100 protein-coding genes and 1 pseudogene (2 of these 101 only partly in view) are annotated in these 113,789 nt (G+C 64.7%); 35 read left to right on the top strand and 66 right to left on the bottom strand.

Annotated elements, in window-relative coordinates:
• On the bottom strand, positions 1-2,132 hold the 5' portion of the coding sequence (locus tag ACNJX9_RS20605; protein ID WP_439403974.1) for an ATP-binding protein. The gene continues 199 nt to the left of window position 1, outside the view; only the first 2,132 of its 2,331 coding nucleotides appear in the window; its start codon is at positions 2,130-2,132; the stop codon falls past the left edge of the window.
• 134 nt (positions 2,133-2,266) lie between these two features.
• On the opposite strand from ACNJX9_RS20605, the gene xth reads away from it, so the two are divergent.
• On the top strand, positions 2,267-3,064 hold the full coding sequence (xth, locus tag ACNJX9_RS20600; protein WP_057755822.1) for an exodeoxyribonuclease III: 798 nt from the start codon (positions 2,267-2,269) through the stop codon (positions 3,062-3,064).
• A gap of 158 nt (positions 3,065-3,222) precedes the next feature.
• On the opposite strand, the gene ACNJX9_RS20595 is transcribed toward xth, so the two are convergent.
• Together ACNJX9_RS20595 and ilvD are read right to left on the bottom strand one after the other, a co-directional pair.
• Positions 3,223-4,047: a tetratricopeptide repeat protein gene (locus ACNJX9_RS20595; protein WP_439403973.1), complete on the bottom strand. Its 825-nt coding sequence runs from the start codon at positions 4,045-4,047 to the stop codon at positions 3,223-3,225.
• Entirely contained in the window at positions 4,034-5,758 is a 1,725-nt protein-coding gene (ilvD, locus tag ACNJX9_RS20590; protein WP_057755829.1) for a dihydroxy-acid dehydratase, read from the bottom strand. The genes ACNJX9_RS20595 and ilvD overlap by 14 nt, the downstream gene beginning before the upstream one ends.
• 531 nt (positions 5,759-6,289) lie before the next feature.
• Between ilvD and ACNJX9_RS20585 the strand changes: the two genes are divergently transcribed.
• The gene (locus tag ACNJX9_RS20585; RefSeq protein ID WP_057755836.1) at positions 6,290-6,568 is read left to right on the top strand and encodes a metal/formaldehyde-sensitive transcriptional repressor; all 279 of its coding nucleotides are present in this window, start codon (positions 6,290-6,292) and stop codon (positions 6,566-6,568) included.
• Between the two features lie 4 nt (positions 6,569-6,572).
• Positions 6,573-7,643, top strand: coding sequence for a nickel/cobalt efflux transporter (locus tag ACNJX9_RS20580; RefSeq protein WP_439403972.1), 1,071 nt, complete (start codon positions 6,573-6,575; stop codon positions 7,641-7,643).
• 11 nt (positions 7,644-7,654) lie between these two features.
• Here ACNJX9_RS20580 and ACNJX9_RS20575 read toward each other — a convergent pair whose 3' ends face one another.
• From ACNJX9_RS20575 to ACNJX9_RS20535, 9 genes are all read right to left on the bottom strand, one after another.
• Entirely contained in the window at positions 7,655-8,515 is an 861-nt protein-coding gene (locus tag ACNJX9_RS20575) for a DUF1259 domain-containing protein (protein ID WP_439410092.1), read from the bottom strand.
• Between the two features lie 383 nt (positions 8,516-8,898).
• Positions 8,899-9,669, bottom strand: a complete 771-nt coding sequence (locus tag ACNJX9_RS20570) for a CbtA family protein (protein WP_057755843.1) — start codon at positions 9,667-9,669, stop codon at positions 8,899-8,901.
• A 10-nt stretch (positions 9,670-9,679) separates the two neighbouring features.
• Positions 9,680-9,886: a CbtB domain-containing protein gene (locus tag ACNJX9_RS20565; protein WP_057755845.1), complete on the bottom strand. Its 207-nt coding sequence runs from the start codon at positions 9,884-9,886 to the stop codon at positions 9,680-9,682.
• A 3-nt stretch (positions 9,887-9,889) separates the two neighbouring features.
• Positions 9,890-10,180 (bottom strand): hypothetical protein, encoded by a 291-nt coding sequence (locus ACNJX9_RS20560; protein WP_057755848.1) that lies wholly within the window; start codon positions 10,178-10,180, stop codon positions 9,890-9,892.
• Positions 10,177-10,755 carry a hypothetical protein gene (locus tag ACNJX9_RS20555; RefSeq protein WP_439403971.1) on the bottom strand — a complete coding sequence of 193 codons (579 nt, stop codon included), beginning with the start codon at positions 10,753-10,755 and terminating at the stop codon, positions 10,177-10,179. Before ACNJX9_RS20555 ends, ACNJX9_RS20560 begins: the two co-directional genes overlap by 4 nt.
• A 151-nt stretch (positions 10,756-10,906) precedes the next feature.
• Complete coding sequence (locus ACNJX9_RS20550; protein WP_439403970.1) at positions 10,907-11,164, bottom strand: hypothetical protein; 258 nt, start codon at positions 11,162-11,164, stop codon at positions 10,907-10,909.
• A gap of 130 nt (positions 11,165-11,294) precedes the next feature.
• A complete protein-coding gene (locus ACNJX9_RS20545) occupies positions 11,295-11,507 on the bottom strand; it encodes a hypothetical protein (protein ID WP_057755855.1) in 213 nt (70 codons plus the stop codon).
• A gap of 220 nt (positions 11,508-11,727) precedes the next feature.
• The gene (locus ACNJX9_RS20540) at positions 11,728-11,904 is read right to left on the bottom strand and encodes a hypothetical protein (RefSeq protein WP_167354011.1); all 177 of its coding nucleotides are present in this window, start codon (positions 11,902-11,904) and stop codon (positions 11,728-11,730) included.
• 106 nt (positions 11,905-12,010) lie between these two features.
• Positions 12,011-13,747, bottom strand: a complete 1,737-nt coding sequence (locus ACNJX9_RS20535; RefSeq protein WP_439403969.1) for an adenylate/guanylate cyclase domain-containing protein — start codon at positions 13,745-13,747, stop codon at positions 12,011-12,013.
• 326 nt (positions 13,748-14,073) lie between these two features.
• Here ACNJX9_RS20535 and ACNJX9_RS20530 point away from each other — a divergent pair, with 326 nt between their 5' ends.
• The gene (locus ACNJX9_RS20530; protein WP_439403968.1) at positions 14,074-16,269 is read left to right on the top strand and encodes a lytic transglycosylase domain-containing protein; all 2,196 of its coding nucleotides are present in this window, start codon (positions 14,074-14,076) and stop codon (positions 16,267-16,269) included.
• Positions 16,270-16,338: 69 nt separating this feature from the next.
• Here the strand turns inward: ACNJX9_RS20530 and ACNJX9_RS20525 are convergent, their stop codons facing one another.
• Both ACNJX9_RS20525 and ACNJX9_RS20520 read right to left on the bottom strand, forming a co-directional pair.
• Positions 16,339-16,509 (bottom strand): hypothetical protein, encoded by a 171-nt coding sequence (locus ACNJX9_RS20525; protein ID WP_439403967.1) that lies wholly within the window; start codon positions 16,507-16,509, stop codon positions 16,339-16,341.
• Positions 16,510-16,676: 167 nt separating this feature from the next.
• Positions 16,677-16,865, bottom strand: coding sequence for a hypothetical protein (locus ACNJX9_RS20520; RefSeq protein WP_439403966.1), 189 nt, complete (start codon positions 16,863-16,865; stop codon positions 16,677-16,679).
• A gap of 68 nt (positions 16,866-16,933) precedes the next feature.
• Between ACNJX9_RS20520 and ACNJX9_RS20515 the strand changes: the two genes are divergently transcribed.
• The 4 genes from ACNJX9_RS20515 (at position 16,934) to ACNJX9_RS20500 (ending at position 21,050) form a co-directional block, all read left to right on the top strand.
• A complete protein-coding gene (locus ACNJX9_RS20515; protein ID WP_157083738.1) occupies positions 16,934-17,227 on the top strand; it encodes a hypothetical protein in 294 nt (97 codons plus the stop codon).
• Between the two features lie 693 nt (positions 17,228-17,920).
• Positions 17,921-19,900, top strand: a complete 1,980-nt coding sequence (locus tag ACNJX9_RS20510) for a PAS domain-containing sensor histidine kinase (RefSeq protein ID WP_439403965.1) — start codon at positions 17,921-17,923, stop codon at positions 19,898-19,900.
• Between the two features lie 8 nt (positions 19,901-19,908).
• Positions 19,909-20,568 (top strand): response regulator transcription factor, encoded by a 660-nt coding sequence (locus tag ACNJX9_RS20505; protein WP_083514646.1) that lies wholly within the window; start codon positions 19,909-19,911, stop codon positions 20,566-20,568.
• 95 nt (positions 20,569-20,663) lie between these two features.
• Positions 20,664-21,050, top strand: coding sequence for a response regulator transcription factor (locus ACNJX9_RS20500; protein ID WP_057755875.1), 387 nt, complete (start codon positions 20,664-20,666; stop codon positions 21,048-21,050).
• A gap of 9 nt (positions 21,051-21,059) precedes the next feature.
• Here ACNJX9_RS20500 and ACNJX9_RS20495 read toward each other — a convergent pair whose 3' ends face one another.
• From ACNJX9_RS20495 to eno, 15 genes are all read right to left on the bottom strand, one after another.
• Complete coding sequence (locus tag ACNJX9_RS20495) at positions 21,060-22,031, bottom strand: tripartite tricarboxylate transporter substrate binding protein BugD (protein ID WP_439403964.1); 972 nt, start codon at positions 22,029-22,031, stop codon at positions 21,060-21,062.
• Positions 22,032-22,118: 87 nt separating this feature from the next.
• Complete coding sequence (locus tag ACNJX9_RS20490; protein WP_439403963.1) at positions 22,119-23,360, bottom strand: threonine synthase; 1,242 nt, start codon at positions 23,358-23,360, stop codon at positions 22,119-22,121.
• Between the two features lie 127 nt (positions 23,361-23,487).
• Entirely contained in the window at positions 23,488-24,909 is a 1,422-nt protein-coding gene (gene lpdA / locus ACNJX9_RS20485; protein ID WP_057755883.1) for a dihydrolipoyl dehydrogenase, read from the bottom strand.
• 138 nt (positions 24,910-25,047) lie between these two features.
• Entirely contained in the window at positions 25,048-26,400 is a 1,353-nt protein-coding gene (locus ACNJX9_RS20480; protein ID WP_439403962.1) for a pyruvate dehydrogenase complex dihydrolipoamide acetyltransferase, read from the bottom strand.
• Between the two features lie 62 nt (positions 26,401-26,462).
• Positions 26,463-26,915, bottom strand: a complete 453-nt coding sequence (locus tag ACNJX9_RS20475) for a nucleoside deaminase (RefSeq protein WP_057755887.1) — start codon at positions 26,913-26,915, stop codon at positions 26,463-26,465.
• A gap of 2 nt (positions 26,916-26,917) precedes the next feature.
• Positions 26,918-27,220, bottom strand: coding sequence for a DUF5076 domain-containing protein (locus tag ACNJX9_RS20470; protein ID WP_008547332.1), 303 nt, complete (start codon positions 27,218-27,220; stop codon positions 26,918-26,920).
• A gap of 3 nt (positions 27,221-27,223) precedes the next feature.
• The gene (locus ACNJX9_RS20465; RefSeq protein ID WP_057755891.1) at positions 27,224-28,606 is read right to left on the bottom strand and encodes a pyruvate dehydrogenase complex E1 component subunit beta; all 1,383 of its coding nucleotides are present in this window, start codon (positions 28,604-28,606) and stop codon (positions 27,224-27,226) included.
• Between the two features lie 28 nt (positions 28,607-28,634).
• Positions 28,635-29,657 (bottom strand): pyruvate dehydrogenase (acetyl-transferring) E1 component subunit alpha, encoded by a 1,023-nt coding sequence (gene pdhA, locus ACNJX9_RS20460; RefSeq protein ID WP_057755893.1) that lies wholly within the window; start codon positions 29,655-29,657, stop codon positions 28,635-28,637.
• A gap of 254 nt (positions 29,658-29,911) precedes the next feature.
• On the bottom strand, positions 29,912-31,291 hold the full coding sequence (locus tag ACNJX9_RS20455; protein WP_439403961.1) for a glycerophosphodiester phosphodiesterase family protein: 1,380 nt from the start codon (positions 31,289-31,291) through the stop codon (positions 29,912-29,914).
• 145 nt (positions 31,292-31,436) lie between these two features.
• Positions 31,437-32,954, bottom strand: a complete 1,518-nt coding sequence (gene adh / locus ACNJX9_RS20450; protein WP_439403960.1) for an aldehyde dehydrogenase — start codon at positions 32,952-32,954, stop codon at positions 31,437-31,439.
• Positions 32,955-33,088: 134 nt separating this feature from the next.
• Complete coding sequence (locus ACNJX9_RS20445) at positions 33,089-34,048, bottom strand: helix-turn-helix domain-containing protein (RefSeq protein WP_271601140.1); 960 nt, start codon at positions 34,046-34,048, stop codon at positions 33,089-33,091.
• Positions 34,049-34,236: 188 nt separating this feature from the next.
• Entirely contained in the window at positions 34,237-34,554 is a 318-nt protein-coding gene (locus ACNJX9_RS20440) for an FtsB family cell division protein (RefSeq protein WP_027529774.1), read from the bottom strand.
• A 171-nt stretch (positions 34,555-34,725) separates the two neighbouring features.
• Complete coding sequence (locus ACNJX9_RS20435) at positions 34,726-35,277, bottom strand: NADPH-dependent FMN reductase (protein WP_057755899.1); 552 nt, start codon at positions 35,275-35,277, stop codon at positions 34,726-34,728.
• 326 nt (positions 35,278-35,603) lie between these two features.
• Positions 35,604-36,737 (bottom strand): zinc-binding dehydrogenase, encoded by a 1,134-nt coding sequence (locus ACNJX9_RS20430; RefSeq protein ID WP_439403959.1) that lies wholly within the window; start codon positions 36,735-36,737, stop codon positions 35,604-35,606.
• A 49-nt stretch (positions 36,738-36,786) separates the two neighbouring features.
• The gene (gene eno, locus ACNJX9_RS20425) at positions 36,787-38,070 is read right to left on the bottom strand and encodes a phosphopyruvate hydratase (protein ID WP_439403958.1); all 1,284 of its coding nucleotides are present in this window, start codon (positions 38,068-38,070) and stop codon (positions 36,787-36,789) included.
• 112 nt (positions 38,071-38,182) lie between these two features.
• On the opposite strand from eno, the gene queF reads away from it, so the two are divergent.
• A complete protein-coding gene (queF, locus tag ACNJX9_RS20420) occupies positions 38,183-38,659 on the top strand; it encodes a preQ(1) synthase (RefSeq protein WP_057756723.1) in 477 nt (158 codons plus the stop codon).
• A 36-nt stretch (positions 38,660-38,695) separates the two neighbouring features.
• On the opposite strand, the gene ACNJX9_RS20415 is transcribed toward queF, so the two are convergent.
• The 4 genes from ACNJX9_RS20415 to ACNJX9_RS20400 all read right to left on the bottom strand — a co-directional run bounded on the left by ACNJX9_RS20415 (position 38,696) and on the right by ACNJX9_RS20400 (position 41,818).
• A complete protein-coding gene (locus ACNJX9_RS20415) occupies positions 38,696-39,163 on the bottom strand; it encodes a universal stress protein (RefSeq protein WP_439403957.1) in 468 nt (155 codons plus the stop codon).
• 149 nt (positions 39,164-39,312) lie between these two features.
• A complete protein-coding gene (locus ACNJX9_RS20410; RefSeq protein ID WP_439403956.1) occupies positions 39,313-40,524 on the bottom strand; it encodes an MFS transporter in 1,212 nt (403 codons plus the stop codon).
• Entirely contained in the window at positions 40,524-41,375 is an 852-nt protein-coding gene (kdsA, locus tag ACNJX9_RS20405; protein WP_439403955.1) for a 3-deoxy-8-phosphooctulonate synthase, read from the bottom strand. Before kdsA ends, ACNJX9_RS20410 begins: the two co-directional genes overlap by 1 nt.
• 116 nt (positions 41,376-41,491) lie before the next feature.
• Entirely contained in the window at positions 41,492-41,818 is a 327-nt protein-coding gene (locus tag ACNJX9_RS20400; RefSeq protein WP_057755918.1) for an NIPSNAP family protein, read from the bottom strand.
• Positions 41,819-42,015: 197 nt separating this feature from the next.
• Here ACNJX9_RS20400 and ACNJX9_RS20395 point away from each other — a divergent pair, with 197 nt between their 5' ends.
• The 4 genes from ACNJX9_RS20395 to ACNJX9_RS20380 all read left to right on the top strand — a co-directional run bounded on the left by ACNJX9_RS20395 (position 42,016) and on the right by ACNJX9_RS20380 (position 46,618).
• The gene (locus ACNJX9_RS20395; protein WP_439403954.1) at positions 42,016-42,690 is read left to right on the top strand and encodes a response regulator; all 675 of its coding nucleotides are present in this window, start codon (positions 42,016-42,018) and stop codon (positions 42,688-42,690) included.
• A complete protein-coding gene (locus tag ACNJX9_RS20390) occupies positions 42,687-44,063 on the top strand; it encodes a sensor histidine kinase (RefSeq protein WP_439403953.1) in 1,377 nt (458 codons plus the stop codon). Before ACNJX9_RS20395 ends, ACNJX9_RS20390 begins: the two co-directional genes overlap by 4 nt.
• A gap of 112 nt (positions 44,064-44,175) precedes the next feature.
• Positions 44,176-44,811: a class I SAM-dependent methyltransferase gene (locus tag ACNJX9_RS20385; protein ID WP_439403952.1), complete on the top strand. Its 636-nt coding sequence runs from the start codon at positions 44,176-44,178 to the stop codon at positions 44,809-44,811.
• A gap of 148 nt (positions 44,812-44,959) precedes the next feature.
• Positions 44,960-46,618, top strand: coding sequence for a hypothetical protein (locus ACNJX9_RS20380; protein ID WP_439403951.1), 1,659 nt, complete (start codon positions 44,960-44,962; stop codon positions 46,616-46,618).
• Between the two features lie 41 nt (positions 46,619-46,659).
• On the opposite strand, the gene ACNJX9_RS20375 is transcribed toward ACNJX9_RS20380, so the two are convergent.
• The 3 genes from ACNJX9_RS20375 to tpiA all read right to left on the bottom strand — a co-directional run bounded on the left by ACNJX9_RS20375 (position 46,660) and on the right by tpiA (position 49,742).
• Entirely contained in the window at positions 46,660-48,291 is a 1,632-nt protein-coding gene (locus tag ACNJX9_RS20375) for a CTP synthase (RefSeq protein ID WP_439403950.1), read from the bottom strand.
• A 166-nt stretch (positions 48,292-48,457) separates the two neighbouring features.
• Positions 48,458-48,847 carry a preprotein translocase subunit SecG gene (secG, locus tag ACNJX9_RS20370; protein WP_057755941.1) on the bottom strand — a complete coding sequence of 130 codons (390 nt, stop codon included), beginning with the start codon at positions 48,845-48,847 and terminating at the stop codon, positions 48,458-48,460.
• 139 nt (positions 48,848-48,986) lie between these two features.
• A complete protein-coding gene (gene tpiA, locus ACNJX9_RS20365; RefSeq protein ID WP_439403949.1) occupies positions 48,987-49,742 on the bottom strand; it encodes a triose-phosphate isomerase in 756 nt (251 codons plus the stop codon).
• Positions 49,743-49,966: 224 nt separating this feature from the next.
• Between tpiA and ACNJX9_RS20360 the strand changes: the two genes are divergently transcribed.
• The 5 genes and pseudogenes from ACNJX9_RS20360 (at position 49,967) to ACNJX9_RS20340 (ending at position 57,209) form a co-directional block, all read left to right on the top strand.
• Entirely contained in the window at positions 49,967-51,865 is a 1,899-nt protein-coding gene (locus ACNJX9_RS20360) for a SurA N-terminal domain-containing protein (RefSeq protein WP_439403948.1), read from the top strand.
• A gap of 14 nt (positions 51,866-51,879) precedes the next feature.
• A complete protein-coding gene (trpD, locus tag ACNJX9_RS20355; protein WP_057755960.1) occupies positions 51,880-52,893 on the top strand; it encodes an anthranilate phosphoribosyltransferase in 1,014 nt (337 codons plus the stop codon).
• 7 nt (positions 52,894-52,900) lie between these two features.
• Positions 52,901-53,722 (top strand): indole-3-glycerol phosphate synthase TrpC, encoded by an 822-nt coding sequence (gene trpC, locus ACNJX9_RS20350; RefSeq protein WP_439403947.1) that lies wholly within the window; start codon positions 52,901-52,903, stop codon positions 53,720-53,722.
• Between the two features lie 16 nt (positions 53,723-53,738).
• Entirely contained in the window at positions 53,739-54,254 is a 516-nt protein-coding gene (moaC, locus tag ACNJX9_RS20345; protein ID WP_439410091.1) for a cyclic pyranopterin monophosphate synthase MoaC, read from the top strand.
• Between the two features lie 221 nt (positions 54,255-54,475).
• Positions 54,476-57,209 (top strand): annotated as a pseudogene (locus tag ACNJX9_RS20340) (bifunctional diguanylate cyclase/phosphodiesterase).
• Between the two features lie 144 nt (positions 57,210-57,353).
• On the opposite strand, the gene ACNJX9_RS20335 reads toward ACNJX9_RS20340, so the two are convergent.
• On the bottom strand, positions 57,354-58,691 hold the full coding sequence (locus ACNJX9_RS20335) for a S41 family peptidase (protein WP_057755969.1): 1,338 nt from the start codon (positions 58,689-58,691) through the stop codon (positions 57,354-57,356).
• 308 nt (positions 58,692-58,999) lie between these two features.
• Between ACNJX9_RS20335 and ACNJX9_RS20330 the strand changes: the two genes are divergently transcribed.
• From ACNJX9_RS20330 to ACNJX9_RS20300, 7 genes are all read left to right on the top strand, one after another.
• Positions 59,000-60,127, top strand: coding sequence for an alpha-hydroxy acid oxidase (locus ACNJX9_RS20330; protein ID WP_439403946.1), 1,128 nt, complete (start codon positions 59,000-59,002; stop codon positions 60,125-60,127).
• Positions 60,128-60,141: 14 nt separating this feature from the next.
• Positions 60,142-60,765: an HAD family hydrolase gene (locus tag ACNJX9_RS20325; RefSeq protein WP_439403945.1), complete on the top strand. Its 624-nt coding sequence runs from the start codon at positions 60,142-60,144 to the stop codon at positions 60,763-60,765.
• Between the two features lie 139 nt (positions 60,766-60,904).
• Entirely contained in the window at positions 60,905-61,120 is a 216-nt protein-coding gene (locus tag ACNJX9_RS20320; protein WP_439403944.1) for a hypothetical protein, read from the top strand.
• Between the two features lie 169 nt (positions 61,121-61,289).
• Entirely contained in the window at positions 61,290-62,501 is a 1,212-nt protein-coding gene (locus ACNJX9_RS20315) for a molybdopterin molybdotransferase MoeA (RefSeq protein WP_439403943.1), read from the top strand.
• Positions 62,502-62,676: 175 nt separating this feature from the next.
• Entirely contained in the window at positions 62,677-63,378 is a 702-nt protein-coding gene (gene lexA / locus ACNJX9_RS20310; RefSeq protein ID WP_057756726.1) for a transcriptional repressor LexA, read from the top strand.
• 185 nt (positions 63,379-63,563) lie between these two features.
• Positions 63,564-63,767, top strand: coding sequence for a hypothetical protein (locus ACNJX9_RS20305; protein WP_439403942.1), 204 nt, complete (start codon positions 63,564-63,566; stop codon positions 63,765-63,767).
• Between the two features lie 192 nt (positions 63,768-63,959).
• Positions 63,960-64,394, top strand: a complete 435-nt coding sequence (locus ACNJX9_RS20300) for a hypothetical protein (protein WP_057755980.1) — start codon at positions 63,960-63,962, stop codon at positions 64,392-64,394.
• An 89-nt stretch (positions 64,395-64,483) separates the two neighbouring features.
• On the opposite strand, the gene ACNJX9_RS20295 is transcribed toward ACNJX9_RS20300, so the two are convergent.
• The 4 genes from ACNJX9_RS20295 to ACNJX9_RS20280 all read right to left on the bottom strand — a co-directional run bounded on the left by ACNJX9_RS20295 (position 64,484) and on the right by ACNJX9_RS20280 (position 69,263).
• Positions 64,484-66,781, bottom strand: coding sequence for a ComEC/Rec2 family competence protein (locus ACNJX9_RS20295; RefSeq protein ID WP_439403941.1), 2,298 nt, complete (start codon positions 66,779-66,781; stop codon positions 64,484-64,486).
• Positions 66,782-66,880: 99 nt separating this feature from the next.
• Positions 66,881-67,114, bottom strand: coding sequence for a DUF2171 domain-containing protein (locus ACNJX9_RS20290; protein WP_057756031.1), 234 nt, complete (start codon positions 67,112-67,114; stop codon positions 66,881-66,883).
• Positions 67,115-67,192: 78 nt separating this feature from the next.
• A complete protein-coding gene (locus tag ACNJX9_RS20285; RefSeq protein ID WP_057756033.1) occupies positions 67,193-67,579 on the bottom strand; it encodes a nuclear transport factor 2 family protein in 387 nt (128 codons plus the stop codon).
• Positions 67,580-67,586: 7 nt separating this feature from the next.
• Positions 67,587-69,263: a glutamine--tRNA ligase/YqeY domain fusion protein gene (locus ACNJX9_RS20280; protein ID WP_439403940.1), complete on the bottom strand. Its 1,677-nt coding sequence runs from the start codon at positions 69,261-69,263 to the stop codon at positions 67,587-67,589.
• A 145-nt stretch (positions 69,264-69,408) separates the two neighbouring features.
• Between ACNJX9_RS20280 and gltX the strand changes: the two genes are divergently transcribed.
• The 8 genes from gltX (at position 69,409) to ACNJX9_RS20240 (ending at position 78,805) form a co-directional block, all read left to right on the top strand.
• A complete protein-coding gene (gene gltX / locus ACNJX9_RS20275; protein WP_057756038.1) occupies positions 69,409-70,836 on the top strand; it encodes a glutamate--tRNA ligase in 1,428 nt (475 codons plus the stop codon).
• 157 nt (positions 70,837-70,993) lie between these two features.
• On the top strand, positions 70,994-72,298 hold the full coding sequence (gene gltA, locus ACNJX9_RS20270) for a citrate synthase (protein WP_439410004.1): 1,305 nt from the start codon (positions 70,994-70,996) through the stop codon (positions 72,296-72,298).
• 291 nt (positions 72,299-72,589) lie between these two features.
• Complete coding sequence (locus tag ACNJX9_RS20265) at positions 72,590-73,768, top strand: ROK family transcriptional regulator (protein ID WP_439410003.1); 1,179 nt, start codon at positions 72,590-72,592, stop codon at positions 73,766-73,768.
• Between the two features lie 84 nt (positions 73,769-73,852).
• Positions 73,853-75,139: an ABC transporter substrate-binding protein gene (locus tag ACNJX9_RS20260; protein ID WP_057756044.1), complete on the top strand. Its 1,287-nt coding sequence runs from the start codon at positions 73,853-73,855 to the stop codon at positions 75,137-75,139.
• 50 nt (positions 75,140-75,189) lie between these two features.
• Positions 75,190-76,065 carry a carbohydrate ABC transporter permease gene (locus ACNJX9_RS20255; protein ID WP_057756047.1) on the top strand — a complete coding sequence of 292 codons (876 nt, stop codon included), beginning with the start codon at positions 75,190-75,192 and terminating at the stop codon, positions 76,063-76,065.
• Positions 76,058-76,915: a carbohydrate ABC transporter permease gene (locus tag ACNJX9_RS20250; protein ID WP_439410002.1), complete on the top strand. Its 858-nt coding sequence runs from the start codon at positions 76,058-76,060 to the stop codon at positions 76,913-76,915. Before ACNJX9_RS20255 ends, ACNJX9_RS20250 begins: the two co-directional genes overlap by 8 nt.
• Positions 76,916-76,925: 10 nt before the next feature.
• Positions 76,926-78,041, top strand: a complete 1,116-nt coding sequence (locus tag ACNJX9_RS20245) for an ABC transporter ATP-binding protein (RefSeq protein WP_439410001.1) — start codon at positions 76,926-76,928, stop codon at positions 78,039-78,041.
• On the top strand, positions 78,038-78,805 hold the full coding sequence (locus tag ACNJX9_RS20240; protein ID WP_439410000.1) for an SDR family NAD(P)-dependent oxidoreductase: 768 nt from the start codon (positions 78,038-78,040) through the stop codon (positions 78,803-78,805). The genes ACNJX9_RS20245 and ACNJX9_RS20240 overlap by 4 nt, the downstream gene beginning before the upstream one ends.
• A 157-nt stretch (positions 78,806-78,962) precedes the next feature.
• On the opposite strand, the gene lpxB is transcribed toward ACNJX9_RS20240, so the two are convergent.
• From lpxB to ACNJX9_RS20150, 18 genes are all read right to left on the bottom strand, one after another.
• Entirely contained in the window at positions 78,963-80,138 is a 1,176-nt protein-coding gene (lpxB, locus tag ACNJX9_RS20235) for a lipid-A-disaccharide synthase (protein ID WP_439409999.1), read from the bottom strand.
• Positions 80,135-80,992, bottom strand: a complete 858-nt coding sequence (locus ACNJX9_RS20230; RefSeq protein ID WP_439410090.1) for an LpxI family protein — start codon at positions 80,990-80,992, stop codon at positions 80,135-80,137. The genes lpxB and ACNJX9_RS20230 overlap by 4 nt, the downstream gene beginning before the upstream one ends.
• A gap of 19 nt (positions 80,993-81,011) precedes the next feature.
• Positions 81,012-81,803 carry an acyl-ACP--UDP-N-acetylglucosamine O-acyltransferase gene (gene lpxA, locus ACNJX9_RS20225; protein WP_271601068.1) on the bottom strand — a complete coding sequence of 264 codons (792 nt, stop codon included), beginning with the start codon at positions 81,801-81,803 and terminating at the stop codon, positions 81,012-81,014.
• Between the two features lie 186 nt (positions 81,804-81,989).
• Positions 81,990-82,451, bottom strand: coding sequence for a 3-hydroxyacyl-ACP dehydratase FabZ (fabZ, locus tag ACNJX9_RS20220; protein WP_439409998.1), 462 nt, complete (start codon positions 82,449-82,451; stop codon positions 81,990-81,992).
• Positions 82,448-83,515, bottom strand: coding sequence for a UDP-3-O-(3-hydroxymyristoyl)glucosamine N-acyltransferase (gene lpxD / locus ACNJX9_RS20215; protein WP_439409997.1), 1,068 nt, complete (start codon positions 83,513-83,515; stop codon positions 82,448-82,450). The genes fabZ and lpxD overlap by 4 nt, the downstream gene beginning before the upstream one ends.
• Positions 83,516-83,662: 147 nt before the next feature.
• Positions 83,663-86,197: an outer membrane protein assembly factor BamA gene (gene bamA / locus ACNJX9_RS20210; protein ID WP_439409996.1), complete on the bottom strand. Its 2,535-nt coding sequence runs from the start codon at positions 86,195-86,197 to the stop codon at positions 83,663-83,665.
• A 174-nt stretch (positions 86,198-86,371) separates the two neighbouring features.
• Complete coding sequence (rseP, locus tag ACNJX9_RS20205; protein ID WP_057756067.1) at positions 86,372-87,523, bottom strand: RIP metalloprotease RseP; 1,152 nt, start codon at positions 87,521-87,523, stop codon at positions 86,372-86,374.
• Between the two features lie 44 nt (positions 87,524-87,567).
• Entirely contained in the window at positions 87,568-88,791 is a 1,224-nt protein-coding gene (gene dxr / locus ACNJX9_RS20200) for a 1-deoxy-D-xylulose-5-phosphate reductoisomerase (RefSeq protein ID WP_057756072.1), read from the bottom strand.
• Positions 88,792-88,795: 4 nt separating this feature from the next.
• Complete coding sequence (locus tag ACNJX9_RS20195) at positions 88,796-89,638, bottom strand: phosphatidate cytidylyltransferase (RefSeq protein WP_439409995.1); 843 nt, start codon at positions 89,636-89,638, stop codon at positions 88,796-88,798.
• Positions 89,635-90,393, bottom strand: coding sequence for an isoprenyl transferase (locus tag ACNJX9_RS20190; RefSeq protein WP_439409994.1), 759 nt, complete (start codon positions 90,391-90,393; stop codon positions 89,635-89,637). Before ACNJX9_RS20190 ends, ACNJX9_RS20195 begins: the two co-directional genes overlap by 4 nt.
• A 12-nt stretch (positions 90,394-90,405) precedes the next feature.
• A complete protein-coding gene (frr, locus tag ACNJX9_RS20185; protein ID WP_057756077.1) occupies positions 90,406-90,969 on the bottom strand; it encodes a ribosome recycling factor in 564 nt (187 codons plus the stop codon).
• Between the two features lie 66 nt (positions 90,970-91,035).
• Complete coding sequence (pyrH, locus tag ACNJX9_RS20180) at positions 91,036-91,752, bottom strand: UMP kinase (protein WP_057756078.1); 717 nt, start codon at positions 91,750-91,752, stop codon at positions 91,036-91,038.
• Positions 91,753-91,813: 61 nt separating this feature from the next.
• Positions 91,814-92,737, bottom strand: coding sequence for a translation elongation factor Ts (gene tsf, locus ACNJX9_RS20175; RefSeq protein WP_439409993.1), 924 nt, complete (start codon positions 92,735-92,737; stop codon positions 91,814-91,816).
• A 135-nt stretch (positions 92,738-92,872) separates the two neighbouring features.
• Positions 92,873-93,868: a 30S ribosomal protein S2 gene (locus tag ACNJX9_RS20170; RefSeq protein ID WP_057756082.1), complete on the bottom strand. Its 996-nt coding sequence runs from the start codon at positions 93,866-93,868 to the stop codon at positions 92,873-92,875.
• A 209-nt stretch (positions 93,869-94,077) separates the two neighbouring features.
• Positions 94,078-96,585 (bottom strand): caspase family protein, encoded by a 2,508-nt coding sequence (locus tag ACNJX9_RS20165; protein ID WP_439409992.1) that lies wholly within the window; start codon positions 96,583-96,585, stop codon positions 94,078-94,080.
• Between the two features lie 153 nt (positions 96,586-96,738).
• On the bottom strand, positions 96,739-97,479 hold the full coding sequence (locus tag ACNJX9_RS20160) for a carbonic anhydrase (RefSeq protein WP_439409991.1): 741 nt from the start codon (positions 97,477-97,479) through the stop codon (positions 96,739-96,741).
• A gap of 129 nt (positions 97,480-97,608) precedes the next feature.
• Complete coding sequence (dnaE, locus tag ACNJX9_RS20155) at positions 97,609-101,112, bottom strand: DNA polymerase III subunit alpha (protein ID WP_439409990.1); 3,504 nt, start codon at positions 101,110-101,112, stop codon at positions 97,609-97,611.
• A gap of 467 nt (positions 101,113-101,579) precedes the next feature.
• Complete coding sequence (locus ACNJX9_RS20150) at positions 101,580-102,299, bottom strand: outer membrane protein (RefSeq protein ID WP_439409989.1); 720 nt, start codon at positions 102,297-102,299, stop codon at positions 101,580-101,582.
• 563 nt (positions 102,300-102,862) lie between these two features.
• On the opposite strand from ACNJX9_RS20150, the gene ACNJX9_RS20145 reads away from it, so the two are divergent.
• Positions 102,863-104,185, top strand: a complete 1,323-nt coding sequence (locus ACNJX9_RS20145) for a hypothetical protein (RefSeq protein ID WP_439409988.1) — start codon at positions 102,863-102,865, stop codon at positions 104,183-104,185.
• Between the two features lie 21 nt (positions 104,186-104,206).
• Here ACNJX9_RS20145 and ACNJX9_RS20140 read toward each other — a convergent pair whose 3' ends face one another.
• The 3 genes from ACNJX9_RS20140 to ACNJX9_RS20130 all read right to left on the bottom strand — a co-directional run bounded on the left by ACNJX9_RS20140 (position 104,207) and on the right by ACNJX9_RS20130 (position 107,452).
• On the bottom strand, positions 104,207-105,139 hold the full coding sequence (locus ACNJX9_RS20140) for a dihydrodipicolinate synthase family protein (RefSeq protein ID WP_439409987.1): 933 nt from the start codon (positions 105,137-105,139) through the stop codon (positions 104,207-104,209).
• Between the two features lie 163 nt (positions 105,140-105,302).
• On the bottom strand, positions 105,303-106,469 hold the full coding sequence (locus ACNJX9_RS20135) for a serine hydrolase domain-containing protein (RefSeq protein ID WP_439409986.1): 1,167 nt from the start codon (positions 106,467-106,469) through the stop codon (positions 105,303-105,305).
• A gap of 209 nt (positions 106,470-106,678) precedes the next feature.
• A complete protein-coding gene (locus tag ACNJX9_RS20130; protein WP_439409985.1) occupies positions 106,679-107,452 on the bottom strand; it encodes a helix-turn-helix transcriptional regulator in 774 nt (257 codons plus the stop codon).
• Positions 107,453-107,560: 108 nt separating this feature from the next.
• Here ACNJX9_RS20130 and ACNJX9_RS20125 point away from each other — a divergent pair, with 108 nt between their 5' ends.
• Positions 107,561-108,640, top strand: coding sequence for an alcohol dehydrogenase catalytic domain-containing protein (locus ACNJX9_RS20125; protein WP_439409984.1), 1,080 nt, complete (start codon positions 107,561-107,563; stop codon positions 108,638-108,640).
• A gap of 130 nt (positions 108,641-108,770) precedes the next feature.
• On the opposite strand, the gene ACNJX9_RS20120 is transcribed toward ACNJX9_RS20125, so the two are convergent.
• From ACNJX9_RS20120 to ACNJX9_RS20105, 4 genes are all read right to left on the bottom strand, one after another.
• A complete protein-coding gene (locus ACNJX9_RS20120; RefSeq protein ID WP_057756095.1) occupies positions 108,771-109,475 on the bottom strand; it encodes an ABC transporter ATP-binding protein in 705 nt (234 codons plus the stop codon).
• Positions 109,476-109,482: 7 nt separating this feature from the next.
• Complete coding sequence (locus ACNJX9_RS20115; protein WP_057756098.1) at positions 109,483-110,763, bottom strand: lipoprotein-releasing ABC transporter permease subunit; 1,281 nt, start codon at positions 110,761-110,763, stop codon at positions 109,483-109,485.
• 73 nt (positions 110,764-110,836) lie between these two features.
• Complete coding sequence (proS, locus tag ACNJX9_RS20110) at positions 110,837-112,156, bottom strand: proline--tRNA ligase (protein WP_439409983.1); 1,320 nt, start codon at positions 112,154-112,156, stop codon at positions 110,837-110,839.
• Positions 112,157-112,303: 147 nt separating this feature from the next.
• On the bottom strand, positions 112,304-113,789 hold the 3' portion of the coding sequence (locus ACNJX9_RS20105; RefSeq protein WP_439409982.1) for a copper resistance CopC/CopD family protein. 77 nt of this gene lie beyond the right edge of the window; the window shows 1,486 of its 1,563 coding nt (coding positions 78-1,563); its start codon lies off the right edge, out of view; it ends in the stop codon at positions 112,304-112,306.

Below are 113,789 nucleotides of genomic sequence, written 5' to 3'. Positions count from 1 at the left end.
AAGGCGTTGGCCGTTAGCGCGACGATCGGCAAGGCCGCAAAGCGCCCTCCTCCCGCGCGGATCGCGCGCGTCGCGGCGAGCCCGTCCATCTCGGGCATGCGCACGTCCATCAGCACGATGTCGTAGTCGCCTTCCGACACGGCCGCGACGGCCTCGACACCGTCGCTAACGACGCGCAATTCGACATCGAAGGCGGCGAGCATCTTGCTCACGACCATGCGGTTGACGGCATCGTCCTCGGCGACCAGCACCTTCAGCGGCCGGTCGAGGCCGGCAATTCGGGCCTTGAGATCGTCGGATTCCTCGCGGCCCGCGTCCTGATCTGATGTCTGCGCCTGGCTCCACGGCAGCACCAGCGTGAAGCGGAAGGTCGAGCCCTCGTCCGGCGTCGAGGTGACGCCGATGGTGCCGCCCATCTGCTCGATGATGCGCCTTGAGATCGCAAGGCCAAGGCCGGTGCCGCCGAACCGGCGGCTGATCGAGGCGTCGGCCTGCGCAAAGTCGCTGAACAGCTGCCCGAGCTTGTCGGGCGCAATGCCGATGCCGCTGTCGGTCACGGTCCACTCGACCGTCGCGAGCAGGTCGCGCCGCGCCGGGCACATGGCCTTGATCGTCACCTCGCCCGCGTCGGTGAACTTCACCGCGTTGGAGGCAAGATTGAGCAGCACCTGGCGGATGCGCGCGGCGTCGCCGCGCAGCGTCGGCGGCAGGTTCGGATCGAGCTCGATCTTGAGGCTGATACCCTTGCCCTTGGCGCTCGCGCGCACGACGGTCGCAACCGTCTCGACCAGCGTCTGCGGCGCAAAGTCGATTGCCTCGAACTGGAAGCGTCCGGCCTCGAGCTTGGAGAGATCGAGGATGTCGTTGAGGATGCGCTGCAGATTGTCGCCGGATTCACGGATCGTGATGACGGCCTCGCGCTGCTCCTCATCCAGATCGGTTTCGAGCAGCATGCTGGCAAGCCCGAGCACGCCGTTCATGGGCGTACGGATCTCGTGGCTCATGACAGCGAGGAAGTCCGATTTGGCGCGGTTCTCGGCTTCGGCCTTCTCCGCGCGCCAGCGCTCGGTGACGTCGCGGCCGAAGCCGCGATAGCCCAGGAACTGACCGTCGCGATCGTAGGCGGGCTTTGCGGTCAGCGACCACAGCCGCGCTTCGCCGCCGGCGACGACCTTCAAATTCATCTCGTGCAGCGGCTCGGTATGCTCCATCAGGCCGACAATGTTGTAGGCGGCCGCCTTGTCCTCGGGGCAGAGCATGTCGAGCACGTCGGCGAAATGCGATCCCTTCAGGAGCGGAAGCGGCAATTGCGCGACGTCGGCGAAGCGTTGCGGCACGTCGACGAGGTGGCCTTCAGCGTCGGTCTGCCACAGCCAGTCGCTGGCGTTCTCCTGAAAGTCCTTCAGCAGCAGCGAGATGATCTCGGTCTGCCGCTCGAGGTCGAGCTGGGCCTTGAGATTGCCGAGGAACAGATTGCCCTGCGAGACGATGTTGCGCGCCATGAAGAACGCGAACAGCAGCAGAAACACCGCCGTCACCAGATACGGCCCGGTGCCGCACAGCAGCAGCGAACCCGCGCAGGCGACCGTCATGGTGGCGAGGTAGACGAGGCCGGCGCGCGGGAAGGTCGACAGCGTGAAGGCGCCGCCGGACATCATGCCGACCATCAGGCAGGCCAGGATGAGCTGGCTGGTCGGCCCTATCAGGCTGAACAGCGCCAGCGGCAGCGTGCCCCAGATCGCGGCGAGGAAGAACGCCTGCCGCAGCATCTGCCGTGCCGTGCGCGGCGAAGCCTCCTGCGGTGGGTTCTGATGCGAGCGCTGCCATGCGCGCACGGCGACCGAAGCGACGGCCGTGAGGGTTGCACCCCAGATCGCGAGGAAGTCGTTCCAGCCCCTGCCCCAGAACAGGATCAGAACAATAACGACGTTGAGCATGGTCACGGCCATGGTCACGGGGATCAGCCGCGTCACCGCGTCGATTTGCTTGGCGCGGATGCGGCGCAGCTCGCGCTCGCTGAGATCGGCGATCAGCCCGTCTTCGATCTCGAAACCGCCGAGCCAGGACGGGAAAGCGCCGACGAAACCGTCGCGCTGCTCAGTCAATGCTGTGGATTTGTCCCGCCATCCCATTCCGAGGAACCTTTTCCGTATCAATGGCCTGGGACCGGCTTCAACCGGGTTAATTTTGTGGGAGATTTTGCGGCGTCCTTGACGGGGGCGTTAGCGGTTTGTTCTAACCATGACCCCTGCCCGGAGCCCGCCCCATGCCCATCAGAGTTGCCACCTGGAACGTCAATTCGGTCCGGCAGCGGATCGATCTCCTGCTGACCTGGCTTAGGGAATGCCAGCCCGACATCGTCTGCCTGCAGGAGATCAAATGCATCGACGAGGCGTTTCCGCGGCTCGAGATCGAAGCGCTCGGCTATAACGTGGTGACCCACGGGCAGAAGACGTTCAATGGGGTTGCCCTGCTCTCCAGGCTCAAATTCGACGAGACCAAGTCAGGACTTGCCGGCGATGACGAGGACACGCATGCCCGTTTCCTCGAGGGCGTGGTGACGCTCAAGCAGGGCGTGATGCGCATCGCCTGCCTCTATCTGCCCAACGGCAATCCTGTTGGCACCGATAAATATCCTTACAAGCTCAAATGGATGTCGCGTCTTCTTGAGTATTCGAAGGAGCGTCTTAAGACCGAGGAGCCACTGATCCTCGCAGGCGACTTCAACGTCATCCCGCATGCCCGCGACGTCCACAATCCCGCGGCCTGGACCGAGGACGCCCTGTTCAAGACCGAAACGCGGGAGAGCTTTCAGTCCCTGCTCGGCCTCGGCCTGACCGACGCCTTAAGGGCCGTCACCGACGAGCCTGGTCTCTACACGTTCTGGGATTACCAGGCCGGGGCCTGGCAGAAGAACCAGGGGCTGCGCATCGACCATCTGCTGCTCTCGCCGCAGGCGAGCGACAAGCTCGCCAATGTCGGCATCGACAGCTACGTGCGGGCCTGGGAGAAGCCGTCGGATCACGTGCCGGTTTGGGCGGATCTGGATCTGGAGGCGGCGTAGGGCTTGCGCGGAGTTGGTCGGGGCGAGCGGCAATCACAACTGCGGTAGAGTGGGCAAAGGCGCGCCCTTTGCGCGCCGTGCCCACCATCTCGTCGTGATCGAAACAGGAGGTGGGCACGCTTCGCTTTGCCCACCCAACGGCACCTTCGTTGCCGAGCCTACTCGTGGCGGCCCTGCACCCACTGTTCCAGCATTTGCAGGCACATGGCGCGGTCGTCGTCGGAGGCCTTGGCGAAGGCGCGGTTGTAATTTTCCTTGATCCAGGTCTCGTCGGCGCCGGCGCTGTCACGCGCCAGCGTCAGCCACATCAGGCCGCGCGCGGCCTGCCGCGGCAGGCGATCGCCGTTGAACAGCATCTGCCCGAGCAGCGCCTGGGCCTCGTGCTGGCCCTTCTGGGCGGCAAGGCCAAGCCAGCGGGCGCCGTAGCGGAAATCCTCCCGGGAGGCGTCCGGCGTCTTCAGATAGAGCCGGGCGAGATCGTACTGCGCGTCGGCGTTGCCGAAATAGGAGGCGGCATAGGAGAACATCTCCCGCGCCCTGTCAGGATCGGCCTTGATCTTGGAGTTCGGGATGCCGCTCAGATAATAGCGCCCGAGCGCGACAAAGGCATTGGCGACGACCTGCGCCTGCGGCGCCGACGGGCTGTCCTCGGCGTGCGCATTGGCGATCCGGGTGAAATAGTCGAAGGCGCGAACGTCGTCCTGGGCCACGCCGTCGCCGCTGGCGTACATGCGGCCGAGCTTCCACTGCGCAATCGGGTGACCGCCCTCGGCGGCGTATTGCAGGGCCGTGAGCGAGCTTTCCTGGGGCGCGACGGGGGGCACAGACTTGCGCACTGCACCGGCGGCGCCGGGCAAGGTGGTCACGACGGGGATGGCCGCGTCCTTGGGGTTAACCGGCGCGCCGTCGAAGGCGAGCGCCGGCGCGGCCAGCGCGGTAGCCCCCAACACAAACGCAACAATGGCACGCCTAGATGTCCGCATAGCACTGTTTCTCGTGCGCGCCGCCCGGATGGGTCACTGCCCCACCGACCGCTGGTCCAACCTGCTGGGCATACTTCCAGAGCGCACCCGACGTGTGATTAGTCGCGCGAGCGCTCCATTTGGTCTTGCGCTGAGCCAGCTCAGCGTCGCTCAATTTTACGTTAAGTGTACCGGCGTCCGCATCGATCTCGATGATGTCGCCGTCCTCAAGCAGCCCGATCGGGCCCCCGACCGCGGCCTCCGGCCCGACATGGCCGATGCAGAAGCCGCGCGTGGCGCCGGAGAAGCGGCCGTCGGTGATGAGCGCGATCTTGCCGCCCATGCCCTGGCCGGTCAGCGCTGCGGTGGTCTGGAGCATCTCCCGCATGCCGGGGCCGCCCTTGGGGCCCTCGTAGCGGATCACGATGACTTCGCCTTCGCGATAGGTGCGCTTCTGGACCGCCTCGAAAGCATCCTCCTCCCGGTCGAAGCACCTGGCCGGACCGGTAAACTTGAGGTTGGACATTCCCGCGACTTTCACGATCGCACCTTCTGGCGCCAAATTGCCCTTCAGACCGACCACACCGCCTGTCACGGTGATGGGCTTGTCTGCCGGGTGCACCACGTCCTGGTGCGGATTCCACTTCACGCTTTTGAGGTTTTCGGCGATCGTTCGACCGGTGACCGTAATGCAGTCGCCGTGGAGAAATCCGTTGTCGAGCAGCGTCTTCATCAGAAGCGGTATGCCACCTACTTCAAACATGTCTTTGGCGACATAACGGCCACCCGGCTTCAAATCCGCGACATAAGGTGTCTTTTTGAAGATTTCGGCGACGTCGAATAAGTCAAACTTTATGCCGGCCTCATGCGCGATGGCCGGCAGGTGCAGCGCAGCATTGGTCGAGCCGCCAGACGCAGCAACCACCGCGGCCGCATTCTCCAGCGCCTTTCGAGTGACGATGTCGCGCGGACGGATATTGGACGCGATCAGGTCCATCACCTTCTCGCCCGCGGTCATGCAGAACGCATCGCGGATCTCGTACGGTGCGGGAGCACCGGCCGAGTAAGGCAGCGCAAGGCCAATGGCCTCCGACACCGTCGCCATGGTGTTGGCGGTGAACTGCGCACCGCAGGCGCCAGCCGAGGGGCACGCCACGCGCTCGATCTCGTCGAGGTCCTCGTCCGACATGGCGCCGACGGAGTGCTTGCCGACGGCCTCGAACATGTCCTGCACCGTGACCTGCTGCCCGCGGAAATTGCCGGGAAGGATCGAGCCGCCATAGATGAAGATCGACGGCACGTTGAGGCGCACCATCGCCATCATCATGCCCGGCAGCGACTTGTCGCAGCCGGCAAGGCCGACCAGCGCATCATAGGCATGGCCGCGCACGGTCAGCTCGACGGAGTCGGCGATGCATTCGCGCGACGGCAGCGAGGAGCGCATGCCGTCATGGCCCATGGCGATACCGTCGGTCACCGTGATGGTGCAGAATTCGCGCGGCGTGCCGCCAGCGGATGCGACGCCCTTCTTCACCGCCTGCGCCTGGCGCATCAGGGCGATGTTGCAGGGCGCGGCTTCATTCCAGCACGAGGCGACGCCGACAAAGGGCTGGTGGATCTGCTCGGTGGTCAGACCCATGGCGTAGAAGTAGGAACGATGGGGCGCGCGCGCAGGACCTTCCGTCACGTGACGGCTCGGCAGCCTCTGCTTGATGTTGGCCTTGGCGTCCATCGCGACCAGTTTCCTCAGATCCAGTTTCCTGGCCAACCCTTGTCAGTTCAGGAAAGATCAGAGCCAAGATTTGAATCGACCTTGGGATTTCCTGCCGCCAGCAAGGGACCAGCCCGGCCCCTCAAACATACGAGTGATTTTATTCATGTTCGGGTGTGGCCAAAAAGCGGCGCCGCTGCGAACGACCAGTGGTGAGGGTTAAATCCACAAGTGGTGTTGCTCAGGCAGCACAGTCGTTACCGGGAAGACACGGGTCCGCTTACAGTGATACCCTCGCGAAGATGACAGTCCACAATCTCTGATTTCATGTCACGGGCTGCGCGACCAGACTTGCGGCGATGGTGCGTGGGACGGCAACTGAGTCGGCATTCGCCGAGTTTGTGGGAAGCTGCTCCATCTCGTCGTTGCGAGCGCAGCGAAGCAATCCAGAGTCTTTCCGGGGCGGAATTCTGGATTGCTTCGCTGCGCGCACGCAATGACGGGGCACAAGCACGCATTGACTCCTATAGGGTACCCCCCTATCTTACCCCGATGTCGCACACCATCAGGCACAAGTCGAAGCTCATCGGCCGCGTCAGGCGCATCAAGGGTCAACTTGAAGCCGTCGAGCGCGCACTGGAGTCGGAGATCGGCTGCGCCGACGTGCTGATGCTGGTGGCGTCGGTGAAAGGTGCGATCAGCGGTCTCACCACCGAGCTGCTGGAAGACCACATCCGCCATCATGTCGTGGATCCCGCGCACGAGAAGGATCCGGAGAAGGCCAAGGGCGCCGCCGACCTCATCGACGTCGTCCGAACCTATTTGAAGTGACGAGATGACCGACCTGTCTCACCTGCTCCAGCAGAGCAGCGCGCACGCATGGCTGTTCGTGCCCAGCGCGATCCTGCTCGGCGCGCTGCACGGCCTCGAGCCCGGCCATTCCAAGACCATGATCGCCGCGTTCATCATCGCTATCAGAGGCACCGTGCACCAGGCCGTGCTGCTCGGCCTGTCGGCGACCATCTCCCATACCGCTATTGTCTGGGCGGTCGCGCTCGCGGGCCTCTATTTCGGCCAGGAATTATCAGGCGAACGCAGCGAGGCCTGGCTGCAACTGGTCTCCGCCGCGATCATCATCGGCATCGCCACCTGGATGGTCTGGCGCACCTGGCGGGACCAGAACCGCGAACATGATCATGACCATCATCACCACCACGACGGGCCGCAATCGATCTCGCTCGCCGGCTTCGCGCTGCTGCTGGAGGTGTTCGAAGACGGCGTGCCGCCGCGCTGGCGGATCCGGAGCGAGACGGCCGCGCTTCCCGCTGATGGCGACATCAGGGTGACCACCATCCGCGAGGACGGCTCGGAGCAGACCTTCGCCTTCACTGCAGGCGACGGGTACCTCGAAAGCGTCGATGAAATTCCCGAGCCACATGCGTTCAAGGCGCGCGTCACCCTCGCCGGCGATTCCGCCGAGCTTCTGTTTAGGGAGCATGATCACAACCACATGGACCTCGGCGACGAGGACGACGCGCATGCGCGCGCCCACGCCGCCGACATCCGCAAGCGCTTTGCCGGGCGCACCGTCACCACCGCGCAGATCATCCTGTTCGGCCTCACCGGCGGATTGATCCCCTGCCCCGCCGCGATCACCGTGCTGCTGCTCTGCCTTCAGCTGAAGCAGTTCAGCCTCGGCTTCGTCCTGGTGCTGTCCTTCGGCATCGGGCTTGCGATCACGATGGTGTCGGCAGGCGTTCTGGCTGCGCTCAGCCTGCGCCACGTCGAACGTCACTGGGGCGGCTTCAGCCGCTATGCCCACCGCGCGCCCTATGTCTCGGCGGCCCTGATCGTCTTCGTCGGCCTCTACACCGGCTGGACCGGCCTGCACGATCTGATGACGTAGCGCCTCGCCGGTCAGCCTTTCGCACTCGCCGTGTTGTCGAGCGCGGCGCGAAGGCCCTTGGCGAGCTTGATCGCGTCGTCGTTGGCCCAGAAGTGCATGAAGAACAGCCGCGGCTGCTCGTCCAGCATATGGCTGTGCAGCGCCGTCACCTCGATGCCGTTCTCCAGCAGCGCAGCGATCACCGGGTTCACCTCATTGTCAGACAGAACGAAGTCGCCGGTGATGGCAGCCTTGCCTCCGCCTGATGGCTGGAAGTTGATGCCGATGGCGACGCCCATTGGCCCGACGGGCGTGAGCGCCATGCCCTGTTGCATGATCGGATCACGGCGCTTGACGTTGAACTGGTAGACGCCGCCATTGACCTGTCCCTTGGTGCCGATGATCTCATCGAGCTTCGCCGTGTCGAGATCGACAGCGGGCGGCGGGCTCGCCGGTGCGGCAGCGGTCAGTGGCGTCTTGCTGGCGGCGAGTGCGTCATGGATCGCGGCGGCCAGCTTGACGGGGTCGCCATGTCCGGCGACATGCATGTAGAACGTCGCCGGGCTCGCGCGCAGCAGATGGTTGTGCACGGCAGTGATCTCGAGACCGCTCGCGATCATCTTCACCATCACCGGATTGATCTCGGTCTCGAGCAGCACAAGGTCGCCCATGACCATCGCCCCGCCATGGGCCGGCTTGAACGCCACCCAGCCGCCGAGCGCCAGCGCCGGCTTGATCGCGACCCCGTCCAGAGTCACGGACAGATCGCTGCGCGGAAATCCGTAGCGGTGGACATCATCGGTGACGGCGGCCTTGCGGCCGAGCGTTTGGTCGATCGCCTGCCAATTGACGTCTTCCGCCCGGGCCGTCGCGATGAATTGCGCGGCGCCCATGACGACTCCCAAGGCGGCAGCCAGCATGATGGCCGAGTGACAGAGTGTACCTCGTCGCATGATCGTCCTCCTGGTGTCACTGCCCCCTGGGTCGAAGCCGTGTTCGGCCCAGGCGTCAGCGGCGCGCGCAGACGCATCCCGCGCAAGACGGATGAGCCGATCTGTCTGATCAATCGAGATGGATGAAGTGGACATGCTGCGCCCTTGGTGATCAGGACGCGATGCTTGGGCATGTCGCCTCGCGGGGAGACCGCATATCCCCGATGCCTTGACTAGAAGCCGGTGGGTCCAGGCTGTCAACGCGTGGATTCAGTCGAGCCAGGAAAAAGATTTCGCAGACGTCGTGGAACGAAATCGCGCGTGGGCCTCGCTGGCTGCGACCGCTAGAGGGTCGCGCCGCGATCGAAACGCGCAAACACTGCGCTGGTCAGGCCGCCGAGCAGGGTCCAGAACACCAGGCTCGTCACCGTCACCGCGGTGACGAACTGATGCAGCAGCGATGACGGCACGTTGGTCTCGACATTGGCGAGATCAGGCGCGCCGATCAGGTGCGGCAGGGTCAAGAGGATCACGCCTGATATCGCCGCCGGCACCGTGCGGCGGAAGACGATCAAGGCGAGCCCGCCTGCCGTCGCCAGCACGGCGGCGAGCCACCAGATCTGCCGCGACAGCAGCGGCGCTGAGGGCACGCCGGGCAGCTCCGGCGGCAGGCCGAGGCTAGGGGCGAGGGTGAAGACGGCGAAGCCCGCCAGGCCCCACAGCAGGCCTTCGTGCCAGGACACGCTGGTCCCGGTCGCGCCGCTGCGCACGGCGAAGAAGCCGGCCAGAAGCAGCGCGAAGCCGATCGCGGTCAGCACGTTGGCGGCGGCGGTGTAGGCGTTGCGCTCAAACCCGTCGCGCGGCTCCCACGCGCCGCCATGGTCATGGTCGCCGGCGCCATGGTCGTGGTCGCCATGGTCGTGGGCTGCATGGTCATGCCCGGCCGCGACCGGCTGCGCCGCGGCGTCGTGCTGGTGCGCGCCCGCCGCCTTCTCGAAGACTTCCGCCTTCAGGATCAGGGGGACGGTGCCGAACTGCTGGACGACGGTGACGAGGAGACCGACGACGAAACCCGAGATGACCGACGCGAAGACGATCGCGCGAAACGTGCTCATGCCATCAAGGTTAGTGACAGGGGAACGCGTTCGAGTGCCGCACGTCGTGGGCGGCGTTGTGGACGACGTCGATATGGGAGAAGCCGACCATGCCGATCACGAACACGCCCAGCACCATGGCCATCAGCGCCTGCGACAGCCGTCCCACCTGCCCTGCGGCGACCGGAAGCGTGATCCGGGCCGGGACTTGCGCGTTGGCGAGCTGGGACTGGCTCATGGTCTATTCTCCATTGGCGATTTGCGCCTCTTCTAGCAGCTTCCGGGCGATATCGCGACTGGTAAGATGCAGGCTTGTCCCGGGCAAAATGTCCCTGAGGGCGATCTTGGCGTCGGCGGCCGTGCGAAAGGCGGCCTCAAATCGCCGGAAATAGTCGAGGCAGGCCTCCGGCGTTGGCTCGGTGCCGAGCAGCGTCCGGAAAGCGCCCCGGTGCACGGCGCAGATCGCGCCGTGTCCGGCCACGGGAAAGACCAGTGAGGCGATATCGTCGCGCCAACGGGCTTCGCTGCTCAAGCGGTTGCGCGTCCCCGCCCGAGGGAGCCGATCAGGCGGGCGACCTCGCAGACGGCGACGAGGCCCGCGAGCCACATAGCGCAGGTCAGCCCGATCCGCGAGACGATGGCCGCCGTGAAGGCGCCCTGCCCGCCAAGGAACGGCGTCGCGGCGAACAGCGCAAGCTCATAGGCCGCATAGGCGGCGACGAGGGCAATGGCCAGCGCCAGCGGCGTGCGAAGCTTGGTCAGGATGCGAAGCATCGTCGATGCGGCAGCGGTCGCAACAAGCGCCGCGGCGCCGATCACAAGGCCCCAGCCGATGGTGCCGGCATCAAGGGGATAGTGCAGCGCGCCGAAGCCGATGCATTGGTTCGCCAGCCACGTGGCGGTGACAACCAGCAGCGCCTGACGCTGCGACAGCGCGGCCGCAGCCACGACCGCGAACGCTGCAAACGGCGTCGCACAGGCAAGCGCAAAGCTTGCCAGCGCGCAGGACACAGTCAGCAGCGCAAGGCAGAACAGAGCGACACCATGCGGCGCGACGGGGTGAAGCCTGACATGGTCGGAATGCGGCGGCAGGTTGGTGAGGGCCATGGACAATCTCCCGGCGGCGATCCTACCACATTGTCGGACCACTCCGCCAACCGGCGCCAAGCTGTGGCACGAGCGCGCTATGCTCGCCCTCTCGTTGGGTTGAAGACGGGCGCGCTACGCACGCCCTCTCGTTAGGTTGAATACGGGCGCGCTACGCACGCCCTCTCGGGCGCTGGGCCTGAGCCCAGGCCGTGGTGACGTCGCGCGGCGGAGCGTCGATCCGCTTGATGGGAGTGAGCTCACCGGAGGCGGAGATGATGGCGGTTTCCTCGCGGCGACAGCGCGGGCAGACAAAGCTGACTTCGTGCGGCTGCGCCGACGAGCTCGAACGTTTGACATTGGCCGCCATGGGCCATGCTTCGCAATGCGAGCACGACACCAGAAACCGACCGGGATCGAGCATACCCATTCCTTAGGTCTCCGCGTCCTGCCGTCCTCCTCTAATGATTAGCCCATGTGAATCGTTCCGGTGCGGAGGCACCGTCAGCCCCGGGGTTCCCCACTCGCGGCCGGATCATACGAGGCGCCGCGCCCTTGCCTCAGCGCGCACCGTGGAGCGTGCAGGCGGTCGTGCAGGTGACGGTGTTGCCGTGGTCGCAGGCCTTGCAGGCGGCCACGCACTGGTTCATGTCGCGGGGATTGTAGGAGCTGTAGCTGCGCATCGGGCAGAGCGGGGTCGAGCCAGTGACGTCCTGCTCCTGGTCACAGGCTGCCGTCAAAAGCGCAAACAGGGCGACCGCAAGCAGACGCATGGGATGTCCAACCATAGGACGAGTGACGTTCGCGGGCAACATTGCACGGCAACCTTGCCCCAGGCATTCCCATCGCCGGGAACCGCAACGCGCGAATCCGCGGACCTCCATCAAGGATGGGTCTCAATTATTAAGAACGGATTGCGATTGCACGACCTCTCGTAAAGACACCGATGCGGAACATCGTGCCTCGTTCCTGGCCGCAAGCTTCATCCGGGCGTCAGGCGGCAGCCTTGGTCGCGATCGCCAGGCGCATGTCGACCGCGAGCTGACGGTACCGCTCCGAAAGCTTCAGGTAGAATTCGCGCTTGTGGCTGTCGGTCGCAAGCTTGGCAATCAGCTCGCATTCGGCGGTGAGCGTCTCGAAGCGCTCCAGCCTGTCCTCTAGTTCTGTCATCGGCGTGTCCCCGTCAAACGCCTGAGGGACAACAAGCCTAAGCCCGGAAAATGGGTCACGGCCAACATCGTTATAAGGTAGAATCAATTATTCCGGGCGCGGACGGTTATTTGCTGTCCATGCGCCAGGCACCGTCCCAATCGGCCGCTGGCGGCGCGGTCTCGAACTGCACGATGCGCGCGAGCATCGCCTGAGACGGGCCGTCGCCAGGGACGCTCTGCAGCGCCGCATTGAATGCCGAGCGGGCCTCAGTGAAGCGGCAGGCGCGATAGGCGGCAAGCCCTTCGGCGTAGTGCGCGCGCAGCCCTTCCTGCGAGGCGGTGAGCGCACCTGCCCGGCCCATCACCTCGAACACCGGCTGCGGCACGCTCTGGCCGACCACCGCGAGGCGGTCGATCTCGCGCAATTCGAGCCGGGATCCAATCGCCGCGGCGGTCGCCTGCGAGATCAGGATTCGGGTACCGTAGATCTTGTTCACGGCCTCGAGGCGCGAGGCAAGGTTCACGGCATCGCCCATCACCGTAAAGCTCATCATCAGCTCGGAGCCGATGCTGCCGGTCAAGACCTCGCCGGTGGCGATGCCGATGCGCAGGTCGCAGGACACCGGCATGGCCCGGATGCCGAGCAGGTCCGGCAGCTGCTTCTGCAGCGCGGGCACCTGGTCGGCCATGTCGATGGCGGACAGGCCCGCGAGCAGCGCCTGCTCGTCCTCCTCGATGAAGGGCGGGCCCCAATAGGACATGATGGCATCGCCGATATATTTGTCGATGACGCCGCGGTTGTTGCGGATCGGAGCGGACATCAACGTGAAATAGTGGTTCATGACCTTGACGAGGCCGCGCGGGGTCATGCCCTCGCTCATCGCGGTGAAGCCGCTCATGTCGCAGAACATGATGGTCATGACCCGACGCTGGCCGTCGACGGCGACCTCCGGCCGGTCGATCAGGCCCTGCACCACCTTGGGATCGATGTAGCGGCCAAAGGTCTCGCGGATCCGCTCGTTGTGGCGCAGCTGCTCGATCATGCGGTTGAAGGCGGCGGCGAGCTCGCCGATCTCGTCCTGGGTCGAGACGGTGATGCTCTTGTCGAAGCGGCCGGCCTCGACCTCGCGGGCACCGGCGAGCAGCAGCCGCACGGGCCTTGTGATGCCGCCGGAGACAAGCAGCGCAAAGGCAAATCCGACGACCGCGGCGAGCAGCGTTACGACGCCGGAGATGATGATCGCCTGTCGCTGGTGGCCGACCACCGTCGAGGTGCTCGCATAGACCTGCTTGAGCATGTCGGTGCGAACCGCATCGATCCGCTGGTTGAACTGATCGCGCAGCGCATCGATGTGCTCCAGCGTGCTGCGTGCCTCCGGCATCTGCTTGGCGTCGATCTGCTTGAGGAGTTTGGCGTGGTCCTCGTTCATGCCCTGGCGCAGCTCGGTCACGGCGGTCTCGATGCGCGTGTCGATCCGCGCCAGCGCGGCATTGTCCGACGGCGTCCTCGGATCCTCGATGATCGCGTTGATGAGCTTTTGCGCGGCCGACGTCTCTTCCTCGATCTTGCGGTCGGCTTCCTCGAACTCCTTCAGGCGGGCCGAATAGGCCTGCTCGTCCGAGGAGTCCTGCATCTTCGCCATGACCATCCGCCGCAACGCCACCGACCGCTCCAGCGAGCGGATGTTGGCCCGCGCCAGATCACCGTAGGCCGGGATGTAGCGGTTGGTCAGCTCGTCCAGGAGAATGCCGACCTGGCTCGACATCACCATCGACAGGATCGAGGTGATCAGCATCAGGACGATCAATCCGAGGGCGATGCCGACGATCTTGCGCCGGATCGACTGGTTGAAAAGCGGCATGAGATGCGGGCAAAGGCTGAAGAAGGATCTATGGAACCCTCAATACACCGGATTTTCGCAGGGGAACACGCGCAATCGGCCGGTTTGGCGCCCAGGGCTGCCCGCAACCGTCGCGCGAGTCCCGTTTCGTTAATAAAGGTTTAAGGAACCGCCACTGCCGCCATTGCTGAAGTTCCGCGAGTTCCAATCCGTATTTTGCCGCATTGTTGAACGAGCGTGAGGAATGCGAAACGATGTCGCGGCATCGTTTTGGTGTCGTTCTTGATTCTCAAGCCGCATGTCGTCGCGGACCTTGGTTTGTAGTGGTTTCGCAGGGGGACCATCGAATGAACCAGTGCCTACGCTCGCTCGCGTGTGTCGTTGCCGTGGCCGCTTTGGCCCTCCTTCCCACCGGGCTGGCGGCGAAGAGCGGTCACAAATCATCCGCGTCCAAATCGTCTGCGTCCAAGAAAACGCACGAAGCGAAAACCGGCAGGCAACGGCATGCTGCATCCGGCAAGCACCGCAAACATGCCGAGGCCAGGCGCAAGTCGAAGAAGCGGGACGAGCCCACGGACAAGCCGGCGCCGCCGGCGCTGACCGGCGACCTCGCCGCGCTGAAGGATGCGATCGACCTCGCGCGCAAGGGCAAGACCGACGATGCGACCGCGGCGCGCGACCGCATTGCCGATCCCGCCGGACAAAAGCTCGCCGACTGGTTCATGCTGCGCCATTCCGAGAGTACCGCCCCCTTCAAGCGCTATGCCACCTTCCTCGCCGCCAATCCGGACTGGCCGAGCGCCGTGCTGCTGCGCAAGCGCGCCGAGGCGCGGCTGTGGCAGGAGAAGAGCGACGCGGCAACCGTCCACGCCTTCACGATGGACCGGCCGATCAGCGCCAAGGGCAATTTCGCGCTCGCGCGCGCTCTGTTCGCCGAGGGCGACAACGACGGGGCGACGCGCCTCGTGCGCGAGGCCTGGCGCTCGGACGAACTGTCCGAGCGCAGCGAGGAAGATTCCTACGAAGCGTTCCACGATTTGTTGCGGCCCGAAGACCATCGCGCCCGGATGGACAAGCGCCTCGGCGCCAAGGACTATGCCGGCGCAAGGCGGGCCGCAAAACGTCTTGGCGAAGATTTCCTCGCGATCGTCAAGGCCTGCGCCGCCGTCAACGGCAAGGAGAACAAGGCCAAGGATTATCTCGAGGACGTGCCTCAAGACGCGCGCCGCGATCTCGGCTATGTGCTGTGCCGCGCACAATGGCACCTTCAGAAGGATCACATCGACGATGCAGCCGAGGTGATCCTGGCTGCCGCACCCGAGACGATGGCGGCGCAGGACACAGACGCATGGTGGCGCGAGCGCCGCCTGCTCGCGCGAAAGCTGCTCGACCAGGGCAAGTTCCAGACCGCCTACGACGTGGTGCGCGCAGCCACGGTGCCGGCGATGGAGGTCTACCGCGTCGACTATCACTTCATGTGCGGCTGGATCGCGCTGCGCTATCTCGACGATCCCAAAACCGCGATGATGCACTTCGCCTCCATCGACGAGGGATCGCCCAATCCACTGGCGCTGTCGCGAGGCCACTACTGGCGCGGCCGTGCGGCTGAAGCCATGGGAGCAGTCGCCGACGCGCAAGCCAGCTACAAGGCCGCCGCGCGCTATCCGACCGCCTATTACGGCCAGCTCGCCCGTGCGCGGCTCGGCCTCGAGGGGCTGGAGCTGCGCGCCCCCTCGCCCGTGCTGGCCGCCGCCGACACGCAGGCGGCAGATGAGCGCGTGCGCGCCGCCGACATGCTCTATGCCATCGGCGAACGCGATATGGTGTTCTACTACGCCGAGGATTTCGCCCAGGAGAGCACCGACGCCGCCGCGCTCGCGGCGCTTGGCGAGCTCGCCGGCCAGCGCAACGATGCGCGCGTGATGCTGGAGGTCGGCAAGTCGGCGTTGGCCCACGGCCTGGCGCTCGACCACTACGCCTTCCCGACCATCGGCATCCCCGAGCACAAGCAGGTCGCACCTGCGATCGAGACCAGCGTGATCTATTCGGTGGCGCGCACCGAGAGCTCGTTCAACCAGCGCGACAAGTCGTCCGCCAATGCGGTCGGCCTGATGCAGGTGACGCCGGAAGCCGGCCGGGACACGGCCAGGCGCTTCGGCGTGACCTATGACTGGGACAAGATGGTCTCCGACCCCGTCTACAACACACAGATGGGTGCGGCCGAGCTCAGCGCGCTGCTGTCGGAATATCGCGGCAACCAGATCATGACTTTCGCCGGCTACAATGCCGGCCGCGGCCGCGTGCGTGAATGGGTGCAGGCGCATGGCGACCCCAGAGATCCCAAGATCGATCCGGTCGACTGGGTCGAGCGCATCCCGCTGTCCGAGACACGCAACTACGTCCAGCGGGTGATGGAGAACGTGCTGGTGTATCGCGCCCGCTTCGAAAGCAGCGGCGCTGTCGCCGGCAAGACCGATCAGCGCGTGGTGACGCAGGAACTCAACGCAACGGCACCCGTGGCAGCCGCAGCACCCGCTCCCTAACCGGCGCCACCGGGGCTGAAGGGGCGCCGACGAGGTTACGTTGCTGCGGCTTCCGCGCGAGTCGCGCAGCTAGGTGTCACCTCCTTCCGTCGTGAGCAGGTCGCGCCCGTCCAGAAATGCGCCGGTCAAAGCTCTTGCGATGGTCCAGAACTGCATCGTGCAGGTCCAGCACGAGACGGCGCTCAGCATCACCAACATCTCGATCATGTTCCCGGTGGCCGTCGCGCTGCGCCCAGGCATCGACCATGGCATCCACAGCGTCATTAGCTCGCCTCGGCGATAGCAATCATAGTCACAGTAGTGGCGCTGTGTCCGTACATGCCGGACATAGCCTGATCGGATCGACCGCGAGCATGTGCCGCACGTCGCCGCGCTTGGCGGAGGCTCGTGATTGACCAGCACGAAGTTCATGAGGCCACCCTCACGCGACCTTCTGCAAGGGCCTCGCAGAACAACGCGTAACATTGATAGTCGCAGTACGGCAGACGGGTCGCCATCTCGCGAAGATAGCTGCCGCTGATCGGCTCGCAGCATTGCATGCACCACGCCTGCCGGAACGGCGTCCGGTCGTTCACCAGCACGAAGGCGAATCTCACGTGGCACCTCCCAAAGCGAAGCAGTAAACGCTGTCCAACGGAGACAGTGCGGGCGGTGGAGCGCAAAGATGGCTTCGGCCGTCCGGATTATCCCTGTTTTGCTCCACCTTCTGCGGCGGGACCCGGATGTATCTTCCGTCCTCCCTCCGCCGCGCATAGATCTGGCCGTCGACGTACTTGATATCGGTTGGATAGCAATCAGCGCTGTTGCAGCAACTGAGGCTCGGGTTATCCGGCATGCGCCAGGTCGAGTAGAATTTCTCGTGCAGCGCCTGGTCCTGGGGCGGATGCTGGCGATGGACGGCACCGTTTCCGGTCTCCTGCGCCTGGATTGTCGCGGTGGAGCAGAAGAGAACGATTGAGCACAAGAGCTTGCACGAGCGGTTCAAGACATGGGCTCCCGGATCAGGCCTGCGGAATGATGTCAGCTCTCTAGTTCAGCCCCGCGCGAACTGAGCCCGAAACAACCACCGGCGGTCGCGTTCGCGGCGTGAGCGGAAGCGATCGACACACGTCTTTGAGCAGAGCGCAGTGCGCCACGCGTAGTAGCGGATCAAGCCAAATTTACCGCCACACACCGCACAGCCGTTGGCAGAAGAGCACGGTCTGGAGTCGGGCTGGTCAACCTCGGGAAGTACGGATGCATGACACATTGTTGTCTCCCTTTGTTGCTTGCGGTTGCGCTCGCCGCGACTGGCTGGTCGACACTCCCGATTGGCCGTGAGGGTAGTCAGCGGGGCACGAAGTGCTCAACTGTACGGAGGTAAATGACCGACATGACTAGGGTTGGAAGAGCTATACCTAGGTTTGTCCGTGTTTGCCCGGGGCTTCCGCGCTCATTCTTATTCAACGAGACGGCGCACGATGCTCCGGCTGCACGGTCACGGTGAAGACCCCTGCTGGCGCGGCTACCTGATCTGCCTGGATAGCCGAAGCGGCGACAGGTCAATTCATCGACGAACATCATCACGGCCATCCGGCTTTGGCCGGAATTGCTCCTCTTGCGCCGACGTGCTCTACTCGTGTTCACGCAGAGAGAGCCGGGAGCGTCTGCGATGAAACCTGGCCAGGCAGCCACGTTCGGGAAGTCAGCCGCGCAATTCCTCGTCGGCTGCGTCAGGCAAACTGTCGCCGCTAAGCCGCGTGCCGAGCCCGATGATGGCCAGCTCGAAGCGGTCAAACAATGGCAGCAGGTCTTCGAGCACAATCCGGTCATGTACTTCATGGTCGATCCGGCCGGAACCGTCATCAACGTGAACACGTTCGGCGCCGCGCAACTGGGCTACACGGCCGCAGAGTTGATCGGCCGATCGGTACTGGATGTCTTCTTCGCCGAAGATCGCGATTTTGTCCGCGCCTGTGTTGCACTGTGCCTCGAGACCGTCGATCAGTCCCACACCTGGGAGATCCGGAAGGTTCGCAGGGACGGCTCGGTACTCTGGGTGCGCGAGAACGCCAAGACCATGCTGCGGGCCGATGGCTCGCCAGTCGTGTTGGTCGCCTGCGAGAACATCACCGAGCGCAAGGAAGCGGAGAATGCTCTGCGGCAGAGCGAAGCCTATCTCGCCCAGGCGCAGGAATTGAGCCACACCGGCAGTTTCGGCTGGAAGGCCGCAACCCGCGAGATCACATGGTCCAGGGAGACGTATCGCATCTTCCAGTGCGACGAGGGTTCCAAGCCGCAGATCCCGGTCATGCTCCAGCGGATCCATCCGGAGGACCGGCTCGCCGTGCAGCGGACCACAGGTCAGGCAGCGCGCGAGGGAAAGGACTACGACCACGAATACCGCCTCGTGATGCCCGACGGCTCCATCAAGTACGTCCGAGCGGTGGCCCGGGCTACACGAGATTCTGCCGGCCACGTCGAGTTCGTGGGATCGGTGAGCGACATTACGGCGACCAAAGAGGCAGAGCGCAAGCTGCGCGAGAGCGAACAGCGCTTTCGCGATTATGCCGAAACCGCATCCGACTGGTTCTGGGAGACAGGGCCAGACCACCGCGTGACCCTGATATCGGAACACTCCGATACCACCACCCCGCCGGGCGTGATTGGGCTTACCCGTTGGGACATTGCGCCGGACGCCGATCTCGAGCCGGAAAAATGGCGACAACATCGCGCGGCACTCGACGCCCACATCCCGTTCCGCGACCTGGTGTATCGCAGCAGGGACCGCAACGGGCAGACCATCTACGTCCGGACCAGTGGCAAGCCGTTCTTCGATGCCGACGGAAACTTTCTCGGCTATCGTGGCGTCTGCACCGACGTGACTGCGGCCATCCGCGCCGACCAGGCCGAAGAGGCGCTGCGCAAGGCCCAAGCCGAGCTGGCTCATGTCACGCGCATCACGACACTGGGCGAACTGACTGCTTCGATCGCCCATGAAATCAACCAGCCGCTCGCTGCCGTGATTGCAAACGCCGACGCCTGTGTGGCGTGGCTGCAGCGCAATCCGCCCGATCTCAAGGCGGCGCGCCGCTCCGTGGAGTGGATCACCGAGGATTGCAAGCGTGCCAGCGACGTGATCCGTCACATTCGGGCGCTCGCCAAACGAACCGAAATCGAAATGGGTCCGCTCGACCCAAACTCGATCGTGCGCGAGGCCGTCGCACTCGTTCAGCGCGAGATGGCCCGTCATGCCGTGTCGGTGCGGATGGAGCTGTCGTCGGCCCTGCCCAAGATCTTTGGCGATCGGATCCAACTGCAGCAGGTCCTGATCAATCTGATCATGAACGGGATCGAGGCCATGGAAGACGTCCGTGACCGTCCGCGCAAGCTGACGATCCGCTCGGCGGCTGATGGCGACGACGCGATGCTGGTGAGCGTCGCCGACTGCGGCGTCGGCATCGACGAACAGGCGATAGACCGCCTGTTCACCCCGTTCTTCACCACGAAATCCGGCGGCATAGGGATGGGGCTGCCGATCTGCCGCTCCATCATCGAGATCCACGGCGGACGACTTTCCGCCGCGTCGAACCAGTCTGGCGGCGCGACGTTTCAGATCACCCTGCCCCTCTATCGAGAGCAAGCATCGTGAGCGATCGCATGGCGCCTTCGCCGCCCCAGGAGAACGGTGATCAGCCGATTGTCTACGTTGTCGACGACGACGCCTCCATGCGCCGTGCGCTCACCAACCTCTTCGAATCGGTTGGCCTCAAGGTCGAAGCGTTTGGCTCGGCGCCGCAGCTCCTCCAGGCCAAGCCACCGCAGGTACCGAGCTGCCTGGTGCTTGACATCCGCCTGCCCGGAGTCAGCGGCCTTGAGCTGCAGTCCGATCTGGCCAAGGCCAACATCCACACGCCGATCATCTTCATTACCGGTCACGCTGACATTCCCATGACCGTTCGGGCCATGAAAGGCGGTGCGATCGATTTCCTGACCAAGCCGGTCCGCGACCAGGATATCCTGGACGCAGTCCAGGCCGCGATCGAGCGAGACCGCAAGCGGCGCGATCTCAACAAGACGGTCTCGAACGTGAGATCACGCTTCGAGTCACTGACCTCGCGCGAGCGGGACGTATTGGCTCTGGTGACGTCCGGCCTGATGAACAAGCAAGTGGCCGCCCAACTCGGATTGGCCGAAATTACCGTGAAGATCTATCGCGGCCAGATCATGCGCAAAATGGGGGCGAAGTCCCTGGCCGACCTCGTGAGAATGAGTGAGGCGCTCGACATTCGGCCCGGCCGGCCCGACGTACAAACCTAAGTATGAGTTTGCAATGGCGAGCGGCAGGTCCACCCTGCGTGTTTGGATTGGGCCGTCGCGACGGCAAGCGTGATCCCGGGCGAGGAGCGGACGTCTTGTCAGCGGCTTCGGTCATTTCGGTCCTTGATGATGACCCCTACGTGCGGGAGGCGATCAACAATCTCTTGCGGTCGCGCGGGTATATGGTCCACACATTCGCCTCGGCCGAAGAATTCTTGAGCTCGAGCGATTCCAAGCGCACCTCCTGCATCGTCGCCGACATGCATATGCCGTCCAAGACCGGAATCGATTTGTTGACGCAGATGCGCGCGCAGGGTTCGGCCACCCCGTTCATCTTGATCACAGGTTTCCCGGATGAGACCCTTCACATCCGGGCGCTCGAAGCCGGAGCAATCTGTTGTCTCCGTAAGCCGTTCGTGCCCGCGGACCTGATGAAATGCCTGCAGTGGGCGCTGGCAGCAGCTGACGACGTCACGGAGTGATGTTCCGCCTCACTCCACCGAGATCTTCGCCGCCTTGATGATCGGCCACCATTTCGCGATCTCGGCCTTCTGCCTGATGCCGAGTGCCTCCGGGGCGAGCTGATCCTTGGGCGTCATCTCGAGGCCCTGGCTTTCCAGCTGCTTCTTCACGGCGGGATCGTTCAACGCGTCAACGGCGGCGGCATTGAGCTTGGCGACGATCTCCTTCGGCGTGCCCTTCGGCACCCACATGCCGGACCACAGCGTCATGTTGAAGCCTTTCAATCCCGCTTCATCCGCGGTCGGGATCTCGGGCGCCGAGGCGAGGCGCTTGTCGTCGGTGACGGCGTAGGCGCGGATGGTACCGGCGCGGACCTGGTTGATGGAATTGGAGGTCTGGTCGACGATGATGTCGATCTGGCCGGCGATCAGATCGTTCAACGCCGGCGCGGTGCCGCGATACGGCACGTATTGCAGCTTGATGCCGGAGACGCTTTCGAAATAGACGCCGGCGATATGACTGCCGGAGCCGGCGCCGGCCGTCCCGGCGGTCGGCGGCGTCGGCCGCGACTTCAGCCAGTCCAAGAGCTCCTTCAGCGATTTCGCGGGCACGGCGTTCTTGCTGACCACGATCATCGGGTTGCTCGGCAAGAGCACCACCGGTTCGAGATCGGCGACGAGGTCGTAGTTGAGCTTGTAGACGGCACCGTTGGCGACGTGGGTGCCGAGATGGCCGAACGAGATGGTGTAGCCGTCAGGCGGCGAATGCACGGCGCGCCCCACCCCGATCGAGCCGCCGGCGCCGGTGACGTTCTCGATCACCAGCGGCTGGCCGAGCGACTGGCGCATCCGCTCGGCGAGCACCCGCGCCATCGCATCCGACGGGCCGCCGGCGGCAAAGGGAACGATGATTGTGATGGGATGCGAGGGATATTCGTCGGCGCGAGCGATGCCGGCGAGAGCAAGGATACCGATCAGCCCGGCCCAGATGGCCTTGTTCATTGTGGTCTCCTCGACGATATCGTTCTTGTTTCCGTCTCTTCCCGCGTACGGGAAGAGCGATCGTTCGTGAAGAGACGAAATGACGCCTCAGAACTGCGAATAGTCGATCGGCTTGTGGCGATCGAGCGTGCGGGTGACCGGCGGCAGCGGATATTTCAGGCCGGTGGCGCAGTTGAACAGCATGACGCGGTCGCCCTTCGAAACGCGGCCGTCGGCAAGGCTCTCCTTGTAGGCGGCGTAGGTTGCAGCGCCCTCCGGGCAGAGCAAGAGCCCCTCCTCGCGCGCGACCTCGTTCAGCGCCGACGAGATCTTGTCGTCGTCGACCGCAATGGCAAAACCATTGCTCTCGCGCACGGCGCGCAGAATCAGAAAATCGCCGATCGCCTGCGGCACGCGAATGCCTGAAGCGATGGTGTGGGCGTCCTCCCAGCGCGTGGCGTGCTCCGTGCCGGCCTCATAGGCCCGCACCATCGGCGCGCAGCCGGAGGCCTGCACCGCGACCATGCGCGGGCGCTTTGAACCAATAAAGCCGATCTTCTCCAGCTCGTCGAACGCCTTCCACATGCCGATCAGGCCGGTGCCGCCGCCGGTCGGATAGAAGATCACGTCGGGCACGTCCCAGCCGAGCTGCTCGGCGAGCTCCAGGCCCATCGTCTTCTTGCCTTCAATGCGGTACGGCTCCTTCAAGGTGGAGGTGTCGAACCAGCCGACTTTCGCCTTGCCCTCGCCGACGATCTTGCCGCAATCGTCGATATAGCCGTTGACGCGGTAGACGGTGGCACCCTGCAGCTCGATCTCGCTGACATTCACCTCGGGGGTGTCGGCCGGGCAGAAGATCGTGGTCTTGATGCCGCAGGACGTCGCGTAAGCTGCGAGCGCCGCGCCGGCATTGCCGTTGGTCGGCATCGCCATGTGCTTGATGCCGAGCGCCTTGCCCATCGACACCGCCATGACCAGGCCGCGCGCCTTGAACGAGCCGGTCGGCAGGCGTCCCTCGTCCTTGACGATGATTTCGGCGCCGCCGAGCTTCTTGCCGAGCTTGGGCAGCCGGATCAGCGGCGTCGTGACTTCACCGAGCGAGACGATGTCCTGGCATTTGCGCACGGGAAGAAGCTCGCGGTAGCGCCACATGTCTCCGGGACGCTGGCTCAGCGCATCCTTGGTCAGCGCCTTCTTCACGCCGGCAAGGTCGTAGCGCACCAGCAGCGGTTTGCCGGCCTTGGAGAGATTGTGAACCTGATCGGCGGCGTAATGATCGCCTTCCATGGCGCATTCGAGATGCGTGACGAAGGTCGGGCGCTCGATGGTGAGGTTGTCGTTGTCGTGCATGGCTTCTTTCTTCTTGCTTATGCCAGTGATCTCTATCGTCTGTCATTCCGGGGCGCTGCGAAGCATCGAACCCGGAATCTCGAGATTCCGGGTTCGCCTCTTCGAGCGCCCCGGAATGACGTGTGTTCTAGATATTCAACACCCGTCCATAAGCATCCAGCACGGCTTCCTTCATCATCTCCGACAGGGTCGGATGCGGGAACACCGTGTGCATCAGCTCTTCTTCCGTCGTCTCCAGGTTCATGGCGACGACATAGCCCTGGATCAATTCGGTAACCTCGGCGCCGACCATGTGGGCCCCTAACAGCTGGCCGGTCTTCTTGTCGAAGATGACCTTGACCAGGCCCTGGTCCTCGCCGAGCGCGATCGCCTTGCCGTTGCCGACGAAGGGGAAACGGCCGACGCGGATCTCGCGGCCGCTCTCCTTGGCCTTGGCTTCGGTCAGACCGACGGACGCGACCTGCGGATGGCAGTAGGTGCAGCCCGGGATCATGTTCTTGTCCATGGGATGCGGATGCAGGCCCTTGATCGCCTCGATGCAGATCACGCCCTCATGCTCGGCCTTGTGGGCGAGCATCGGGGGGCCCGCGACGTCGCCGATGGCGTAGATGCCGGGCACGTTGGTCTTGCCGTAGCCGTCGATGACGATGCAGCCGCGCTCGGTCTTCACGCCGAGCTTTTCGAGACCGAGATTCTCGATATTGCCGACGACGCCGACCGCCGAGATCACGCGCTCGAACTCCGATGTGATGGGCTTGCCCTTGCCGTCGTCGATCGTGGCGACGACGCTGTCGGCTTTCTTCTCAAGCTTCGTCACCTTGGTCGAGGACATGATCTTGATGCCCTGTTTCTCCAGCCGCTTGCGCGCAAGGCCCGCGATCTCCGCGTCCTCGACCGGGAGGATCTGCGGCAGCACCTCGACGACGGTGACGTCAGAACCCATGGTGTGGAAGAACGAGGCGAACTCGATGCCGATCGCGCCGGAGCCGACCACCAGCAGCGACTTCGGCATCCGCTCCGGCACCATCGCCTCGAAATAGGTCCAGACCAGCTTCTTGTCGGGCTCGAGGCCCGGCAGCACGCGCGGCCTCGCGCCGGTCGCGACAATGATGTGCTTGGCCTGGTAGGTCCCCTCGCCCAGCGAACCCTTGGGACCCTCGACGTCGGACTTCTTCACGGTGATCTTGCCGGGCGCGTCGATCGAGGCGGCGCCCCAGATCACGCTGACCTTGTTCTTCTTCATCAGGAAGCCGACACCGTCGTTCAGCCGCTTGGAGACGCCGCGCGAGCGCTGCACCACGGCCTTCGGATCGAACGAGACCTTCTCAGCCGACAGGCCATAGTCCTTGGCGTGCTGCATGTAGTGATAGATCTCGGCCGAACGCAGCAGCGCTTTGGTCGGGATGCAGCCCCAGTTCAGGCAGATGCCGCCGAGATAGGATTTCTCGACGATCGCGGTCTTGAAGCCCAGCTGGGCGGCGCGGATCGCGGTGACATAGCCGCCGGGACCGGAGCCGATGATGATGATGTCGAAAGACGTGTCGGCCATGCTGTACGCTCGTTCTCGCTCCAACCGGCCTTAACGTTCGAGACCGTCATTGCGAGGAGCTCTTGCGACGAAGCAATCCAGTCTGCCGGTCACGTCCTGGATTGCTTCGCTTCGCTCGCAATGACGACGCGAATTTCTTCACACCATCATCATGACGGGATTTTCGATCAGTTGCTTGAAGGCGCCGATCAGCTCGGCGCCGAGCGCGCCGTCGATGGCACGGTGATCGCAGGACAGCGTCACGCTCATCATTGTTGCGATCTCGATCTTGCCGCTCCGCACCACCGGCCGCTCCTCGCTGGTGCCCACCGCAAGGATCGTCGCATGCGGCGGATTTATCACCGCCGTGAAGTCCTTGATGCCGAACATGCCGAGGTTGGAGACGGCCGTGGTGCCGCCCTGGTACTCCTCGGGCTTCAATTTACGGGACCGCGCGCGCGCGGCAAAATCCTTCATCTCGTTGGAGATGGTCGAAAGCGTCTTGGTCTCGGCCTTGCGGATGATCGGCGTGATCAGGCCGCCCGGCATCGCCACGGCAACGCCGACGTCGGAATGATGGTGCTTGACCATGCCTGACTCGGTCCAGCTGACATTGCAGTTCGGGATCTTCTGCAGCGCCACCGCCATCGCCTTGATGACGAAGTCGTTGACCGAGATCTTGTAGAGCGGCTTCTTCTCCTTGTCCTTCGGAGCGGCGGCGTTGATCTCCTCGCGCGCGGCGAGCAGCTTGCCGATATCGCAGTCGATGGTGAGATAGAAGTGCGGGACGTTCTGGATCGACGCGGTCAGGCGCTGGGCGATGGTGCGGCGCATGCCGTCATGCGGGACGATGTCGTAGGAGCCCGGCTCGAACAGCGACAGGATCTGCTTGTCCGACATGGTCGGTGCGATCGACGGCGCGCCGGCGGACGGAGCCGCAGCGGGCGCCTTGAGGCCCTTGCCTGATTTGGCTTGCTCAACGTCGCGCGCAACCACGCGGCCGTGCGGGCCGGTGCCCGTGACCATCGAGACATCGATGCCGGCTTCCTTGGCGAGACGCCGCGCCAGCGGCGACGAGAACACGCGCCCGGCATGGCCATTGCCCTGCGCAGCCGGTGCGGCAGCCTGCGGCGCCGGTGCTGCGGCGGGAGCCGGTGCAGCCTTGGACGCGGCGGGCGCGGGAGCCGGCGCAGCGGCAGGAGCCTCAGCCGCCTTGGGCGGGGTGGCCGACGCGCTGGGCTTTGCAGCGCCCGCGGCCTTCACGTCCTCGCCTTCGCCGGCGAGCACCGCGATCACGTCGTTGACCGGCACGTCCTGGGTGCCCTCGGGCACCAGGATCTTGGCGATCGTGCCCTCGTCGATGGCTTCGACCTCCATGGTCGCCTTGTCGGTCTCGATCTCGGCGATGACGTCGCCTGACTTGACCTTGTCGCCTTCCTTCTTCAGCCACTTGGCGAGGTTGCCCTTCTCCATCGTCGGCGAAAGAGCTGGCATCAGGATGTTGATGGGCATGCTGACCTCACGAAGAACTTCTCAAAACGTCGCCTCCGAAAGTGAAGACGAACAGACCAGGTTTAGTTGCCGATGTCGCCTTGCCAGAGGCGCTCATTGGCAGGGATGGAGCGCCAATTCTTCATCATGGTGATGGAGCGGTCGTCGGCCAGGTCGATCCAGGGAATCCCGAACTTGTCGAGAATGTCCTTGGAGCCCTCGAAGGTGACGGATTCCCCGATCACCACGAGCTTGACCTTGAACAGACCGAGCGCCCCGGCACACATCGAGCATGGCGACAGCGTGGTGTACATGACCGTGTCGTGGAACGAGATCGCGCCGGCCTCGCGCAGGCAGCTCATCTCGCCATGCAGGATCGGATTGTTCTCCTGCACGCGGTTGTTGTGGCCGCGGGCGATGATCTTGTTGTCGCGCGTCAGCACGGCGCCGATCGGCAGACCGCCTTGCGCGATCGAGGCTTCCGCTTCGCGGATCGCCTCCAGCATGAAATCGTAATGATAGGATTCGATCGTCACGGTCAGTGTCCCTTTCCCCGCGGCGTCGTCGTGCCAGTGTCGGTCGGACGCTCGATCTCGGCCTGGAACATGTCGAGGATCCGGTTCAGCGCGTCCTCCTCGGTATATTCGCTCTCGCGCGCATAAGCGCGCGCGGCGTGGCGGGCGAGATCGACCAGCAGCAGGCCCCACATGTCGGGCTCCTCGAAGGCGCGCTGGAACGCCATCGACAGCCCGCCATCCAGCACGAACACGCGCAGAATCTCGACCGCGTCGTCGCGGGTCATGACGTCCGGCGGCAGTGGCTGCTCCTTCGGGCCCGCCATGGCCTACCTGTAGCAGACGGCTTTGGCGGCCTCGACGACCTCAGCCGCCGACGGCAGCGCGAGCTTCTCCAGATTCGCGGCATAGGGCATCGGCACGTCCTTGCCGGCGACGCGCGCGACCGGCGCGTCGAGATAGTCGAAGGCGTTCTCCATGATGCGCGCGGCGATCTCGGCGCCGACGCCGCTCTGGGCCCAGCCCTCTTCCACCGTCACGGCGCGACCGGTCTTCTTGACCGAGTTGATGATGGTCTCGGTGTCCATCGGACGCAGCGTACGCAGGTCGATCACCTCGGCCTCGATGCCCTCCTTGGCAAGTTCGTCGGCGGCCTTCAGCGCATAGGTCATGCCGTTTGACCAGGAGATGATGCTCACATGGCTGCCCGAGCGCACGATGCGCGCCTTGCCGATCGGCACGATGAAGTCGTCGAGCTTCGGCACTTCGCCGGTATGGCCGTAGAGCACCTCGTTCTCGAGGAAGATCACCGGATTGGGATCGCGGATCGCGGCCTTGAGCAGGCCCTTGTAGTCGGCGGCCGAGTACGGCGCGATGACCTTGAGACCCGGAACGTTCGAGTACCAGGCCGAATAATCCTGGCTGTGCTGGGCGGCGACGCGCGCGGCGGCGCCGTTGGGTCCGCGGAACACGATCGAGCAGCCCATCTGGCCGCCGGACATGTAGAGCGTCTTGGCCGCGGAGTTGATGATCTGGTCGATCGCCTGCATGGCGAAGTTGAAGGTCATGAATTCGACGACCGGCTTCAACCCGGTCATGGCAGCGCCGACGCCGACGCCGGCAAAACCATGCTCGGTGATCGGGGTGTCGATCACGCGCCGCGCGCCGAACTCCTGCAGCAGGCCCTGCGTGACCTTGTAGGCGCCCTGATATTCGGCGACCTCTTCGCCCATCACGAAGACATCAGGATCGCGGCGCATCTCTTCAGCCATGGCGTCGCGCAGCGCTTCGCGGATGGTCTGGGTGATCATCTCGGTGCCGGCGGGCACTTCCGGATCGGGTTCGGCGACAGCCTGCGGCGCAGGTGCAGCCTTCGGCGCAGGCGCTTCAGCCTTGGCAGCGGCGGGCGGCGCGGACTCCGCGGCCTTCGCCGCCGGTGCAGGCGCCTTCGCCAGATCGGCGGCGCTCTCGCCATCGGCGAGAATGGTCGCGATCGGCGTGTTCACGGCAACGTCGGCTGTCCCTTCCGGAATCAGGATCTTGCCGAGCGTACCCTCATCGGTCGCCTCGACCTCCATGGTGGCCTTGTCGGTCTCGATCTCGGCGATGACGTCGCCGGACTTGATCGTCTCGCCCTCTTTTTTCAGCCATTTGGCGAGGTTGCCCTTTTCCATCGTGGGCGACAACGCGGGCATCAGCACTTGAATTGGCATATCGACTCCAAAGAAAGCTTGCGCGCCCTTAGCGGTAAACGTCGGTCCAGAGCTCGGCGGCATCCGGCTCGGGATCATGCTGGGCAAAGTCGGCGGAGGCGTTGACGATGTCACGCACCTCGGCATCGATCGCCTTGAGATCGGCCTCGCTGACCTTGGCCGCCAGCAGGCGGTTGCGCACCTGCTCGATCGGATCCTGGTCGTGACGGACTTTCTCGACCTCCTCGCGCGTGCGGTATTTCGCCGGGTCGGACATCGAGTGGCCGCGATAGCGGTAGGTCTGCATCTCAAGGATGTAGGGGCCCTTGCCGGCGCGGCACCAGGCCGCCGCCTCCTCGCCCGCGGCCTTGACGGCGCGGACGTCCATGCCGTCGACCTGCTTGCCGGGGATGTTGAAGGACACGCCGCGCTTGGAAAAATCCTGCTGCGCCGAGGCGCGCGAGACCGAAGTGCCCATGGCGTAGCGGTTGTTCTCGATGACGTAGATCACCGGCAATTTCCAGAGCTCCGCCATGTTGAAGCTCTCATAGACCTGGCCCTGGTTGGCCGCACCGTCGCCGAAATAGGTGACGCTGACATTGCCGTTGCTGCGGTAATTGTTGGCGAAGGCAAGACCGGTGCCGAGCGAAACCTGCGCACCGACGATGCCGTGGCCGCCATAGAAGTGCTTCTCCTTGCTGAACATGTGCATGGAGCCGCCCTTGCCCTTGGAATAGCCGCCGCGGCGTCCCGTGAGCTCGGCCATCACGCCGTTGGCATCCATGCCGGTGGCAAGCATATGACCATGGTCGCGATAGCCGGTGATGACCTGATCGCCCTCCTTCAGGGCCATCTGCATACCAACTACCACGGCCTCCTGGCCGATATAGAGATGGCAGAAGCCGCCGATCGCACCCATGCCGTAGAGCTGGCCGGCCTTTTCCTCGAACCGCCGGATCAGGAGCATGTCGCGGAGCGCCTTCAGCTCCTGCTCCCTGGTGAATTCCGGGGGCGAACCGCCGTTGGTTTTGTCGTGCTCAGCGCTTGCGGCGGCTTTCTTGGGTGCGGCCATGGGAATTCCGGGTCAGAGAAATCTAGGTCCTCTCTAACCTAACTCAATCGCGTGTGAAAGCACCGCAGCGGCATAGGACGACTTTCATTATGCCGCACTGCAACGTGGCCGAAATTTTGCAAAACTTTTGGCGCTGGATCAGGCAACATTAGCTCCGCGCCTGCGAGAGCTCTGCACGCAAGCGCGGCGACGACATCGGACACGCATATCTCGGGTGCCGAGCCCCGCTGCGTGTCCGATTCGAACCGCCGGACCTACCAGCCCAGCTCGCGCAAATACGCAGCGCGGGCGGCAACGCCAGTGTGCGTGAAGTCGGTGAAGACGCCGTCGACGCCAAGCCGGAAAAATTTGAGATATTCCTGGGCTGGATCGGCGTGATAGTCGGCCGCAAGATATTTCTTCTCGTTACGGAACGTGAAGACGTGGACGAACAGGCCGAGCTTGTGCGCATCGGCAATCAGGCTGGTCGCCTCCTGGGTCGCAGCCTCCGGCGTCGATCCCTTGTAGGGCGTGCCGTCGGCATTGTTGTCCTTCCACAAGGCGATCTTCAGCGGAACGATATAGGGCTTCCACGGACCGATGCCGTCGGCATAGGTCTTGATTTCGGCGAGGCCCTCAGGCGTCAGCATCGCATCATACAGGCGCGCATCGCCCGCCACCGTCCAGTCGAACGGACGTGAATTGGTGATGTTGTCGAGCAGCACCTTGCCGGTCTTGAAGTCGATGCCGTTGCCGTCGATGAGCTGCACCTGCCGGGTCTGAAGGCCATGGCTGCGCATATATTTCAGGCTGCCGGGCTCGAAGCTCTGAACCAGGATGGGCGCGTCCCTGGTGTTGAGGCCATTGTCGTTGATGATTTTGATCAAGGCGTCTTCCAACGGATGGCTGCCCGGCGCGCCGCAGCCGTTTGCGATCGCCTGGGCATTGTTCCAGGTCGGATTCTTGGTTTCCGGATAGACCAGGATGGGACGCCCCGTTTCCTTGCTCTTGGCCTTGGCGATATCGAGGATGTCCTGGAAGCTGATGACGGGGAATTTGCCGTTGAACATCTTCGGCCGCTCGTTCGCCGCATCATAGGTGGTGCCGCCGATCCACTGCTTCAGCTCGGCCATCGTGAAGTCGGTGAGCGACCAATCGTTGGTGTGATCCTCACCGTCGACGATCAATGACTTCAGCACCGATTTGGGATCGGAGGGATCGGTGAGATCCGTGAGATAGTCGGCGGGCGTGCCGGCTGCGGCCGGCGCCTTGACGCGCACACCGGATACGGTGCGCTTGCGGGCTGCGACCGCTGCGTTGGTCTTCGCCACTTCGGCCACATTGGTGTTGTCGGCCAGCCAGGGATTGTGACGCGCGACCAGGACGCAGTCCTTGGTGAGGTGCAGATCCTCTTCGAGCGCATCGGTTCCGAGCGCGGCCGCGAGCTCGTAGGATGCCTCGGTCTCTTCGGGCACCAGCCCCGGCACGCCGCGATGTCCGAGGATCAGCGGCGCCTTTCCGTCGACGGTCAGAAACGGCTTGGCACCTGATGGCGCAGTCTGGGCCACGGCCATCGACGGCACCAGCAACGCCAGGGCCGCGCCGAGCAGCATTGTTCTGACATGCATCTTCCGCCGCAAGAGATTGTTCGTCATGGCCGCGCCTCCCTCTGTGCCTGGCATCGCGTCGTCGCGATAGGGCTCGTCTTGTCTCAACAATCTGACAGACGGATGACGGCGGGTCGGGCGGTCACGGATGTGCACAGGCGGCGTCGACATGACGCCGCCTGCGCTGGTTCGATCAGAAGAAGCCGAGCTTCTTCGGGCTGTAGCTGACCAGAAGGTTCTTGGTCTGCTGGTAGTGATCGAGCATCATCTTGTGGGTCTCACGGCCGACGCCCGACTGCTTGTAGCCGCCGAAGGCGGCATGGGCGGGATAGGCATGGTAGCAATTGGTCCAGACCCGGCCGGCCTGGATCGCCCGGCCGAAGCGGTAGCAGCGGTTGGCGTCGCGGCTCCAGACGCCGGCCCCGAGGCCATAGAGCGTGTCGTTGGCGATCGCGAGTGCCTCGTCGTCGGTCTTGAAGGTCGTGACCGAGACCACGGGGCCAAAAATCTCCTCCTGGAAGATCCGCATCTTGTTGTGACCCTCGAACACCGTCGGCTGGACGTAGAAGCCACCCGAGAGATCGCCGCCGAGATCGGCGCGTCCGCCGCCGGCCAGGACCTTCGCGCCCTCCTGCTTGCCGATGTCGATATAGGACAGGATTTTTGTGAGCTGCTCGCTGGAGGCCTGCGCGCCGATCATGGTCTCGGCCGCACGCGGATCGCCCTGCTTGATGGCGGCGACGCGCTTCAGCGCCCGCTCCATGAAGCGATCGTAGATATCGGCGTGGACCAGCGCCCGGCTCGGACAGGTGCAGACCTCGCCCTGGTTCAGCGCGAACATGACAAAGCCTTCGATCGCCTTGTCGAAGAAATCGTCGTCTTCAGCGGTGACGTCCTTGAAGAAGATGTTCGGCGATTTGCCGCCGAGCTCCAGCGTCACGGGGATCAGATTCTGGCTGGCATATTGCATGATCAGCCGGCCGGTCGTGGTCTCGCCGGTGAAGGCGATTTTTGCGATCCGCGGACTGGAGGCGAGCGGCTTGCCGGCCTCCAGGCCAAAGCCGTTGACGATGTTGAGGACACCCGGCGGCAGGAGGTCGCCGATGATCTCGGCCCACACCATGATCGAGGCCGGCGTCTGTTCGGCGGGCTTGAGCACCACGCAATTGCCGGCGGCAAGCGCCGGCGCGAGCTTCCAGCACGCCATCAGGAGGGGGAAGTTCCAGGGGATGATCTGGCCGACGACCCCGAGCGGCTCGTGGAAATGATAGGCGATCGTGTCGTGGTCGATCTCCCCGATCGAGCCTTCCTGGGCGCGGACGACGCCTGCGAAATAGCGGAAATGATCGATGGCGAGCGGCAGGTCGGCGGCGCGGGTCTCGCGGATCGGCTTGCCGTTGTCCCAGGTCTCGGCGACAGCGAGGCGCTCGAGATTCTCCTCCATGCGGTCGGCGATCTTGTTGAGGATCGCAGCGCGCTCGGCGACGCTGGTGCGTCCCCAGGCAGCCTTGGCGGCATGGGCCGCATCGAGGGCCGCTTCGACGTCCTGCGCGTCGGAGCGCGCGATCTTGCAGACGACCTTGCCGGTCACCGGCGAGGCGTTGTCGAAATATTTGTCCGAGATCGGCGCCACGAACTTGCCGCCGATGAAATTGTCGTAGCGTTCGGCGAACGGGTTTTGGGTGACGCCGAGGAATTCAACCTTGTTCATTGATCACTCCCGATGTTGATGTTTGCGCTCATCGTCGTGTGTTCACGACTTGCGCCAACGATCTCGCGGGAGGTGCTTTCTGTCAGCCCGGGTGGATGCGAAGGTGGAGCGGACCTGTCGCAGAACTGCGACAGTCAGTGCTTCAGCTCGAACCGCTTCAGCTTCCGGTGCAGCGTGGCGCGGCTGACGCCGAGGGCCTTGGCGGCGGCCGACACGTTGCCGCCGGCGCGGAGCAGCGCCCGCTGCAGCACCGCGCGCTGGCCGCCGGCGAGATGATCCTGTGCGGGCTCGCCGCCGAGCAGGTCTGCCGCGGGAACCGGCCGCAGCGCCCTGCCCGGCGCGATCCCGAGTCCGGCCCGGGCGGTGCGGGTCGCGCCGATCACGAGATCGTCCGCGTCCACCGCGACGAGTCCGATCGACTGGCCGTCCGGTCCTTGTGTCAGCACGATGCGGGCATGGGCGAAGGCGCGGCGAAACAAATCAGCCTCGATGCGCCTCGCCGCCTCGGCCGCGGCCAGCGCGATCAGACTGGAGAACGCGTCGGTGCGGTCGGCACGGCAGGAGGAGACGTCGAGCACGCCGGCAAAGGCCGCCTCGTGATCGTAGATCGGAACGGCGGTGCAACTGAGCAGCGTGTTGCGGGTGAAGAAGTGCTGGTCGCGATCGATCGTCAGCGGCCGCTGCTCGACGACACAGGTGCCGATACCATTGGTGCCCTCGTGCTCCTCGCTCCAGAGCGCGCCGGTCCACAGGCCCCAGGATTGGAATGTTGCATCATCCGCCGGCGTGCCACGGCGGTCGACCGGGACACCGTCGCCATCGGCAAGCAGCACGCAACAGCCGGCCGCACCAACTGCCTGATAGAGCCGGTCCATGGCGCCTTGCGCGGCGGCGAGCAGCGGCGCGATGCGCTCGCGCGCCTGTCGCAGCTCGACGTCGCTCAGCCGCAGCGGCGCGCTGCGGCCGGAAGGGTCGAGATGATGCAGACGGGACGAGCGGCGCCACGAGGCCACGAGCGCGGACCTAGCCGCCTGGCCTGATGCAATGGCGGCTTCGACACGAGCCGCGTGATGCCGGGGCATTGACCCATCCATCACCGTTTCCTCCGGAAAGCAGTCTAGGCGGCGCCTCGCGAGCCCGATTGATCTCCGTCAATCCGTGGCGGCATCGCGCGCGGACAAGCAATGCCGCTCTCGCCGCGGCGGCGTCAAGGCGGCGGTCCTACGACCTTCGGAATAGTCGGCGGCGGCTTTCGCGTCAGTTTCGGATAGGGCGGAATGCGCTAGTTCTGCGGGATCATCCGAACCAGGTCGTGCGGATTGACATAGTCAAGCTGGAATCGGGCCCGCTCGTCCAGCATGTCAGGGTCGATCTTCTCGGTGCGCAGCAGCGACACGCGCTGCTCGCTGCGGGCACGCTCGCGCTTGAGTTGGGCCAGCTCGCTGGTCAGCGCGATGATCTCCTGGTCGAGTTCCTGGCGGGCGTTGAGGCCGTATTTGCCGGTATAGGCGTTGACGCCGAAATAGCCGACGATGGCCGCCGCCATCGCATAGAGGGCAAGGCCGGTCAGGATCGATTTGAGGCGGGCACGGGAGACCATGATGGCAAGATGGGCCAGCTTGGTTAAGGGAGTCTTGACGCTCCGTCCCGGTCGTTGTCATTCCGGGGCGCGCGTCGCGCGAACCCGGAATCCATCAGGCCACAACCTCCGGCGCGACATGGATTCCGGGCTCGATGCTTCGCATCGCCCCGGAATGACGGAATGAGCGGCTTACCCGTGATGCTTGGCGACGTGCGCGGCAAACGCGTCGAGGTAAGCCTGGAGCACGCCCTTCAGCGAGTCCTTGGTCAGGTTGCCCTCGGCATCGAAGGCGTCGCCGACCCCGTTCAGATAGGTCTCGGGCTGCTGCATGATCGGGCCGGCGATGCCCGGCAGGATGTTCTGTAGCGTCTTGGCGGCGCTGACGCCACCCAGCGGGCCCGGCGAGTTCGAGATGATGCCGACCGGCTTGCCGTTGAACGAGCTCTTGCCGTACGGGCGCGAGGCGACGTCGATGGCGTTCTTCAGCACGCCCGGGATGGCGCGGTTGTATTCCGGCGTGACGAAGATGACACCGTCGGACTTTTGCAGCTTCTCGCGGAAGGCCAGCCAGTCGGCCGGCGGCGCGCCTTCGAGGTCCTGGTTGAAGAACGAAATGCCAGCGGGGGTGATCACCTCGAGCTTGAGGGAGCCAGGCGCGAGCTTGGCGAGCGCGTTGGCGATCTTGAGCGAGAAGCTGTCCTTGCGCAGGCTGCCGGCGATCACGACGATGTTGTAGGCCATCAGATTATCCTTGGCTTGTCTTTGAAACCTTGAAGGGGAAGTGCCGGCGGCACTTAAGCGATCCGGAGCAAAGGATGCAAGTGCATGAACCGGGCCGGTTTGGAAACGCTGGGTTTCCTAGAAGCAGCCCGTAGCCCGGATGGAGCGCAGCGCAATCCGGGGACGTCCCCAAGCAACTGCGGTCCCGAATTTCGCCGCGCTCCATCCGGGCTACGACCCCGGCATCGATCGTCGCCGAAAACAACCGGGCCGCGAAGCGGCGGCCCGATCTTTCGTGCAAATCTGCAAAATGGGATCAGATGGTGATCTGCCGTCCCAAATCGCGATTACTTGTTTGGGTTGATGAGGAATTTTTCGCCGGTGGCACGTTTGGCGTAGACCGCGATGTTGGCGGGATCGAGCGTCTCCTGCAGCGACACCACCTTGGTGTAGTGGCTGGCAAAGGTCGTCTTCAATTCACTCACGACGCGCTGGCGCAGCCGTCCCACATCGGCAGGTCCGATCTTCTGCAGGAACGGGGTGAGCAGCCAGCCGCCGACGCCCCAGGCCATGCCGAACCCGCGCGGCAGTTCGATCGGACGAACGTCGAGCCCGCCGTAGACATAGACCTGCTTGTGCACGCTGGAGCCGTAGCGGCTGTATTCCTTCGCGGTCTTGTTGATCGCGATTTCCATGCAGTTGAGAATGTCGCCGGCAAGCCTGCCGCCGCCGATCGCGTCGAACGCGATGGTGGCGCCGGTCTCGACCAGTGCATTGGTGAGGTCGTCGAGGAAGCTCGGCACGCTGGAATCGACCACATATTTCGCGCCGATCTTGTGCAGGATCTCCGCCTGCTCCTTGCTGCGCACGATGTTGACCAGCGGAATGCCGTCCTTGATGCAGATCTTGTTCAGCATCTGCCCGAGATTGGAGGCGGCCGCGGTGTGCACCAGCGCCTTGTGGCCCTCGCGGCGCATCGTCTCGGTCATGCAGAGCGCGGTGAGCGGGTTGACGAACCAGGAGGCGCCCTCCGCCGCACTGGTGCCCTCGGGCAGCACCTGGCAGTCTCTCGCCTTCAAGGTGCGGTACTGCGCGTACATGGCCCCGCCGATCATCGCGACGGTCTTGCCCATCAGCGCCTTCGCGGCCTCCGACGAGCCGGTCTTGATGACGACGCCGGCGCCCTCATTGCCGACAGGCAGCGACTGATCGATCCGCGCCCCCATCGCCCGCATCGCTCCGTCAGGCACCTTCGCGGTGATGACGGGCGCTTCTTTCGTGCCGGAGGCCTTGGCCGTGCTCATGTCGGCAGCGCCAACGAGCAGGCCGAGGTCGGACGGGTTGATCGGCGCCGCCTCGATGCGGACGACGACCTCGTCGTCCGCGGGCTCGGGGGTCGGCACCTCCAGAAGCGAGATTTCCAGCTCACCGCTGCTCTTGATCAGCGAACGCAGTTGCAGTCCGGTCTTGCCGTCGCTCATGTCGATCCTTCCCCTGTCCTCGTTTCGCGCTTTCGCCCGGTGACGCCGCTTATGCCAGCGCCTTCAGTGCCGCCTTGCCACCGTACAGCGCCTGCTTGCCGAGCTGCTGCTCGATGCGTAGCAGCTGGTTGTATTTGGCGGTGCGATCGGAACGCGCAAGGGAACCAGTCTTGATCTGACCGCAATTGGTGGCGACGGCGAGGTCGGCGATGGTGGAATCCTCGGTCTCGCCCGAACGATGCGACATCACCGAGGTGTAGCCGGCCTTGTGCGCCATCTCGACGGCAGCAAGCGTCTCGGTCAGCGTGCCGATCTGGTTGACCTTGATCAGGATGGAATTGGCGCGGCCAGCCTTGATGCCTTCGGCAAGGCGCTTGACATTGGTGACGAAGAGATCGTCGCCGACCAGCTGGCACTTCTTGCCGACGAGGTCGGTGAGCTCCTTCCAGCCGTCCATGTCGTCTTCCGACATGCCGTCCTCGATGGTGACGATCGGATAGCGTCCGACGAGGTCGGCGAGATACTTGGCCTGCTCGGAGACCGAACGGGTCTTGCCCTCGCCTTCGTAGACGTACTTGCCGTCCTTGAAGAACTCGGTCGAGGCGCAGTCGAGCCCGAGGACGATGTCGGCCCCTGCCTTGAAGCCGGCCTTGCCGATCGCGTTCATCACGAACTCCAGCGCGGCGTCGGCCGACGGCAGGTTCGGGGCGAAGCCGCCCTCGTCGCCGACATTGGTGTTGTGGCCGGCCTTCTTCAACTCCGACTTCAGCGTGTGGAACACTTCCGCGCCGTAGCGCAGGGCTTCGGCAAAGGAAGGCGCGCCGACCGGCAGGATCATGAATTCCTGGAAGTCGATCGGGTTGTCGGCGTGCACGCCGCCATTGATGATGTTCATCATCGGCACCGGCAGCAGCCGCGCCGAGGTGCCGCCGACGTAACGATAGAGCGGCATGTCGAGCGAATTCGCCGCGGCCTTGGCGCAGGCGAGCGAGACGCCGAGAATGGCGTTGGCGCCCAGCCGGCTCTTGTTCGGCGTGCCGTCGAGATCGATCATGATCTGGTCGATCTGGGCTTGTTGCTCGACATCGAGGCCGCTCAGCGCCTCGAAGATCTCGCCGTTGACGGCGCCGACCGCCTTGGTAACGCCCTTGCCGAGATAGCGGGCCTTGTCGCCGTCGCGCAGCTCGACCGCCTCATGGGCACCGGTGGAGGCGCCGGACGGCACCGCGGCGCGGCCAAGCGCGCCATCCTCCAGCACAACGTCGACCTCGACGGTGGGATTGCCGCGGCTATCGAGGATTTCGCGTCCGATGATGTCGATGATGGCGGTCATGAGGGCCTCTTTTCCGGGAACAAAGGGGGCAGTTCGCGGCTGCTTCTACCGCAATGCATCGAGGCGGAAAAGGCCGGGTGACGGCCGCCGAATGATTGGCTATGAGGGCCGCATGTCGAAAAAACCCAGCAAATCGAACACCTCACCCAGCCTGCAACTCGGTCGCGCGGTGGAATGGCCAGATGCGCCTGAGAAAGCTCAGCTCGATCGCGTGCCCAATCCGCAAGGAGGGACCGATTACCTGGTCCGTTTCACCGTGCCGGAATTCACCTCGCTCTGCCCAGTCACGGGACAGCCCGATTTCGCCCATCTGATGATCGACTACGCGCCCGGCCAGTGGCTGCTGGAGTCGAAATCGCTCAAGCTTTACGTCGCGAGCTTCCGCAATCACGGCGCCTTCCACGAGGATTGCACCGTGATGATCGGCAAGCGCATCGCGCGCGAGATCAAGCCGAAATGGCTGCGCATCGGCGGCTATTGGTATCCGCGCGGCGGCATTCCGATCGACGTGTTCTGGCAGACCGGCCGCGTGCCGAAGGGCCTGTGGGTGCCCGAGCAGGGCGTCGCGCCGTATCGCGGGCGCGGCTAGCTGGAGACCCATGACGACGACGCCGGCGCGACATAGTCACACCGTTGGGTCGGGCGGCACGACCAAGACTGGCACGCTTCCGTTCCCGAGGACCTCGGAGGTTTGACTTCCCAAAAACAGCTTTCTGAGGCCGCGGCGCCCATGAGAGGCCATGACGATCAAATCGCAGCCTCTGGATCTTGCGGTTTCGACAATCGCCGTGGCCGGGTGCGAATTCGGAACGTGCAGGAGTTCGACCGGCATCCCGCGCTGCTCGGCTATGCCTCGTGCCCGATCGAGCACCCTGCCGGCGCGTTCCCTGCAGGCCGCGTCAAAATTGTCGACCTCTTCCTGCGACGGCACCCATCCCGAGTCAAATCCTCCGCCATAATCGATCGGCAGCGGTTCGGTCACGGTGATGATCGTCGCTTTGGCACTCAACGCTTTCGCCAGCGCAATTCCATGCGTGAGGCCTTTTGTGGCGACGTCCGAACCATCGGTGCTCAAGAGAAGATTGGCGTACATTCGGCGGCTCCTGGTTGCGCGCCCCGCATGCCCTCGCAAATGATGCCCCGGCGAATATGATGCGATCCTCGCCGCCGGTCCAATCGCTTTTGTTTTAATCTCGATATCCCCGCTTTTACGCCACTTCACACGCCGGTCGCGGCCCTGGATCAGGCTCGCGCGTCGGACGGCGCCCGCGGCCTCAGCAGCGCGGCGCAGGCAAGGCCCAGCAGCACCATGAGCACAGCGCTTGCGGCCAGGGTCGGCGCCTTGCCGGCATGCGCCAGGCCGAACCCGTAGGCGAGCGGACCGACGGTCTGGCCCATGAAGAAAAAGAACGAGTGCAGCGACATCGCTGTTGCGCGCGCCTCGACCGACAGCTCGCTGGCGAACACCTGCAGGCAGCCATGGATCATGTAGAAGCCCCAGCCCATCAGCAGCATGATGGCGAACTGGACCTTCCAGCCGGGGCCAAGGGCGAGCGCTGCGAGCTGAAGCGCGACGAGGCTCCCGCCTGCGATCATCATCCCTTTGACGCCCAGTCGCGGCAGGAAGCGCGAGACCGTGAAAGTATAGAACAGCCCGCCGACCGCGAAGCCCGCGATGACGATGCCCGCGATCGACAGCGAGGTTTCGCCGAGATCGAACAGCAGCGCGGCGATGAAGGGAAACAGGCCGAACACGCAGCAGCCCTCGACGAACACGGCCGAATAGCAATAGCGCGCGTTCGGATTGGCGAGAATGGTGCGATAACCCTGCCGCAAGGTCCTCAGATCGCTCTTCGGCCGCGCCGTGAGCGCGGCACCGCGAAAGCCCGCCGCGACCGCGACGGCCGCGATCAGCCCGAGCGCACCGATGATCACCAGCACGCCGCGCCAGCCGACGAGGTCGCCGATGATGCCCGATGCGGTCGCACCTAGCAGGTTGCCCGTCATCGAGCCCGCCAGCGTGCGGCCGATCGCCACCTGCCGCTTCGCCGGCGCGACCAGGTCGGCGGTGAGGCCGAGCGCAACCGGGAACACGCCGCCCGAGGCGATACCGGCGAGCATGCGGCTGGCGAACAGGCCCGAGAAGGTGGTCGAGAGCGCGCCCAGAATGCAGGCGGCACCGAGCAGCGCCAGGCACAACGTCATCAGCCGAGCCTTGCCGAACAGATCGGCTGCCGCACCGACGATCGGCTGGATCAGCGCGTAGATCAGCGCATAGCCGGCCGCGATGCTTGCCGCCGTCGTGATGCTGATCGAAAACTCCTCGGCAACATGCGGCAGCACCGGATCGAGTGCGCGCGTCGACAACGCGGCGGAGAAGCTTGCGAGCGCGATGATGTTGATCGCAGGCGGAAACTTCTGGTCGGTCGACGGCCTTGCCAAGGGCTCGTGCATCAATGCGCTTGGCCCTTGGCCACCGCGTCGAATGCCATCAGCCTGGCGATCAGCCCTTCGAAGTCGCGCAGCGGCACCATGTTGGGTCCGTCCGACGGCGCGCTGTCTGGATCGGGATGCGTCTCGATAAACAGGCCGGCAACGCCGACGGCGACGGCCGCGCGCGCCAGCACCGGCACGAACTCGCGCTCGCCGCCGGAGGACGCGCCCTTCCCGCCCGGCTGCTGCACCGAATGGGTGGCATCGAAGATCACGGGCGCACCGGTGGTGCGCGCCATGATCGGCAGCGAACGCATGTCAGAGACCAGCGTGTTGTAGCCGAAGGAGGCGCCGCGTTCGGTGACGAGCACGTTGCGATTGCCGGCGCTGGTGATCTTCGCAGCGACATTCGCCATGTCCCAGGGCGCAAGAAACTGCCCCTTCTTGACGTTGACGACCTTGCCGGTTGCGGCTGCGGCCAGCAGCAGATCGGTCTGCCGGCAGAGAAAGGCCGGGATCTGCAGGACGTCGACGGCTTGCGCCACCTCCGCGCATTGCGCGGTATCGTGCACGTCGGTCAGCACGGGCAGGCCAAGGGAGGAACGGATCTCGGCGAAGATCGGCAGCGACTGCGCGAGGCCAAGGCCGCGCGCCGCAGAGGCGCTGGTGCGGTTGGCCTTGTCGAAGGAGGTCTTGTAGACGAGGCCGATCTTGAGCCGTGCGGCGATCTCCTTCAGCGCGGAGGCCACCTCGAGCGCATGCTGACGGCTTTCGAGCTGGCAGGGACCTGCAATGATCGAGATCGGCAGATCATTGCCGAATTTGACCGACCCGACGCTGACGACCGGCGCTGCAGATTGACTGGTGCTCAAGACGCAAAATCCCTGTTTCGGCGCGACCATAGCGGCCGAATGGGCGGGATCAACCCCATTCGGCCCTGACCTTTGAATATCAGGGTTGCGCCGCGGCCACCTGTCCGGAACGACAGCTACTTGACTGAAGAGAAAGCAGTCGGAGCCAGAATCTGGCTGACGATATTGGCAACGATCTGGCCATCTGCTTCGGACTTGGCGCGCGCCTCCACCCATTCTGGATCGGTCATAAATGCCCCCCATTTCTTCTCGCGCTCGGCCAGCGACTCCCAGGCGAGGAAATAGGTCAGCTCCTGGTTGGATTCGCCGATCAGCGTGGTGAAGAACCCGGCCTGCCTGATGCCGTGCTTCTCCCAGATCTTCAGCGTGGCAGTCTCGAACCGCTTGAGCAACGCCGGCAGGCGACCGGGCACGCAGCGATACTGGCGCATTTCGTAGATCATTCTCGTTTCCTCCCTGGAAGGGTGCGGCGGTTATAGCGATCGGCCATAGGGCTGTCTTGAGCCCTGCCCGGCCACCCTCCGCAGCGTTTCGCGCATGGCTGGACGGGACCGGGCACCGCGCAGCGCCTGTTCCCGCAATGCTGCCGCAATGATCGGGCCGCTAGAATGGCTCGGTTTTCAGTCAGGGTACCTGTTACATGCGGATCTTGCTTGTCGAGGATGAAGTCGAGATGGCCGGCGCCCTTTCGTCGGCACTGAAACGCTACGACATGGTGGTGGATCACGCCCCGACGCTTGCGGAGGCGGAAGAAGCGATTTCCGCCGACGTCCATGCCGCCGTCCTGCTCGACCGCCAGCTTCCCGACGGCGACGGCCTCACGCTGATCCCAAAGTTGCGGGCGCGCGCCGATGGCGTGCCGATCATCGTCCTGACCGCGCGGGGCGAGCTCGCCGACCGCATCGCCGGGCTCGACAGCGGTGCCGACGACTATCTCGCCAAGCCGTTCGCGGTCGAAGAGCTACTGGCACGATTGCGGGCGGTGCTGCGGCGGCCCGCGGGCCTGTCCCCGGACGTCATCCGCGCCGGCCGCATCGCCTTCGACCTCAACCATCGCGAGGCCAGCATCGACGGCCGGCCGTTCGAGCTTCCCCGCCGCGAGTTGCTGGTGCTCGAAGCCCTGATCCGCCGGATAGGCCGCACGGTGCTGCGCGCGGCGTTGGAGGAAGCCGTCTACAATTTTGACGACGAGATCCAGTCCAATGCGCTGGACACGCATGTCTCGCGGCTGCGCCGCAAGCTTGCCGAGGCCGACGCCGGCGTAGAGATCCACGGCATCAGGGGCGTCGGCTATCTCCTGAAGAAGCTGACATGAGCAGGCACGACGATCCCTATTGCCTGCGCTCGAGATTGAGCTGGCGCCTGCTCGCGCTCCAGGCCGCGCTGCTGCTGGCACTGGTCGGCGTGGTCGTCGGCGCGCTCTGCGCCTCAGGCTTCGTGCTGGCGGAGCGTGACGAGGACCGCGTCATCGATGTCGTGCAGCACGCGCTTGCACGCGACGCAGCTGGTGGCCTGATTCTGCGGTCGACGCCCGATTTGACACAGTTGCGTTCCGAGACACCGGACCTCTGGTTCCTGGTCCGCGACCGGCAAGGACATTCGCTGACCGAAGGCGCCGTGCCGGCGGAATTCGCAGCGATCGGCAGCGGTCTCGACCATATCAGCCAGGCGCGGCTCGGCTGGCAGATGTTGGAGGATGATCCGCGCAAGCCGGCGGCGCGGCTGAAGCGCGTCAACACCGATGCCGGCAATGTGCAGATCATCACTGCGACGCAGGGACGGCTGACCGGCGCCAAGGCACTCTTCATGACCTCGCTGGCGTTTCTCGGCATCGCCCTGCCCGGCCTGCTGATCATGGCTACCGCGACCTTCATCGCGACGCCGATGATCGTGCAGCGCGCCTTCCGGGGGTTGGATGCAACCGCGGACCAGGCGCGCCGCATCGACATTCATCAGCGGGGGGCGCGGCTGTCAGTGGAGCGGATTCCGCTGGAGGTCGTGCCGCTGGTCACCGCAGTCAACGATGCGCTGGCGCGGCTCGACCAGGGCTATATCAGGCACAAGCGTTTCGTTGCGGACGCCGCGCACGAGTTGCGCACGCCGATCGCGATCCTCAATACGCGACTGGAATCGCTGCCCTCTGGTCCAGACAAGACCCGGCTGCTGGAGGATACTGCGCGGCTGGCGACGCTGGCCGAGCAATTGCTCGACATCCAGCGGCTCGACCGCTGCGGCCATCCCTTTGCACGCGTCGATCTCGTCGCGGTCGCGCAGAGCGCGGCCGCCGACCTCGCGCCGCTGGCCATTGCCGCCGGCTACGAGCTTGCGCTCGATGCGCCCTCAACGCCGATCGAGACGATTGGTGACGCAGTCGCGCTGGAACGGGCGCTGACCAATCTCGTGCAGAATGCGATCCAGCACGGCCCGCGCCGCGGCACGATCGGCATTCGCGTCAGCAAGCCCGCTTGCATCGAGGTCACCGACGAAGGCGCCGGCATTCCACAAGATCAGCGCGAGCAGATCTTCGAGCCGTTCTATCGGCTCACCCCGCTCGACCGTGGCGCCGGCCTTGGTCTCAACATGGTGCGCGAGATCGTGCTGCTGCATGGCGGCCAGGTCGCGGTCACCGACGACGCAGACGGCGGCACCTGCTTCAGACTGACGCTGCCGCCACATCGGCAGAATTGATTCAATCTGCATCCGCACCTCGCAGCGCAATGCTGTCGCAATCCAGCGCCGCAACAGTGCATTCGCATCACCTCTGGTTTTCATGAGGTGCAGCCGAAATGCCGGAGTGCGCATGCCCAACGATTTTCTCTCCTTCTTCCTGTCCTGGATGTCCTCACCGCGCCAGGTCGGCGCCATCACACCATCGGGTGCGGCGCTGGCCGATCTCATCACGCGCGAGATTACCGAGAAGACCGGCCCGATCCTCGAGCTCGGTCCCGGCACCGGCGCATTCACCTACAAGCTGCTGAAGCGCGGCGTCAGGCAGCAGGATCTCACGCTGATCGAATACGGCTCGGATTTCATGAAGCTGTTGCAGATGCGCTTTCCCGGCGCGCGCGTGCTGTGGATGGATGCGGCGCGGCTGGCGACGGAGCGTCTCTATGACGGTGCGCCCGTCGGTGCGGTCGTGAGCGGCTTGCCGCTGCTCAACATGTCGACGCGCAAGGTCATCTCGATCGTCAGCGGCGCATTCAGCTATGTCCGCCCCGGCGGCGCCTTCTACCAGTTCACCTATGGCATGAGCTGTCCGATCCCGCGGCCGGTGCTCGACCGCCTCGGCCTGCGCGCAACGCTGGTGGACCGGGCCTTCCTGAACGTGCCGCCGGCCGCCGTCTACAAGCTGACCCGACGACCGCAAATGACGCTGATTGCGGGATCGCTGGCGCAGCAGGCGTCAACACCCGCCGCAGCGCAAGCGGATTGTTAGACCAACCGCCTCCCTGATTGCGAGCATGGGCTCAATAGCGCTCGGGCACTCTTCTTGGTATTGTCGCGGCTCGATCTTGCGGATGAGCCGCCGGTGACGCTCAAGGGCAGATGGCGCCGCGGCCAACGCGATCAGGGGAGGCAAGACATTGACCTATTTTGATCTCGGCCCTTACAGCCGCAAAATCACCACCTCGTCGCCCGAGGCCCAGCTCTGGTTCGACCGAGGGCTCAACTGGGTGTTCGGGTTCAACCACGGTGAAGCGATCAAGTGTTTTCGCAAAGCGCTGGCGTACGACGGAAACTGTGCGATGGCGCACTGGGGCATCGCCTACGCATCGGGCCCCAACTACAACCTTCCCTGGGTTCGCTATGACGCCCACGGCCGTCAGCTGGCGCTCGCGGCATCCTACGATGCGACGCGGGACGCTCTCGCGCATGCGGACAAGACTGGCCCGGTGGAGCGCGCGCTGATCCGTGCGTTGCCTGCGCGCTATCCCCAGCGCGAGGCCATCGAGGACATGGCGGCGTGGGACAAGGCTTTCACGCAGGAGATGCGCAAGGTCTTCGCGACATATTCAGACGATCTCGATGTCCGGGCCATCCTTGCCGAGGCGATCATGAACGAGACGCCGTGGCTGATGTGGGACCTGACCTCTGGAAAACCGACGGCGGGGGCCGGCACCGAGGAATGCAGGACGGTTCTCGAACAGGCCTTCGACAGGATGCCGGCGGCATGGGATCACCCGGGGCTGCTGCATCTCTACGTCCATCTCATGGAGATGTCGCCGTTCCCGCAACGAGCAATGCGAGCCGGCGACCGGCTGCGCGCGATCGCGCCCGACAGCGGACATCTGATCCACATGCCGACCCATCTCGATGTGCTGTGCGGACAATACAACGACGTCCTGCTGTACAATCAGAAGGCGCTGGCAACGGATCGAAAGTTCCTCGCTTACTCCGACGATCCAGGTGTCTACCTGGTCTATGTCATCCATAATTTCCACTTCGCCATCTACGGCGCGATGTTCCTGGGCCAATATGCTCCCGCCATTGCGGCAGCCGAGGAGCTCATTGCGACCGTGCCCGATCCGGTGCTGCGCATTCAGTCGCCACCCATGGCCGACTTCCTGGAAGGCTACCTGACGATGAAGCAGCACGTGCTCGTGCGCTTCGGCAAATGGAACGATATCATCGCGCAAAAGCTGCCGGAGGATCGCGAGTTGTACTGCTCGGTGACCGCCATGATCCACTACGCCAAGGCGGTGGCTCATTCGGCGCTTGGCCACGTCACTGAGGCCGAAACCGAAAAGGCGCTGTTCGCGCAGGCAAAGACCCGCGTGCCGGAAAGCCGGCTGGTGCACAACAACAAGGTCGTGAACCTGCTTGGTGTGGCCGAAGCCATGCTGAATGGGGAGCTGGAATACCGCAAGGGCAACTACGACATGGCCTTTGCCGAGTTGCGCAGATCGGTCGCACTCAGCGACGCATTGCCCTATGACGAGCCCTGGGGATGGATGCAGCCGCCGCGCCACGCGCTCGGCGCGCTGCTTCTGGAACAGGGACGGATCGAGGAAGCCGAGGCGGTGTACCGCTCCGATCTCGGCCTCGATGGAAAGCTAAGCCGTGCCTGTCAGCATCCCGACAATCTGTGGTCACTTCATGGATTGCATGAATGCCTGGTGCGGCGTGGCGACAAGGTCGAGACGCCGCTGATCAAGCAGCGACTCGATCTCGCCCAGGCGCGGGCGGAGGTGCCGATCAAGGCATCGTGCTTCTGTCGCAGGATGGACATGGCGGCCGCGTAAGCGAGCGCGCGAGCCAGGATCACCGGAAACGGCTGAGCCGGTTACACCAGCCGCGACTGCTTCGCCGCCGCCTCGATGAACGAGGCGAACAGCGGGTGCGGCTCGAACGGCCGCGACTTCAGTTCGGGATGGAACTGGACGCCGATGAACCAGGGGTGATCCTCGTATTCGACGATCTCGGGCAGCACGCCGTCGGGCGAAAGGCCGGAGAATTTCAGGCCGTGCTGCTCGAGGCGATCCTTGTAGGCGGTGTTGACCTCGTAGCGATGGCGGTGGCGCTCGGAAATCTCGGTCGCGCCGCCATAGACCTGCGAGACGCGGCTGCCGCGGCTCAGCGCAGCGGGATAGGCGCCAAGGCGCATCGTGCCGCCCAGATCGCCGGCCTGCGAGCGCTTCTCGAGCTCGTTGCCGCGCAGCCATTCCGTCATCAGGCCGACCAGGGGCTCCTTGGTCGGGCCGAATTCAGTGGAGTTGGCCTCCTCGATGCCGACGAGATTTCGCGCCGCCTCGATGACGGCCATCTGCATGCCGAAGCAGATGCCGAAATACGGCACGTCGCGCTCGCGCGCGAACTGCGCCGCCTTGATCTTGCCTTCGGCGCCGCGCTGGCCGAAGCCGCCCGGCACCAGGATGCCGTTGACGTGTTCGAGGAACGGCGCCGGATCTTCCTTCTCGAAGATCTCGCTCTCGATCCAGTCGAGATTGACCTTCACCTTGTTGGCGATGCCACCATGCGAGAGCGCCTCGATCAGCGACTTGTACGCATCCTTCATGCCGGTGTACTTGCCGACGATGGCGATGGTGACGTTGCCCTCAGGGTTGCGGACGCGCTCGTTGATCTTCTGCCAGCTCTGCAGCGCCGGCGGAATCCGCGAGCCGATCCCGAAGGCGGCGAGCACTTCATCGTCGAGGCCGGCGTTGTGATAGGCCTCAGGGACGGCGTAGATGTTGTCGACGTCGCGCGCCTCGATCACGGCGCTTTCGCGCACGTTGCAGAACAGGCCGAGCTTGCGCCGCTCTTCCTTCGGGATCTCACGGTCGGTTCGGCACAGCAGGATATCCGGCTGGATGCCGATCGAGCGCAGCTCCTTCACCGAATGCTGCGTCGGCTTGGTCTTGAGTTCGCCGGCGCTCGGGATGTAAGGCAGCAGCGTCAGGTGGATGTAGACGGCGTGATCGCGCGGCAGCTCGTTCTTGAGTTGGCGGATCGCCTCGAAGAACGGCAGGCCTTCGATGTCGCCGACGGTGCCGCCGATCTCGACCAGCACGAAATCGTACTCGTCATTGCCTGACAGCACGAACTCCTTGATGGCGTTCGTGACATGCGGGACCACCTGGATGGTCGCGCCGAGATAATCGCCGCGGCGCTCCTTCGAGATGATGTCCTGGTAGATGCGCCCGGTCGTGATGTTGTCCTGCTTGGTCGCAGGACGTCCGGTGAAGCGCTCGTAGTGACCGAGATCGAGATCGGTCTCCGCGCCGTCATCGGTCACGAACACTTCGCCGTGCTGATACGGCGACATCGTTCCGGGATCGAGGTTGAGATAGGGGTCGAGCTTGCGGAGGCGGACCTTGTAGCCCCGGGCCTGCAGCAGGGCACCGAGTGCCGCTGAAGCGAGACCCTTGCCGAGCGAAGAAACCACGCCGCCGGTGATGAATATGTACCGCGCCATGGGACTTAACCTCTAATCCCTCAAACCCGATTCGCCAAAGCGATTCGTATTCAGCCCCAAAGAATCTGCGGGCCTGTGGGTGAGCCAAAACGAAGAATGGTGACAGTGCCTTGATGGGGATTGTTGATGCAGGACGCTAGCCACCGTCCTGCATGGCCCCCCTGCTTTATTGCGAGCGCGGCACCTGCGGGCCGCTCGGCGCCGCCGGAGCCTGCTGCTGCTCGTCCGCCTTCTTCAGCGTGTCCAGAATACCGCCCGACGTCGGCGCGGTGATCGGGTTGGCGCCGCCCGGCTGGGTCTGTGACGCGGGCTGGCCGATGATCGAGGACGGCGCGCGGTTGTAACCGGCGTACCAGGACAGGAACAGGCTGGTCAGGAAAAAGCCAGCCGCGAGGATTGCGGTGGTTCGCGACAAGAGATTCGCAGTGCCACGGCTCGACATGAAGCCCGCACCGCCGCCCATGCCGAGGCCGCCGCCTTCCGACTTCTGGAGCAGCACGGCGCCGATCATGACGGCGACGATCATGAGGTGGATGACGATGACAACGGTCTGCATGCTATCCTTCCGTCACAAGCGGGCGGCGCCTGACGGCGGCCGATCGCGCTTCGCGGGTTTTCCTGAAGTTGCGCGGTGTTACACGATCGGAGGGGGTATTGCCACCCCCGATCGCCCCCGCGTCAAAGCTTTGACTTAGCTAGGGGCAACCCTTCGCGATCGCAAGGAAATCGGCCGCCTTCAGGCTGGCGCCGCCAACCAGCGCGCCGTTGACGTTTTTGACCGCCATCAGCTCGGCTGCATTCGACGGCTTGACCGAGCCGCCGTAGAGGATCCGCATTTTCGCCCCGTCAGCCTTGAACCTGGAGCTCAGGAAATCCCGGATAAACCCATGAATCTGCTCGACATCCTTGGCCGTGGGGGTGAGGCCCGTGCCGATCGCCCAGACCGGCTCATAGGCCACGACCAGATTGGCGGCCGTGGAGCCGTCCGGCAGCGAGCCGTCGAGCTGGCCTCGGACGATGTCCAGGGTCTGGCCGGCATCGCGCTGGGCCTGCGTCTCGCCAACGCAAACGATCGCGACCAGCCCGGCTCGCCAGGCGGCTTCCGCCTTCTGCCTGACAAGCGCATCGCCCTCGCCGTGGTCGGCGCGACGCTCGGAATGGCCGACGATGATGGCGCTCGCGCCAGCGTCGGCGAGCATTTCGGCCGCGATATCGCCGGTATGGGCGCCGGAGGCCTTGGGATGGCAGTCCTGGGCTCCCACCGCGACCTTGTTGCCCCGCGCCTTCTCGGCAAAGGCCGCGATCAGGGTCGCCGGCGGGCAGACCAGCAGATCGGCCTTGCCTGATACCTCTGCCGCACCATTGAGCATGGCGTCGAATTCGGCGGCCTGGGCTTTCAGGCCGTTCATTTTCCAATTGCCGGCGATCAAGGGGCGGATGGCTTCGGTCATGTCAATGTCCAGCAGAATGAGGTTTGTGCATGCGCTAGCAGAGGCGCCGTGGCAGTTCCAGAGACCAGACGCATCTGACCGCAACTTCGAGGGCCGGCCTGGGGCGAGGTTGCGGGGCGAAAGCCGCCACTTTATGATGGCATATCAATTTGGTGACGCGCTTTTGCGGAATCTGCATTAAGACGCGCTCCCGTTCCCCTCCTTATCAAGACAAGTTGGACCAAATGCTTCGAGGAATGCGCAAGGCCTCATCAAACTGGGTCGGCAAGACCATCATGGCCGTCGTGATGGGCGTGTTGATCATCAGCTTCGGCATTTGGGGAATCGCCGACATTTTCCGGGGCTTCGGGCAGTCCACGTTGGCCAAGGTCGGCCACACAGAGATTTCGCTGAACGAGTTCCGCCAGATCTACACCGACCGCCTGCAGCAGATCGGCCGCCAGTTCGGCCGTCCCCTCACGCCGGACCAGGCGCGCGCGTTCGGCCTTGACCGCCAGGTGCTGCAGCAGACGATTGCGGAAGCCGCCCTCGACGAGAACGCGCGACAGATGGGGCTGGGCCAATCCGATGAGCAGGTCCGCCAGCTCATCATGAACGACCCGAACTTCAAGGGCGTCGACGGCAAGTTCGATGCGAACCGCTTCCAGGGGCTGATCCGTAATTTCGGCTACACCGAGCAGCGCTACGTGGCCGAGCAGCGCAAGGTAGCGCTGCGCCGGCAGATCACGGGCACGATCGGTGCCGGCATCGAGCCGCCGAAAACCATGCTCGAGGTGGCGACGCGCTTCCAGAACGAGCAGCGCTCGATCGAGTTCGTCAGGCTCGATACGGCGCAGGCCGGCACCATCGATCCCCCCTCGCCCGAGGCACTCGCCGCCTATTTCGAGGATCACAAGGTCCAGTTCCGCGCGCCCGAATACCGCAAGATCGTCTTCGCCATGATCTCGCCTGAGGAGATCGCCAAGTGGAGCGACGTCTCCGACGATGACGCGAAGAAACTGTTCGATCAGCGCAAGAACCAACTCTCCACACCGGAGAAGCGCCAGATCAAGCAGATCGTGTTTCCTGATGCCGCCCAGGCACAGGCCGCGCGCGAGCGTCTGGTCGGCGGGATGTCTTTTGAAGATCTCGGCAAAGAGCGCGGTTTGACGGCCTCCGACGTCGATCTCGGCCTGGTGACGAAATCCTCGCTCGAACCCACCGTCGGCAATGCCGCCTTCGCGCTTCCGGTTGGCGAGGTCAGCCAGCCGATCCAGGGCCCGATTGGCGTCTCGATCGTCAAGGTCGAGAAGATCGAGCCCGGCGCCGAGGCCGACTACGCCAAGTTTGCCGCCGACGTGAAGCGATCCATCGCGACCGAGCGCGCGCGCACCAAGGTCGGCGAGCTCCGTGACAAGATGGAGGACGAACGCGGTGCCGGCACCAGCGTCGCCGATGCCGCGCAGAAGCTCGGGCTCACGGCCGTGACCATCGACGCCGTCGACCGCTCCGGCCGCGCGCCGAACGGCCAGCCGGTCGCCAACATTCCCCCGGGCCTCGACGTGGTGTCGCAGGCCTTCAACAGCGATGTCGGCGTCGACAACGACCCGATCTCGTTCAAGGGCGGCTACGTCTGGTACGACGTGCTCGCCATCACGCCGTCGCGCGACCGCAATCTCGACGAGGTCCGCGACCAGGTCGAGGCGCGCTGGCGCCAGGACCAGATCGCCACCAAGCTGAAGGCGAAGGCGACCGAGATGGTGCAGAAGCTCGAACAGGGCGGCAAGCTCGCCGACGAGGCCGCAGCGGTCAACGCCAAGGTCGAGAGCGCCAGCGGCTTCAAGCGCGACGACACTCCGGCCGGAGTGCCCGCCAACATCGTTGCGGCCGCCTTCCGCACCGCCAAGGACGGCGTCGGGCAGGCGCCCGTGACCGGCGGCACCGAAGTCATCGTCTTCCGCGTCACCGACATCGTCGATCCCGCGGTCGACACCGCCTCCGATGCCGTCAAGAAGCTGAAGGAGAGCGTCGGCAAGTCGCTGACCGATGAACTGGTCGCCTCCTACGTCAACAAGCTTGAAACCGACATCGGAACCACCATTAATCAGGCCGCCTTCGCGCAAGTGACCGGCGCGAACCAGTGAGTTGAAAGCACGCGATGGACGACCTGAAATCGATCATTGGAAAAGTGGCGACCGGCGCCAGCCTGTCGCGTGAGGAAGCCGCATCCGCCTTTGACGCCCTAATGTCCGGCGAGGCCACACCCTCGCAGATGGGCGGCCTCTTGATGGCGCTGCGCGTGCGCGGCGAGACCGTGGAGGAGATCACCGGCGCGGTGACGGCGATGCGCTCGAAGATGCTCACCGTCGACGCCCCCGCCGACGCGGTCGACATCGTGGGCACCGGCGGCGACGGCTCCGGCTCGGTCAACGTCTCGACCTGCGCCGCCTTCATCGTCTCGGGCACCGGGCTTCCCGTCGCCAAGCACGGCAACCGCGCACTGTCGTCGCGTTCGGGCACCGCCGACGTGCTGGCCTCGCTTGGCGTCAAGCTCGACCTCAAGCCCGAGCAGGTCGGGCGCTGCGTGCGCGAATGCGGCATCGGCTTCATGTTCGCGCCGGCCCATCACCCCGCCATGAAGAACGTCGGCCCGACCCGGGTGGAGCTCGCCACCCGTACGATTTTCAACCTGCTCGGGCCGCTCACCAACCCGGCTGGCGTGAAACGGCAGATGGTCGGCGTATTCTCCAGGCAATGGGTGCAGCCGCTGGCGCAGGTGCTGAAGAATCTCGGCTCCGAATCCGCCTGGGTGGTGCACGGCTCCGACGGCCTCGACGAGATCACCCTCACCGGCCCGACCTTCGTTTCGGCGCTCCACAATGGCGAGATCAGGAATTTCGAGGTGACGCCCGAGGACGTCGGCCTGCCGCGCTGCGAGCCCGGCGCCCTCAAGGGCGGCGACGCCGACGCCAATGCGATGGCTCTGCAAAACGTGCTCGAGGGCAAACCGAGCCCCTATCGCGACGTCGCGCTGATGAACGCCGCCGCGGCGCTGGTCGTCGCCGGCCGCGCCAGGGACCTGAAGGAAGGCGTCGCGATCGGTGCGAAATCGCTCGACAGCGGCGCTGCGAATGCGCGACTGAAACATCTGATCGCGGTCTCGAACAGCTGAACCCGTCATGTCCGATATCCTGACCAAGATCGAGGCCTACAAGCGCGAGGAGATCGCGGCGGCCAAGCGCGCGCAGCCGCTCTCGGCGCTCGAGGCACAGGCCAGGGCGCAAGGCGCGACGCGCGGCTTCGTGCGCGCAATCAAGGCCAAGCATGCCGATGGCGATTACGCGCTGATCGCCGAGGTGAAGAAGGCCTCGCCCTCCAAGGGGCTGATCCGCGAAGATTTCGATCCGCCCCTGCTGGCCAAGGCCTATGAAGCGGGCGGTGCGGCCTGCCTGTCCGTGCTGACCGATGCGCCCTCGTTCCAGGGCCATCTCGACTTCATGGTGGCGGCACGCGCGGCGACCTCGCTGCCTGTGCTGCGCAAGGATTTTCTGTTCGAAACCTATCAGGTCGTCGAGGCGCGGGCGCACGGCGCCGACTGCATCCTCATCATCATGGCCGCGCTGGATGACGCGACGGCCAGGGATCTCGAAGACGCCGCGATCGCCTACGGCATGGACGTGCTGATCGAGATCCACGATCGGGCCGAGCTCGATCGGGCGCTGAAGCTGCGTTCGCCGATGATCGGCGTCAACAACCGGAACCTGCGCACCTTCGAGACGTCGCTGGCGACCAGCGAGATGCTGGCGCCTCTGATCCCCGAGGGGCGGCTGATGGTCGGCGAAAGCGGCATCTTCACGTCCGCAGACCTCGCCCGGCTCGAGCGCGTGGGCATGTCGACCTTTCTGGTCGGCGAGAGCCTGATGCGGCAGGCCGACGTCACTGCCGCCACGCGCACGCTGCTCGCGCGCGAGACCAAGGCCCGCGCCACGGGCGCGCGCTGACATGGTGCGCAAGATTCTGGCGCGCAAGCCTGCGAAGACCAGGCCTTCGAAGAAGGCGGGCCCTGCCCTCACCCATATCGGCGCCACTGGCGAGGCGCGGATGGTCGACGTCTCGGACAAGGCCGCGACCGAGCGGCTCGCCGTTGCCGAAGGCCGTGTCGTCATGGAAAAGGCAACGCTCGACCTGATCGTGTCTGGCAACGCCAAGAAAGGCGATGTGCTCGGCACCGCACGCATCGCCGGAATCATGGCCGCGAAACGGACCTCGGAGCTGATTCCGCTCTGTCATCCGCTGGCGCTGTCGAAGGTCACGGTCGACATCGAGCCCGATGCGAAGCTGCCGGGCTGCGTGGTCCGCGCCAGCGTCAAGGTGACTGGCCCGACCGGCGTCGAGATGGAAGCCCTGACGGCGGTGACGGTCGCCTGCCTCACCATCTACGACATGATCAAGGCGGTCGAGCGCGGCGTGCGCATCGACGGCATCCATCTGATCGAAAAGCTGGGCGGCAAGTCGGGCCATTATCGCGCCTGATCCGGTGCCATGTCAGCGTTGAGCTTGCTGCCCACGCCGCTCACGACCGCGATGACAGCAAGTCCGATACCGGCGCCGTGGGTATCGATTGCATTTGTGCGCATCCGTTTATGTCGCGTTAACCGCGATTCCTAACGTCGCCTCCACATCGATCCCGTAAACCGACGGATGTCATGGGGATCAAGTAGCCACCCTGACGTGTGTGGACGGCAGCGATCGACATGATGACAAGATACGGCAGCCGCCTCTTCGACCAGGCCTTCGTGCGCAGCGGACCGATCCGCTGGCTCGTGGTGGGCGGCACATTGCTGATCGCGGCGATTGCCGTCGGCGCGGTACTGATGGCGTCAGAATTTCCGCGAGCGCGCGCTGCGCAACTCCAGTCGCGAACTGGAAAACACCGTGCTGCTGCTCGCCCATCATTTCGATCAGCAATTGCAGGATTTCGTGGTCATCCAAAAGGATTTCGTCGACCACGTGCGCCTCAGCGGAATCCTGACCGCGGACGACTTCCGCAAGCGCCTCTCCGGCGAGGACGTGCACCGGATGCTGCGCTCGAAGATCGAGGCGCTGCCGTACATGGGCGGCGTCAACATCATCGACGCCGACGGCAATGTGATCAATTCCTCGACGGCATGGCCGGCTCCGAAGGTCAACGTTGCCGACCGCGCCTATTACCGCACGTTCCGGTACGATCCGCAGGCGCCCGACGTGCTGATCGAACCGGTTCACAGTCGCATCTCCGGCGCCTGGACCATCCTGATCTTGCGCAGGATCATGGGGCCACACGGCGAGTTCATGGGTGCCGTCGGACGCGGCATCGAGCCGGCTAATTTCGAGAAGTTCTTCGAAACCCTCATGCTCGGCGATAGCGCCACGATCTCGATGCTGCATCGGGACGGCACCCTGCTTGCCCGCTTTCCCCAATCAAGCGACATGATGGGACGCAATTTCAGGAACGGCTCGTTCGAGCAGCAAAGGATCTTCACGCAAGACCATTTCGCCGGGCGGATGGTGAGCCCGATCGACGGCGAGGACCGGCTGGCCTCGGCGCGCACCCTCCCCCACTTCCCGATCCTGATGATGGCGACGACAACGCGCGCGGCAGCGCTGGCCGACTGGCGGGAACAGATCGGAATCCTGATTTCGGTCGCCGGCGCCTCCGCGCTTGCGATCGCGGGCGTGCTCACCGCGATCGTGCGCAAGCTGGTGGCGCAGCACCGCATGTCCCGGGAACGGTTGACCCTGGAGAAACAGCGTCTCGATCGCGCCGTCAACAACATGACCCAGGGCCTTTTGCTGTTCGACGCCGAGCGGCGGCTCGTGGTCTGCAATCAGCGCTACATCGAGATGTACGGCTTGTCGCCCGACATCGTCAGACCCGGCTACAGCTTCCGCGACATCATCGCGCACCGCAAGGAGACGGGCTCGTTCACCGGCGACGTCGACCAGTATACCGCGCGCGTGCTGCGCGACATGCACGTGCGCAATTCCATGGTGGTCGACACCAGCGATGGCCGCTCGATCCAGATCGTCAACGAGCCTCTCGCCGACGGCGGCTGGGTCGCGACCCATGAGGACATCACCGAGCGGCGCCGCACCGAGGAGCGCATCACCCACCTCGCCCACTACGACGCACTGACCGACCTGCCCAACCGCGCCAAATTCCACGAACATCTGCGCGAAGCGCTGGCCGCCATCGGCCGCGACGAAGAGCTCGCCGTGCATTGCATCGACATCGACGAGTTCAAGGGCGTCAACGACGCGCTCGGCCATCTCGTCGGCGACGAGCTGTTGAAGTCCGTGGCGGAGAGCCTGCTTCGCTGCGCCGGCCCAAACGATTTCGTTGCCCGGCTCGGTGGCGACGAGTTTGCGATCGTGCAGGGCGCAGTGACCTCGCAGGACCAGGTCAACGAGCTCATTGCCCGGATCTTCGCCGCGATCCGCACACCGTTCGATTGCATGGGCCATCACCTCACCACCGACGCCAGCATCGGCATCGCGCTGGCGCCGCGACACGGCAACGCGCTCGACCAGATCCTGAAGAACGCTGATATGGCGATGTACGCCGCCAAATCTGCCGGGCGACACACCTATCGCTTCTTCGAGCCGGAGATGGACGCCAGGGTGCGCGAGCGGCGCCAGCTGGAGATCGACCTGCGCCACGCCATCGCCCAAGGCGGGTGCGAAGGCGGCCTCGAGGTCTATTACCAACCCTGCGTCAGCCTGAAGGACGATCGCATCACCGGCTGCGAGGCGCTGGTGCGCTGGCGCCACCCCGAGCGCGGCATGGTTTCGCCGGCCGAGTTCATCCCGATCGCCGAGGATACCGGGCTGATCAACGAGATCGGCGAATGGGTGCTGTCGACCGCCTGCCGTGAGGCGGCCACGTGGCCCGACGACATTCGCCTTGCGGTCAACGTCTCGCCGGTTCAGTTCAAGAGCGGCACGCTGGCGATGAAGATCATGGCAGCGCTGGCCGCCTCCAGCCTGCCGGCGAGCCGGCTCGAGCTCGAGATCACCGAGGCCGTGCTGATCCGCGACGACGACACCGCGCTGGCGATCCTGCACCAGCTCCGCGCCATTGGCGTGCGCATTGCGCTCGACGATTTCGGCACCGGCTACTCCTCGCTGAGCTATTTGCACCGGTTCCCGTTCGACAAGATCAAGATCGATCGTTGCTTCGTCAACGACATCGCCGGTCCCGACGGCTCCGCCAGCATCGTGCAGGCGGTGGTCAATCTCGCCAGCGCCCGTCGCATGGCAACCACGGCCGAAGGCGTCGAGACCGAGGAACAGCAGCGGCTGCTGCGCACGCTCGGCTGTACCGAGATGCAGGGCTATCTGTTCAGCGCCGCAAAGCCGGCCGACGGGATGCTGGAGCTGTTCGCGCTTCATCGCAGCCGGCTCGCCCAGCGCGAGGCCGAACAAGGCCGTCGGCGCGAGGTTGGCTAGTCCCTCCACAGCAGACGCCGCGATCGCACACAAAGCCGCGACAATTCGGCCTTTGCCGCGATGAATCCGAGCTAAAAACGACATCGCCCGGCAGTGGCGATCCACTCCCGGGCGACGTGCTGAGCTCGCAAGGATCGATAGGGCTTAGTTCGGCACCGTCGTTTTCGGCGCCGGTTTCGCGGCAGCCGCATTCACCGTGACGCCGTGCAGGAAGTCATAGGCCGCGTGCAGTGCCTTGTCGTCCTTCTCTTCCGGCGGGACATAGGACTGCGAGCCCGTCTGCTCGGTGCCGTCGGCGGCCTGCAGATGGCCGCGCATCTGCGATTCGGCGATGGTGTCGACGCGGCCCTTCAGCTCGGCCGGGACGTCCTGGAGAATCTCGATATCGGGCGCGATGCCCTGAGCCTGGATCGAGCGGCCCGATGGCGTGTAGTAGCGCGCCGTGGTCAATGCCAGCGCGCCATTGCCGGTGCCGAGCGGAATGATGGTCTGCACCGAGCCCTTGCCGAACGAGCGCGTGCCGATGATCGTAGCACGCTTGTGATCATGCAGCGCGCCCGCCACGATTTCCGACGCCGAAGCCGAGCCGCCATTGACCAGAATCACGAGCGGCTTGCCCTTGGTGAGGTCGCCGCCATGCGCAGTGAAGCGCTGGGTTTCTTCCGGATTGCGTCCGCGGGTCGAGACGACCTCGCCGCGCTGCAGGAACGCGCTCGATACCGACACGGCCTGGTCGAGCAGGCCGCCCGGGTTGTTGCGCAGATCCATCACATAGCCAACGAGCTTGTCTTGCGGGACGTCCTTGGAGATCGAGGCGATCGCCTTCTTCAGGCCGTCGGTGGTCTGCTCGTTGAACGAGGTGACGCGGATGTAGCCGATGTCCCCGTTCTCCACGTGGAAGCGGACCGGGCGGACATGGATGATCTCGCGCGTGATCGCGACATCGAGCGGAGCATCGGCGCCCTTGCGCACGATGGTCAGCTTGGTCTTGGTGTCGACCGGCCCCTTCATCTTGTTGACGGCCTGCTCGAGCGTCATGCCCTGCACGTTTTCGCCGTCGATCTTGCTGATGAGGTCGCCGGACATGATGCCGGCCTTGGACGCCGGCGTGTCGTCGATCGGGGAAACGACCTTGACCAGGCCCTCTTCCATCGTGACCTCGATGCCGAGGCCGCCGAACTCGCCGGAGGTGGTCTCCTGCATCTCGGTCCAGGCCTTGTCGTTCATGTAGCGGGAATGCGGATCGAGCGAGGTCACCATGCCCGTGATGGCGCCTTCGATCAGCTTGGCATTGTCGGGTTTCTCGACGTAGCTCGCCTTCACCCGCTCGAAAACTTCCCCGAACAGGTTGAGCTGGGAATATGCATCATCCGCGCCTGCCGCCGCCCGAGCCGCCCATAGTCCGCCCTGCGGACCTGATACGAGGAGGGTCAGGCACGCTCCGGTGAGCGCGCCCAGGGGGAAGAGCAGGGTTTTCCGCATGGAATGGGTGGCCTTTTCGCTGAGCGGTTCTATTGAGGCTGGGCAGCCGCCATGCAAGTGGCGATCCAGCCCGGTTCTCACAATATCATTCTGGTTTCTTCAAGGCCGGCCTGCCACGCCGGCGGGTACGCGGCAAAAATCCCTTCGCCTAAGCCTAAACATTTGGCAACGTTCGCAAGCCGGCCCCGTTTCCAGCGGGAATCAGTCGACCGGACGGCGCCTCGCAGCTATGCGATTTTAGGATGGTTTTGGAGCGCCGGACGGGATAGGCGATGGCACAATTGCTTCAAATTCTCGGGAGGATAACAATGAACGAAGCACTCCGGCCGGAACGGAACGTCGAACTCGGCGCCAGCAACGAGCCGTTCCAGAACCTGCACGAATTCATCCGGAAGGCGCGTTCCAATCTCAACCAGAACGCCTGGGACTACATCGTCGGCGCGGCCGAGACAGAGACCACGATGCGCCGCAACCGCATGGCGCTGGACGAGATCGCGTTCCGCCCCCGCGTGCTGCGCGACGTGCGCAAGGTCAGCGGCTCGGTCGAGCAGTTCGGCCGCAAGATGCGACTGCCTGTGGTGCTCGCCCCCGTCGGCGCGCTGGAGATCTTCGATCCCCTTGGCGCAGCCAGCGTCGCGCGCGCCGCCGGTACTTTCGGCGCATCGCACATGCTCAGCTCCGTGTCCGAGCCCGGTCTGGAAAAGACCGCCGAGGCCGCGCCCGATGCGCTGCGCCTGTACCAGCTCTACGTCCGCGGCGATGACGCGTTCGTCGCGGACGTCGTCAGCCGGGCGCAGAAGGCCAATTATGCCGCCTTCTGCCTGACCGTCGACACCGCCCATTACAGCCGTCGCGAACGCGACATCGCCAAGCGCTATGTTCGCGAGAGCCGTCTGCGCGCCACCGGCGGCGACTACCAGAAGGGGCTGGAGTGGCGGACCGTGAAGATGATCAAGGACAAATTCAAGATCCCCCTGATCCTCAAGGGCATCGCCACCGCCGAGGATGCAATGATCGCGCTCGATCACGGCGTCGATTGGATCTACGTCTCCAACCATGGCGGCCGCCAGCTCGATCACGGCCGCGGCGCCATGCATGTGCTGCCCGAGATCGTCGACGCCGTGAAAGGCCGCGCCAAGATCATGGTCGATGGCGGCTTCTGCCGCGGCACTGACATCGTCAAGGCGATCGCGGCGGGCGCCGACCTCGTCGGCATCGGCCGGCTGCAATGCTGGGCGCTGGCCGCAGCCGGCGAGACCGGCGTAACGCGGATGCTGGAACTGCTGGAGGACGAGGTGCTGCGCTGCCTCGGCCTGCTCGGTGCCACCTCCTTCGCCGAGGTGGACAAGTCCTGCCTGCACCCGGCCACCGCAACCAATGCGCCGAGCGTGTTCAGCGCGTTCCCGCTATTCGACCACGAGCCCTACCGATACTGACCCGAAAGGATGCAATGACCTCGCTCTCTCCCGGCAGCGCAGATGCGCTTCTGTTCGATCTCGGGCGCGTCGTGCTCGACATCGATTTCTCCAAGGCGATCGCCTGCTGGGCGGGACATGCCGGCTGCGAGCCCGAAGCCATCGTCGCCCGCTATGTGCGCGACGAGGCCTACCGCCTGCACGAGGTCGGCAAGATCAGCGACGAGGACTATTTTGCCTCGCTGCGCTCCTCGCTCGGAATCTCCATTTCGGATGTCCAGTTCCTCGAGGGATGGAACGCGATTTTCGCGGGCGAGATGCCTGGCATCGCCGAGCTGCTGCCGCGCGCGGCAAGGCAGATGCCGCTCTACGCCTTCTCCAACACCAACCGCCCGCATGTGGACTATTTTTCCAGGGAATATGCCGACCTGCTCGGCGATTTCCGCGAGTTGTACCTGTCCTCCAGCATCGGCCTGCGTAAACCGGATGCGGAAGCGTTCGACCACGTCGTGGCCGCGATGGGCGTGCCGGCGAGCCGGATCGTGTTCTTCGATGACCTCGCCGAGAACATCGAAGGCGCGCGCGCCCGCGGCCTCACCACGGTCCATGTGACCTCGCACCACGACGTCGGCGTCGCGCTGAAGGCGCTGGGGATCTGATCGGGGGGGGCAATTCCGGAACAACGCCCGAAAACGAGGAACCAAAGCTCTCTGTGCATTTTTGTACGGAGTTCCGGGAACGGAATGCCCCCTTCCGGACTCTTGAGTCCGCTGGGATTTCCATGGACGGACATATCGCGTGTTGGGCAAAACATACCTCACCAGGCAGGCCTCCCTGCTGGTCAAATTCGCCAAGACCACTTCGGACGCCGAGCTTTCTGCCAAGCTGATGAGCAAGGCGGCCGATCTGAAATCTCAGGCAGATCCGATGCCCGACCGGGATCAGGGCCCCAAGGCGCCCGACGTCGCTGAAGTGGAAAACGCGGCAAGCGGAAATCCCATAACGCGGTCGTGATGCTGGCCACAGTTCTGCCCCGTCGGGCCGGCCTGCGGGATCATGCTGGACATGAGCCCTAGTGCCCGAAGCGTAAGCTTCGCAGCAGTATAGCCTTTTTTGCGTCGGCCCTCCCGCTCGGCTAGAACCTTGCCCGACCGAGTCCTTGATCTCGTTGCGGGAGTTCGCCGTGGCCCTGATGCCGGTTTCCGATGCGCTTGCCGCCGTGCTCGCCGGTGCGGAGCCTTTGGCTGAGGAAATGATCGCTCTGGATCAGGCCTTCCATCGCGTGCTCGCGCGGGACGTCGCGGCGCGGCGGACGCAGCCGCCCGAGGCGATGTCAGCGATGGATGGTTATGCCGTTCGCGCGGCTGATGCTGCGAAGGTTGATGCGCAGCTCACGGTGGTCGGCGAGGTTGCAGCCGGCCGCCCATTCGCAGGAACCGTCGGTGCCGGCGAAGCTGTCCGGATCTTCACCGGCGGCGTCGTTCCGGCGGGCGCCGATGCGGTCGTGATCCAGGAGGACACCATCTCGGACGGCAAGCGCATCACGATCAAGGAAGCCGCCGTCACCGGGCGGCACATTCGCCCCGCCGGGATCGACTTCCGCGAGGGCGACGTGCTCCTGCGCAAGGGCGTACGGCTCACCGATCGGGACCTTGCGCTCGCCGCGGGCATGAACCATCCGGAGCTGAGCGTTCATCGCCGTCCCAAGGTCGCGATTCTCGCAACCGGCGACGAGCTGGTGATGCCGGGCTCGACACCCGGCCCCGGCCAGATCGTCTATTCCAATGGCTACGCCCTGCACGCCCTCGCCCGCAGCGAGGGTGCCGACACCATCGATCTCGGCGTCGCCGCCGACACGCTTGCCGCCACCACCTCAGGGATCCGCCGCGCCCGCGAATCCGGCGCCGACATCCTGATCACGACCGGCGGAGCGTCTGTCGGTGACCACGATCTGGTGCAGCAGGCGCTTCGGCACGAAGGTATCTCGATGGCGTTCTGGAAGATCGCGATGCGGCCGGGCAAGCCGATGATGAACGGGCAGCTCGGGCCGATGCGCGTCATCGGCCTGCCCGGCAATCCCGTGTCATCCTACGTCTGCGGCTTCCTGTTTCTGGTGCCGCTGATTCGCGCGCTGTCGGGCCGTTCAATGATTCATCATCGCCGCGAACGCGCCGTGCTCGGTCGCGACCTCGGGGCCAATGACCAGCGCGAGGATTATCTGCGTGCGCGTCTCGAGACGCGGGACGACGGCACGCTCATCGCTCTTCCCGTCAACCACCAGGATTCCTCACTGTTGGCGAATCTCGCTGCGGCACAGGCACTTCTCGTGCGCGCGCCGTTCGCACCGAAGGCCGCTTCCGGCACGCCTTGCGAGGTCTTGCGACTGCCGGAGTGAGCGCGCCGACGCAACCGTTCCGCGAACTTTGTCGCGTTCACGGTAAATTAAGCAGTTGCGGAACATGTATCGAACATATAGTGTCCGTTCATGATTTGTTTCGAGCATGTAGCGGCTTAATGCTGAATTCAGCGTCTGTGAATCGAGCGACATCGTCAGGGGGATTTTGGTCGAGATGTTAACGCGCAAACAATACGAGCTCCTGCGGTTCATCAGCGAGCGATTGAAGGAAAGCGGCGTGCCGCCCTCCTTCGACGAGATGAAGGATGCGCTCGACCTGCGCTCCAAGTCGGGCATCCATCGCCTGATCACCGCGCTTGAGGAGCGCGGCTTCATCCGCCGCCTGCCCAACCGGGCCCGTGCCATCGAAGTGATCAAGCTGCCTGAACTCCAGGCGGCTGCCGGCAGCCGTCGCGGCTTCACGCCGAGCGTCATCGAGGGCAATCTCGGCAAGGTGCGCACGATGTCGAGCCCGCCCGTCGATGAGGGCGAACGCCCTGTCGCAGTTCCCGTGATGGGCCGGATCGCGGCCGGTACGCCGATCGAGGCCTTGCAGACGCGCAGCCACACCATCAGCGTCCCGCCCGACATGCTCGGCGCGGGCGAGCATTACGCTCTCGAAGTTCGCGGTGATTCCATGGTCGATGCCGGCATTCTCGATGGCGACATGGCGCTGATCCAGCGCAACGAGAGTTGCGACACCGGCGATATCGTGGTGGCCCTGATCGACGACGAGGAAGCCACGCTCAAGCGTTTCCGCCGCCGCGGCGCCTCGATCGCGCTCGAGCCGGCAAACGCCGCCTACGAGGTCCGGATCCTGCCGCCCAACCGGGTCAAGATCCAGGGCAAGCTGATCGGGCTGTACCGGAAATACTGAACGCGGCGCACGTCGCCACCTGGCAAGCACGCCCTCAAGATTGGAGCGGACGATTGTTCGCTCCGGCTGGTTAGTTTTTCTGGCTTTGCACAGATTATCCGGCCACCTCTCCCGCGCTACATCCCCGGCACGCCATGACGAAGCACGCATCGCTTCGCAGGCCTTGCGAGACCGAGGAGACCGCCATGCACAAGATCATTCTGAGCACCGTCGCGATCGCGCTGATCGCAATATCAGCGTCGCAAACCTTCGCTGCGCAGCCGCAGCATCACGTTCGCAGGGCGCCACAGGCAATGAGCGAACAATTCCGCAATGCCCGCAACTCCGTCGGGCAACGGGCGCAGCCGGCCTGGCCTTATTCGGGTTGGTCGGCACCGGCTGGGCGCTAGCGAAGAAGCTCTCGGAATGCACGGAAGCAGTCTTTGTTCCTCGGACATCTGAAAAAGAAATTGTGATGGCAGCCTGCAGACTCAAGCCGCAGATTTGCCCCCAACATGGCATATGATCGCAGGCTTCCACTCTGATAGAGGCCTGCGCCTCAGAAGAGGCGCGGGTGCTCTATCGCTGATGAGGAGCACCCGATGTGTGACTATAGCTTGCATGCCGTCGCGACGCGTCCCGCAGAAGTCGGCGAGACGATCGTCACGACAACCTTCCGCGGCACCTCGACGCGCGGCTTCGCCTCCGAAGCCGACATGTCGGTCGCGGTCTGCCTGCTGCCGGGAACGGAGCTCGCCTTCGCCGACAACGTCCGCTACGACAACAGGTGGATCTGGACGCGCACCATCAATTCGCGCGTCGGCAAGTTCGGCAAGGTCGATCCGCACATTCCCGATCGTCATCACGACGCGATCGAATTCCCCGATGGCAAATACGTGCTGGTGACCCAGCTCGTCGAAGGCCAGCGCGCAACCGTGCTGCAACTGCCGGTGACCCAGCCGCTCGGCGAGCGCGAGCACAAGCCGCAAGTTGTCGCCGACAGACAGCCGATACCTCCCGGCCTGCCGATCGGTTGAACCGGCCTAATTTGGGCATGATCTCCGCGCAAACGCGTTTTCGCGTTTGTCGCGCCGGAGAACCGCTCCGCGCTTTTCCCGATCATGCCTCAATCCTCGGCCTGAAGGTCGGCCTCGGACGGTGTTGCGTCCTTGGCGCGCGGAGTTGCGGACCGCGGCATGACGGTCCCTTCGAAATCTCCATCGCCGGCCGCCGCCGGCGACCAGGGGCGGTTTGCGCCTCTCGCCCTCGCCTCCGCAATGGCAAAGCCATCGGCGCGACGTGTCAGCGCCAGCGCGCCCTGGCTCGCCAGACGCGGCCGATCGATCACCATCCCGGTGCAATCCGGCGGCGCAGGCTTTGCCGTCACCACCAGGGCCGCGCGACCGCAATCATCAGCCAGCGCGTCGATGCGGAGCGCCAGCGCGACCATGCGGCCGTCGGCAAGCGGCGTCACGCAGCCGGCATCGTCGCACGACACGCCGTCGCCGAGCGAGGTGCTCGCCGCATCGCGCGGATCAGCGTCCGCTGCAAGCCACTCCTTCAGCAGGAAATTGTCCTTCTTCGCCCTGATCAGGTGCAGCTGCCCGTCCCTGGCGCGCACCGCGACGTTCTGACCGTCACCGGCAATCAGAATATCGGGTTGCCTGATAGAAAGACCCCAGACGGAAGCTGCCACCAGCACGAATGCTCCCGACCAGCGCAGCGGCGTGCGCAAAAGACCCATCAGGATCAGGCCGAGGCTGGCAGCGATCAGCGGCGCCGTGCCGAAGGCGCCGACGTGGCCGACCGCGCCGGGCAATGCCGCCACCCAGCGCGTGACCAAGATCATCCAGTCGATGCCGATCCCCATCAGCCACCAGAACACGCCGTCCAGCCCGAACGGAGCCGCGAGCAATCCGAGCAGCCCGGCCGGCATCACCAGCGCCGAGACCACCGGCATCGCGCCGAGATTGGCGAGCACGCCATAAGGCGTCACACGGTGGAAATGGAAGGCGGCGTAAGGCGTGGTCGCAAGTCCCGCGATCATCGAGGCCATGAACAGCATCGCGATCTCGCGGCCTCCCCACAGCGCGATGCGCGCGGTCGCCGAATGATCGGGCGAGGCCAGCAGGCTCGGCATGCCGATCTGCACCATGGCGACGAGCCCGAGCGTTGCCGCGAACGACATTTGAAAGCTTGGATGCACCAGCGCCTCCGGCGCGACCGCGAGCACGATCAGCGCCGCCACGGCCAGGGTGCGAAACGTGATCGCGCGGCGATCGACGATGACAGCGATCAGCACCACCGCGGTCATGAAGAACGATCTCTGCGTCGCGACTTCGGCGCCCGAGAGCAGCAGATAGAACGCTGACGCAACCAAGGCGGCGGCGGCCGACCATTTCTTGATGGGAACGCCCGCTGCCAGTCCCGGGACGAGCGCGAGCAGCGCGCGGACCGCGAAGAAGACGACCCCCGCGACGACGGCCATGTGATAGCCCGAAATCGAGAGGACGTGACCGAGCCCCGAGATGAACATGGCGTCGTTGACCGGCGTCGTAATCGCATCGCGGCGGCCGGTGAGGAGCGCGGTGGCGATGGCGCGGTTATCGCCGTCGAGCGTGGCGCGGATGCGCGCGTCGATCGCATCGCGCAAGCCCTGCATGATCGCGGCATAGCGTAGCTGCAATCCGCCCGACACGGCCGGCGTCACAGTCGTGATCGCCCCCATCGCAAAACCGGAGGCGCCGATGCCCTGGAAGAACATGTCGCGCGAGAAATCGTAAGCGCCCGGACGCAATGGCGACAGCGGCGGCATCAGCCGCGCCTTCAGCTGCACGAAGCTGCCGACATCGGGCGCGGTCCCCTTGCGGACGGAGAGGCGGACGCGCTCGAGCGTCACGTCGCTGCGCTGCGCCTCCATCGCCGTGACGCGCAGCACGAAACGGTCGGTGCGTTCGCGGATGTCACGGGTCTCGACGAAGCCTGACAGCGACACGGAATACAGCGGCTTTGCCAGCACGGTATGGGCGATGCGTGCCGTCTTCCACGTCGCCGCGGCAAAGCCGGCCGCAACCGCCGCGATCATGATGGCGGGCGCAAACAGGCGGCTTCGCCGCAACAGGACGGCGCCAGCCATGAGCGCGGTCGCCATCGCCATCGTGACCCAGAGCATCGGCTCATGGTCGGCGGCAAAATAGAGCGCGATGCCGCAGCCGAAGGCGACGGGCACCCAGGGAAACAGCCGACCCGCACCAGCCTCGGCCTTGGCCCATTCGCGCAGCTGCCCGACGACCGCGGGCCAGACGCCCGACCCGGCCGGCACGAACCCGCCGGCCGACGCGGTCCGGCCCGTCGGCCAAGTTCCTGCGATCGGCGTCCCGGCAATGCCTTGCGACAGACGCTGCGGCCGGCCCGGTTCCGCCATTCCCTTGGCAACCCCTGCGATATCAGACAGGCGCAGAGGCTACCGGAACGTGCAGGCCGCCGAATAGCGGTACGGATCGAGAACGCAAGGGCCGCGCCCCTACTTTTCCTCTTCCATCGTCACGGCGACGTCCGCCTTTGCCGACAGCCGGACCTTGTTGCCCTCGACACCGGCGACGAGGCCCTTGTCGATGAAATGGTGGTGACCCCGGTGGCTGCCCTCACCGCTGTCCTTCTTGGTCAGCTTGATGCGGTTGCCCTCGACCTTGTCGACCGTGCCGACATGGACGCCGTCGGCGCCGATGACTTCCATATGCTCTGCGATGTTTTGCATGGCGGGATCCTCCGATCGATCCGCCTCAACGCGGCGACAGCACGTTCGTTTCCATCGCCGGAATGACGATGCCGTGCGTCAGATCAACGGCGCCTTTGCCGAGGCGTGGTGATTGACGATCTTCCAGTCGCCGTCCTCGCGGATGATGACCCAGCTCATCTTGACGACGAGATCAGAGCGTTCGCCGGCGAAGTTGAACGTGATGGTTGCGCCCATGTTGATGAGGTCAGGACCGGCCTGCGCCGCCTGCACGTCGGAAAATGCCGCGCTCGGCTCGCGCCAGCGCGGCAGGCCGTTGAAGTATTCGGCAACGCCATCCCTGCCCCGATAGAGTTTCGGATTGGAGCCGAAGAAAAAGGCATTCTTCGAATACAGCGACGACAGCGCGACCGCATCGAGCATTGCGAAGCCGGCGCACCATTTCGCGATGGTGGCGGAAACGATGGCATCGACCTCACCGCTCATTCGTTTGTCAGCCCTTGGCCACTTCCTTCGCGAACGTATCGCGCAGGCCGATGGTGCGTGAAAATACCGGCTTGCCGGGCGTGGAGTCCTTGTCGCGCACGAAATAGCCTTGGCGCTCGAACTGCATCGGTTCGCTCGAATTGCTCGCGGCAACCGAGGCCTCGACCCGGGCATCGCTGAGGATCTCCAGCGAGTTCGGATTGAGATCGGCCGCGAAATTTTGGGCGTCCGGGCTCGGATTGGCGAACAGCTGGTTGTAGATGCGGATTTCCGCCGGCACCGAATTGGCCGCCGGCAGCCAGTGCATGGTCGCCTTGACCTTGCGGCCGTCAGGCGCGTTGCCGCCCTTGGTCGCGGGATCGTAGGTGCAGCGCAGTTCCACCACCTCGCCCTTGTCGTTCTTGATCACGCCGGTGCACTTGACGAAATAGGCGTAGCGCAGCCGCACCTCGTTGCCGGGCGAGAGGCGGAAGAACTTCTTCGGCGGGTTCTCCATGAAGTCGTCCTGCTCGATATAGAGCTCGCGGCCGAACGTGATCTTCCGCGTCCCTGCCGAGGGATCATCCGGATGGTTGATCGCCTCGAGCTCCTCGGTCTGCCCTTCCGGATAGTTCTCGATCACGATCTTGAGCGGCTTCAAGACCGCCATGCGGCGCTGCGCCGTACGGTTCAGCTCCTCGCGGATGCAGAACTCGAGCATGCCGACATCGACCACGCTGTTGGCCTTGGCGACGCCGATCCGCTTAACGAATTCGCGCAAGGCCGCCGGCGGCACGCCGCGGCGGCGCATCCCCGCCATGGTCGGCATGCGTGGATCGTCCCAGCCGGCGACATGGCCGTCGCGGACGAGCTGGGTCAGCACGCGCTTGGACAGCAGCGTGTAGGTCAGATTGAGCCGCGCCATTTCGTACTGGTGCGGCTTGGACGGCACCGGCAGCTTTTCGATGAACCAGTCGTAGAGCGGCCGGTGATCCTCGAACTCCAGCGTGCAGATCGAGTGCGTAATGCCTTCAATCGCATCCGACTGGCCATGGGCATAGTCGTAGCTCGGATAGATGCACCATTTGGTCCCGGTGCGCGGATGATGCGCATGCAGGATGCGGTAGAGCACGGGATCGCGCAGATTGATGTTGCCCGAGGACATGTCGATTTTGGCCCGCAGCACGCGCGCGCCGTTGGGGAATTCGCCTGACTTCATGCGGCGGAACAGGTCGAGGTTCTCCTCCACGCTGCGGTCGCGGAACGGCGAGTTCTTGCCGGGCTCGGTCAACGTGCCGCGCGAGAGGCGGATCTCCTCCTGGGACTGGTCGTCGACATAGGCGAGCCCGTCGCGGATCAGCTTCTCCGCCCATTCATACAGGCGGTCGAAATAATCCGAGGCGTAGAACAGGTTCTTGCCCCAGTCGTAGCCGAGCCAGTGCACGTCGGCCTGGATGGAATCGATATATTCCTGCTCTTCCTTGACCGGGTTGGTGTCGTCGAAGCGCAGATGGCAGCGGCCCGGAAACTCCTGGGCGATGCCGAAATTGAGCGCGATCGACTTGGCGTGGCCGATATGCAGGTAACCGTTCGGCTCCGGCGGGAACCGGGTCACGATCTCCTTGTACTTGGCCTGATCGAGGTCGGCCTGGATGATGTCACGAATGAAATCGCGCCCAACCTCAGTCGCCACCGGTTCTGTCATTACGAAAAATCCTGTAGGGAAATCAGCGGTCCTTCTGCCAAATTCGCTTGGCTGAGCCAAGGCCTTATGACGTCCGCTGGCGGGCTTTAGTTATGCTCCGGTCCTGTTATATACCACCGCCTCCCATGCATAGGCCCTGCCACGAATGACTGATCCCATCGTCACCCGCTTTGCTCCCTCCCCGACCGGCTTCCTCCATATCGGGGGCGCCCGCACGGCGCTGTTCAACTGGCTCTATGCAAAGAAGCACGGCGGCAAGATGCTGCTGCGGATCGAGGACACCGACCGGGAGCGCTCCACCGAGGCCGCGATCGGCGCCATTCTGGACGGGCTGAAATGGCTGGAGCTCGGCTGGGATGGCGACGTCATCTATCAGTTCAGCCGCGCCGCCCGCCATCGCGAAGTCGCCGAGCAGCTGCTCGCCGACGGCAAGGCTTATCGCTGCTACGCCACCGCCGAGGAGCTCGCCGCCATGCGCGAGAAGGCGCGCGCGGAAGGGCGCACCCGCCTCTATGATGGCATGTGGCGCGATCGCGATCCGGCCACCGCGCCTGCTGACGTCAAGCCGACCATCCGTCTGCGCGCGCCGCAGACCGGCGAGACCGTGATCGAGGACCAGGTCCAGGGCCGCGTGGTCTGGCAGAATGAGAACCTCGACGACCTCGTCCTGCTGCGCGGTGATGGCAACCCGACCTACATGCTGGCGGTGGTCGTGGACGACCACGACATGGGCGTCACCCACGTCATCCGCGGTGACGACCACCTCATCAACGCCGCCCGCCAGAAGCAGATCTACGATGCGATGGGCTGGGCGTTGCCGAACATGTCCCACATCCCGCTGATCCACGGTCCGGACGGGTCAAAACTCTCCAAGCGCCACGGCGCGCTCGGCGTCGATGCCTACCGCGCCATGGGATACCTCCCGGCCGCGCTGCGCAATTACCTCGTCCGTCTCGGCTGGAGCCATGGCGACCAGGAGATTTTCTCGACCGAGGAGATGATCGCGGCGTTCGACCTCGCCAATGTCGGCCGCGCCGCCGCCCGCTTCGACTTCGCCAAGCTGGAGAACCTCAACGGCCACTACATCCGCCACGCCGACGATCAATCACTCGTGAAGATGTTCGAGGACGTGCTCGACCACGTCGTGCCCGCGCGCGACGAGATCAAAGCCAAGTTAAACGACACCACGCGCGCCCAGCTGCTCAAGGCCATGCCGTCCCTGAAGGAGCGCGCCAAGACGCTGCTCGAGCTGATCGACGGCGCCTATTTCATCTTCGCCGACCGGCCGCTGCAGCTCGACCCGAAGGCGGCGGCCCTGCTGACGGCCGACAACCGCAAGCTGATCGGCCAGCTTCATTCCGCGCTGGAGAAAGTCGAGACCTGGAGCGGCGCTACCACCGAGGCCGCGCTGCGCGCCTTTGCCGAGGAAAATAGTCTCAAGCTCGGCGCGGTCGCCCAGCCTTTGCGGGCGGCGCTGACCGGCCGCACCACCTCGCCGGGTATTTTTGAGGTTTTGGACGTGCTGGGACGCCAGGAAAGCCTCGCCCGGCTTGCAGACCAGGCCAAGGAATAGGCTACGACGTAAGTCCACCTTGCGTGGCGCCATCTTGCAGCGCACACAGCAATAATATACCCATCTTGGCCGTACCTTCTGGAATATCCGGCCTGCCCCACCACGTCTTCGGGGCCTTCCGGGTCCGGCCCGTTTCACCTTACATCGGGGACCTCTGATGGACGCAAAATCGAGCAATAAGACCGCCACGCTGACGGTCGGAAACAAGAACTACGATCTCCCGATTCACAGCGGCAGCGTCGGACCTGATGTCATCGATATCGGCAAGCTGTACGGCCAGTCCGGCCTGTTCACCTACGACCCCGGCTTCACCTCGACCGCGAGCTGCCAGTCCAAGATCACCTATATCGACGGTGACGCGGGCGTGCTGGAATACCGCGGCTATCCGATCGAGCAGCTCGCCGAGCACGGCGACTTCCTCGAGACCTGCTATTTGCTGCTCTACGGAGAGCTGCCGACCGCCGCGCAGAAGAAGGATTTCGACGACCGCGTGATCCATCACACGATGGTGCACGAGCAGATGGCCCGCTTCTTCCAGGGCTTCCGCCGCGACGCCCATCCGATGGCGGTCATGGTGGCCTCGGTCGGCGCGCTGGCCGCGTTCTATCACGACTCGACCGACATCAACGATCCCAAGCAGCGCATGATCGCCTCCATGCGCATGATCGCGAAGATCCCGACGCTGGCGGCGATGGCCTACAAGTACACGATCGGCCAGCCCTTCATGTACCCGAAGAACTCGCTGAAGTTCGCCGAAAACTTCCTGCACATGTGCTTCGCCGTGCCTTGCGAGGAGTACAAGATCAACCCGGTGCTGGCTGACGCGCTGGACAAGATCTTCATCCTGCACGCCGACCACGAGCAGAACGCTTCGACCTCGACGGTGCGCATCGCCGGCTCCTCCGGCGCCAACCCGTTCGCCTGCATCGCCGCCGGCATCGCCTGCCTCTGGGGCCCGGCACATGGCGGCGCCAACGAAGCCGCGCTGGCGATGCTCGCCGAGATCGGCACCGTGGACAAGATCCCCGAGTTCATCGCCAAGGTGAAGGACAAGAACTCCGAAGTCCGCCTGATGGGCTTCGGTCACCGCGTCTACAAGAATTACGATCCGCGCGCCAAGATCATGCAGAAGATGTGTCACGCCGTGCTCAAGGAGACCGGGCATGGCGACGATCCGATGCTGAAGGTGGCGATGGAGCTCGAGAAGATCGCGCTCAGCGACCAGTACTTCATCGACCGCAAGCTCTACCCGAACGTCGACTTCTATTCGGGCATCACGCTGAAGGCGATGGGCTTCCCGGTCTCGATGTTCACCGTGCTGTTCGCGGTCGCCCGCACCGTCGGCTGGATCAGCCAGTGGAGCGAGATGATCGAGGATCCGCAGCAGAAGATCGGCCGCCCGCGCCAGCTCTACACCGGCGTCACCCGCCGCGACTACGTCGCGATCAACGATCGGAAGTAAGTCTCAGCCGATACGGGTTTCGAAGCGGCGCCATCGCAAGATGGCGCCGTTTTCGTTTTGCGCAGGTGCCGTAGTGCCGTAGGGTGGGCAAAGCGCAGCGTGCCCACGGCTTATGTCCGCATCGCGAGAGGCGGTGGGCACCCTTCGCTTTGCCCACCCTACGAAACTACGAACCTTTCCCGGTCCGTGCTGCCCCGCACAACAACAAGTCGGCGCATCACACCGACGAGCGCTTGACAGTCGAAACGCTCCGCGCGCAAATTCTTACACTAAGTAAGAATGACGACAGGGATGGAAATGCCGGAGCAGCCGAGAAGTCGGCGGCAGACGCGCGCTGCCATTTTGACTCACTTGCTTCAGTCCGGCGGTTCGTTCCGGCCGCCGCTGGCGAAAGCCGTGCGCTTGTCCGAAGCAAGCCTGTCGCGCATCCTGTTCGACCTGAAGGCCGAAGGCCTGATCGAAGAAGTCAGGCGCCCTGCCCCCTATGTCGGCGGCCCGACGGGTCTCGTCTCGCTCGATCCCACGGTGGCGCTTGGCGCCCTCGAGCTCACCGGAGAATGGCTCAGCGTCGGTGTTGGTGGTTTGGCCGGCGAGCTGCATGACATCGAACGTGTGCCGCTGCCGCGGAAGCCGACCGTCGAAACAGTCAGCCGGGTATTCGGCGACGCTCTGAACTTGCTGCGCGACCGGACACGCCGCCGCCGGATCAGGCTCGCACAAATTGGCGTGACCGTTCCAGGCCTCGGCCGTCTGAGTGAATTTGGCAATCCGATCATTCCCTGCGATGTCGCAGGTATCGGCGACATGCTCGTCGAGATGTTCGCGGGCGTGCCTGTTGCCTTCACCAATTCGGTGGTGGCGCACGCCACCTTTCACCGCTGCCGCAACGAGAACTATCCGTTCACCGACGCGCATTTGTTCGTCTTTGTCGGCCAGGGTGTCGCGGGCGCCTGGATCGATGATCCGATCGAGGACGACGCACTCGAGCCGGTCGAGCTCGGCCACATGGTGTTCGGAACCGACGGGCCCCGTTGTCGCTGCGGACATCAAGGCTGCGTCGAAGCCTACACGTCGTTGCCAGCGCTGGCCAAGCTGCTGCGCATGACCGAAGCAGAATTGCTGCAGCTCGGCACTGACTGGGCGACAACGTTTCCGCTCACGGCGCGGCTGCGCCAGGAATTGCGCCAGCGGTTGTTTCGTCTTGGCCTCGCCATCGGCAACACGTTGAACGTCAAACCATGTCGCGGCGTTGTCGTCAGCGGCTGGCCATCGCTTCTTGCGGAAGAGGATCGAAAAGCCGTGAGCGACGGCATCGATTCCTGCCTGCTCGGCGGCCGGAAGCTGGCGCAGGTGTCGCTCGCCTTCGTGCCACCCTCGACCGGCAAGGACCCGCAGGCCGCCCTCGCCTTCGCCGCCTTCTGCCTGGCGAGATCCGGCGGCATGCCCGCCGCATCGACGGAGGCCGCCTGACATGACTGAAAGCCGCGTGCGGCTCGCGCACGCCAACATCAGCGCCAGAACGGCGCAACACTTCACACCCGGGAGGAACTAGCCATGCCGATCACAACAACAAGGCGCCGTCTGCTCGCTGGATCTGCTGCTGCGCTGGCGCTGCCGGCCTTTGCCCGCGCGCAAGGCGCGGTCAAGCCGCGCCTCACCGCCATCTCGCAATGGTCCGCAGGCAGCGATGGTGCCGCCATCACCGCGCTCGGCAAGAAATTCGAGGAGAAAGGCGGCGTCTGGCAGCATTCGCCTGTCCCCGGCTTCACCACGGACATGATGAACAAGCTGCGTGCGCAGATCATCGCTGGCGACCCGCCGGCCTGCTCGCAGCTCAAGGGCCCCGAGATTGCCGCCTGGTCGAAGATTGCGCCGACCGTCGATCTCGACGCCGTGGTCGCTTCTGCCGGCTACGAGAAGGTCGTCGCGCCGGATCTTGCAAAGCTGCACAAGCCGGCCGGAAAGTGGATTGCGCTGCCGCTACAGATTTACAGCACGAACATGCTGTTTCTCTCCAAGCGCGGAATGGACAAGGCCAAGGCTGACAAGGTCCCCGTCACCTGGGCTGACTTCAACGACCTTGCCGAGAAAATGAAGTCGGCCGGAATGGCCTACCCCCTCGCCAACGGCGGCACCCGCGCCGACGACGGGCAGAAATTCGAGGCGTCGCTCGCCGGCATCAGCCCGACGGCCTACCGCGCCGCCTGCATGAATCTCGACAAGAAGGCGCTGGAGGGCCCCGAGATGAAGGCAGCCTTCGCGCAGACGCGCAAGATCTCCGAATGGTGTGATCCCAATGTCGGCGTCCAGCCCTATGCCACCAATCTGAAGCGCTTCGTCGACGGCGACATGGGCATGCTGATCATGGGCGGCTGGGCGCAGGGCGTATTGAAGAACGCCGGCTTCAAGTTCGACGACTACGTCATCACTCCCGGCCCCAGTGACAACGGCAAGCCTGTCTTCCTGTTGAATGCCGATGCCTTCATCTTCTGGCAGCGCAAGGAGGCTGATCTGCAGGCCGGCCAGATGTTGATGGCACAGCTCGTGATGGACCCGGCGATCCAGACCATGTATTCGCAAATCACGGGATCGATACCGGTGCGCACCGATGTCGACCTGTCCGGCGAGGGCTGGTCGGAGGGTCAACGGACAACCGCGGCCGCACTGAAGAATGCCATGGGCAACAATCAGGCCGTCCTCAGCCTCGCCCATAACATGGCCCAGGAAAACGGCCTGACCGCCGCGATGATCGACGTCATCACCGAATATGTGAAGAACAAGACGATCAAGCCGGAGGAGGCGGTCAGCCGCCTCGCCGACGCCGTCGAGGGCGCACGTTGACCGAACTCGTCTCGACAGCAACACGGCCGGGCCGGTCGGCAACCTCCGAGATGGTACGCCGGCTGCCCGAATTTCTGATGATCTGGGTGCCGCTGCTGTTATCAGCAGCGCACCTCATCTCGTTTTCGATCTGGACCATCTGGATTTCGTTCACGCCCTCCACCCTCGTTCCCGTGACGGGCTGGGTCGGTTTGCGCAACTACAATTCGGTCCTGGCGTCGCGAAACTGGCAGATTGCCTTCGACAATCTGCTGCTGTTCGGCATCGCTTTCGTGCTGCTCAGTTTGACGACCGGCCTGCTGCTCGCGATCCTGCTCGATCAGCGCATTCGCGGCGAGAACGTGCTGCGGACCATCTTCCTGTATCCCCTGGCCGTGTCCTTCGTGGTGACAGGCACGGTGTGGAGCTGGCTGCTCAATCCCGGCATCGGCATCGAGAAGCTCGCCCATGATCTCGGCTGGACCTCCTTCCACTTCGACTGGCTGGTCAACCGCGACATGGCGATCTGGACCATTGTCATCGCCGCGATCTGGCAATCCTCGGGCTTTGCCATGGCCCTCTTCCTGGCCGGCCTTCGCTCCGTCGATTCCGATATCATCAAGGCGGCACAGATCGACGGTGCCGGGCCTGTCAGAACCTATTGGCGCGTCATTCTGCCGACGCTTTGGCCGATCACCGTCACGGTCGTGGTTGTCCAGTTGCAGTTTGCGATCTCGGCCTTCGACCTCGTCCGCGCACTCACCAATGGCGGGCCAGGAATCGCGACCCAGCTGCCGGCGCTCGTTGTCTATGATTTGATGTTCCAGCGCAGCCAGCTCGGTCGGGGCGCGGCGGCGGCGGTGCTGATGTTGCTCATCCTTCTTGCGGTGCTGCTGCCCTATGCGGCCTGGCGCTATGTCCGGCAACGGCGGGCAGCCCATGCGTGACCGAAGCTTCACCCCAAGCCGGGCTCTGATCTATCTGATCGTGACCTTGTTCGCGGCCGCCTACCTTGCGCCGCTGGTCGTCGTCATCCTGAACTCGCTCCGGACCAATGAGGAGATCGCGCAGAGCTCGATGATCGGCTGGCCGCAACACTGGGCCTTTGGCAATTATGCCCTGGCCTGGAGCGGCTTTTGCGTCGCCGAGACCTGCGCCGGCATCCGGCCATACATGCTGAACTCGGCGCTCGTCACGATCCCGGCAACGATCTTCTCGACCCTGCTCGGTGCTGTCGCCGGTTACGCCGTGTCGCTCTGGCGCTTTCGCGGCGACGTTTGGATCTACGGCATCGTCACCCTTGGCCTGTTCCTGCCCCAGCAGATGCGCCTGTTGCCCTGGACCATCGTGCTGCGGGACATCGGGCTCATCAACACGCTGTCGGGTCTCGTGCTGATCCACACCATCCAGGGTCTCTCCTTCACAGTGCTGTTCTGCCGCAACTACTACATCGCCATTCCGCACGAGCTGATCCGGGCCGCACGCATCGATGGCGCCGGCTTCTTCCGCATCTTCTGGCGTATCATCCTGCCGCTCTCGGCCCCCATCCTGATCGTCACCGTGATCTGGCAGTTCACCCATATCTGGAATGAATTCCTCTATGGCGTGACCTTCACGACCGGCCAGCAGCAGCCCGTGACGGCCGCGCTCATCGCACTGTCTACACCAGTTGCAGATATCCCCAAGCAAGGTGTGCAGAGCGCCGCGGTGATCATCGCAGCGCTGCCGACTTTGCTGATCTATCTGTTCGGCGGCAGATATTTTGTACGCGGCCTCACTGCCGGGGCCGTGAAATGATGGATGTGTCATGGCAGCACTGAGCATTCGCGCCCTGTCCAAGCGCTACGCCAATCTCGAGGTGCTGAAGGGCATCGACCTCGACATCGAGAGCGGCGAGTTCACCGTGCTGGTTGGGCCGTCCGGCTGCGGCAAGTCCACGCTGCTCAACATCGTCGCCGGGCTCGATCGCGCCAGCGACGGCACGATCGAGATCGGAGGCCGGATTGTCAATGACGTCCCGCCCAAGGACCGCGACATCGCCATGGTGTTCCAGTCCTATGCGCTCTATCCCTCGATGACGGTGCGCCAGAACATCACCTTCGGCATGGAATGCCGCGGCGTTGCCAAGGCCGAGCAGGAGAAGGCGCTGGCGAACGTCGCAAGGCTGCTCCAGATCGAGCCGCTGCTCGGCCGCAAACCGTCGCAACTGTCAGGCGGACAGCGCCAGCGCGTAGCGATGGGACGTGCCCTGGTGCGCGACCCCCTGCTCTTCCTGTTCGACGAGCCGCTCTCCAATCTCGACGCCAAGCTGCGCGTCGAGATGCGCATGGAGATCAAGCGGCTGCACCAGCGCATCGGCGCCACCATCGTCTATGTCACCCACGACCAGATCGAGGCGATGACGATGGCGACCCGCATTGCCGTGATGCATCGCGGCGTGGTGCAGCAATTCGCCGACCCCGACACCGTCTACCGCTATCCCGCCAACCTCTTCGTCGCCCGCTTCATGGGCTCGCCGCCGATGAACACGATGCCGGCCCGGCTCGAGGCCGACGGCGGCGGCGCGGTGGCCGTGATCGGCGCCGGGCGGCCGGACGAGGTCCGTCTCCACCTGCAGGGCTATGAGGCCGCCGCCTCCTATATCGGCCGCGAGGTGGTGCTCGGGATCAGGCCCGAATGCGTCGCCGAAGGCGATCGCGTGTTCTCAGGTGCCGCGGGCCCGCCCGTCATCGTCACCGCACCGGTCGAGCTGGTCGAGCCAACCGGCGCGGAGACCATCGTCCTGCTGCGGCTTGGCGGCGAGCCTGCGCAGGCGCGCATCTCGCCGGACATCCGCCCGGCGCCGGGCGCGACCTTTTCCTTTGCCCTCGATATCAGGCGCATTTGCCTGTTCGACCCTGAGACGGAGCGACTGATCGCATGACCCAGACGACCTATGCCGACCTCGCCAATCGCGTGGTGGTGATTACCGGAGGCGCCAGCGGCATTGGTGCCGCCTTTACGCGCGCATTCGCCGCCCAGGGGTCCCGAGTCGCCTTCCTCGACATCGACACGCAGGCGGGCGAAGCGCTGGCGCAGGAAGTGGCCAAGACCTCCGGCACGGTACCGCAGTTCGTGCCCTGCGATCTCCTCGATATCGACGCGCTGCGCACCGCGCTGGCGAAGATCCAGGCATCGCTTGGCGATGCTGCGGTCCTTGTCAACAACGCCGCCAACGACCAGCGCCAGGTGTTATCAGATGTGACGCCGTCGGAGTTCGATTGGATGATGGGCGTCAATTTCAAGCATGTCTTCTTTGCCGCGCAAGCCGTGGTGCCGCAGATGCAGGCGCGCGGCGGCGGCTCGATCATCAACATGTCCTCGATCGCCTGGATGCGCGGCGCACCGGGGCTGCCGGTCTACGCCGCGGCCAAGGCGGCGATTGTCGGTTTCACCAATTCGCTCGGCCGCAAGTTCGGTCCGGACCGCATCCGCGTCAACGCCATCGCGCCGGGGATGGTGATCACCGAACGGCAGCGCAAGCTGTGGTATCCGGATGAGCGGCAGATCGCCGAGATGCGCGCGCGCCAGGCCGTCCCCGATGCCGTGACGCCCGACGATATCGCCAATATGGCGCTGTATCTCGCGTCGGACGCGAGCCAGCGCATCAGCTGCCAGTGCTTCCGGGTCGATGGCGGACTGGCCTAACGGCACGGGAAGTGTCGTAGTGTCGTAGGGTGGGTTAGCTGTGCAGCTGCGCGAAGCGCATCTGCGCGGCGTAACTTACCACTTCTGCCACCGCGGAAACTAAAGAGGTGGGTTACGCTGACGCTAACCCACCCTACGAGACCTGCGAGACCGTCGTCTACCGTCCCTTCCGCATCGTCGCGAGCACGATGTCGGCGGCGAGCACGCTTGGCGGTTTGTTGCCGGTCGACATGATGGTGTCGAGCTGTGCGAAGGCTTCGAGCTGCCGGCGGCGCATCGGGGTGTCGGTCAGCACCTCGGAGAGAGCTGCGGCGAGCTTCTCCGGTGTGCAGTCTTCCTGCAGGAATTCGGGGACCACATCCTTGCCGATCACGAGATTGGCGAGGATCACCGAAGACACCTGGATCGCGCGGCGCAGGATGAAGGCCTCCATCGCACCGACGCGATAAGCCGTCACCATTGGGATGCCTGACAGGGCCAGCTCCAGCGTCACCGTGCCGGACTTTGCCAGGGCCGCGCGCGCGATCCGGAACGCGGCGCGCTTTTCGGTTTCACCGACCGCGATTCTGGGTTTGACGGGCCAGTTTGTGACGCCTGCGCGAATGGTGGCTTCGAGATGCGGCATGGTCGGCAGCATCAATTCGAATTTGGTGCCGCTGGATTGCAACCGGCCGATGGCCGCGCCGAACACGTCGAGATGATGCCGGATCTCGCTGCGGCGGCTGCCCGGCAAAACCAGCAGCACCGGCGGCTCGCCATCGCGGCGCCGTTGCTCGTCGGCATCCGGCCGCAGCGACGACAGCTGCTCGGTCAGGGGATGGCCGACATAGCTGCAGGGCGGCCCGCCCAGCTTGCGATATTCCTCCGGCTCGAACGGCAAGAGGCCGAGCACATGATCGACATAGCCGAGCATGGCGCGCGCGCGGCCCGGCCGCCAGGCCCACACCGAGGGCGAGACATAGTCGATGATAGGGATTGCCGGATTCTTCGCGCGCACACGGCGGGCGACCCGATGGGTGAAATCAGGACTGTCGATGATGACGAGCGCATCGGGCGCGGCATCGGTCACGGCATCTGCTGTTTCGCGGATCAGCCGCAGGATCTTCGGCAGCTGCTGCACCACCGCGGCAAGGCCGACGATGGAGAGCTCCTCGATCGGAAATAGTGTCTCGAGCCCCTCGCGCGCCATGGTCAGGCCGCCGACGCCTTCGAACTGAACGCCATCGCCAAGCCGCTGGCGCAGCACCTTCATCAGCGCCGAGCCCAGCCGGTCGCCGGATTCCTCCGTCGCGATCAGAAAGATCTTCCTGATGGGATCACGAACCTGCATCACTTAGGCAGACCAACAACGAAAAGATATTTGGCGTCGGCAAGCGCGATCATCGCCTGCGGCTCGGCAGCGATGGTGTTGCCGGCGATCACGGCGACACCGGCAAGGCCGGCCCTGGCGACGCCCTCGATCGTACGCGGGCCGATCGTCGGCAGGTCGAAGCGCAGGTCCTGGCCGCTTTTCGGCGCCTTCACCAGCACGCCGCGCCCTGCGGCCGCGCGGATACGGCCCTCTTCGCGCAACCGCGCCACGCGCGCCAGCAGCGCATCGGTGCCCTCGATATCCTCGACCGCCACCACATGGCCGTCGATCACGACCGCAGCCTGCCCGATATCGAACGGCCCGAGCGCGGTGAGCACCGCGCGCCCGCGCTCGATGTCGCCCTTGGCGTTGTCCGCCGGCCAGGCTCGGGTGATGCACCCCTCGGGCATCAGGAGGTCGGGCGCGACGTCCTTGATGCCGACCATGCGAAAGCCGTCCTGCTCGAGGATCCGCCCGACGCCTGACAACAGATGATCGTCGCCGCCGCGGAACGCACGGATGACGTTGCCGAGCAATCGCAGCGTCTTGATGTCGAAGCGAATCTCGGTGAGCGAGGGCCGCACCAAGGTGCCGATGAAGATCAGGTCGCGGCACCCCTCCTCGCGGAACAGCCGCATGGCGCGGCCAAGCTGGCCGACCGAGATCCAGCGATGGCGGAATTTCTCGACCTGCACTGGATCGCAGGCGCCGCGCAATGGAAACAGCACCGGCGTGATGCCGCGCGCGGCGAGCGAGTCGGCGACCGCGAACGGCATGGCGCCGCCGCCGGCGACAACGCCGACCGGCGATGAAATCCCTGATGCCGCCGATGTCATGTCCGCGGCCATGCCAGGATCACTTCTCGATGGTCGGAAGGCAGAGTGGACGCTTGCCCTTGCCGATGAAGCCGAGGATCTCGGCAATCGCGGGATCTTCGCTTGCAAGCGGCTGCACCGCCTCCAGACGCTCGGCGAACGTGCCGGGGCCGTGGAAGAGTTTTTGGTAGAACGCACGCACCGTGGCAAGCCGCTGCTTGGTGAACTTGCGCCGCTTCATGCCGATCAAATTGAGGCTCTCCAACACCGCATACTGGCCGTTGGCGAGCCCATACGGGATGATGTCGTCGCGCACCCCCGAGAGGCCGCCGACCATCACATAGGAGCCGATGCGGGTGAACTGATGCACCGCGGACAACCCGCCGATATAGACGGCATCGCCGATCTCGCAATGGCCGCCGAGCGTCGCCGAGGTCGCGAAGATCGCGTTGTTGCCGACCACGCAATCGTGGCCGACATGGCTGTTGTTCATGAAGTAGCCGTCGTTGCCGACGCGCGTCTTGCCACCGCCCTTGACGGTGCCGACATTCATCGTCGAACCCTCGCGGATGACGTTGCCGGAACCGATCTCGAGCGTGGTCGGCTCGCCCTTGTAGCTGAGATCCTGCGGCGCGCCGCCGAGCACCGCGAAGGGCGAGATCACGCAGCCGTCGCCGAGCGTGGTGTGGCCGATAACGGTGACCTGTCCGAGCAGCTTGCAATTGGCCCCGATCCGGGCGTTGCGACCGATGATGCAAAAGGGCCCGATCTCGGTGCCCTCGCCGATCACGGCGCCGTCTTCCACCCGCGCGGTGGGGTCGATCTTACTCATCAAGCGATCTTACTTATCAACAAGGTCTGACTATGTGTTGAACTTGCTCGGCTTTCCGCCTGTTAGCGTGACTGCGCCCGATCTGTCCAGTGACGTATGATCTCGGCGTGTTTCGGGAGGCGAGTGGCGAATACGAGTGGCGAATGGAAGGCCGTCTTCGCCGTTCCCCGTTCGCCATTCGCGCCCTCAGTCCGTCAGCATGGCTCCGACATCGGCCTCGGCGACGACCTGACCGTTGACCTTGGCGTCACCGTGAAACCACCACATCGCCTTGCGGCGGCCGAGCGAGCGCATGTGATACTCGATGGTATCGCCTGGCAGCACCGGCTTGCGGAACTTGCACTTGTCGATGGTGAGAAAATACACCGCCCGCGGCTTCTCGGTGCCCTCGACCGACTTGATGCCGATCACGCCTGCGGTCTGCGCCATTGCCTCGATCATCATGACGCCGGGATAGACCGGACGCTCGGGGAAATGCCCCTGGAAAGCCGGTTCGTTGAAGGTGACGTTCTTGATGCCGGTGCCGCTGTAATCAGCGCGGATGTTGATCACCCGGTCGATCAGCAGCATCGGAAAACGGTGCGGCAGGGTCTGGAGGATCGCATTGATGTCCACCAGCGCAAACTTGATCGGTGATTCCTCCGTCATTCCCGTCCCTCATCCTTCGGATCGGTCTTGCTGTCGCGTACCAGACGCTCCACCGCGATGATCTCCTTGAACCATTGTTTGGTCGGCTTGGCGAAATGCCCGCCCCAACGCCCCCCCGGCGGGATGTCGTCCTTGACCGCGCTCATGGCGGTCACCTGGGCCCCATCGCCGATCTTGAGGTGATTGTTGATACCAACCTTCGCTCCCAGCGCCACGTTGTCGCCGATGGTCAGGCTGCCCGCGAGCCCGATCTGGGCCGCCAGCAGGCAATTACGGCCGATCGTCACATTGTGGCCGATCTGGACCTGATTGTCGATTTTGGTGCCCTCCCCGATCACGGTGTCGCGCAGGGAGCCGCGATCGATGGTGGTGCCGGCACCGACTTCCACATTGTTCTGGATCAGCACACGACCGGTCTGCGGCACCTTCAAATGGCCCTCAGGGCCGAAGAAGATGAAGCCGTAGCCGTCCTGGCCGATCGAGCAGCCGGGGTGGATCAGCACATTGTTGCCGATCAGCGCGCATTGGATGGCCGTGCGTGCGCCGACATTGCAGTCGCGGCCGATCTTGACGCCCGGCCCGAGGACGACGCCTGCCCCGATCACGGTGCCGCTGCCGATCTCCACATCAGGACCGATGACGGTCAGCGGCTCGACGATGACGTCGTTCTCCAGCCTTGCCGACGGGTCGATGATGGCCGATGCCGCAATGCCGTCATTGCCGAACCAGGACTGCGGGCGCAATGCGTCCGCGTGCCATTCCCGGGCGATCCTGACGAAGGCCCGGAACGGCTGCGCCACCCGCAGCACGGCCGTATGCGCGGGCACCTGCGCCTCGAATCGCGGGCTCACCAGGCAGGCACCAGCCTTGGTCGCCTTCAGCTCATCGGCGTATTTGAGGTTGTCGAAGAACGCCAGATGCATCGGGCCGGCTTCGTCCAGCGAAGCGAGACCCGTGATGACATGACCGCCCCTGCTGGGATCGACCAGTTGCGCCTTGGTCAGCGTGGCGATATCGGCCAGCGCCGTAGCAGGCGGTTTCTTGAAGAAGGTCGGCTGTGCCATTCCACCCCGTCGCGGTCCGGCTTCGGCATGAAGCGGTCAGGCCGCATCATGCCTAATCTCACGGATTGAGCACGATCTTTTTGGCGGCCGGCCCCCAGCAATTCCCGGAGGAATTCCCAAGCGGCCGGTCACGCCCTGCCGATCGAATTAGAACGAGGTGCCGCCGCCGAACCGGAATTCCTGCGTACGGTCATACTTGCCCTTGGTGAGCGGCACTGCGTAGTCGAAGCGCAGCGGCCCGAACGGCGAGGCCCAGATCAAGCCGACACCGACCGACGACCGGATGACCTTGCTGTCATCGTAGACCAGGCCGGTACAGGTTCCTGGAGTGTTTGGATTGATCGTCGACGCGGTGCAGTTCGAGTTCTGGGTCGTCGTGGTTTCGCCTGTCAGCGCCCAGGTCGTCGGGCCCTTATAGTCGTACAGACCGCCGGCGTCAGCGTAGACCGCGCCCTTCAGACCAACTTCCTTCGGCAGGAACCAGAACGGCATCTGCAATTCGAGCGAAGCGCCCCAGTACTTGGTGCCGCCGAGCGCGTCCTGCGTGTCATACGGGTTGATGTCGCGCGGGCCGATGCCGTTCGGTGCGAAGCCGCGGACGAGGTTCGGGCCCATCTGGAAGTGATCCAGCATACGCAGGTCCTTACTGCCGACCTTGTTCAGAACACCGCCCTGGAGGTGGACGAGGCCGACGAGATCAGACACCAGCGACTGGTAGTACTTCGCGTCCAGGGCGGTCTTCAGGTAGGAGACGTCGCCGCCGACACCGGCGAAGTCCTGCCTGAAGTCGACGAGCAGACCGTCGGTCGGGTTCTTGTTGTTGTCGAGCGTGTTGTAGGTCAGCGTGTAGCCGAGCGCCGAGGTCAGCGTCTTGCCGTTCGCAAGCTCCTTGCGCACCGGCAGCGAAGCCTCGCCGTCGCTGTAGCAGCCGAGGCCGTTGGTCGAGGTCAGATCAATACCGTTGACGGCAGCGTAGGCCGGGCTCGGATTGAACGCGCCCGATGTCGGGATGTTGTTACAGTTCGCCAGATAGGACGGCAGCGTGATTTCCTGCCGGTAGATCGAGTAGCGCAGCTGCAGCGACAGATCTTCACGCAAGGAGAAGCCGAGACGCGGCGAGAAGCCGAGCGTCTTGGTGCCGTAGGAGATGTAGCTGTTCGACAGCTGCTGGCGCTGATAGAGGTCGAGGCCCAGCGCGATACGATAGTCGAACAGGTACGGCTCGACGAACGAGAGCGAATAGCCGCGCGCATACTGGCCGTAGGTGACCGACGCCTTGGCGAACAGGCCGCGGCCGAGCAGGTTACGCTCGGAGACCGAGACTTCGGCCAGCGCACCGTCCGTGGTGGAGTAACCGCCCGAGACCGAGAAGTCGCCGGTCGACTTCTCTTCGAGATCGACGATCAGGACCACGCGGTCGCTGGATGAACCCGGCTCCGTCGTGATCTTCACGGTCTTGAAGTAGTCGAGGTTCTTCAGGCGGCGCTCGGCGCGGTCGACCAGCGCACGGTTGTAGGCATCGCCCTCCGAGATGTCGAACTCGCGGCGGATCACGTAGTCGCGGGTGCGGGTGTTGCCGCGGATGTTGATGCGCTCGATGTAGGTGCGCGGCCCCTCGTCGATGTTGAACACAACGGCGACGGTATGCGCATCGAAATTGCGATCGCCGGCCGGACGTACCACCGCGAAGGCAAAGCCGCGGCGCGAGGCTTCGATCTGCATGTCCTCGACCGACTTCTCGACCGATTCGACGTTGTAGAGCGAACCGACATTGACGCGCGAGAAGGAGCGCAAGGTGGTTGGGTCGAAGTTCGGGATGCTGGTGCGGAAATCGACGGTGCCGACGCGATATTGCTGGCCTTCCTCGATCTTGAAGGTGACGTTGAAGCCCTTCTTCTCCGGATCGTATTCGGTGAGCGCGGCCACGACCTGGACGTCGGCGAAGCCGTTCTTCAGGTAGAAGCGGCGAATCAGGTCGCGGTCGGCCTCGACGCGATCGGGGTCGTACACGTCGCCGCTGCCGAGGAAGCTCAGCAGATTGGTCTCGCGTGTCTTGATGACGTCGCGCAGGCGGTAGGAGGAGAACGCGTTGTTGCCGACGAACTCGATCGACTTGACACCGGTCTTGGCACCTTCGTTGATCGTGAAGACGAGATCGACGCGGTTGTTCGGCTGCTCGATGATCTCCGGCGTGACGGTCACGTCATAGCGGCCGGAACGGCGATAGATTTCGGCGATCCGCAGCGTGTCCGACTGCACCATGGCGCGGGAGAAGGTGCCGCGCGCCTTGGACTGCACTTCGGCGGTGAGCTGCTCGTCCTTGATCTTCTTGTTGCCCTCGAACGCGATGCGCCCGATCACCGGGTTTTCCACAACCGAGACGATCAGCTGGCCGCCCGGGCCGCGATTGATCTTCACGTCCTGGAACAGGCCGGTCTCGATCAGGGCCTTGAGGCCGTCATCGATGGCGCCCTGATCGAGGCGCCCGCCGGGGCCAGGCTTGAAATAGGACCGAATCGTCTCCACCTCGACGCGGCGATTTCCTTCGACGGAAATCGACTGCACGGTCTGAGCGAGCGCAGACGAAGACACCAAAACAGCCCCAACCGGGGCAACCACCGGCGCGCCGAACATGATCAGGGTTGCGAGCAAGCCCCCCCGGAGTCGCAGTCCAAACTTCATGCGCAACGCGCCCTTATCAACTTACCAGACCCAACCCCAAAGCCGGTCTGGGAGATTCCCCAAGTTCTAGCCGCTTGTAGCCAATTTCCCCGACATCGCAAACGGCAGCTGACAGGGTAATTTCAATTTCATTCCAAGACGTTGCCTAACAGCAACGCCACAAAAAAGCCCCGATCAGGAAGCGGCCATCCGCAGGATGTCGTTGTAAGTCGCAAAGACCATCAGCATCAGCACCAGACCGAGCCCGATTCGGAACCCCATCTCCTGGGTCCGCTCGGACAGGGGACGGCCACGGACGATCTCGGCCGTGTAGAACAGAAGGTGACCGCCATCGAGCAGCGGAATCGGGAACAGGTTCAGAAGGCCGATCGAGACCGACAGCACCGCGCACAGATTGATCACGAACTGGAACCCGGCACTGGCCGCCTGCCCCGACATCTTGGCGATGCCGAGAACGCCGCTGACCTCGTTCGGATTGCCCTGCCCGACGAACAGCGAGCCCAGGAACTTGAAGGTGCTGGTGATGATGAACCAGACCTGCTCGACCCCGATCTTGAGCGCCTCGCCGACCCCGACCGGCGAGGTCGAAACTTCACCGGCCTGCGACTTGTGCTCGACACCGAGCACGCCGACCTTGTGACTATTGCCGAACGGATCCTTGCGCTCGAGCAGCGCCGGCGTCGCCGTCAGCGACACCACCGAACCATCCCGCTTCACCTGGAAAACCAGGGCCGAACCTGCGCTCGTCGCAACGATGCGCTGCATGTCGGCAAAGCTCTCGATCGGCTTGCCATCGATCTGCACGACGACGTCGCCGACCTTGAAGCCCGCGGCAGCCGCGGCACCGTCGGCGACGACGCCGTCCACGCGCGCGATCGTGCTTGGCTTGCCGTAATACAGCGCCATGCCTGCGAAGATCAGGGCGCCGAGGATGAAGTTGGCGATCGGTCCGGCGGCGACGATAGCGGCGCGCGGGCCGACCTTCTTGTGATGGAAGCTGCCGGCGCGCTCTTCCGCCGTCATGGCTTCCAGCGTCGCGGCCGACGGCGTCGAGGCCTCGCTCTCGTCACCGAAGAACTTCACGTAGCCACCAAGCGGGATCGCCGAGATCTTCCAGCGCGTGCCGTGGCGGTCGTTGAATCCGACCAGCTCGGGTCCGAAGCCGAGCGAGAAGGTCAGCACCCGAACGCCTGCCCATCGCGCGACCAGAAAATGGCCGAGCTCATGGAAGAACACGACGATGGTCAGGACGAACAGGAAGGGAACGACGTAGCCGAGGAGCCCATGGCTCAACGTATTGAAACTATGGGTAAAAAAGTCGATCATCGAATTCCCTCATCCAGCGCCGCAAGGCCCTGGCCCCGAACCATCTAGGATGCCTTTAAGGCAATTTGAGGCAACAGGGCGGCAGCTTTATTTCGCGCAACATGGTCAACGTTTATTGCATCATCCGCTGACGTCATGGGTCCCTGGTTCCCGCCCCGGACCCAGTCCTCCAACGTCGCCTCGACCAGGCGGGCGATGGCACCGAAGCGGATCTTGCCGGCGATGAAGGCTGCGACCGCAACCTCGTTGGCGGCGTTGAAGACAGTGGTTGCCCCCTTCCCGGTCCGGAGCGACTCGAACGCCAGGCGAAGTCCGGGGAACCGCTCGAAGTCGGGCGCCTCGAAGGTGAGCTGGCCGATCTTGGCCAGATCGAGCTTGGCCGCCGGCCCCTTGATCCGGTCGGGCCAGCCAAGGCAATGGGCGATCGGGGTGCGCATGTCGGGCGAGCCGAGCTGGGCCATCACCGAGCGGTCCGAAAACTCCACCATGCCGTGGATGATCGACTGCGGGTGCACCAGCACGTCGATCTCGTCAGGCGACAGCGCGAACAGATAGGACGCCTCGATCACCTCGAGGCCCTTGTTCATCATCGAGGCGGAATCGATCGTGATCTTCTGCCCCATGCTCCAGTTCGGATGCTTAAGGGCCTGCTCGAGCGTCGCCTGCTCGATGTCCGCGGGCTTCCAGGTCCGGAACGGGCCGCCCGATGCCGTGATGATGACGCGGACCAGCTCGTCGCGATTGCCGGAGGCCAGCGCCTGAAACAGCGCATTGTGCTCGGAATCCGCAGGCAGAATGCAGGCGCCCGCCTTCGCCGCGCGCTGCATGAAGAAATCACCGGCGCAGACCAGGCATTCCTTGTTGGCGAGCGCAACATGCGCGCCGCGATCGACCGCGGCGAGAGCCGGCTTCAGCCCGGCTGCTCCGCTGACGGCGGCCATCACCCAGTCGGCCGGACGCGCGCCGGCCTCGATCACCGCGCTTTCGCCGGCGCCGCATTCCGTGCTCGTGCCCGCGAGTGCGGCCTTCAGGTCGGCGAGCTTGGTGCTGTCTGCGATCGCGACGAAGCGCGCGGAGAATTCCCTGGCGAGTTTTGCCAGTGCTTCGACATTGCTGTTCGCCGTCAGCGCCTCGACGCGGTAGCGCTCGGGCGAAGCGCGCAGCAGATCCATCGTGCTGTCGCCGATCGAGCCGGTGGCGCCGAGGACCGTGACGCTGCGGATGTCGGTCGCAGCAAGCCTGTTGTTACGCAATGGGACTGCGCTCATATCGTCACCAAACCATAAGACCGCTTCCGGCGCTATGCACACCATGGCGGAGAAAGCCGATAATCCATGCCACCAGGATGGCGGCGACAAAGCCGTCCAGACGGTCCAATAGCCCGCCATGGCCGGGAATTAAGTGACTGGAATCCTTGACGCCGAAGCGCCTTTTCACCGCGGATTCGAACAGGTCGCCCGCCTGCGAGACCACCGACAGGACGGCGCTGACGAACAGCAATGGCACCGCCTTTCCGATGCCGAAAGCGGCGAAGCCGCCCGCAACCGCAAGGCTCGCCACAAAGCCGCCGAACGCGCCGGCCCAGGTCTTCTTCGGGCTGACGCGCGGCCAAAGCTTCGGCCCACCGATCCCGCGGCCGGCAAAGTAGCCGCCGATATCGGTCGCCCAGACCACGAGCAGCACGAACATCAGCGCGGCGAAGCCGTGCACGAGATCCTTCCGCACCAGGATCGAGGCCAGCAGCGCCGCCGCTGCATAGGCAAATCCGGTCGCGGCCCAGATGAACTTGCCGCGCGCAATCAGCGTCACGATCGCGCCGCCGATGCAGCCGACAATGACGGCAGTCTTGAGCGCGCCGGCGGCAACGCACAAGCCCATCATGGCAAGGACGATGGTCCCTGCCCCGGTCAGGGCGGTCGAGCTTGCACCCACCACCATCAGCCATTCCGTGAACAGCCCGATCGAGATCAGGGTGACGAGCAGCGCCCACAGCCAGCCGCCGGCATAGGCAAGCGCCAGCGTGATCGGCGCCAGCACCAGCGCCGCGAGAACTCGCATCACCAGATTGTTCGAAGCAGGCGTCGTGCCCGCCGGTGCGGCGTCGGGTTCGCTCACGAGGCTGATTTCGCAATCAGGCCGCCGAAACGGCGCTCGCGCCTGGCGAATTCGGCGACCGCGCTTTCCAGCGCCGCCTTGTCGAAATCCGGCCAGTGGACCGGCACGAAGACGAGCTCGCTGTAGGCGGCCTGCCACATCAGGAAGTTGGAGAGGCGCTGCTCGCCGCTGGTGCGGATGATGAGATCGGGATCGGGAATGTCGGGCGCGTCGAGATGGGCGCCGAGTGCGTCGGCGTCGATCGTGGCAGGATCGCGCGTGCCGTCGGCGACTTCGCGAGCGAGCTTCTGCGCGGCCTTCGCGATCTCCTGCCGCGAGCCGTAATTGAAGGCGACGACGAGCGTGAGGCGGGTGTTGTCGCGCGTCAATTCCTCGGCCTCGTTGAGGAGCGCGCAGATGTCGCCCTCGAGGCCGGCGCGCTCGCCGATGATGCGCACCTTGACGCCGTCGCGATGCAGGCTCGCCAGATCGTTGCGGATGAAGCGGCGGAGCAGACCGAAGAGATCGCCGATCTCGCTGGCCGGTCGCGACCAGTTTTCGGACGAGAACGAGAAGATGGTGAGATAGCGGATGCCGAGCTCGTGCGAGGCTCGCACCACACGCCGCAGCGCTTCGACGCCGCGGCGATGGCCTTCGGCCCGCGGCAGACCCCGCGCGGCCGCCCAACGCCCGTTGCCATCCATGATGATGGCGACATGCGCAGGCACATCGGACCGATCAGGTCCGTCCGTTGCGGGCGCGGCGGCGTTGGACATGGAAAAAAGGCCTTAAACGGTGAGGATTTCTTTTTCCTTGGCGGCCAGCAGCTGGTCGATCTCGGCGATGGTGCCGTCGGTGGCCTTCTGCACCTCGTCGGCGTGACGCTTCTGGTCGTCCTCCGACATCTCGTGATTCTTCTCGAGCTTCTTGAGCACATCGAGGCCGTCGCGGCGGACGTGACGCGCGGCGACCTTGGCGGCCTCGGCATATTTGTGCGCGACCTTGACGAGCTCCTTGCGGCGCTCCTCGTTGAGCTCGGGGATGCGCAGGCGCAGCACCTGGCCCTCGGTTGCCGGCGACAGTCCGAGATTGGAATCGACGATCGCCTTCTCGACGGCCTTGACCATCGACTTGTCCCAGACCTGCACCGAGATCAGGCGCGGCTCGGGCACGCTGACGGTGGCGAGCTGATTGAGGGGCATGTGACTGCCATAGGCATCGACCTGCACCGGATCAAGCATCGAGGCCGATGCACGGCCCGTCCGCAGTCCGCCAAGTTCATGCTTGAGCGATGCGACCGCGCCCTGCATGCGGCGCTTCACTTCGTTGAGGTCGAAATTACCCGTGGCCATCACGTTTCTCCTTCAATGTTCCGGCGACCTCACCGCGCCCCTGCTTCGGGGCGCCAGAACGAGCCGTCAGCCGGCGACAACAGTCCCGTGGCCGGTACCGCGCAGAATCGCGCCGATCGAACCGGGTTCCGCGATCGAAAATACGATGATAGGCAGCGACGTCTCGCGGGCAAGTGCGAAGGCGGTCGCATCCATCACCTTGTAGCCGCCCTCGATCGCCTGCGAATGCGTCAGCCGGTCGAACCGCTTGGCCGAAGGGTCCTGCTTCGGATCGGCCGAGTAGACGCCGTCGACATTGGTGGCTTTCAGCACCGCCTCGGCGCCGATCTCGGCGGCCCGCAGCACGGCCGTCGTGTCCGTGGTGAAGTACGGATTGCCGGTGCCACCACCGAGCACGATGATTCGACCCTCGGCGAGGTATTTGTGCGCCGCGGTGCGCGTGAACAGCTCGGAAATCTCGGGCATGACAAACGCCGACAGCGTCCGCGCCGCCGCGCCCTTGCGCTCGATAGTGGCTTCCAGCGCGAGGCAGTTCATCATGGTGGCAAGCATGCCCATGGTGTCGCCGGTCGTGCGCGAGACGCCGCGCGAGGAGACCTCGACGCCGCGAAAGATATTGCCGCCGCCGATCACGACCGCCACCTCGCATCCGAGCCGGCGGGCCGCTATCAGATCGTCGGCAACCCGGTCCATGGTCGGCTGATCGATGCCAAAGCCTTGCTGTCCTGCGAGATATTCGCCGGACAGCTTGATCACGACGCGACGATAGACCGGATCAGTCATGAGCACTTTCCTCGTCCGGGCGCCGCTTCCGGCGGCACGCCGGAAGGAGGTGTTCCAGCGCTTACTTCTTGCCGCTGGCCGCCGCGACCTCAGCCGCGAAGTCCGATTCCTGCTTCTCGATTCCCTCACCGAGAGCATAGCGCACGAAGCCGGCGATCTTCACGGTACCGCCGACCTTGCCTTCGGCTTCCTTCACCGCCTGCGCCACCGACTTGCCGGTATCGTGGATGAAGGCCTGCTCGAGCAGGCAGACTTCCTTGTAGTAGGTCTTCAGGCCGGACTCGACGATCTTCTCGATCACGTTCTCGGGCTTGCCCTGCTGGCGGTACTTGTCGGCGAGCACGTCCTTCTCGCGCTTGACGACGGCCGGATCGAGACCGCTGGGATCGAGCGCAAGCGGGTTGGCGGCCGCGACATGCATGGCGATCTGGCGGCCGAGGCTTGCGAGCTCGTCGGCCTTGCCGGACGATTCCAGCGCGACGATCACGCCCATCTTGCCGGCGCCATCGACGACCGCGCCGTGGACATAGCTCGACACCACGCCCTGGCTCACTTCGAGCGAAGCAGCGCGGCGCAGCGTCATGTTCTCGCCGATGGTGGCGATCGCGTCGTTGATCGCGGCTTCGACCGTGACGTCGCCGACCTTGGCGGCCTTGATCTTCTCGACATCGGCGCCGGTGTCGAACGCGACCTGGGCGATCATCTTGACGAGGCCCTGGAACTGGCCGTTACGCGCAACGAAGTCGGTTTCGGAGTTGACCTCGACCACGACGCCCTTGTTGCCCTTGGTGAGCGCGCCGATGAGGCCCTCGGCCGCGACACGGCCCGACTTCTTGGCGGCCTTGGACAGGCCCTTCTTGCGCAGCCAGTCCTGCGCGGCTTCCATGTTGCCGTCGTTCTCGGTCAGCGCGGCCTTGCAGTCCATCATGCCTGCGCCGGTCGACTCGCGCAGATCCTTGACCATCGCAGCTGTGATCGTTGCCATCGTTGAAAATCCTTCTTGCCTGCCGGTTTGCCGCGGCGTGGCTTCCAATTGCCCCGCCGCGGTCCATCTCAGGAATTCGCGTCAACTGAATGAATGGTGGCCGGATCCCGTCCGGCCAACCCATCGCCGTTTTGACTATTCCGCTTCCGCGGTCAGTGCCTTGGCCTTGGCCACCCAGGCATCCGCGCGGCTCGGCAGACCGACTTCTTCGCCGATCGTGTGCGCGGTGTCGTGGTCGAGCTCGGCGAGCTGCCAGTAGTGGAAGATGCCGAGGTCGTTGAACTTCTTCTCGATCGCGCCCGACACGCCCGGGAGCTTCTTGAGGTCGTCGGCGGTGCCGCGCGGACCGGCAAGACCCTGGAAGCCGCTCGAGGACGGGGCCGGCAGCTCTTCGGCGACCGGACGAACCGACGCGCCAATGTCGACGCCCGACTCGCCCTGAGCGCGCGAGATGCCGTCGATCGCCGCGCGCGCGATCAGGTCGCAATAGAGCGAGATCGCGCGGCCGGCGTCGTCATTGCCCGGCACCACATAGGTGATGCCCTTCGGATCGGAATTGGTGTCGACGATCGCGGCAACCGGGATGTTGAGACGCTGGGCCTCCTGGATCGCGATGTCTTCCTTGTTGGTGTCGATCACGAAGATCATGTCGGGCAGACCGCCCATGTCCTTGATGCCACCGAGCGAGCGGTCGAGCTTGTCGCGCTCCCGCTGCAGCGTGAGGCGCTCCTTCTTGGTGTAGGAATTGGCTTCGCCGCCGGCCAGCACTTCGTCGAGGTGACGCAGGCGCTTGATCGAGGCCGAGATCGTCTTCCAGTTGGTCAGCGTGCCGCCGAGCCAGCGCGAATTGACGAAATACTGCGCGCAACGCTTGGCAGCGTCGGCGACGCCGTCCTGTGCCTGGCGCTTGGTGCCGACGAACAGGATGCGGCCGCCCTTGGCAACCGTGTCGCTGACGGCCTGAAGGGCCGTGTGCAGCATCGGCACGGTCTGGGCGAGGTCGACGATGTGGATGTTGTTACGGGTGCCGAAAATGAACGGAGCCATTTTCGGATTCCAGCGGTGCGACTGGTGACCAAAGTGCACGCCAGCTTCGAGCAGCTGACGCATAGTGAAATCGGGCAGTGCCATCGTTTGAATTCTCCGGTTGGTTCCTCCGGAAGCGTGTGAGCAAAACGGAGCGATGTCGCCCCGGCTGCCACCGGACGGCCTTGTGAGCCATGCTTCCGTGTGAGATGGCGCGCTATATAGCGCCATTTCGGCCAGAAGCAAGGAAATAAGGGCCTTTCGGGGCTTTTACCGCCCGCGAAAGGCCCTTTCCGGGATTTCCGCCCTGCCCGCTAGCACTTCGGCTGGTTAGGCGGGCATCTTTTCGCCGCTGGCGGGGGCGGCGCAGGCGGTCGCGGCGGTGGGGCGACTGGTCGCGGCGGAGGCGGTGGCGCGACCGCCATTCGTGGTGGCGGCGGCGGAGCCGGCCTGGCCACCGGCGGAGGCGGCGGAGCAGGCCGCGCGGCTGCAACTGGCGGATGCGGCGGCGGAGGCGGCGGCGCGGCCACCCGCGGTGGCGGGGGCGCGACCCGCGGTGGAGGCGGCGCCACGTGCGGCGGAGGCGGAGGCGTTGGCCGCGCGAGCGCCTGCGGGTGCGGCGCTTGCGGCGGCGGCGTCCGCGTGACCTGCGCGGGCGACGGCGTTGCAGGCCGCAGCCCCTGCGGCTTGATCGGCTCCCGCGCCGCGACTGGCGGCGAAGTCGGCGACGCCGGGGACGTCGGTTTCCCGTTGGTCACGGTGGTCGTGGTCACGGCCGGGTTCGTCGCGGTCGCCGCCGGCTTGCCCGGCGGGGTCGTGGTCGGCGGCGTCACCGCCGGCTCATGCGCCAGTGATTTGGCATGCGGGTCCGGCGCGCCCGTCGGCGGTGTTTGTGCCACGGGCGGCTTGGAGGCCGGCGTGGTTGCGGCGTTGGCCGGGGCGGTCGTGGTGGCAGGCGCGGTTGCCGTATTGGGATGGCCCTGAGGCTGACCGTTGGCGGGCGCTGCGGCCGTCGGCGCCAGTTTGCCGTTGGGGCCCTGTGCCGCACCGGCCGGCGCAGCCGGCGCGTTCTGCGTCCCCGGAACAGGAAGCGCATGACCGGGCGGCGGCGATGCCGGCGGCGCCGCCCCGGTCGGCGTCCCGGTCCCTGATGGCGTCGCGTGCACCTGCATCACCTTCATCGCCGCCGGCTTTGCCGTGGGGTTGCTGACCAGCGCCTGCTGGCTCGGCGTGAGTCGCTGGGACGGATTGGCCTGGATCTGTTGCGCCTGCTGCTGCACGACCTTCGGCACCTGCGTCATCCCGCTCGGGCGGCCTGGGCCATTGGCGGCAACAGCTGCGGCCGCAGCGGCATTGCCGGCCGGCGGCGGCGCCGGCGGCTGGTTGATCACGGTGTTGATGACCGTGGTGTTATGGATGTTGTTGACGATGATGTTGTTCGGCGGCGGCGCGACATAGGCCGGCGGATTGTAGAACGCCGGGATCGGCACGAAGACCGGCTGCGGCAGCACGAACAGGCCGACCACCGGCAGCGGCGGCGGCAGCACCACGAAATCAGGCGGCGGCGGCGGGCAGAAATAGACCGGCGGGGGCGGCGGCGGCACGAAGTCGAACACGGGATCGCTGAAATACAGCACCGGACGATCGACATAGACGACCTCCTCCGGCGGCGGCGGCGGCACGTCGTAATCCATCATCGCGAAAGTCGGCGGCGGCTCGATCGGAGCGGTCAGGATCGCAAGCCTGCGCCGTGCATCGCCCGCATGCGGCCCGCGCGGATAGCGGCGCAGATACGACCAATAGGCGTCCGGCGTGTCGGCGCGGTAGGTCCGCCGCCAGGTGATCGCCTCACGGCGCGCCGCGACGATCGCCATCACGCGCCTGGCCAGGGGATCGCCGGGATAGGCGGCGAGAAAATCCTCATAGGCCGGCAGCGTGTCGCGCTCGAGCGCGGCGGCATAGGCGTCCTGCACGCCGAGTTCGCGGATCGGCTTGTTGCGGACCGCGGCGACCTGGTCGGGCGCGGCCGCCGGCGGCGCATCGGGCGCGCGCTCGAAGAAGGTGAATTGTGCGGAGATCTTGTGGTCGTCCCACGGCACCTGCGCGCCTTTCGAGGCCTCGTTGACGCGCAGGCGGACGCGGTCGAATACCTCGGGCAACGACAGGCCGCCGGTGCGGATCATCTCGGCGAGCGACTGCGCATAGATGCCGTAGGGTCCCGGCTCCTCGGGGGCCACCGTGCCTGGCGCCGCATTGAAGGCGATCAGCATGTTCGGATCCGGCTCGACCAGCGCAAGGCCGCTCGCGATCGGCTGCTGGCCCCCCTCGACGAAGGGCTGCGCGCGCGCGGCATCGAGCACGATGATGTTGGCCTTGAGCGGGACGGCGGCGAGCTGGCGGGCATAGTCGCTGATGCGCAGCGCCTCGGTCGGAATGTCGGTGTCCCGCGTGATGTTGGAATCAACAGGGATGAAATAGTTCTCGCCGGCCAGCTGCACCCCATAGCCGGACAGATAGATCATCGCGACGGTGCCGGGTCCGGAGGCCTGCGCCTTCTGGATGAAATCGCGCAGGCTCTTGCGCAGCGTGTCGCCGTCGAGATCGCGCGCGCCGACCACGTCGAAGCCCGCGGCCTGCAGCGTTTGCGCGATCAGGCCGCCGTCATTGGCGGCGGTTGCCAGCGGCGACTTGGAATAAGCGCCGTTGCCAACCACGAGCGCGATGCGCTTTTCCTGCTGCTGGGCGCACGCCGGAGCAATCACGCCTGCGACGAAGAGGATTGGTAGAAGGAAGCAGAGGAAGGCCTTGTGTGTCCCGCGCATGGCTTGCTCGCCCGTTATTGTTGTTGAGTGTCCACCACGCATGAGACGCGGGGCCGGCTGAACGGCAGTTGAACGAAAGGCTCGGATTGAGGCGGCGGCATGGCATCGGCCAGTCGCGTCAGCTCCGCGTAAGCTTCCGTCTTTGCGTCTGCCCTAGCCTTGCGCGATCAGATCCACTGTTCCCGTCGAGAGCCGGTAGATGCCCCCTGATATCTTCAGCTTGCCCTGCTCCACGGCCCCGTTGAGAATCGGCGCCGCCGCCTTCAGCTTCGCGACATTGTCGATCACGTTCTGGCGGATCGCCTTGTCGAGCGCGTCCCCGCCCTGTTGCATCGCGCTCTTCGCAGCCGGCGCAATCGCATCGACCAGAGAGGGGATATGTCCCGGCGGCGGCTTGTCGTCCTTGAGCGCCTTCAGCGTTGCATCGACCGCACCGCAGGCGTCATGGCCGAGCACGAGGATCAGCGGCGTGTTGAGCACCGCGACCGCGTATTCCATGCTGGCAACGGTCTCGGTGCCGGCGAAATTGCCGGCGACGCGGCAGACGAAGAGATCGCCGCGTCCGGTGTCGAAGGCGTATTCCGGCGCGATGCGCGAGTCCGCGCAGCTCAGCACCGCCGCGAACGGATTCTGCCCGCCCGCCAGCGCCTCGCGCTCGTGCTTGAAATCGTGGCGCCGCGTCACGCCGTCGACGTAGCGCGCATTGCCGTCCATCAGCCGCTTCAGCGCCGCGTCCGGCGATAGCAGGTTCTGCGGCTTGGGCGGTGCCTTGGTCTGCTTGGCGAAGGCGCGGCCACTGAAGGCGGTGCCAAGCGCGGCCGCCGCCAGCAGCAGCGCCGATCGCCGCGACGGCGCGAATTTGTCCCGCATGGCTCCAGAGCATTGGTCGCACATGTCCCGCTCCTCCCGGCGCAACGGACGTGCCCTTATAAATGAGCACCATCGCAATCATGATAGCGCAGATTGAGCAACGAAACTACCGCATCCACGGCGTTGCACGCCGCGGAGATATCGCGACCGGAGCTAGATCTGCTGCACGTCCACCACGCCGGCGACGGCCTTGATGGCGCCGGCGATCTGCGGCGAGACCTTGAAGCGGCCGGGCAGCTTCATCTCGACCTCGGTCTCGAGGTCGAGCATCATCACCAGCGAGACCTCGCCGTCGCCGTTTCCGCGCGGCGCAATGCCGGGACTGCCGATTTTCGGCGCGGCACCGTTTGCGCCAGCCGCCTCGGGGCCAGCCAGGCGCTTGGCGATCGAGTCGAGCGGCTTGGTGTCGCGCACGAAGATGCGCAGGCCCTTCTGCGTCTTGGCGGCGGCATCATCGAGCGGTTCGGCATGCAGCACGCGGGCGCGGACGTCCTCGCCCTGGAGCTCGGCGCCGAGTTGCAGCAGCACGGCCGCGCCCGGCTCCAGCACGTCGCGATATTGCGCAAGCCCTTCCGAGAACAGCACCGCCTCGAAATGGCCGGTGGGATCGGACAGGCCCATGATGCCCATCTTGTTGCCGGTCTTGGTGCGCCGCTCCATGCGCGACACCACGGTCGCCGCGACCTTGCCGGCGGTGGCGCCGGTCTTCACCGCGCGCGAGAACTCCGCCCAGCTCTGCACCCGCAGCCGCTTCAAGACCGTGGCGTAATCGTCGAGCGGATGGCCCGACAGGAAGAAGCCGACGGCATCGTATTCGCGGCGGAGTTTTTCGGCCGGCAGCCACGGTTCGATCTGCGGCAGCATGATGGTCGGCGCGTCCGCCGCCATGCCGAACATGTCGTTCTGACCGCTGGTCTCGGCCTGATGCGCGCGCTGGCACGCGGCCAGGATCGAGTCCGCGCCGGCGAACACGCGGGCGCGGTTCGGCTCCAGCGTGTCGAACGCGCCGGCGGCGGCGAGACTTTCGATGATGCGCTTGTTGATCGCACGCGGATTGACGCGCGCGGCGAAGTCGGCGAGCGAGGTGAACAGCCCGCGCTTGGTGCGCTCCTCGATGATCTGCTCGATCGCCTGAATGCCGACGCCCTTCAGCGCTGCGAGCGCGTAGTAGATCGTCTTCTCGCCGACCTCGAAGGTCGCGCCGGACCGGTTGATGTTCGGCGGCTCGACCTTGATGCCGAGGCGCTGCGCCTCGGAGCGGAATTCGGAAAGCTTGTCGGTGTTGTTGAGATCGAGCGTCATCGACGCTGCGATGAACTCGACCGGATAATGCGCCTTCATATAGGCGGTGTGGTAGGACACCAGCGCATAGGCGGCCGCGTGGCTCTTGTTGAAGCCGTAATCGGCGAACTTGGCGAGCAGCTCGAAGATGGTCTCGGCCTGCCCCTTCGGCACGCCGTTCTTCACCGCGCCCGCGACGAAGATGTCGCGCTGCTTGTCCATCTCGGCGCGGATCTTCTTGCCCATGGCACGGCGGAGCAGATCGGCGTCGCCGAGCGAATAGCCCGACATCACCTGCGCGATCTGCATCACCTGTTCCTGGTAGATGATGACGCCGAAGGTCTCCTTCAGGATCGGCTCGAGCACGGGATGCAGATATTCCGGCTCTTCGTCGCCGTGCTTGCGCGCGCAATAGGTCGGGATGTTCGCCATCGGGCCCGGGCGATACAGCGCGACCAGCGCGATGATGTCCTCGAAACGGTCGGGCCGCATGTCGACCAGCGCGCGCCGCATGCCCTGGCTTTCAACCTGGAACACGCCGACCACCTCGCCGCGCGCCAGCATCTGATAGCTCTCGGCATCGTCGATCGGCAGCGTGGCAAGATCGACATGGATGCCGCGCGGCTTGAGCAGCTTGCAGGCGACGTCGAGCACCGTCAGCGTCTTCAGGCCGAGGAAGTCGAACTTCACGAGGCCCGCCGGCTCGACCCATTTCATGTTGAACTGGGTCACGGGCATGTCGGATTTGGGATCGCGGTAGAGCGGCACCAGCTCGCTCAGCGGCCGATCGCCGATCACGATGCCGGCCGCGTGGGTCGAGGCGTGCCGCGTCAGGCCTTCGAGGCGCTGGGCAATATCGAAGGCACGCGCCACGATCGGATCTTCATCGCGAAACGCCTGCAGCTTCGGCTCGCTCTCGATCGCGGCCGCCAGGGTCACCGGCGCGGCCGGATTCTGCGGCACCAGCTTGGTCAGCTTGTCGACCTGGCCATAGGGCATCTGCAGCACGCGGCCGACGTCGCGCAGCACGCCGCGCGCCTGCAGCGTACCGAAGGTGATGATCTGCGCGACCTGGTCGCGGCCGTAGCGTTCCTGGACGTACTTGATCACCTCGCCGCGGCGATCCTGGCAGAAGTCGATGTCGAAGTCCGGCATCGAGACGCGCTCGGGATTGAGGAAGCGCTCGAACAGCAGGCCGAACTTGATCGGATCGAGGTCGGTGATGGTCAGCGCCCAGGCGACCAGCGAGCCGGCGCCGGAGCCACGGCCCGGCCCGACCGGAATGCCCTGGCTCTTCGCCCATTTGATGAAGTCCGACACGATCAGGAAGTAGCCCGCGTATTTCATGCGCATGATGACGTCGAGCTCGAACGCCAGTCGCTTGTTGTAGTCTTCCTCCGTGGTCCCCTGCGACAGGCCGTGCACGCGTAGGCGATTGGCAAGCCCCTCCTCCGCCTGCCGTTTCAATTCGGCCGCCTCGACCGCGGCCGCATCGGTGCTGCCGGCGGCGCCGACGGTGAAGAACGGCAGGATCGGCTTGCGCGTCAGGGGGCGGAACGAGCAGCGCTCGGCGATCTCGACGGTGGATGCCAGCGCTTCCGGAATGTCGGCGAACAGGACCGCCATCTCGGCGCGGGTCTTGAAGCGATGGTCCGGCGTGAGCTGCTCGCGCTCGGTCTCGGCGATCAGCCGGCCGCCGGCGATGCAGAGCAGCGCGTCATGCGCCTCGTAATCGTCGGTCGAGGCGAAATACGGCTCGTTGGTCGCGACCAGCGGCAGGCCTTTGCCGTAGGCGAGGTCGATCAGGGCGCTCTCGATCCGCCGCTCCTTGTCGATGTTGTGACGCTGCAGTTCGACGTAGAGGCGATCACCGAACAGGCCGGCGAGACGCTCGCACCGCGCGGCCGCAACCTCGGCCTGGCCGCTCGCCAGCGCCAGCGAGATCGGGCCATCGGGGCCGCCGGTCAGCGCGATCAGGCCTTCGGTGTCGCCGTCGAACCAGTCGAACTTGATGAACGGCGCGTGGCTATCAGGCGATTCGAGGAACGCGCGCGAGTTCAGCCGCATCAGGCTGCGATAGCCGCGCTCTTGGGCGGCCAGCAGCACCACGCGCGAGGGCGGCAGCGCGTTGCGCGCGTTGGGATCCTGGTCGCCGAAATCGATCGCGAGCTCGAGGCCGACGATCGGCTGGATGCCATAACCGGCCATCTTGTCGGAGAATTCGAGCGCACCGAACAGATTGTCGGTGTCGGTCAGCGCCAGCGCCGGCTGGTGGTCCTTCTTGGCGAGTTCGCCGAGCTTGGCGATCTTGATCGAGCCCTTGAGCAGCGAATAGGCCGAGTGAACGTGAAGGTGGACAAATCCGGCGCTCGGCATGGTCGGGTAACGGCCTCTTGCAGATGGGATGGAGCGGTCGCCGGCATCGGGATCATCATCCACTCGCCATTGGAGTACCCTTGCCGACTCGCCTCACAATGGTGGGGGCTCGCCGCGCCAGAGTCCACGCTGTAGCTGCCGCTTCGCCGCCTCATCCCGTTTTTCCCCAAGGGGGTCAGCCAGAGGACCCGCCGGCTAAAGCTGCGGAATGACCTGGGCCCAGATCGCGATCATCCCGACGAACAGCGCGATCGACGTCAGTGCAGCGGCTTCTTCCACGAAAATCCTGAACATGGCTTGCTCCATCACCAGAACGTATGAGGAACATTGTTCTCATTTCGTTCTCGGGAGTCAAGCCAACTCCGCCACCTCGCAGCGAAATGGTTAACTCGCTGAACTCACGGAATAAAAAAGCCCCGGCGCAAGGCCGGGGCTTTCGACGTCAGCTCTTTCCAGAGCGGAGTTGCTCAGTACTTGGCGATGACCGGGCCGCCGAACTTGTAGTTCAGGCGGACGAGGCCCATGTCGACGTCCTGCTTGATGCTGTCGGTCTTCAGGCCGGTGAAAGTGACGTCCTTGTCCGCCAGGAAGATGTGGTTGTACTCGACACCCACCGACCAGTTCGGCGCAAAGCCGAACTCGAGGCCGGCGCCGACCGTGCCGCCCCAGCGGGTGTCGCTGTTCGAGGCGAGCAGACCGCCGGTCGCGGTGCTGAACACTTCGTTCTTGACGCCGACGACGGCCGCACCGCCCTTGGCGTAGACGAGCACGTTGTTCCAGGCGTAACCGACCTGACCGGTGATCAGACCGAACGAGTCGATCTTGGTGCGGTTGCGCTGAGCGAGCAGTGCGCTGGTGTTGTCGCCGGTGAAGTCAGCCCAGTTGCCCTGGCCTTCGAGGCCGAACACCCACTGGCCGGACTGCACGCGATAGCCGACCTGGCCACCGACGGTACCGCCGGTCGCATCGTGCGAGCCTTCGCGACCGACGCCGGTCAGATCCCAGGTCGAATGACCCGAAGCGCCGCCGCCGTTGATACCGATGTAGAAGCCGCTCCAGTCATAGACCGTGGCGATCATCGCAGGCGCCTTGGTGTAAGGACGCGCAGCGAGGTCAGCAGCCAGCGCCGGCGCGGCCGCGGTGATCGCGACGAGGCTCACAGCAGCGAGCAACAAATTCTTGTTCATTTGAATCCCGTTCCAGTTTCGTCGTTGGGCCCCCCGGCCTTGGCGTCCTCATAACAATGATCGACGAAATTGCTGTAACCTCGACGCAACAGTTCGCGCCAAAGGGCCCGGCTTCGTTAACGAGTGTTTAGCAGCGCGTGCGCGGAAACCCTTTGAAACAAGAGTATTCAGCGCTTCCAACGTCGACACCACGCATGCATTGGGAACCCGCGTAACGAGGTCGCGCGCACGATTCTGTGAATTGGAAAAGCGACCAGCATTTTCTCTCCGCATTGCCGCCACATTCTCACGCGCGTTCGCCACATTTGCATCCGCCGCGCACAGCCGCCGGCTTGTCGCGTGTTTCAACTTTGGAGTAGCGCCGCAATGATGCGTGCGGTCTCGACCGCCCTCGCCTCGCCGCGCCAGTTCTTCGCATGCAAACAGGACACGCGCGTCCGAGCGCTGCGGGCACGCGAAGCATCCGCGTCACGGCGGTCCAACGCGCCACTGAAAGTTGTGGCAGCTGCGATCGTCATGTAACGTTGCTTCGCAACCTGCATCACCCCGGCCTCCTCGGTCCCATGTTCGCCCGCATCCTGCTCCGCGTCGTGCTCCTCCTGGCGTCGCTGACCTTCCCCGGCGCATTGCATGCAGAGCAGACCGCGGCCGAGAAAGCCGGCTTTGCCCCCAGTCTGACCATCTATCTTGCCAGGGGGGCACCCGGCGCGTGCGGGCCGGGCTGCGACCGCTGGATCGCCATCGAGGGCGAGATCGACGCAAACGCGGCGCCCCGCATTCGGCGCTTCCTCGCCGGCGTCAAGGACACGCAGCGCCCGATCTACCTGCATTCGCCCGGCGGCAATGTGGAACAGTCCTATGTCATCGGACGGCTGCTGCGCAGCCGCAACGCGGTCGCCCGCGTTGGCCAGACGATCGTATCGGCGTGTGCCGCAGGCACGCAGGTTGACGCCGCCTGCCTGAAGGCGAAGAACGCCGGCGGCGAGATCGAGGCCGAGCTCGTCACCTATCGTGCGATGTGCAACTCGGCCTGTACTTACGTGTTTCTCGGCGCGACATCGCGCGAAGTGGCGCCCGACGCCGCGCTGGCGGTGCATAATTCCAGGCTCGTCTTCGCGATTCACGGCCATCCGCCAGAGGCGCTGGTCGCGGAATTCAGGCGGCGTCAGACCGCAAGCGCCGACCACCAGCGCGCGGCCTATATCGCGGCGATGGGCATCGGCCGCGAACTTGACGATTTAATTCGCACCGTGAAGTTCGAAAACCTGCACGTGCTGACGCGCGCCGAACTCGACAGGTTCGGCATCGACACGCGTCCCGTTGCCGAGACGATGTGGCGGCTGAACAAAGCAACGCGGCCATACATCAGCAAGTTCGCAACGCTCAGGAACGAAATCGGTCCATCGTTCCGAACCATGGAATGGCGCCTCTACTGCGACAACAAAAATCGCGTGCCGCTGATGTTCGCTGCCGAGATCGACGAGACGGCGAGCGGCCAGCACACCATCATGATGACGGCCGACGCCGCGCCCACCGAGGAGGCCGGAGGACGTCCCGTGCGGTCGGGCAAGTACGAGATGTGGAGCGGTTCGCTCGATTTCGGCACGTTCAGGGCGATGATGGCGTCCCGCTCCCTGCATGTCCGGGAGACCACGCAGAAGCCGGACCAGACGGCAGACGCAGCAAAGGCAGACGTGGCAAAGGCAGACCTGGCAAAGGCAGACCTGGCAAAGGCAGACGTGGCAAAGTTCGACATCGAGACCACGGGCCTGTCGTCGGCCTGGACGCAACTTTCTGAGTCCTGCCCGCCACCGGCGACGTCAGCCCCGAGAGGCCCCTCGCCGGCAATTCCCCAACCGAAAGTCGATGCGACGCCGGCGCCGTGAGCTTGCCCTAGAGGGTCTTGCTCAGCTTGCCGCCGCGATCCTCGCGCGGAACGTCTGCTGTCCCTCGATGATCTTGTCGATCAGCGCATCCAGCGCCCAGAACCGCTCTCGGATATCGAAGTTCACCGCCCTGCTCGCGATACAGGGAAAAGTGCCGAGCCGCTGGTGATAGAGCTTTGCCAGTTTGGGATAGCCCATCGGCTCCGCCATCGCCGCGAGCGCCAGATACACCGAAAGCTCGTTCGCCAGCTGAGGATGCTTCTGGTGCTGCGTCAGCAGCCATTTGTAGAGATCGGGATGGAAGTTCGTGAACACGCCGGTGAAGCCGGGAGCGCCTGACTTCATCGCGTCGAAGGCGATCGCCGCATTGGCGTTGACGATGGTCAGTGGCGAGCCGCTGACCAGCCTGACGCGGCGCTGCACGGTCGGCAGGTCACAGGAGACGTCCTTGAGGACGGCAAAGCGGCCGCTGCCCGCACAGAAGGCCAGCTCGTCGTCGGAGAGCAGCCGGCGGAATGGCGCCGGGCATTCATAGAGGCCAAGCGTCATCTCCTTGGGCAGCCGATCGAGCAGCCAGGTCAGATTGTCGGTGAAATCAGTCCCGGTCTGATCGCCCGAGGCAAGACGGTTCGTCACCAGCACCAAGCCGTCGACACCTGTCTTCGCGATCGACGTAAGCTCCATAAGCTGGTCCTCCCTGGAGGCGCTGATATGGCCGGAGGCGATGACCGGAAGCCGGCCGGCCGCGGTCTTGGCGACGAACCGCGCCAGCGCGACGCGCTCGTCCAGCGTCAGGAACTGCATCTCGCTCGACTGGGCGACCGCGAACAGCGCGTCGGCGCCGCCTGCGATATACCATTCGATCAGCCGTTCGAGGCCGGAATAGTCGATCGTGTTCGCTTCGGTGAACGGCGTCAGCATCACGGGAATGATGCCCTTGAGGGCGATGGTCACGGGCCGGCTCCAAACAGCATCGGACTATGCCGACGAGCCTACCCCGAAACTTCGTCGTTTCGCAAAGTGGTTCGGTGGACGAGGTGCTTCTCCCCTCAGGGCATGCGCTTATGGTTAGGAGGATTGTCTGCGGACTTGCTCCGCCATATGCGACAGCCCTGCCTCAAACCGGAGGCGACACCGCCTGCAAGACATCCCTGAACACGCCGAACTGCAATTTGAAGGCTTCCGGGCTGTAGTCCTGGTAGTATCCCGCGGTCACCGCGACGACGAGATCGAGTTCCGGGACGATGCGGATCGACTGGCCGCCTCGGCCGAGTGCACCAATCCACGGGACCATACGCCCATTGAGGCGAGAGCGTCCCAACCACCACAAATATCCGTAGGATTGATAGTCATTCGCCTTGAGCTTCATGGTGGTCGACGCCTCGATCCATGCCTTGGACACGATTTGCCGATCGTTCCAGCGACCTCCCGCGAGGACGAGCCAGCCGATCTTCGCCATGTCGCGCGGACGCAGGCGCAATCCCCCACCGGCGTCGCTATCGCCTTTGAACCTGCTCCACTCGAATTCAGTGATGCCCAATGGATCGAACAGCACGCTACGCGCGAATTCATCGAGCGGACGGCCGGTGGCCTTGCGGATGATCGCCGATAGCAGCGCCAGCGCGCCGGTGTTGTAGAAGAACTCCTCACCGGCCGGTGCAGTCACGGGAAGGCCGAGGACGTAGCGACAGGCATGCTGCGCCATGCGCATGCGCACCTCGTCATTGTCGTCGCCCGTCGCCGGCGTCGCCTCCACCCATTTCAGGCCCAGCGACATGGTGAGCAGATGTGAGAGCAGGATGCGATCCTTGTCCGGGGATCGCAGGTCGGACAATTCGGGGAAGAAGCTGAAGACCGGTTCGTCGATGCTTCGAATGAGGCCCTGGTCGATCGCGATCCCGATCACCAGTGACGCGACGCTCTTCGAGCACGATTTCAGATTATGCAGCGTATCGGCGTCGAAGCTGATGTCCCTGACGCGGACGCCGAAGAAGCGACTGGGGACCTCATCGGATCCTTTGAAGTATCGCTCGAACGCCAGCCTGCCGTGACCTGCGACCAGCACGGCGTGGATGTTGGCGCCCGAGCTTTCGAGCCGATCGGCCATCCCGCACAAGGCGGCCAGGTTGATGTCGTTGTCTTCGCTGGCAGACGGAACGGACCAGCCGCCGTCACGCCTCACCGGGCCAGCACAATTGGCATGAGCGGCAGCAAACACAGGCGTCGCGGTGATCGGCGTCAGGGCTGCGCCGCCAAGCAGCGACATGAATTGCCGACGTTGCATCCGGCTCTCTCTCGTGACCCGTTTTTTCGATCGTCGTTTTTTCGATCGTCGTGTTTTCGATCGCCGTGCCGGCGCCCCGTCGCGCCACAGCCTGCCAGCACAGAATTTATGCTACGGATTGTAACATCCATCTGCCTCAACCGCAACGATGGGTTGAGACACCAGCGAGCGCAATCTCATGCCGCCCTGGCGGACCCGCCATCGAGCCCTCACACCGGCGTGTAGATGACGAGCTTCAATGCCGGATCGTCGTTGGCCTGAAAACTGGTGTGCTCGAAATGCAGCACGCCCTTGGTCGGATGGGTCATGGTCTTGCGGCCCGACAAGGTGCCATGCACCTCGTGCGCGCCCCACCATTTGACGAATTCGGGGCTGCCTTCGCGCAGGCGCGTCAACAATTCGGCAAAGGCGGGATCGCCGGCCCAGACGTCGTGGGTGGCGCGAAACATCGCGACCATGCGCTTGGCAACGTCAGCCCAGCCTGCGCCGTAGGATTTCCGGGTCTTCTTGTTGGTCATCATCAACAGCAGCGTGTTGCGATCCTCCTCCGGCAGCCGCCCGAACGCGAAGACCTCCTCGGCGGCCTCGTTCCAGGCCAGCACGTCCCATCGCCTGCCGGTGATGTAGGCCGGATGCGGCAGGCTTTCGACCAGGCGTCGAATGGCCGGCGGCACCACCTCGCGGGTGAAGGGCCCCCTCGCACCATCGCGCGCGAGATCCCTGAGATGCGCATGCTCGGTCTTGCTCAGCCGCAGCGCCCGCGCCAGCGCATCGACCGTCGTGACCGACGGGCTGACCGTGCGGCCCTGCTCGAGACGGATGTACCAGTCGACCCCGATGCCGGCGAGCTGCGCCACCTCCTCGCGCCGCAGCCCCGCCGTGCGCCGCCGTGGCCCCGCAGGAAGGCCGACGCTCTTCGGCGACAGCTTTTCGCGGCGGGAGCGGAGGAAGTCGCCGAATTCGACGCGGCGGGGGTCAGCCATGGTGTGGCTCCGTGATGGAGGGTCGTCGGAATACTAGGATAATACCAGGCCTTCTTGTGCCTTCAAGGGCGCCCTAGATGGGTATCACCCATCCCTGAGGTGAACATCATGAAAGCCGCCGTATTGAAATCCTTCGGATCTCCACTAGCGATCGAGGACGTTCCAGACCCCGTGCTCGGCACCGGCGAGGTGATCGTCGACGTCGTCGCCACCCGCGTGCTGTCCTACTCCAAGGAAGTGTTCAGCGGCGAACGCAAATACGCACTGGATCTACCCGCCGTTCCAGGAGCCGGCGGGGTCGGACGCGTGCGCGCGATTGGCCCGGACTCGACCAAATTGTCCGTCGGCGATTGGGTCCTCTGCGATCCGACGGTCCGCTCGCGCGACGACGCGATCGCTCCCGATATTCATCTGCAGGGTGTCAGCGCGCGCGGCGAAGGCGGCATGCGGCTGCAGAAGTATTTTCATGACGGCTCCTTTGCCCAGCGGATGAGGGTGCCGACCGAGAACGTGACGCGGCTCGGCGAAATCAGCGAAGAAGAGGCCACGCAATGGTGCGCGCTCGGAACCTTGCTGGTGCCCTATGGCGGTTTCCTTGCCGCCAAGCTGCAGCCCGGCGAGACAGTCCTGGTGAGCGGCGCGACCGGCAATTTCGGCAGCGCAGCCGTGGCGGTGGCACTCGCGATGGGTGCGGCTTGCGTCGTTGCGCCGGGCCGCAACGAGAAGATGCTCGCCGAACTCGTGCGTCGCCATGGCGCGCGTGTCAGGCCGGTGAAGCTGACGGGCAACGAAAACGACGACCGCGAGCTGATGAAGCGCGCGGCAGCCGGCCCGATCGACTGCGCGTTCGACATCATGCCGCCTTCCGTCTCGACGACGGTGGTCCGCGCCGCGATCATGACTGTGCGGCCCAATGGCCGTATCGTGCTGATGGGCGGCGTCAACATGCAAGGCGGCCCCGGGCTGGAGCTGCCTTACAACTGGATCATGCGCGAGTGCATCACGATTCACGGCGTCTGGATGTATCCGCCGGATGCCGCGGTTCGCCTGATCGCGCTGGTTCGCGCCGGCCTCTTGCGCCTCGATCACTTCGAGACGACGTCATTCGATCTCGACCACGCCAACGAGGCCGTGGACTATGCGGCCGCCAATGCGGGCGCGTTCAACATGACGGTGATCCGGCCGTAAATGCCCTGCCCGCTGCGGCGATGCGCCGCCGCGGCGGATAGGCTTGATTGATCAGATAGCTGGAAGCGATCACCCCTGATGTAGCCGGCCGCTTCGGTCTACTGTGCATGGGGTTGTTTTCGCGTTTCGGCTATTCGAGCTCGACGACCTGGCCGTTCGAGAGCGACACGCGCCGGTCCATGCGGCCGGCGAGCTCCATGTTGTGGGTCGCGATCAGCATCGAGACCTTGGTCGCCTTGACCAGCTGCATCAGGGCCTGGAACACGTGATCGGCCGTGTGCGGATCGAGATTGCCGGTCGGCTCGTCCGCCAGCAGCACGCGCGGCGCATTGGCGACCGCACGCGCGATGGCGACGCGCTGCTGCTCGCCGCCCGACAGCTCGGCGGGCCGATGGGTGATGCGATCGCCGAGGCCGAGATAGCCAAGGATCTCCTTGGCCCGCTTGACGCTCTCGGACTTCTTCAGGCCGCGGATCATCTGCGGCAGCATCACGTTCTCCAGCGCCGAGAATTCCGGCAGCAGCCGGTGCGACTGGTAGACGAAGCCGATATCGCTGCGGCGCAGCTGGGTGCGCTCGATGTCGGGCAGCTGCGAGGTCGGCGCGCCGTTGACATAGACCTCGCCGGAATCGGGCGCCTCGAGCAGGCCTGCAATGTGCAGCAGCGTCGACTTGCCCGACCCCGACGGCGCGACCAGCGCCACGGACTGTCCCGCCCACAGCGCCAGCTTGGCGTTGTCGAGGATCGTCAGCGCCGCTTCGCCCTGGAGGTACTGACGCCTTATCTCGTGGAGATAAATGACCGGTACATCCTCAGCCCCATGCTGCTGCTCCATCAGCCCCTCACTCGTAGCGCAGCGCTTCGACCGGATCGAGGCGCGCGGCGCGCCACGACGGGTAGAGCGTCGCCAGGAACGACAGCGTCAGCGCCATGATGACGACGGCCGTGGTCTCGCCGACGTCGATCTCGGCGGGAAGCTTCGACAGGAAGTAGAGCTCCGGCGAAAACAATTCAGTCGAGGTCAGCCAGGACAGGAATTGCCTGATCGATTCGATGTTGAGGCAGATCACGAGCCCGACGAAGAAGCCGACCAGCGTGCCGACCACGCCGATGGAGGCACCCGTGATCAGGAAGATCCGCATGACCGAGCCCTGCGATGCGCCCATCGTCCTCAGGATCGCGATGTCGCTGCCCTTGTCCTTCACCAGCATGATCAGGCCGGAGACGATGTTGAGCGCTGCGACCAGCACGATCATGGTCAGGATCAGGAACATCACGTTGCGCTCGACCTGGAGCGCGTTGAAGAAGGTCGAGTTGCGCTGGCGCCAATCGACCAGGAACACTGGCCGGCCCGCGGCTTCCGTCACCGCTTTGCGGAAGGCGTCGATCCTGTCGGGGTTGGTGGTGAACACCTCGATGGAGGTGACGTCGCTGCTGCGGTTGAAATAGGCCTGCGCTTCGGCGAGCGGCATGAAGACGAAGCCGAGGTCGTATTCGGACATGCCGATCTCGAACACGGCGACGATCTTGTAGGGCTTGATCCGCGGCGTCGTGCCCATCGGCGTCACCGCGCCTTTCGGCGCAACCAGGGTCACGCTGTCACCGGCATGCAGCGACAGCTGGTCGGCAAGCCGCCGGCCGATCGCGACGCCCTGCCCGTCGTCAAAGCCCTCGAGCGAACCCTGCTTGATGTTCTTGGCGATGGAGGTGAGATTGTTGAGGTCGTCGGAGCGGATGCCGCGCACCAGGACGCCCGAGGCGTTCCAGGGCGAGGAGGCCAGCGCCTGGCCGTCAACCACGGGAGCCGCGAGCCGGATGCCCTGGACCTGGCTGATGCGCTCGGCGACGTCCTTCCAGTCGGTCAGCGGCGATTCCAGCGGCTGCACCAGGATGTGGCCGTTCAGGCCGAGGATCTTGTCGAGCAGCTCTTTGCGGAAGCCGTTCATCACCGCCATCACGATGATCAGCGTGGCGACGCCCAGCATGATGCCGAGGAAGGAGAACCCGGCGATGACCGAGATGAATCCCTCCTTGCGCCGCGCCCGCAAATAGCGGGCCGAGAGCATCCACTCGAAGGGCGCGAACGGCGCAGTTTGGACGGTTTCGGTCATGGTTTCATCCATCGCTCGATAATCCCATGATTCGGGGTCAATTGTGGCCGGATTGGCGGCCGCGATATCGGGCGATGAACAATATTCAGCCGACCAGGCGCGCAACCGCGTCCGCAGGCGACATGGTCTCGCGGGCGCCGTCACTGCGCTTCTTGATCTCGACCTTGCCGTCGGCCAGCCCCTTGGGCCCAATCATGATCTGCCACGGGATTCCGATCAGGTCGGCGGCGGCGAATTTGGCGCCGGCCCGCTGGTCGGTGTCGTCGTAGAGCACGTCGACACCCTTGGCGGTCAGTTCGGCATAGAGCTTCTCGCAGGCGCCATCGACGGCCGCATCGCCTTGCTTCAGATTGAGGATCGCGACGCGGAACGGCGCCACCGCCTCCGGCCATTTGATGCCGGCATCGTCATGGCAAGCCTCGATGATCGCGCCCAGCAGGCGCGAGACGCCAACGCCGTAGGAGCCGCCATGGATCGGCACGTCGACGCCGTCGGGGACCGCCACCATCGCCTTCATCGGCTCGGAATACTTGGTGCCGAAATAGAAGATCTGACCGACCTCGATGCCGCGGGTGTTGACGCGCTTCTCGGCCGGCACCTCCTGCTCGAAGCGGGCGGGATCATGGACGTCCTCCGTCGCGGCGTAGACCGAGGTCCATTGCTTGATGATCGGCGTCAGATCGCTGTCATAGTCGACATTCTCATCCGGCACCGGCAGGTCCAGCACGTCACGATTGATGAACACGCCGGATTCGCCGGTCTCGGCGAGCACGATGAACTCGTGACTGAGATCCCCACCGATCGGGCCGGTCTCCGCGCGCATCGGGATCGCCTTCAGCCCCATCCGCGCAAAGGTGCGCAGATAGGCGACGAACATCTTGTTGTAGGCGACGCGCGCGGCGGCCTCGTTGAGGTCGAAGGAATAGGCGTCCTTCATCAGGAATTCGCGGCCGCGCATCACGCCAAAGCGCGGACGCTGCTCGTCGCGGAATTTCCATTGAATATGATAGAGATTCAGCGGAAGGTTCTTGTAGGACTTCACGTACGCGCGGAAGATCTCCGTGATCATCTCCTCGTTGGTGGGCCCGTACAAGAGCTCGCGCTTGTGGCGGTCGGCGATGCGCAGCATCTCCGGACCGTAAGCATCGTAGCGTCCGCTCTCACGCCAGAGGTCGGCGAGCTGGAGCGTGGGCATCAACAGTTCCAGCGCGCCGGAGCGGTCCTGCTCCTCGCGCACGATCTGCTCGATCTTCTTCAGCACCCGGAAGCCAAGCGGCAGCCACGCATAGATGCCGGCGGCCTCCTGCCGGATCATGCCAGCGCGCAGCATCAGCCGATGCGAGACGATCTCCGCCTCTTTCGGATTTTCCTTCAGGATGGGCAGAAAGAACCGCGACAACCGCATGGCAATACTCTGGGAATCAGTGAGGGGTTGCAGTGAAACCGGATTGGGAGCGAAAACACAAGACCGGGAATGAGGAAAAGCCGCTAACGCGGCGGAATTCCTGTCATTTTTCCGTCGACTTCAGGTTCGACTTGAACCGCGTCGGCCTCAAGGCGGTGCGACCTCTAGGTCGTCCTCGAGCGTGACCTTCTCGAAATCGGTCACGAGCGCGTCGATCCGCACATGCCAGCGGCCGGCAAAGGGCAGCTCGACCTTGCCCACATGCCAGTAACCGTCGGGCCCGAGCTCGGCGTCGCGTTCCATCGGCGCGATGCCGCGCTCCGGCAGGCTCAGCGTCAGCGTCGCCTCCTTGGCCTTCAGCGGCGCCGCCTCGCCGGTCATGAGCTGGAGCACGAAATCGTCCATGCCGGCCTTTCCCGGGGACACCAGCACCTGAAACATCGCCTTATCACTGTGGATGTGGATCGCCAGCGGCGTCTCCGGCACGATGGTCCGCGGCGGCGGCGTGAAGCGCCAGCCAGCGACGACGGCAAAGATGCCGAGCGCGGCCCCGCACTCCAGCAGGATGGAACATTTGAGCGCGGACGCAGCGCCGCGATCTTTCGCCAGCGCCGGCGTCCATCGGAAGCGATTGAGCGCAGCCAGTACCAACAAGGACAGGATCAGCGCCAGTTTGACCGACAGAATGAGGCCGTAAGCGGTCTCTATCAAAGCCGACGGCTTTTCGAGTTGAATGATCGCAAGCGTAAGCCCAGTCAGCGCCAGCGCCGCGACCACGGGCATGGCGATGCGCGAAAAGCGGTTCAGGAGCGGCAGCACGGCCGGCGTCGGCTTCGAGACCAGCGTTGCCAGCGGCGCCAACGCGCCGATCCAGAAGGCGACTGCGAGGCCATGGACGAAGATCGCCGGCCGCGTCAGCCACTCCGGCGATGCCGTCGCGGCGTGTCCGGTTATCGCGAGCGACAGGCCGACGCCGGCAAACGCGATCGCGGCAAACACGCGCGCGTACCAAGCCCGGTTCAGCGCCATCAGCGCCAGCAGCATCGCCGCGATGGCGAGAAGCAAGGCGGGGCCGGCACTGGTCGCGAATGCGATGGTCCAAGGCGCCGTCGTCAGACCCGCTGGCAACGGCAGACCAAGAAGATCCAGGCCCAGCGCGCCAAGAGATACGATCGCGCTCGGGATGCCGATGAGAAGCGCCGCGCGCGGCGTGCCCATGGCCGTCATCGACAGCGCAATCCAGCGGCCAAAGAACACGCCGCCGACGCCGACGAACAGCCCGAGATAGACACCGATCCGCGATAACAGGATCAGCGCCTTCAACGGGCCGTCGGCATTGCCCGTAGGCTGCGTGGCCGTCGGCGCACCGACGGAAAAGATCACCGATCCCGCCACAGGATGGCCGTCCTGCGAGATGACCCGGTAGCTCACGACCGCCGTGCCCTGCGGCAGGTCCGGCGGCATCGCAACCGAGATGCCCTCGCCCGATGCCGTGACGCGCGCATCGTCGCGCGCCCTGCCCGCGCCGTCGATCAACTGGATCGCGCCCGGGGTCACCGCCTCATTGAAGCGAAATTCCACCGCCTTCGGCGCGGTCGTCAGGATGCTGCCGCTCGCCGGCTCAACCGAAATC

This window comes from Bradyrhizobium sp. BLXBL-03, from assembly GCF_051853015.1.
Classification (GTDB): domain Bacteria; phylum Pseudomonadota; class Alphaproteobacteria; order Rhizobiales; family Xanthobacteraceae; genus Bradyrhizobium; species Bradyrhizobium manausense.
The sequence above is the reverse complement of the archived record's forward strand: the minus strand, read 5'-3'. Positions and strand labels throughout refer to the sequence as shown.

What these genes read in the sequence shown, in the direction of transcription:
- eno (WP_439403958.1), bottom strand. Translation starts at nt 38,070, where the DNA reads ATGACCGCCATCATCGACATCATCGGACGCGAAATCCTCGATAGCCGC.
- ACNJX9_RS20115 (WP_057756098.1), bottom strand. Translation starts at nt 110,763, where the DNA reads ATGGATGAAACCATGACCGAAACCGTCCAAACTGCGCCGTTCGCGCCC.
- ACNJX9_RS20555 (WP_439403971.1), bottom strand. Translation starts at nt 10,755, where the DNA reads ATGGCCCTCACCAACCTGCCGCCGCATTCCGACCATGTCAGGCTTCAC.
- ACNJX9_RS20510 (WP_439403965.1), top strand. Translation starts at nt 17,921, where the DNA reads ATGAAACCTGGCCAGGCAGCCACGTTCGGGAAGTCAGCCGCGCAATTC.
- ACNJX9_RS20130 (WP_439409985.1), bottom strand. Translation starts at nt 107,452, where the DNA reads ATGGCTGACCCCCGCCGCGTCGAATTCGGCGACTTCCTCCGCTCCCGC.
- rseP (WP_057756067.1), bottom strand. Translation starts at nt 87,523, where the DNA reads ATGATCGACTTTTTTACCCATAGTTTCAATACGTTGAGCCATGGGCTC.
- ACNJX9_RS20335 (WP_057755969.1), bottom strand. Translation starts at nt 58,691, where the DNA reads ATGCGGAAAACCCTGCTCTTCCCCCTGGGCGCGCTCACCGGAGCGTGC.
- ACNJX9_RS20465 (WP_057755891.1), bottom strand. Translation starts at nt 28,606, where the DNA reads ATGCCAATTCAAGTGCTGATGCCCGCGTTGTCGCCCACGATGGAAAAG.
- ACNJX9_RS20495 (WP_439403964.1), bottom strand. Translation starts at nt 22,031, where the DNA reads ATGAACAAGGCCATCTGGGCCGGGCTGATCGGTATCCTTGCTCTCGCC.
- ACNJX9_RS20375 (WP_439403950.1), bottom strand. Translation starts at nt 48,291, where the DNA reads ATGGCGCGGTACATATTCATCACCGGCGGCGTGGTTTCTTCGCTCGGC.
- ACNJX9_RS20400 (WP_057755918.1), bottom strand. Translation starts at nt 41,818, where the DNA reads ATGATCTACGAAATGCGCCAGTATCGCTGCGTGCCCGGTCGCCTGCCG.
- ACNJX9_RS20290 (WP_057756031.1), bottom strand. Translation starts at nt 67,114, where the DNA reads ATGCAAAACATCGCAGAGCATATGGAAGTCATCGGCGCCGACGGCGTC.
- ACNJX9_RS20490 (WP_439403963.1), bottom strand. Translation starts at nt 23,360, where the DNA reads ATGCACGACAACGACAACCTCACCATCGAGCGCCCGACCTTCGTCACG.
- proS (WP_439409983.1), bottom strand. Translation starts at nt 112,156, where the DNA reads ATGCGGTTGTCGCGGTTCTTTCTGCCCATCCTGAAGGAAAATCCGAAA.
- queF (WP_057756723.1), top strand. Translation starts at nt 38,183, where the DNA reads ATGTCGAAAAAACCCAGCAAATCGAACACCTCACCCAGCCTGCAACTC.
- ACNJX9_RS20255 (WP_057756047.1), top strand. Translation starts at nt 75,190, where the DNA reads ATGGTACGCCGGCTGCCCGAATTTCTGATGATCTGGGTGCCGCTGCTG.
- gltA (WP_439410004.1), top strand. Translation starts at nt 70,994, where the DNA reads ATGGACGCAAAATCGAGCAATAAGACCGCCACGCTGACGGTCGGAAAC.
- bamA (WP_439409996.1), bottom strand. Translation starts at nt 86,197, where the DNA reads ATGAAGTTTGGACTGCGACTCCGGGGGGGCTTGCTCGCAACCCTGATC.
- ACNJX9_RS20580 (WP_439403972.1), top strand. Translation starts at nt 6,573, where the DNA reads ATGACCGACCTGTCTCACCTGCTCCAGCAGAGCAGCGCGCACGCATGG.
- ACNJX9_RS20565 (WP_057755845.1), bottom strand. Translation starts at nt 9,886, where the DNA reads ATGAGCCAGTCCCAGCTCGCCAACGCGCAAGTCCCGGCCCGGATCACG.
- xth (WP_057755822.1), top strand. Translation starts at nt 2,267, where the DNA reads ATGCCCATCAGAGTTGCCACCTGGAACGTCAATTCGGTCCGGCAGCGG.
- dxr (WP_057756072.1), bottom strand. Translation starts at nt 88,791, where the DNA reads ATGAGCGCAGTCCCATTGCGTAACAACAGGCTTGCTGCGACCGACATC.
- ACNJX9_RS20240 (WP_439410000.1), top strand. Translation starts at nt 78,038, where the DNA reads ATGACCCAGACGACCTATGCCGACCTCGCCAATCGCGTGGTGGTGATT.
- ACNJX9_RS20535 (WP_439403969.1), bottom strand. Translation starts at nt 13,747, where the DNA reads ATGCCGCTTTTCAACCAGTCGATCCGGCGCAAGATCGTCGGCATCGCC.
- lpdA (WP_057755883.1), bottom strand. Translation starts at nt 24,909, where the DNA reads ATGGCCGACACGTCTTTCGACATCATCATCATCGGCTCCGGTCCCGGC.
- ACNJX9_RS20470 (WP_008547332.1), bottom strand. Translation starts at nt 27,220, where the DNA reads ATGGCGGGCCCGAAGGAGCAGCCACTGCCGCCGGACGTCATGACCCGC.
- trpD (WP_057755960.1), top strand. Translation starts at nt 51,880, where the DNA reads ATGGACGACCTGAAATCGATCATTGGAAAAGTGGCGACCGGCGCCAGC.
- ACNJX9_RS20430 (WP_439403959.1), bottom strand. Translation starts at nt 36,737, where the DNA reads ATGAGCGACGGCAAGACCGGACTGCAACTGCGTTCGCTGATCAAGAGC.
- ACNJX9_RS20360 (WP_439403948.1), top strand. Translation starts at nt 49,967, where the DNA reads ATGCTTCGAGGAATGCGCAAGGCCTCATCAAACTGGGTCGGCAAGACC.
- ACNJX9_RS20280 (WP_439403940.1), bottom strand. Translation starts at nt 69,263, where the DNA reads ATGACAGAACCGGTGGCGACTGAGGTTGGGCGCGATTTCATTCGTGAC.
- ACNJX9_RS20595 (WP_439403973.1), bottom strand. Translation starts at nt 4,047, where the DNA reads ATGCGGACATCTAGGCGTGCCATTGTTGCGTTTGTGTTGGGGGCTACC.
- ACNJX9_RS20260 (WP_057756044.1), top strand. Translation starts at nt 73,853, where the DNA reads ATGCCGATCACAACAACAAGGCGCCGTCTGCTCGCTGGATCTGCTGCT.
- ACNJX9_RS20145 (WP_439409988.1), top strand. Translation starts at nt 102,863, where the DNA reads ATGTTCGCCCGCATCCTGCTCCGCGTCGTGCTCCTCCTGGCGTCGCTG.
- tpiA (WP_439403949.1), bottom strand. Translation starts at nt 49,742, where the DNA reads ATGACCGAAGCCATCCGCCCCTTGATCGCCGGCAATTGGAAAATGAAC.
- ACNJX9_RS20230 (WP_439410090.1), bottom strand. Translation starts at nt 80,992, where the DNA reads ATGACATCGGCGGCATCAGGGATTTCATCGCCGGTCGGCGTTGTCGCC.
- ACNJX9_RS20585 (WP_057755836.1), top strand. Translation starts at nt 6,290, where the DNA reads ATGTCGCACACCATCAGGCACAAGTCGAAGCTCATCGGCCGCGTCAGG.
- ACNJX9_RS20415 (WP_439403957.1), bottom strand. Translation starts at nt 39,163, where the DNA reads ATGTACGCCAATCTTCTCTTGAGCACCGATGGTTCGGACGTCGCCACA.
- ACNJX9_RS20445 (WP_271601140.1), bottom strand. Translation starts at nt 34,048, where the DNA reads ATGGATGGGTCAATGCCCCGGCATCACGCGGCTCGTGTCGAAGCCGCC.
- ACNJX9_RS20170 (WP_057756082.1), bottom strand. Translation starts at nt 93,868, where the DNA reads ATGGCACTGCCCGATTTCACTATGCGTCAGCTGCTCGAAGCTGGCGTG.
- ACNJX9_RS20295 (WP_439403941.1), bottom strand. Translation starts at nt 66,781, where the DNA reads ATGGCGGAACCGGGCCGGCCGCAGCGTCTGTCGCAAGGCATTGCCGGG.
- ACNJX9_RS20395 (WP_439403954.1), top strand. Translation starts at nt 42,016, where the DNA reads ATGCGGATCTTGCTTGTCGAGGATGAAGTCGAGATGGCCGGCGCCCTT.
- lpxD (WP_439409997.1), bottom strand. Translation starts at nt 83,515, where the DNA reads ATGGCACAGCCGACCTTCTTCAAGAAACCGCCTGCTACGGCGCTGGCC.
- ilvD (WP_057755829.1), bottom strand. Translation starts at nt 5,758, where the DNA reads ATGGACGCCAAGGCCAACATCAAGCAGAGGCTGCCGAGCCGTCACGTG.
- pdhA (WP_057755893.1), bottom strand. Translation starts at nt 29,657, where the DNA reads ATGGCCGCACCCAAGAAAGCCGCCGCAAGCGCTGAGCACGACAAAACC.
- fabZ (WP_439409998.1), bottom strand. Translation starts at nt 82,451, where the DNA reads ATGACGGAGGAATCACCGATCAAGTTTGCGCTGGTGGACATCAATGCG.
- ACNJX9_RS20135 (WP_439409986.1), bottom strand. Translation starts at nt 106,469, where the DNA reads ATGCAACGTCGGCAATTCATGTCGCTGCTTGGCGGCGCAGCCCTGACG.
- ACNJX9_RS20530 (WP_439403968.1), top strand. Translation starts at nt 14,074, where the DNA reads ATGAACCAGTGCCTACGCTCGCTCGCGTGTGTCGTTGCCGTGGCCGCT.
- ACNJX9_RS20285 (WP_057756033.1), bottom strand. Translation starts at nt 67,579, where the DNA reads ATGAGCGGTGAGGTCGATGCCATCGTTTCCGCCACCATCGCGAAATGG.
- ACNJX9_RS20330 (WP_439403946.1), top strand. Translation starts at nt 59,000, where the DNA reads ATGAACGAAGCACTCCGGCCGGAACGGAACGTCGAACTCGGCGCCAGC.
- adh (WP_439403960.1), bottom strand. Translation starts at nt 32,954, where the DNA reads ATGAACAAGGTTGAATTCCTCGGCGTCACCCAAAACCCGTTCGCCGAA.
- dnaE (WP_439409990.1), bottom strand. Translation starts at nt 101,112, where the DNA reads ATGCCGAGCGCCGGATTTGTCCACCTTCACGTTCACTCGGCCTATTCG.
- lpxA (WP_271601068.1), bottom strand. Translation starts at nt 81,803, where the DNA reads ATGAGTAAGATCGACCCCACCGCGCGGGTGGAAGACGGCGCCGTGATC.
- ACNJX9_RS20265 (WP_439410003.1), top strand. Translation starts at nt 72,590, where the DNA reads ATGGAAATGCCGGAGCAGCCGAGAAGTCGGCGGCAGACGCGCGCTGCC.
- ACNJX9_RS20505 (WP_083514646.1), top strand. Translation starts at nt 19,909, where the DNA reads ATGGCGCCTTCGCCGCCCCAGGAGAACGGTGATCAGCCGATTGTCTAC.
- ACNJX9_RS20435 (WP_057755899.1), bottom strand. Translation starts at nt 35,277, where the DNA reads ATGGCCTACAACATCGTCGTGATCGCCGGCAGCCTGCGCAAGGACAGC.
- ACNJX9_RS20540 (WP_167354011.1), bottom strand. Translation starts at nt 11,904, where the DNA reads ATGACAGAACTAGAGGACAGGCTGGAGCGCTTCGAGACGCTCACCGCC.
- ACNJX9_RS20525 (WP_439403967.1), bottom strand. Translation starts at nt 16,509, where the DNA reads ATGCCTGGGCGCAGCGCGACGGCCACCGGGAACATGATCGAGATGTTG.
- ACNJX9_RS20120 (WP_057756095.1), bottom strand. Translation starts at nt 109,475, where the DNA reads ATGGAGCAGCAGCATGGGGCTGAGGATGTACCGGTCATTTATCTCCAC.
- frr (WP_057756077.1), bottom strand. Translation starts at nt 90,969, where the DNA reads ATGGCCACGGGTAATTTCGACCTCAACGAAGTGAAGCGCCGCATGCAG.
- ACNJX9_RS20305 (WP_439403942.1), top strand. Translation starts at nt 63,564, where the DNA reads ATGCACAAGATCATTCTGAGCACCGTCGCGATCGCGCTGATCGCAATA.
- ACNJX9_RS20325 (WP_439403945.1), top strand. Translation starts at nt 60,142, where the DNA reads ATGACCTCGCTCTCTCCCGGCAGCGCAGATGCGCTTCTGTTCGATCTC.
- ACNJX9_RS20245 (WP_439410001.1), top strand. Translation starts at nt 76,926, where the DNA reads ATGGCAGCACTGAGCATTCGCGCCCTGTCCAAGCGCTACGCCAATCTC.
- ACNJX9_RS20165 (WP_439409992.1), bottom strand. Translation starts at nt 96,585, where the DNA reads ATGCGCGGGACACACAAGGCCTTCCTCTGCTTCCTTCTACCAATCCTC.
- ACNJX9_RS20455 (WP_439403961.1), bottom strand. Translation starts at nt 31,291, where the DNA reads ATGACGAACAATCTCTTGCGGCGGAAGATGCATGTCAGAACAATGCTG.
- lexA (WP_057756726.1), top strand. Translation starts at nt 62,677, where the DNA reads ATGTTAACGCGCAAACAATACGAGCTCCTGCGGTTCATCAGCGAGCGA.
- ACNJX9_RS20570 (WP_057755843.1), bottom strand. Translation starts at nt 9,669, where the DNA reads ATGAGCACGTTTCGCGCGATCGTCTTCGCGTCGGTCATCTCGGGTTTC.
- ACNJX9_RS20125 (WP_439409984.1), top strand. Translation starts at nt 107,561, where the DNA reads ATGAAAGCCGCCGTATTGAAATCCTTCGGATCTCCACTAGCGATCGAG.
- ACNJX9_RS20550 (WP_439403970.1), bottom strand. Translation starts at nt 11,164, where the DNA reads ATGGGTATGCTCGATCCCGGTCGGTTTCTGGTGTCGTGCTCGCATTGC.
- ACNJX9_RS20515 (WP_157083738.1), top strand. Translation starts at nt 16,934, where the DNA reads ATGGCTTCGGCCGTCCGGATTATCCCTGTTTTGCTCCACCTTCTGCGG.
- ACNJX9_RS20480 (WP_439403962.1), bottom strand. Translation starts at nt 26,400, where the DNA reads ATGCCCATCAACATCCTGATGCCAGCTCTTTCGCCGACGATGGAGAAG.
- secG (WP_057755941.1), bottom strand. Translation starts at nt 48,847, where the DNA reads ATGCAGACCGTTGTCATCGTCATCCACCTCATGATCGTCGCCGTCATG.
- ACNJX9_RS20575 (WP_439410092.1), bottom strand. Translation starts at nt 8,515, where the DNA reads ATGGGCGCCGCGCAATTCATCGCGACGGCCCGGGCGGAAGACGTCAAT.
- ACNJX9_RS20160 (WP_439409991.1), bottom strand. Translation starts at nt 97,479, where the DNA reads ATGTGCGACCAATGCTCTGGAGCCATGCGGGACAAATTCGCGCCGTCG.
- ACNJX9_RS20410 (WP_439403956.1), bottom strand. Translation starts at nt 40,524, where the DNA reads ATGCACGAGCCCTTGGCAAGGCCGTCGACCGACCAGAAGTTTCCGCCT.
- ACNJX9_RS20545 (WP_057755855.1), bottom strand. Translation starts at nt 11,507, where the DNA reads ATGCGTCTGCTTGCGGTCGCCCTGTTTGCGCTTTTGACGGCAGCCTGT.
- ACNJX9_RS20190 (WP_439409994.1), bottom strand. Translation starts at nt 90,393, where the DNA reads ATGTCCAACGCCGCCGCGCCCGCAACGGACGGACCTGATCGGTCCGAT.
- pyrH (WP_057756078.1), bottom strand. Translation starts at nt 91,752, where the DNA reads ATGACTGATCCGGTCTATCGTCGCGTCGTGATCAAGCTGTCCGGCGAA.
- tsf (WP_439409993.1), bottom strand. Translation starts at nt 92,737, where the DNA reads ATGGCAACGATCACAGCTGCGATGGTCAAGGATCTGCGCGAGTCGACC.
- ACNJX9_RS20150 (WP_439409989.1), bottom strand. Translation starts at nt 102,299, where the DNA reads ATGAACAAGAATTTGTTGCTCGCTGCTGTGAGCCTCGTCGCGATCACC.
- ACNJX9_RS20390 (WP_439403953.1), top strand. Translation starts at nt 42,687, where the DNA reads ATGAGCAGGCACGACGATCCCTATTGCCTGCGCTCGAGATTGAGCTGG.
- ACNJX9_RS20385 (WP_439403952.1), top strand. Translation starts at nt 44,176, where the DNA reads ATGCCCAACGATTTTCTCTCCTTCTTCCTGTCCTGGATGTCCTCACCG.
- trpC (WP_439403947.1), top strand. Translation starts at nt 52,901, where the DNA reads ATGTCCGATATCCTGACCAAGATCGAGGCCTACAAGCGCGAGGAGATC.
- ACNJX9_RS20440 (WP_027529774.1), bottom strand. Translation starts at nt 34,554, where the DNA reads ATGGTCTCCCGTGCCCGCCTCAAATCGATCCTGACCGGCCTTGCCCTC.
- ACNJX9_RS20250 (WP_439410002.1), top strand. Translation starts at nt 76,058, where the DNA reads ATGCGTGACCGAAGCTTCACCCCAAGCCGGGCTCTGATCTATCTGATC.
- ACNJX9_RS20300 (WP_057755980.1), top strand. Translation starts at nt 63,960, where the DNA reads ATGTGTGACTATAGCTTGCATGCCGTCGCGACGCGTCCCGCAGAAGTC.
- gltX (WP_057756038.1), top strand. Translation starts at nt 69,409, where the DNA reads ATGACTGATCCCATCGTCACCCGCTTTGCTCCCTCCCCGACCGGCTTC.